The organism is Sulfurovum sp. (assembly GCA_020525365.1).
In the GTDB taxonomy this organism is placed as follows: Bacteria; Campylobacterota; Campylobacteria; order Campylobacterales; family Sulfurovaceae; genus Sulfurovum.
On record JAIZOF010000001.1, the window covers coordinates 274,052 to 389,394 of the forward strand.

Here is a 115,343-nt window from a genome sequence, read left to right on the forward strand (position 1 = left end):
TGCATCAACAAGGAATTTACTAAGAATGTAGTCAATTGTTGGATTGCCTATGTGTATTAATGACTGTGGCAACCTTAGTGAGGTAAGTAAATCAAGAATACCAATATTGGCTGTAGTGAAACGCTTATCAATTCGTAGAGAGGAGAGATTAGTAAATGCCTCTTTGGTTTCCATGGAGATGTGTAGTTCTTTCTGATCGCTTAGTAGACTCAACGCTCTAGCAATATCATGTTGGTCTTTAACCTTTGCTACACGCACAGCATCAAAGTTAAAATGATTTAAAACATGTATCTCTTCCGCGCCACCCTCATCTAGTGGATTGACACGCACAATGATAAAACTATCGCTATGCTCCATGTGGGAAAGAAAGAGGGAAATATTGTGTAGTGCCTCTTTTTTACGGTCTGGAGCAATGCCATCTTCAAGATTGAGGGTAATCATATCGGCACTATTGGTATCGATACAATTAAGATGTTTGAGATTGAGCGGATTAAGCATCATGTTGGAGCGATGACGATGGTGGATACAGGGGTATTTGCATTTTTGTCCAAATGTATTGGGTAATTGCGAAAGGTCTTCAAATATCATGTCTAATCATACCAAAAGATGTAAGATTTTCAGTTATAATATATGTAAAAAGGCAATGAAAATGAAGCAGATACTCCCAATAATTGTATTGCTAATGATGTCAAACTAATGATAGATAAAACTGATGTCCTTGAAGCACTCAAGCATAATAATACTTTTCTTACTGGTGGTGCAGGAGTAGGAAAGAGCTATATTACTAATGAGATTATTGATGACTACCGCAAGCATGATAAACAGGTGGTCTCACTTGGCTCTACGGGGGTGAGTGCAGTTAACATTGGTGGTTTTACGGTACACAGTTTTTTTGTTTTTGGTATTGCCTCTAACTTTGAAGAGTTGGCAGAGCATGATAAACGTACTAAAAAACGTCTAGGTGATCTTAAAAAAGCACTTAAAGCAACTGATTTGATTATTATTGACGAAATCAGTATGGTGAGTGCCGAATTGCTTGATATGATTGCTTATCGTCTCAATACCTACGGTTATCTTGGTAAGGTACTTTTTGTGGGAGATTTTTTTCAGCTTCCTCCAGTACAGAAACAGCACAACCCACATGATGTTTTTGGGGAGAAGCTTTATGCTTTTGAGTCGTTGGCATGGGAACGTTTTGATTTAACAGTCATAGAACTAACTGAAATGAAACGTACACAGGATGCAGAGCTTACACATATTCTCTCTAAAGTTAGACAAGGAATCTGTGATGATGAGGTGTTGCAATACATGCACTGTCTTTGGAACAATGAGGGGTTAAAACCAGATCCAACCTATCTTTTTGGTCGTAATGCAGAGGTAGAGTTGACTAACCGTGCAAGAATCAACGAACTAAAGAGTGAGGAGACAATTTTATTTGCTGACATAGAGATGTTTGGTAGTGTGCATGAAAAGAAATTAGAGGGGTGGAAGAAACTACTACCTATTTCTGAACAGTTAACACTTAAAGAGGGGGTGCCCATACTTTTTACGGTCAACAAGTGGGGAAAATTTGTCAATGGTGAACGTGGAATATTGCGTACCATTGAAGACAATCACCTTATTGTTGAGAAGGAAAATACCTATGTAAGAGTAGAGCGACATGATTTCGATTTACTTGATATGGTTGTCAAAGAGGATGGTACACTTGAGCAGGTCTCATTGGCAACCCTCTCCCAATTTCCACTTAAGCTTGCCTATGCGGTAACCATTCACAAATCACAAGGAATGAGCATCGATAACCTTGTCTGCAATGTTGATAATATCTTTGCTCCCAGCCAGTTCTATGTAGCCATTTCACGTGCTATCAACCCTAGATATCTTAAGATAGATTTTAATCGTGGCAATTTGATGCACTACTTGAAACAAGTAATCCACGTAGATAAACGGGTAACGGAGTATTATAAAAAGCAGCACTAGTATGTGACGATACGTATGCTACCTGCTTGTGTTATTTTAATATACCTATTATGTATAGTGACAATATCACCATCGAGTTCGAGCATATTATAGTCATTTTTAAGATTAAAGCAAAGAGATGGAGGAACTTCACCATAGAAGGAGCCTATCTGTTTAATAAAACGAGCAGGTGTAAAGATGAAAAAACGTGTTTTGCTTACTAACATGAATGGTGTCATGATAAGATGAATAGGTAGTAAAAATAGAATAGAAAGTAGGTATTTGAGTATGCCATGTTTGAGCCATCCAAAACGTAGGGTCTCAGAGAGAAAAATATGTTGCAAATCCCCCATATTGCCAGCACTAAAGAGAAAAACCTCTTCATTAAGTTTAAAAAAGTGGTGTTTTTGTACTTTTGGTACATTTTCCTCTGCTAACATATTGAGTATTGTTGTGATTGAGGGAACCTTGTGTATTTTGGCAATAACATTGAATGAACCAGTAGGGTTTAAAATAAAAATAGGCCGTTTATTAAATACATAAAGATGCTTGACGATACGCCGAATAGCACCATCTCCTCCATTAATGATAATATAGTCATACTGTTCAATGCCATCATGTTGCGAAAGTGAGTCTATAGTGATAGAGTCTATAGTGAGTCCATCATGCACAATCTCTTTTCCTATTGATAAGATACGTAGACTAGGTTTTGGTCTCATATCATATTCCTTAATATTATTTTAAGGTATTATAGCAGAGGAATGTGAATAAATTATGTATAATTAACAGAAGAAATATGAAAAGGAGTTTCTAAAAAGAGAATGGCAATGAAAGTATATACTGCAAAGAGCAGTTTGAAATATGAGTGATTATGGGTATTGAGCAATGAAAAAGGTTGCCTATATTACTGATAATATCTGCTTGAAACACGATACAGGCTCTATGCATCCAGAGTCGAAAGAAAGACTGGTTGCTATAAAGGAGGCAGTTTTACCCCTAAGGGAGAAACTTTTGACACCATCTTCTATATGTGTACCAGATGAGATGTTGCTGTCAGTACATACTCATAAGCAGATAGAGGAGGTGATGGAGTGTAGCAAGATAGCAACATCTATTGATGCTGATACCATTTGCTCATTTGACTCGTTTCATGTAGCAAAAATAGCAGCAGGTGCAGGAGTTGTTGCCATAGATGGTATCAAAAAAGGAGTATTTGAGCATGCTTTTTGTGCGGTAAGGCCACCAGGACACCATGCCAGTCCAACCAAGTCAATGGGTTTTTGTCTCTTTAACAATATTGCCATTAGTGCTAAATATGCTCAAAAAAAGGGTTATAAGAAGGTGATGATTATTGATTTTGATGTCCATCATGGCAATGGTACACAAGATACTTTTTGGGAAGATAATACTGTATTTTACATCTCTTCACACCAAGCACTTGCCTATCCAGGTACAGGGCTTGAAAATCATATTGGTGAAGGTAGAGGAAAGGGATTTACACGTAATTTCCTCATGATGCCTGAAAGTACAGATGAGCATTTGCTTGATATCTATGAACACGATATACCATCGCTTGTAGATACATTTAATCCTGATATTATCTTAGTCTCAGCAGGCTATGATCTGCATGAGAGCGACCCACTTGCAGCACTTAACATTACTACAGAGGGTATACAAAAGATGGTACGTGCTATTCTTGATTATAAAGATGTTCCATATATTTTCTTTCTGGAAGGTGGATATGATGTTAAGGCTCTAGGCAAGAATGTTAGAGTAACTCTAGAAGAGATGTTATATTAGGATTATAGGTTTTGATATTTGGGTATAATGTTGCCATTAATCTTATAGAAACTAGGAAGAGTTGGATATGTCTGCAGAAGCAATAGAACGTGTAGAAAAAGCCATTAATGAGATCAAAAAAGGCAAAATGGTTATTATGATGGATGATGAAAGCCGTGAAAACGAGGGTGATCTTGTCTATGCAGCAACCTTTTCGACACCTACAATGGTTAACTTTATGGCAAAAGAGGCAAGAGGGCTTATCTGTACACCTGTTACCAGAATGCTTGCTACCAAACTTGATCTTATGCCCATGGTTAGCAACAATGACTCCAATCATGAAACTGCATTTACTGTCTCTATAGACGCCATTACGGCAACAACGGGTATTAGTGCAGCAGAACGTGATGACTGCATCCATAGACTTGCTAATCCTTTGACCGTATCCAAAGACTTTGTGCGTCCAGGGCATATTTTTCCACTTATAGCCAAAGATGGAGGAACACTTGTACGTACTGGACATACAGAAGGTTCAGTAGACCTATGTAAGTTGGCAGGGTTGGCACCAGTAGGAGTGATTTGTGAGATTATCAAAGAGGATGGTACCATGGCACGCATGGATGATCTCAAGGTTTTTGCCAAAAAGCATGCACTCTGTATTGTCTATATTTCTGATATTGTGGAATACCGCTTAGTGAATGAGCAGCTAGTATACAGGGTTAAAACAGAAGAGACCAAGCTTCGTGGTATTAAAGTACAAAAGCATATATATGGAGACCATCTTGACCGTTTTCATACCGTTATACAGTTTCACAAACTGCATGAAACTACTAATGTTAAATTTCATAATATTGGCAATGACATTGATCTTATTCTTGATGATAGTCGTTTCGATACACTAAACCACTCCATAGAGTACCTTAAACAAAATGGTGGGGTATTGATTTTTCTTGATACCAAAATTATCTCTAGCGAGCAAGCCAAGGAGTTTGGAGTAGGCGCACAAATACTTAAAGATCTTGGCGTTAAAAATATTAAGCTCCTTACAACCAATACTGAAACTGAATTTATTGGCTTGAGTGGATTTGGACTTGATGTAATTGAAAAAGTAGAAACCAGGTAACACGTATCAAATTGATACAATTGAGACTATTTTACTCTGAATTAAACTATTCCTCTTCTTTTTAAATCTATATGGTTTATGATAAACTAACCTTAATAACAACATCAAATATACCAATATAAAAAGGATTTGTCATGAGTAAAGAAGTGTATCCTCCTAATTCTGATTTTGCTACCAGTGCCTGTATTAAAAGTATGGATGAGTATTGGGATTTACAAAACAGAGCTAAAGAAGACTATGAAGGTTTCTGGAAAGACTATGCCAATGATAAAATAGAATGGATTTCACCCTATGATAAAGTGCTCGATGAGAGTAGCGCACCTTTTTATAAGTGGTTTGTTAATGGCAAGCTTAATGTCTGTAACCAATGTGTAGATAGACACCTTACAGATAAGGCGAACAAAACAGCTATTCTTTTTGAGGGTGATAGGGGAGATGTAGAACATATTACTTATGCAGAACTCTCTTTACGTGTGAATCGTATGGCAAACCTGCTAAGAGAAAAGTTTGGTATTCAAAAGGGTGATAGGGTTATTCTCTATATGCCAATGATTCCAGAAGCAGCCTATGCCATGCTTGCATGTGCAAGGATTGGAGCAATCCACTCCATTGTTTTTGGCGGATTCTCTGCTGAGGCACTTAAAGACCGTATTGAAGATGCACAGGCAAAACTGATTATTACCGCAGATGGTGCATATAGAAAAGGAAAACCCTATATGCTTAAGCAGGTTGTTGATGCTGCACTTTCAGAGGGTGGAGAGGGTGTCAAAGCAGTCCTTGTGGTTAAGCGCAACAATGAACCAATTGAGTGGGTAGAAGGTAGAGACTACTGCTACAATAGTCTAATTGATGAACAGCATACTGAATGTCCTTACGAAATAATGGACTCAGAAGACCCACTTTTCTTGTTGTATACATCAGGTAGCACAGGAAAACCTAAAGGAGTACAGCACTCTAGTGCAGGGTATATTTTATGGGCACAGATGACCATGGAGTGGGTCTTTGACATTAAAGATGAAGATGTATATTGGTGTACAGCTGATATTGGATGGATTACGGGTCACACCTATATTATCTATGGACCACTTTCTGCAGGTGTTACAACAGTGATGTTTGAGGGAGTACCAACCTACCCTAATGCTGGCCGTGCATGGAAAATGGTACAAGATCATAAGATTAGCCAGTTCTATACAGCACCTACTGCTATTAGGGTACTTCATAAGATGGGTGAAGATGAACCTAAAAAATATAACCTCTCATCACTCAAAGTGCTTGGAACGGTAGGTGAGCCCATAGATCCACCAGCATGGAGATGGTACTATGAGGTGGTGGGCAATGCTAAATGTGCCATTGTCGATACATGGTGGCAGACAGAGACAGGCGGTCATATGATTAGTCCACTTCCAGGCGCCACACCTATTAAGCCTGCTTGTGCAACATTCCCGCTCCCAGGCATTATGGCAGAGGTTATTGATGAAGATGGTACGCCCAAAGAAGTGGGCGAAACAGGACTACTGTGTATTACTAAGCCATGGCCAAGTATGATTAGAACCATTTGGGGGGATTCTGAACGTTATAAGAAATCTTACTTTGGTGATGCAGTGAAAGATGGTAAGCCAGTTTACTTCTCAGGCGATGGTGCTGTACTCGATAAAGACGGATATATCACTATTACAGGGCGTGTTGATGATGTTATTAATGTCTCTGGTCATCGTATGGGAACAGCAGAGATTGAAGCAGCAGTTAAGGATGATTCGTCTATTGCCGAAGTGGCAGTTGTTGGAAGACCGCATGACATTAAAGGAGAGTCTATTTTTATCTATGTTGTACTCAAAGAGGGATATACAAGTCAAGATATAAAAAACCATATCAATCAACTGCTGGCTGAGGAGATTGGAAATATTGCTAAAGCAGACCATGTTGTAGAGGTACCAGGATTGCCCAAAACCAGATCAGGAAAAATCATGAGACGTATTTTGCGTTCTATTGCCAAAGGTGAGGAGATTACACAAGACATTTCAACACTTGAAGATCCAAAGATTGTTGAGAAGATTATCTCTAAAGCAAGAGAGATATAGGACTTATAAACCTCTCAACCTGTTTATAAAGTAATTCTATAGTGTTCTCATTAATATTTTTACTTTTTTCATATCTTCAAAAACTTCTTTTTTTGCACTTGGATTTCGTAATAGAAAACTAGGATGATAGGTAGGAACAAGCGTATAACCCTTCTGTTTTAGTACAGTACCACGTATTTTGGTAATACCTGTATCATCTCCTGTCATATAATGGTAGGCTGTACTACCCAAGGTTATAATAATTTTAGGCTTAATAAGTTCAATCTGTTTAAGTAAAAAAGATTTACACGTATGTGCTTCTTCTGGGCTGGGAGTACGATTGTTTGGGGGTCTGCATTTAACAATATTGGCAATGTATATCTCTTCACGTTTCACAAAAAGTACATTTTCTATTATCTTTGTTAGCAATTCTCCTGAACGCCCTACAAATGGTTGACCTGTACTGTCCTCGGTTACACCTGGTCCTTCTCCAACAAACATGACATCTGCTTGTGGGTTTCCTTCACCAAAAACCACATGGGTACGACTTTTGCTTAGTTCGCATAGGTGGCATTTGAGTGTTTGACTTTTAAGTTTTTCAAGTGTACTAGGCAACATAAGGTTAGGCTCACTCTCTTTATGGATGGATACAGAAGTGTATCGATAACCAAATTGCTTCAGTTGCTTCAGTTGTCTAAGAAGAAGAGCGTTTTTGAGATTCTTCATAGGGGTATTGTATCTTTGGGGAGCTTAATAAAAACCCCAAAATAACCAATATGAGCCTAACTATGGGAGTTTTCGGTGGTAGTTTGAAGTATTATTTCATTGACACCTTTTCAAAGATGTGTCAGGCTATCATGATTAAATTCTTCTAAATTCTTCTAAATTAAGAGACTTTTAAGTTTTTAGATACTAATCTTTATTATCATGAATTATACTAAAACCTAATAGAGGGAGGGCTATGATGAAGAAAATTATAGTAAAAGCGAGTATCGTATCATTATTTTTGGGACTGTTTTTAGTTGGATGTGGAAGTAAGAAAAACTTAAATGTTCCCAAAAAAGATTTGACAGCTTCCAAAGATAAAAGTCCTGATAATGCACTGGTTATTAAAGGTGAGATCCCAGACAAGGTCTCTGGTGAATTCAATATTGATAATATTTTGAATGTAAGTTCTAATATTCCCTACTTGCATCAAAACCATACAAACTATTCAGAATATGGAAGTAGTCTAAGGCCAACCCCTACTAAAAATGCAGCCAAAAAGAGTATTGAATGGACCATTGCAGCCAAAACAGAATATGATGCTGCCCAGCTTGCAGGTCATGTACGTTTTATGGATCAAAAGCTTCAAGAAGGGGTAAGTCCAAGAGCATGGGATAAGCTTTTTCTCATGGAAACCTATATGAAAGTAAGGCAATTTTACACAACAAATATAAAACAGGGTGGTACAACAGTAATTATTAGTAAAAAAGCAAGCAATAACTGTGCCTATAATGTAATAGCAGCATCTAGTGATGTTATAAGTGGTCACTTTTTTGGCAAAGGTGATATTACACAAAACTACTCATCAATTGCTGAAGAAATATTGAAAAGTAGTGCGTGTAGTGCCTTAAGAAGTGATATTGAAATGTATATTCAGGAGAAGAAACAGAAGGAGAAGAAACAGAAGGAGAAGCAAGATAACTCTGAACAAGATAGTTCCAAGAAACACAACAGAGGTCAGTATACTCCTCCACCACCGCCTCCCAGCCAATACAACAGAGGTTATTATGCTCCTCCACCACCGCCTCCCAGCCAATACAACAGAGGTTATTATGCTCCTCCACCACCGCCTCCCAGCCAATACAACAGAGGTCAGTATACTCCTCCACCACCGCCTCCCAGCCAATACAACAGAGGTTATTATGCTCCTCCACCACCGCCTCCCAGCCAATACAACAGAGGTTATTATGCTCCTCCACCACCGCCTCCCAGCCAATACAACAGAGGTCAGTATACTCCTCCACCACCGCCTCTGCAGCCAATACAACAGAGGTCAGAGCAACCCTGTCCCCGTACAATATAGTCCCAATTCAACAGGAGTCATCAATAATCTTTATTATCATGAATTATACTAAAACCTAATAGAGGGAGGGCTATGATGAAGAAAATTATAGTAAAAGCGAGTATCGTATCATTATTTTTGGGACTGTTTTTAGTTGGATGTGGAAGTAAGAAAAACTTAAATGTTCCCAAAAAAGATTTGACAGCTTCCAAAGATAAAAGTCCTGATACCAATGTGCCTATGCTTGCCTATAGTGTAATAGTAGCACATAGTGATGCTATAAGTGGAGATTTCTTTAGTAGAAGGTGATATACGCGATTACCCATCTACTACTGAAGCAATATTGAAAGGGTTTAGCAAGGCCTTGAGTGATCGAAAAATGTGGAACCATATGCGTATGAGCGATCGCGATCTCTCCGATGTGACTGGCTATACCTACACCTATCTGATGCATGGAAATAACCCTGCTACACAGTTTAAAGCCCTCTTTAAAAAAGGAGAAAAGGTTCGTCTTCGCTTTATCAACGGTGCGGCGATGAGCTTCTTTGACATACGCATTCCAGAACTTACGATGACCGTGGTTGCTGCTGATGGCAACCATATCAAACCAATCAGAGTCGATGAGTTCCGCATTGGTGTAGCAGAGACTTATGATGTCATTGTCGAACCCAGTAGCGTTAAGGCCTATGCCATTTTTGCTCAAAGTATAGATCGTAGTGGCTATGCACTAGGTTCTCTTACCCCTTCAAATTCTCTGCTTTCCAAAGCACCAAGAATGGACAATCCTCAAGCGCTTACAATGGTAGATATGGGGATGAAGATGAGTATGAAGTCTCACAAGAAGATGAGTATGGGAATGAAGAAGTATCGATGGGAAGAGATGGAGACACAAAAATATCCTATCACACCATTGCCAATGGCAAAAGGACCGCAGACCACTATGGTTGCAACAGATCCCAAATACCGCCTTGAAGATCCTGGTGTGGGACTACGTAACAATGGTAGACGGGTACTTACTTATGCTGATCTCAAGAACCGCTACTCTACTATTGATGCTCCTAAACCCAACAGAGAGATTGTGCTTCACCTTACAGGAAACATGGAACGTTATATGTGGTCAATCAACGGTATCAAGTACGCCGATGCCAAACCATTGATATTTCACTACGGTGAGCGACTTCGTATTACACTCATTAATGACACAATGATGAATCATCCTATGCACCTACATGGACTCTGGAGCGACCTTGAGACAGGTGATGACAACCATCTAGTACGTAAACATACTGTCATTGTTCAGCCTGGATCAAAAATTAGCTACCGTGTAACAGTTGATGCCAAAGGGGCATGGGTCTACCACTGTCATCTGCTCTACCACATGGCAGGTATGTTCAGAAAAGTTGTTGTGATCTAAGGAGATAGAAATGAAAAAAATATTAAAAACACTCTTGCTGTCCATAGTTATGGTTACATCGGCTTATGCTGCCAGTGCAGATGATCCACTACGTACCATGTTTCTTGTTGATCAACTTGAACTACGTGGCAACAATGCATATTCTCACACTTGGGATACTACACTTTATATAGGCTATGATCTTGATAAACTCTATCTTTATAGTAAGGGTGAAGCGACATCAAAGGGGCTGGAGCATACACAGAATGACTTCGTCTACTCCCGTGCCATCATGCCTTTTTGGGACGTACAAGCAGGTATCTGCTACAACAAAAATACCAATACATCAAATATGTGGTGGGAGATTGCTGTTGCTGGTCTGGCACCCTACTGGTTTGAAACCCGTGCAGCACTGTTGCTAAATACAAATGGCAATATTGGACTCAGGCTCGATGCTGAATATGAGATGTTATTTACTCAGAAGCTTATCCTTACACCTAAAATAGAAATGGATTTCTACAGTGAAGATGATTCGATGCTCCAGATAGGTTCGGGGCTCTCATCTGCTGAAGCAACACTATATCTACGATATGAGTTTGTGCGAGAATTTGCGCCCTACATTGGAATAAACTGGGGAAAAACATTTGGTAATATGCGTAACAATTATGAACCAGTAGATAAAACGGTACTGATTGCTGGTGTGAGATTTTGGTTCTAAGGAGACTCTACTTTGGTGTAACAATGTCACCAGAAACCTCTAGAGTGTTTAGACAATAGAGAAAAGCTTAGCTTAGCTCTATTGTGATTGGGGTTTACTCAACCTCTTCTAGGACCGACCATGACCACGTTGACTATGGCCACGACCACGTTGACCGGAATCACGTTGACTCTAATCACGCTTCACCAGCATCACGTTGATCGCAATCACGCTGGACCATGCGATACTACAAATGAACCCATCGCTAACTTTCCACCAATTTCAAGTCGTTGAACTACCTTTTTGGCACTCAAGTCAACTTTAACCAAGCTTCCCTCTTCGGTTAAGAACATATAAAAGTAACGACCATCTTTAGAGAAGTGATATTGAGGATGAGACTGTGTCTGCACAGTTCCCAGTTCATCTTTTGAGAGTTTACTTACCTCTATATCAGCTATTTTCTCATGGGTTAGTGTATTCATCACGGTAATAAAACTATCTTTATGGTTAATCACCACTGCAATATTATTATGTTTCATCTCATCGGTATGCCCTGCACCTTTTCCTGCATGAACTGTTTTAACAATAGTCATAGGAGAAGTAGTATAGTCTACCACAAATAAGTTCCCCTCATCAGAACCTACATAAATGGTCTTTTGATCTTTTAAGAAATTTAAGTGATGGACCCCCATAACCTCGGTCGATAGTCCCTCTTTTTTAATCTCTAGGTTCTCAATTATTGAGAGTCCTATTCCTTCTAAAAATTCTAGTTTTAGAACTGACGGGTAGACACCATTCGCACCCTCTGCTGTTGCATAAAAAATAGTTGAAGTTTGTATTCCATGCCTAGTGTGATGTTTGGTACCATGGCGCCCATGTATCTCTGGTGGAATTAAATTATGAACTGGAGAAGGGGTTTTGATTTCATTGACTTTAGTTGTTTGCCACATACCACTGTTATCTTTTTCTATTTTGTAGGTTGCAATCTTCTTATGTTGTCTGTCTATCAATACAAAATGGTTCTCATTTAACCAATGAGGATGCCCAGATGCCATTGTGCCACTAGAGATATAGCTGTGTCCACTTGTTGTTGGATAGGTCACACTATTCTCTCCCACTGTTGCTATAAGCTCATCGGTAGTACTATCAATAATCGCCGTCATAGGTTTATCTACACCCGATACTGCTACCAAACCTGTCATCTTTTCTACATCTATACTTCGTGGATGAAATGGCAACTCAATACTTTTTACAATAACATTAATAGATGAATCAATAACATCTATAATATTACTTCCTCGATTGTCTACATACATTTTAGGATTTTCCATCCCATGATTAGCTCTGGTTTTGATGATCTCAGCAGCATATGTTTTCTCATGTCCTGTTACAATGATATCTATCACTTCCATATTTTCTATATCGACTACAACGATAAAGTTATTCATTTTGTCACCAAAATATGCTATTGCTTGATCTCTTCCGTACTGACCATAGCCTTGATAGTTCCCGTTAGTAGGTACATTATCAGGGGTTTCATCTCTGGTAACCATTTTGTATTGATAGACAGACAACATAAGAAGATTGCAACCTACAAAATAGAAAAAGATAACAGTGGTATGTGGCAAACAACTAAAGTCAATGAAATCAAAACCCCTTCTCCAGTTCATAATTTAATTCCACCAGAGATACATGGGCGCCATGGTACCAAACATCACACTAGGCATGGAATACAAACTTCAACTATTTTTTATGCAACAGCAGAGGGTGCGAATGGTGTCTACCCGTCAGTTCTAAAACTAGAATTTTTAGAAGGAATAGGACTCTCAATAATTGAGAACCTAGAGATTAAAAAAGAGGGACTATCGACCGAGGTTATGGGGGTCCATCACTTAAATTTCTTAAAAGATCAAAAGACCATTTATGTAGGTTCTGATGAGGGGAACTTATTTGTGGTAGACTATACTACTTCTCCTATGACTATTGTTAAAACAGTTCATGCAGGAAAAGGTGCAGGGCATACCGATGAGATGAAACATAATAATATTGCAGTGGTGATTAACCATAAAGATAGTTTTATTACCGTGATGAATACACTAACCCATGAGAAAATAGCTGATATAGAGGTAAGTAAACTCTCAAAAGATGAACTGGGAACTGTGCAGACACAGTCTCATCCTCAATATCACTTCTCTAAAGATGGTCGTTACTTTTATATGTTCTTAACCGAAGAGGGAAGCTTGGTTAAAGTTGACTTGAGTGCCAAAAAGGTAGTTCAACGACTTGAAATTGGTGGAAAGTTAGCGATGGGTTCATTTGTAGTATCGCATGGTCAACATGAGGATAGTGGAATGATGGGACAATTTACTGTTCAAAATAATCCTAATCAATCTGGTCCTGGTCAATCTGGAATAGATCAAAAGAATTCTGATCAACATGATTCTGGTCGATCTGGAATAGATCAAAAGAATTCTGATCAACATGATTCTGGTCGCGATCCTGGTTCTGGCCATAGTCAACGTGGTCATGGTCGGTCTAGAAGAGGTTGATAAATCCCCAATCACAATAGAGCTAAGCTTTTCTCTATTGTCTAAACACTCTAGAGGTTTCTGGTGACATTGTTACACCAAAGTAGAGTCTCCTTAGAACCAAAATCTCACACCAGCAATCAGTACCGTTTTATCTACTGGTTCATAATTGTTACGCATATTACCAAATGTTTTTCCCCAGTTTATTCCAATGTAGGGCGCAAATTCTCGCACAAACTCATATCGTAGATATAGTGTTGCTTCAGCAGATGAGAGCCCCGAACCTATCTGGAGCATCGAATCATCTTCACTGTAGAAATCCATTTCTATTTTAGGTGTAAGGATAAGCTTCTGAGTAAATAACATCTCATATTCAGCATCGAGCCTGAGTCCAATATTGCCATTTGTATTTAGCAACAGTGCTGCACGGGTTTCAAACCAGTAGGGTGCCAGACCAGCAACAGCAATCTCCCACCACATATTTGATGTATTGGTATTTTTGTTGTAGCAGATACCTGCTTGTACGTCCCAAAAAGGCATGATGGCACGGGAGTAGACGAAGTCATTCTGTGTATGCTCCAGCCCCTTTGATGTCGCTTCACCCTTACTATAAAGATAGAGTTTATCAAGATCATAGCCTATATAAAGTGTAGTATCCCAAGTGTGAGAATATGCATTGTTGCCACGTAGTTCAAGTTGATCAACAAGAAACATGGTACGTAGTGGATCATCTGCACTGGCAGCATAAGCCGATGTAACCATAACTATGGACAGCAAGAGTGTTTTTAATATTTTTTTCATTTCTATCTCCTTAGATCACAACAACTTTTCTGAACATACCTGCCATGTGGTAGAGCAGATGACAGTGGTAGACCCATGCCCCTTTGGCATCAACTGTTACACGGTAGCTAATTTTTGATCCAGGCTGAACAATGACAGTATGTTTACGTACTAGATGGTTGTCATCACCTGTCTCAAGGTCGCTCCAGAGTCCATGTAGGTGCATAGGATGATTCATCATTGTGTCATTAATGAGTGTAATACGAAGTCGCTCACCGTAGTGAAATATCAATGGTTTGGCATCGGCGTACTTGATACCGTTGATTGACCACATATAACGTTCCATGTTTCCTGTAAGGTGAAGCACAATCTCTCTGTTGGGTTTAGGAGCATCAATAGTAGAGTAGCGGTTCTTGAGATCAGCATAAGTAAGTACCCGTCTACCATTGTTACGTAGTCCCACACCAGGATCTTCAAGGCGGTATTTGGGATCTGTTGCAACCATAGTGGTCTGCGGTCCTTTTGCCATTGGCAATGGTGTGATAGGATATTTTTGTGTCTCCATCTCTTCCCATCGATACTTCTTCATTCCCATACTCATCTTCTTGTGAGACTTCATACTCATCTTCATCCCCATATCTACCATTGTAAGCGCTTGAGGATTGTCCATTCTTGGTGCTTTGGAAAGCAGAGAATTTGAAGGGGTAAGAGAACCTAGTGCATAGCCACTACGATCTATACTTTGAGCAAAAATGGCATAGGCCTTAACGCTACTGGGTTCGACAATGACATCATAAGTCTCTGCTACACCAATGCGGAACTCATCGACTCTGATTGGTTTGATATGGTTGCCATCAGCAGCAACCACGGTCATCGTAAGTTCTGGAATGCGTATGTCAAAGAAGCTCATCGCCGCACCGTTGATAAAGCGAAGACGAACCTTTTCTCCTTTTTTAAAGAGGGCTTTAAACTGTGTAGCAGGGTTATTTCCATGCATCAGATAGGTGTAGGTATAGCCAGTCACATCGGAGAGATCGCGATCGCTCATACGCATATGGTTCCACATTTTTCGATCACTCAAGGCCTTGCTAAACCCTTTTTGCTTAACCTCTGAGAAGAAATCACCTATGGTTTTTTGGTTGAAGTTGTAGTAATTGCTTAAGAGCTTTAGTTTGCGATAGATACTGTCTGGTTTTTCATCACTCCAGTCTGAGAGTAGTATGGTATGTTCTCTGTCGTAATGAAAAGGCTCCTTGTGTTTGGGTTTGATGACAATAGCACCGTACATCCCTGTCTGCTCCTGATAACCACTGTGACTATGGTACCAGAATGTACCATGTTGATGTACCTTAAAGCGATAGGTGAAGGTCTCTCCAGGAGCAATACCTTCATAGCTGACACCAGGTACACCATCCATTTTGTAGGGGAGAATAATACCATGCCAATGGATGGAAGAGCTCTTTTTAAGATAATTGGTAACATGGATGGTTACGGTCTCTCCTTCTTTCCATACAAGTGTAGGTCCTGGAATCTGTCCGTTGATGGTTGTGGCAATTGTAGGTTTTCCTGTTTTGTTTACTGTGGTATAGTCTATTTCTAAAAAGAACTCATTTCCTTCTAATATGGTTTTTCTGCTTGGCGTTTTATGGGGTATTGATGCTTGAAGCTTTATGCCTGCTACGCCTGCAATGGAAGCAGTGGTTACCCCTTTAATAAATGTGCGTCGTAACATAATATTTCCTTTGTGTTACTTTTGTAGGTTTTGTTAACCTCTATTTTCTATTGTAAAGTGTTGATTATAAAGTATAATGGTATTTTGTGTAGATTGTGTGTAATGTTTAGGGTTTGGAGAGAGTTTTGTATTGATTGTTTTTATTATTGCAAACTGCCACAAAAAAGAGAAAGATTTGTGGCTTGGCGTTTTATGGGGTATTGATGCTTGAAGCTTTATGCCTGCTACGCCTGCAATGGAAGCAGTGGTTACCCCTTTAATAAATGTGCGTCGTAACATAATATTTCCTTTGTGTTACTTTTGTAGGTTTTGTTAACCTCTATTTTCTATTGTAAAGTGTTGATTATAAAGTATAATGGTATTTTGTGTAGATTGTGTGTAATGTTTAGGGTTTGGAGAGAGTTTTGTATTGATTGTTTTTATTATTGCAAACTGCCACAAAAAAGAGAAAGATTTGTGGCAGTTTTTATGCAGTTTTAGAAACATTAATTGTAAGAAACTTTTGATCATAGTTGTATTCCATCAGGCTAAGTGATTTGTTAAGATCATTGGTGAGGTCTACAACAATTTCAGCACGTTCGGCAGGAGAGAGTGTTAATCGTGTAAGTGTAACGGGTGTTTCAAGAAAACCACTGTCTGTAGCAATCTGTTTAAAGCTTCGACCATCTGAAAAACCAAGGTTATACATAGTGGAGTTAGAACCATTAAGAATACGGAAACGTATCTCTTTTGCTTCTGCGTCAAATGTAGGATCTATAGCACCGTTAACAATAAAGGTATCACCTACATATCCCATCATAATCTCCATCCGAGAAGGTGAATATACAATGTTTGCATTGCTGTCAAATCTTCTATCTTGAAGTACAAGTGGAATATCGTCAACTCCATAGCGTTTTGGTAGATTTAGTTTGGCACTTTTGTCATCTTCAACAATAATCATTCCTGCAATACCCTTATAGACATGCTGTGCGGTTTTGTGAAGTGTGTGAGGATGGTACCATGCAGTAGATGCCTGTTGCTTTACGGTAAATTGTGATGACCATGTACTGCCTGGATTGATTGTTTGCCAAGGGGTGCCATCCATTCCTGGAGGAACATGCAAGCCATGTCCATGCATGGTAATGTTTTCAGAGAGTCTATTGGTATAGTTAATAGAAACACTCTCTCCATTTTTTATCAATAGTGTTGGTCCCAAATAGGTTGTATTGACAGCATAAGTAGGGGTTTGTGCTTCGGTAAAAAAACTGTGTTGGGCTTCGTGTATAGTCAAATCATATTGTTTTATGTCATCAGGTGTACCACTTCCTGTCCCTACTAAAAGTTGTGGAATGGGAAGTGATCTGTATTTTAAGCCCAGGGTTTCACTTAGTGGTTCATATTTTGGAGTTAGGTTTTCACTTCCAGCACCACGTGATTCGGCACGTGGACCACATCCTGTCAAGAGTGCTGCCGCTGCCGCTACGCTTAACGTTAAAAATTCTCTTCTTTGCATGTTTTCTCCTTAACTATTATTTGATATTTTTTTAAGATATTATTGATATATTATACAAATTGTGTGTAGGTTGTGTGTAGGTGTAAAAAAAGAGTTATTTGGAACATGCGAGCTACTTCTGTCATATTTAGGTATGATGATAAAAAGTAAAATATCAACGGAGGGGTCGGTGAAAATACTTGTTATGGAAGATGATCCTGTATTGGGGGAGATTATTGTTGATTATCTTTTAGAGTATTATAGTGTCAATAGGGCATTTGATGCAAATGAGGCACAAGGTCTTATAGAAAAGAATCACTACGATTTATTGATTTTTGATATTAATGTTCCTCAAAAAAGTGGAGTAGAACTCATAAGAGAGCTTCGTAGTTTTAACAATATGACACCAGCGATTATAATTACTGCCTATGATGATTTGATGTATCTCAAAAAGAGTTTTGATGCTGGTGCTCATGATTATATCAAGAAACCTTTTGAACTTGAAGAGCTCAAATTGCGTATTGAAAAGAGTAAAAAACTTTTTTGCATAGAGCAAGAAGAGGTTTTGAGCCTAGATAAAAAACTTGTCTACTACCCAAGTAAGAGAGTTATTAGCAATGGTACACAGGAGTGGATTTTGAGTCCTAAGGAGAAGGAGATACTTGATTATTTCATTGCCCATCCACATCGTCCAATCTCTTTTGAGGAGCTTGCACAGAATATTTGGGAGTTTGATGTTATGCCAAGTGATGCAACTTTACGATCCTATATACGTAAACTTAGAGAGATTATTGGTTCCAAAAAGATTATGACACAAAGGGGCATAGGGTATTGTTATGAATGAACTAGAAAAAAAATCCTTCTACTCCTTTTTGGGACTCTATATTATCTCTTCTTTTCTGTTTATAGGAATTATTGGTTATTGGTACTATGTTGCACAGAAAAATGCATTGGAGAATGAGGCCTATTACCGCTTGGTACATATGGCTGACAAGATATCAGATAATATTATTTTTGCCCATATGCAACAACGTACTCGTAGTCCCTTGAATCTTCCTGATGATATTATTCTTGCTCTTGTTAATACGAAAGGAAAGATTGTTGAAGGTAGCTTGATTGATAGTGCTCCTTTAAGTGAGGGCTATATCTGGAAAAATGGATACAATATCTTAGTCTCTAGTGCACCAAGAGAGCATCTTAATATTAAATATGTGGTACTTCAGACAGATTTTCTTAAGCATAAAATGACCACACTGAGGACAACAGTAGTTAATGTAATGATAGTTGTTGCACTCTTTATTGCATTGATAGCATGGGTTCTCTCTAAGATTTTTATACGCCCAGTACATCAACGTGTTAAGCAGATAGAGAGCTTTATTAATGATGTTACCCATGAGCTCAATACGCCTATCTCTTCTTTAACAATGGCAACAGATCAGGCACTTAAGCAAGGAGAGTGTAGCAAGAAAATACTCAAAAATATCTCCATTAGTACTAGGCAATTGTATGATATTTATCGCTCTTTGACCTACTTGAATTTTTCTACAAATAAAGAACATGACGAAGTGATTGATCTTATGGAAGTACTTAAATGCAGTATAGCCTACTATAAGCCACTTGCTGAAGTTAAGCAGATTTCATTGAAAGTTGAGACAGAAAGTACAAAGTATATGATTCCAAAAGCACAGGCAACACTTCTGTTTGGAAATCTGATAAGTAATGCCATTAAATACTCCTCAAGAAGATCGAAGATAGAGCTAAGTCTAAAAGATCAGATGTTTAGAATCAAAGATTATGGCATGGGTATCGACCCTAAAAAACAAAAAGAGATCTTTAAAAAATTTACACGAGCGACCTCCTACTCTGGTGGATTTGGTGTTGGTTTGAGTATTGTTAAAAGTATTTGTGAGCAGTATCACATCGATATAGAACTCAATTCTATTTTAGATGAAGGAGCAGAATTTAGACTCTATTTTTCTTAAGGAATAGGTCTTAAAGGGAAAGTAATAGTAATAAAATCTATTGATTTACTTGATATTAGAATATTTTTAGGCTAGACTACAGTTATAGAATATGAAAAAGTACTTGTAAACACCCTAGAAGTCTTTATGTAATTATAGTTGTAGTCTCCTTGTGTCGATTAGCTATCTTGTTGTTGAAGTAGTTAAATATGATAACTATGTTTTACAACTACTTAAGGTGATAAAACATGATAGGAATTTCCACTAAAACCATTTATGCAGTAGCAGCACTTCGTGAGCTTGAAAATGCTTCTGGAAATGATGTTCTAAAGATTAAAGAGATTGCAGCACGTGCCTCCATTCCACAAAATTTTCTTGAACAGATATTGCTTGAACTAAGAAAGCAAGGGATACTTTTGAGTATCAAGGGTGCACATGGTGGATACAAGCTTGCCAAAAATCTTAAAGATATTACGCTTAAAGATATTGTTATGATTTTAGAAGTTGATGCATTTGGTGATATTTGCCGTACAGGCAATATGGTATTAAAACTTTTTTGGGAAGATATACAAAAAGGTATTGAAGAGGTCTTTTGTATTCCACTTTCAGAACTCAATCATTATGAAATGAGAGCCAACGAAACATTCAATTATTCAATATAAATTTTCATCATTAGGATTAAAAGAATGAATAAAAATTTTGACTACTACAATACGTTTTTGGTTCAAAGTGTAGGTTCCAAAGTAGGACCTGTTGCACCAACAATTGCACCTTCTGCGGCATTTGGATATATGGATGCTCAGGAAGCAGAGAGTATCTTTGCTGGCGAAGTGAACAAGCCACTTTATGCTAGAGTAGGCAATCCGACAAACAGTAAACTTGAAAGTATTGTTGCCAAAATGGAAAATGGTTTTGGCGCTATTGCAACTGCCTCAGGTATGGGAGCACTTTCCATGATTATGACAGCTTTTCTTAAAGCGGGCGATGAGGTGCTCTGTATCGGAGGTTTTTTTGGTGGCACCTATACACTTGTCAATGAAACATTTAAGCGATTTGGAATTTACAATAGTTTTTGTGATGTGAATGATTTTGCCCATATAAAGGAAAAGCTGGCATCGGGTGTGAAGATAGTACTTATGGAGAGTGTGGGAAACCCAAGTCTCAGGCTCCCTGACATCAAACATATCGCAGATATTTGTAATGCCTACAAGACACTGCTTGTAGTGGATAATACAGCAACACCACTATTGGTAAGACCATTGGAACTTGGGGCTGATATTGTGATACACTCTAGTACTAAGAATATAAGCGGTCATTCTGCTGCACTGGGTGGTATTGCAATCTTTCGTTCGGTTAAAGAGAATAGCGATAAGCTTTATAGCAAGAAGTATGCCGATATACATAAGATTGTTAACAAGATGGGAGATAAAGCTTTCATCTCCATTTGTAAAAAGCGAGCCATTCGTGATATGGGGATGACTGCTAATGCTTTTGGCTCTTTTTTAACAATGTTAGGGCTTGAGACCCTATCGCTTCGTATAGAACGTGTGAATAAGTCTGTTGCTATAGTGGCAAATATTCTCGATAAAAAATTACCAAATAGTATGAGCATTAATCACCCCTCTTTGCCTCAAAGTGAGGATCATGTGCGCTATCAGCTTGATTTCCCTCATGGTTGTGGTCCATTGCTGACACTTGATGCAGGTAGTGCTGAGCGCGCCTTTGCATTTTTAAATAATCTTAAATTGGCAACACTCACAGCAAATATTGGAGACAACCGTACGCTAGCGCTTCATATGCAGAGCACTATCTACAGTGATTTTAGCCCTGAAGACAGAAAGTTTCTTGGTGTAACAGAGGGGCTCATCCGCGTCTCAATAGGACTCGAAGACCCTGAGGTGATTGCTAAAGATTTTTTACAAGCTGTTTAGGCACTTTATATTGGTATTCTGGGAAGAGGCTTGAAAAAATAATCTAAAGCATGGCTTTTAGTCCATACAAATAGCTTTGTAGCTGTATGATGGTTTCAGGGATAATCTCTTCTATGAATGATTCGAGTTTATCTTTTTTCTTCCAAATCGGCTTGGTTATATTTGCCTTTTTCATTAATGCCTCTTTTGCTTGGGAGATGATCCCTACTTGGTCGATAAGCCCTATCTCTTTAGCGCGTGCAGCAAGAAAGATATGTGCATTGGCATAATTATCTGAATGGCTGATATCAAGCCTACGTGCTTTGGCAACATCGCTAATAAAAAGAGCATAAGTATCTTTCGTTAGTTGTTCAAGCTCTGCACGCTCTTGGGAAGTCCATTTTCTAGTAAAAGTACCCGCCTCTTTATACACCCCTTGTTTAACTACTTGTGGCTTGATACCTATTGTGTCCATGAGGGTTTTGATGTTAATACTTTCCATAATGACGCCTATAGATCCAATGATGGCACCAGGGTTAGCAATAATCTTGCCAGCATAAATACTGCTGTAGTAGCTTCCACTTGCCATAATGCCTGAAGCGTAGGCAATAACAGGTTTTCTCTTCTGAAGATTACGTATGGCATAGCTAATTTCAATAGAGGGAGGTACTGCACCGCCAGGAGAGTTAACGTTAAGCAAGACACCCCTAATGTTATCATCTTGTATTGCTTCTTCAATCTGCTTAACAATGTTCTCTGCATCTAGAATAGGACCAAAGAGCTTAATCTCTTGAAGGTTTGGGTTTTTGAGTGGTACTTGAGATGAAGGCACAAAGATAACCCATACAATAAGTAGAAACAGTAGACCTTTAAAATGGTTGCCTATCCAGTTAATAATATAACCTATTTTTTTAAACATATTTTTCTCCTTCGATATAAAGTGCATCAACCTCTTTGGTATGCAAAATACTCCAGAGTGCTATCTCTTCAGTACGTTTTGGTAACTCAGGAAGTGTTATCAGTGCAAAATCAGCATCTTTTCCAACATGAAGGCTTCCACCATTGGTGCCTAGTGCTTTTGCAGCATCTTCTGTTGCAGCTTTAATAAACTTTAGTGCCAGCTTTTGTAGCGGACCTTGATGGTGCAACATTAGTGCAGCACGGAATTCATCAAAGATACTTAAGGAGTCATTGGAGCTAAGACCATCAGTAGCAATAGAGTAGGGGATATTAAGCTTTCTAAGCTTTTCTATGGGGAGCCTGCCACACCCAAGATAGCGGTTGGAGCGTACACAATGAGCGATGGTATGCCCCTTTTGTGCAAGATAAGATAACTCTTTATCTGTAGCCTGCACGCAGTGAACAAAATGTGTTGGATAGGTATCAAAGGCATGCATAAATTCTTTAATGGTTGTTACCGGTATGGAGGTACCGAAGAATTTCTCAAAGAAACTTTTGAATTCGCCTGTACCCTTCTCAAGCCATTCACGCTCTGCTTGTGATTCTAAAAAATGCGTTGTTAATGGCATTTTGTTCTGTTTAGCAAGTGCCACAGCACGTTGTAGAATGACAGGGTGTACGGAGTAAGGAGAGTGTATGGCAATCGCAGGGGTAATGCGACTAGAGGCTGTACCATTTTGCGAGACCTTAATACGCTCAAGAAAGTCATTGTAGAGCATGTCTGCATATTGGGCATTTGAGCCAATAAGTTCATTAAAAAAGATAACACGCTGAGGTATCTCTTGGCATACTTGCAACTCTGTACCAAAACTTGAGATGGCACCAAAAGTAGTGATACCTGAACGCATCATTTTCTCGCACTCTTTGTGTATTATCTTATTATTACAATCTTTGAGAAGGTCATCGCGGTGCTCAATGATGCTATCGAGCCAAGACATGAATGAGCCATACTTAAGTGCAGTCTTGTTGGCAGAAAACTCTAGATGCACATGAGTATTTATAAATCCAGGATAGAGCACAGTGTAGGGCTTACAACGGACCAATTTGGCATCTGGATATTGTGACAATAGGTTCTCTAATAAGTCTACAGCCTGAATGTGTGTATCAAATGCGATAGCAAGGTTCTCAGCAAACCTGCCATCAATGTAGAGATAATCAGCAACAATAATCTCCAAGACATCTCCTTTTAAATATTTTTCGATAAAATCATATCCTAAATATACATTAAAATAAGGCAATTAAATGAAAATAACAGTCATACAAGGCCCTAATTTAAATATGCTTGGACTTAGAGAGCAAAATATTTATGGACCAATGAAACTCGAAGATATCCATAAGCAGATGAAAGCATTTGCAGAGCAAAATAAAGTTGATATTGAGTTCTTTCAAAGCAACCTTGAAGGCGAAATTGTAGACCGTATTCAGGAGTGTATGGGTGATACTGATGGAATCATTATCAACCCTGCAGCCTATACGCACACTTCAATTGCTATTCGTGATGCACTGATGGCAGTGCAAATCCCTGCCATTGAAGTACACCTAAGTAATATCCATGCCAGAGAAGAGTTTAGGCATACATCTTTGACGGCACCAGTATGTGCAGGACAGATTGTTGGCATGGGACCATTTGGGTACCATCTTGCAATGGTTGGCATGACACAGATCCTCAATGAGATGAAGATGATGAAAGAGGCACAGACACAGCAGCAGGCAACTCAAAACTGAAATAATCTTATTTCATAACAAAGAGTATCACTCCTAGATATACACCACTGCATTCCTTCTTAATCTTCTCCTTTTAGTAAAGGTTAATATGAATTATATACTTAAAGATGAAAATGCTATCTACTATGAGTGTGGCTACAGTTGTGATAATGCACTTTATCTTTGCTTAGGAGAGGAAGCCTTCTTCATTACTGATAGTCGTTATACTGTAGATGCACAAGAGCATGTTAGGGGTGCAGAGGTAGTTATTGACGGTGACCTTTATGGAAGGGCAGCCAAGATACTTAAACGTGCAAAGGTTAAAAAGGTTATTTTTGACCCAAAAGAGTGGTGTGTGGCAGGATTTAAAGTACTTACCTCTAAAACAAAAATATATTTTAAACCTGAACCAAGTTTCTCTCATAAGAAACGTATCATTAAAACCGATATGGAATTAAAAACTATTGCAAGAGCAGCCAAACTAGGTACCAAGGCATTTAAACGTCTTGCAGAAATTTTTAAGCAAGATGGCTTTGGAAAAGATGAATTTTCTTTGGCATATATGGCAAAAAGTGTGCTAAGTAGTTTTGGTAAATATGATCTTAGCTTTGATCCTATCGTTGCTATCAATTCCAATGCCGCCAAACCACATGCGATGCCCTCTAAAACACGACTAAGAAAAGGTGATTTGCTACTAGTTGATGCGGGACTAAAGTATAAACGTTACTGTTCAGACAAGACGCGTACTGTATTTGTGGAGAATAATTTTCAGTTTAAACTCAAGCAGAGTTTTAATAAAAAAAAGATTCAAAAGGTATACGATACTGTACTTAAGGCTCATGACAATGCTATTAAAAAAGCACAAAGTGGTATGAAGGCTAAGAAGATTGATGCACTTACACGTAACCTCATAGAGAAAGCAGGTTTTGGCAAGTACTATGTCCACTCTACTGGACATGGTGTAGGGCTTGATATACATGAAATGCCATATATTACTTCTAAATCAGAAACCATTATTGAAGATGGTATGGTTTTTACTATTGAGCCAGGAATTTATATTCCAGGAGAATTTGGTATACGTATCGAAGATATGGTAGTGATGATGAACGCTAGGGCACAGGTGCTTTAATAGATTATGATAAAAAGAAAAAAGTTAAATAATATACATACATTGATTTTTTCTCCACATTTTCCCTATAATACTAAAAAGCATTCTTCCAAATGCCATAAGGTACTATTGGGAATTGGTGGGAATATCGGTGATGTAGTACGCCGGTTTGAACATCTTTTTATATTTTTCAAAAGAGAATCCATAATAGATATTATTGAGACTTCCCCGCTTTTGAAAAACCCACCCTTTGGATTTTTAGAACAGGATGATTTTATCAATGGTCTAATCTCTGTACAAACAGATTTGACTCCGCGTCAACTGTTACACTATGTCCTCCGTGTGGAAAAACGGTTTGGAAGGAAGCGTTTTTTTAAAGATGGACCAAGAACGCTAGATATCGATTTGATATTTTATAATGATATTGTAATACAAAGTCGCGAATTAACCCTGCCTCACCCAAAATGGATGCAGCGTAGTTCGGTACTTATACCGTTAGCAAAAATGAGAAAGGTAGGAAGATGATTAACGAAACATTTATTGCTTTAAGCCCCAAAGAGGCGTACGAGAAAGCAGTGGAGAAATATGGTAAAGAAAATATTAAGATTGTTTCAGCCAAGCAGTTTTGTCATAATGATGGAGAGATATGTTCTGAGGTAGTCATTGCTGTAGCTAAAGCACTTTTTATGGAGTACTCTTTTGGGAGGGGTTCACTACATTCCAAAGAGACAAACGAAGAAGAGGCGCTCCTTGAAGAGATAAGCGAGCTGAAAGTACAGCTTGAAGAGATGAAAAAAGAGATTGTAAGTAATACACCATATACATCAGTAGCTGAAGAAGTTAAGGCACTTTTTGTAAAAAAAGGGATTTCAGTAGAGTGGGTAGAGAGTGTTTTAAATACAATGGTTGGTATGCCGATTGCGGAAGATGCCTCGTTAATTGTCTCTTATCTGCTTGAGGAGATTGATGAGATATTGAAAGTAAAAGAGGAGAATGTCTCAGAATCAAAAATTATTATGCTCGTTGGGTCCACAGGAGTGGGAAAAACAACGACCATTGCCAAACTTGCAGCACGCTATGCCTACCTTTTGGAGCGCCCATGCAAGGTAGCATTGATTAATCTTGATAATTACAAGGTAGGAGCAATTGAGCAATTAGCACACTATGCAGATATTATGCAAATTGAGTACTTTGCTGTCTCAACACCAGAAGCATTCAAGGCGCAAGTTGAGGCACTTGATGCTTATGATATTGTTTTGGTTGATACGGCAGGAATGTCTCCTTATGACACACAAAAATTCATTAAAACCATTACATTTGTTAAGTTAGAAACAGTTAAGGAGATGGAGGTGCACTTAGTGCTTCCGGCAACAGTTAAGTATGAAGACATGAATGATATTTACCAGAATTTCTCTTTTTTAGATATTAATGCATTAATTATTTCCAAATTTGATGAGACAAAACATCTTGGTGCATTAATGAATTTTATGCTCACACATAAACTTCCGATGAGCTATTTTGCTACCGGACAGGAGGTACCAGATGATCTCCTTGTTGCCAGCAAAGAGTATCTGCTTGAGCGTTTCATTGGGGATATACACAAAGGATAAAACCTAAGTGACTCACAAGGGCTGAAGGGTGAGAAAAAAAATATTGGTAGGAATGAGTGGTGGTGTAGACTCAACAGTCACTGCTGTGTTGTTACAAAAAGAGGGCTATGAGGTCGAAGGTGTTTACATGAAACTGCACGACAAACCTAGCTACCACGAAGAGAATTGGCGTAAAGTACAGAAAGTGGCACACTATCTTGGTATCAAGGTACACTTTTATGATTTAAGCAAAGAGTTCAATGATAATGTTTATGAGTATTTTGTTGAAAGCTATAAGCAGGGAATTACTCCTAATCCTTGTGTTATGTGCAATCGTACTATAAAATTTGGGAAAATGGTAGAGTTTGCTGATTCTGTGAGAGCAGAATATATCGCTACAGGTCACTACATACAATGCGATGGTAAGCATATTTATGTAGCAGAGGATTTGAATAAAGATCAGAGTTATTTTTTATGTAAAGTAAAAAAAGAGGTAATTTCGCGGCTTATTTTTCCGCTTGGTACATGGAAAAAACCTGATGTTAAAGCCTATGCAGCCAACATAGAGATACTTAAAGAATTCGCTACCCAATCAGAAAGCTCGGAGATCTGTTTTGTAGAAAATACCTATGATGAGGTACTCGCTAAACATATGAATATTGATATACCTGGTGAAGTGATTGATACAGAGAGTAACGTAGTTGGTAGCCATAAAGGGTATATGCACTATACCATTGGAAAACGTCGTGGTTTTTTTGTTAATGGTGCGCATGATCCACATTTTGTACTCAAAATTAATCCCCAAGAGAACCAAATAGTTGTAGGTACCAGAGAGAAGCTCGAAGAGAATGCCTTTAGGGTGAAGCAAATTAACCTTTTTGAGGAGCTTATCGAGTTTGATTGTCAAGTAAAGGTACGTTATCGTACTCAAGCGGTATCATGCCATGTAAAGATTGAAGATGAAAAAGCTACCATAACACTTCAGAAGCCTGTTTTTGGTCTTGCCAAAGGACAGGTAGCCGCATTTTATGATGACAGAAGGCTACTCGGAGGTGGGGTAATCTATTAAATACCCACTTTTTATTTTAGCTACGTATCTCTAAGAAGTTTTTTGTGCTGATGTCATCCCATGGCTTATTGAGCTTATAGAAAGCCTCATAGCTTGCCATTACCCGTTTAAAATCTTTACTTTTGGTGCCCTGTTCGAAAAGTACCTCTTTGAGTGCTCTTTTTGCTGCCTCCATTATCTCTTTAGGAAAAGTCTTTATTTGTACACTTTTTGGAAGTGCCAATAAGGATTTGGCATTCTCATACCGGAATTTTTGAAGCATATTGTTTGTCATCTCTTCACTTGCAGTAGTAATAATAGCCTGATGTTCAGGGGAGAGTTTATTCCATCGTATTTTGTTAAATGTTAATTCAAGAATAGAACCAGGCTCATGCCAGCCCGTATAGTAGTATTTGGCAGCTTTGTCAAAGCCCATCATTTTATCAAGTGCTGGCCCAACCCATTCAGTTGCATCAATGGTACCACGATCAAGTGCAGTAAATATTTCTCCTGCAGGTAGTAGTACAGGATTAACTCCCAATTTTTTCAGTACTTCACCCCCAAGTCCAGGGATACGCATCTTTAATCCTTTGAGGTCAGCAAGACTTTTAATCTCTTTTTTGAACCATCCACCCATTTGGGGGCCAGTTGTTCCACCGATGAGTGGATAGAGATGAAATTTGTCGTAGAGTTCATGCCATAGCTCATAACCACCACCAAACTTAAACCATGTAATCATCTCTTCACTCGTAAGACCAAGTGGCATACCTCCAAAGATAGAAAAGGCGGGATTTTTACCCTTCCAGTAGTAGACGCCAGAGTGAAAAGCGTCTATCTGTGCAGCAGAACAAGCATCGAAGACCTGCATGGCAGGCACAAGAATATTTTTGGCAAAAACCTTGATCTCCAGTGTGCCACCACTGAGTTCACTACAACGTTTAGCAAACTCATCCACTCCTGTCCCCATAATAGGAAAGTGTGCTGGCCATGAAGTTGCCAGTTTGAGTGTAACTTTTTTGCCATAATTAATATTAGCTGACCCTTCTTTGCTTTGTTCTTTGGGTCTATGACAACCACCTAATGTCAAAGTAGTTGCTCCCATTGTTGCGGCAGCTAGAAAGTCTCTTCGTTTCATAAAAATACCTATATATTGAACTTTTCTCTCTTTTTTCTTGTATCCCACTCTTGCATGGCTGAGCATTTCCATAGCCAGTTAAGTAGTAGATAAATCAGATAGGAAACAATAGTTGAATAGAAGGCTGTACCAATATAGAGTGGTATAAAAATATCATCCCAGTGGTTACTAAACCACTCCATAGTTAATTCGATATCATGTAAATTTTCTCTACCCATAAGCAAGTTACCTGTTAGGTACTCTAAATACCATAGTGGTGGATAGGTGATAGGATTACTAAGCCAGACTGTTGCCAGACCGATAGGAACATTAAAACGCATAAGAGGTGTGGTAATCATTACACCTGCCATTTGCATGGGCATAGGAATGAAGCCCCAAAAGAGCCCTACAAGGATACCTTTTGTAATCATATGACGATTGACGTTAAAGTACTCTTTAGGAATTTTGTATTTGTCGAGAATATGATCAAACTTATCTTTATGGGTAGCAATCTTTTTAAAAAACTGTCGTATCATCTCTCTGTCCTACGTAAAAAATTACATAAGTGTAATACCAATGCCCTTTAAATCCCCTTTTTAGCCTACTTTGTGTAGAATACGCCATAAATAACTTCTCTAAAAGGTACTACCATGAGCGGATATATGATATTTTCCGGCACCTCTAACCTACAGCTTGCTGAAGAGATTGCTACCTATCTTGAGATGCCATTGTCAAAAGCAAATATTAACCGTTTTTCTGATGGTGAAATCTCTATTCAAATTGCAGAAAGTGTACGTGGAAAAGATGTTTTTATTGTCCAGCCTACCTCTGCCCCTGCCAATGCCAACCTGATGGAGCTTCTTATTATGACTGATGCACTTAAGCGTTCATCGGCAAAATCTATTACTGCTGTGGTACCGTACTATGGGTATGGTAGGCAAGACAGAAAAGCAGCACCAAGAGTACCTATTTCGGCTAAACTGGTTGCCAATCTGATGGAAACAGCAGGAATCACTCGTATGGTTACAGTTGATTTGCATGCATCACAGATACAAGGATTTTTTGATATCCCTGTCGACAACCTTTATGGTGCTATTCTTTTTATGGATTACATTAAGGCAAAGAAATTTACTAACCCCATTATTGCCTCTCCCGATATTGGTGGGGTAGCACGTGCACGCTACTTTGCCAATAGGTTGGGACTTGATATGGTTATTGTAGACAAGCGTCGTGAGAAAGCAAATGTTGCAGAGGTGATGAATATTATTGGTGATGTGAATGGTAAAAATGTTATTCTTATTGATGATATGGTTGATACTGCTGGAACAATGGTGAAAGCAGCATCTGCACTTAAAAAATGTGGAGCAGTATCGGTTATGGCTTGCTGCACGCATCCCGTACTCTCTGGGTCAGCCTATGAGCACATCGAGAAGGGAGAGCTAGATGAACTGGTTGTTGCAAACACGATTCCTATGACGAAGCAATCAAAAAGGATTAAGATGCTCTCTACTGCTTCAATGCTAGGAGAAGTGATCCGTAGAGTCCATAACAATGAGAGCGTGAATTCTCTATTTGAGATAAGCTGAGAAACAAAGAGATAAACATTAAGGCAGTCCATACAGATGTTTTGCCTTGATGAACATCATAGCTTTTGATTATTCTAAGGAATAGTACCGTGAGTAAAAAAGTACCACAGAAGAATATCCGAAACTTCTCCATTATTGCCCATATTGATCACGGCAAGTCAACCTTAGCAGACCGTATTATTCAAGAGTGTGGCGCGGTGACAGATAGACAGATGTCCGCACAAGTAATGGATACAATGGACATTGAAAAAGAGCGTGGTATTACCATTAAGGCTCAGTCAGTAAGGTTGGACTATGTTAAGGGCGAAGAGCACTATATTCTTAATCTTATTGATACTCCAGGGCATGTTGATTTTTCTTATGAAGTGAGCCGTTCGCTTGCATCATGTGAAGGGGCACTGCTTATTGTCGATGCAGCACAAGGTGTAGAAGCGCAAACTATTGCCAATGTTTACATTGCCATCGAGAATGATCTTGAATTGATTCCTGTGGTTAACAAGATTGATTTACCTGCAGCAGACCCCGATAGAGTACTTGGTGAACTTGAAGAAGCCATTGGTATTGATGCGACCGAACATGCACTTGTCTCTGCCAAGACAGGACAGGGGGTTTCTGAACTTATTGACATGATTATTGAAAAAATCCCTGCACCAAAAGGAGATGAAACAGTACCAACAAAAGCACTCATCTATGATAGTTGGTTTGATAATTATTTGGGAGCACTAGCGCTGGTGCGTGTCTTTGACGGTAAGATAGAAAAAGGCCAGAAGATCAAGATCATGGGTACAAAAGAGGAGCATCAGGTACTCGACCTGATGTATCCTAATCCTATCAACCTTATTAAAACGAAAGAAATTGAAACAGGAGAAGTGGGTATTGTTGTTACTGGTCTTAAAACAGTCGAAGCACTTCAAGTAGGGGACACTATCACTGATGCAAAGAATCCAACATCTGAAGCAATTGGTGGATTTGAGCCCGCAAAACCATTTGTATTTGCGGGTATTTATCCAATTGAGACAGATAAGTTTGAAGATTTACGAGATGCTCTTAATAAACTCAAGCTCAATGATTCTTCTCTAACTTTTGAGCCCGAAAGCTCTATGGCATTGGGATCTGGTTTCCGTACAGGTTTCTTAGGTATGTTGCATATGGAGGTGGTAAAGGAGCGTTTAGAGCGTGAATTCAATCTTGAGCTTATTGCTACGGCACCAACAGTAGTTTACCGTGTCAGGAAGACAGATGGTGAGGAGATAGAGATACAGAATCCTTCAGAACTACCAGAATCACAAAAGATAGATACTATTTATGAGCCATATGTCAAGGCAACTATTTTAACACCACAGGAGTATGTAGGGAATCTTATTAAGCTACTCAATGACCGTCGTGGCATTCAAGTGAAGATGGACTACTTGAATGAAACACGGGTGCTCATGGAGTATGATATCCCGATGAATGAGATTGTTATGGATTTCTATGATAAACTTAAATCTATTACCAAGGGGTATGCAAGTTTTGATTACGAGCCTATTGGCTTCAGATCGGGCAGTTTAGTCAAGCTTGATATCCGTGTGGCAGGAGAAGTGGTAGATTCGCTTTCAATTATTGTTCCTCAAGATAAAGCACGTACGCGTGGGCTTGCTTTCGTTGAAAAACTTAAAGAACTTATACCTCGCCAACTCTTTGAAGTAGCAATACAGGCGAGTATTGGTAATAATATTATTGCTCGTACCAATGTTAAGTCGATGGGTAAAAATGTGACTGCAAAGTGTTACGGTGGTGATATTACCCGAAAACGTAAACTACTTGAGAAACAGAAAGCAGGTAAAAAACGTATGAAGGCAATTGGTAAAGTCAATGTGCCACAAGAAGCTTTTATGGCAGTATTAAAGCTTGATAGCTAAGAAAGATAGCAGTATGACATTTATCCCACTTGAAGAAGATCACAAAACAATTGCAAGAGGCTTTCGAAAAGCACCATTCTTTGTATTTTTAGATAAAGGAAAAATTACCATACAAGAAAATACCCATCGAAGAGAAAAGTCTACTTCATTTTTTGAGTACTTTAAAACACTTGGTGTTGATGTTCTTTACATTAAGAACCTTGGGTATAACACCTTTCTCAAGCTTTATAATATGAGAATATCAGTCTATCTTGTACAAGAGTCAAAATACTATTACTATATTAAATCCAATGAACTGCTATTGCTTGATACCATATCTGCAAAAACCTATTGTACAATGGGGCATCAATAATGGGTTGGGCAATACATCTACATCTCATTGCTGCTATTGCATGGATTGGTGGAGCATTTTTTATGTTTGTCTTGGGGATTTCACTATATAAAAAGAGTGATCAAGAAGCAGTTTACCCACGGATTGGACCCATTTATGGTTATTTTGAAACAGGGGCATTATTATTAATTTTGGCTTCAGGGATTACCATGATTAATAATAATGGATTGATTACAATACTTTTTGATACAGCCATACACAATGAAGTGATTGATGCGTTGCGAACAAAGTTGATGATTGTAGTGGTGATTATTGTGATGACGGTAGTACATTTTGTTATTAGTATTAAAACCCTCCATAGGGAAAAAACCCCATTGGAACATTTTTTATCAAAAGCATCATCTATGGGTATTTTTATTCTCAATCTATTTGTATTGCATTTTGCAATGATTATTCGGAATTTTTTATAGTTTTAAATAACTATGCGCTGCTTCTCTTGTAGTAAACTTAGTTTGCAGGCCATCTGTAAGACTTGCTGGAAAACTCTCTTTAGACCAGACATTAAAACTCAGACTGTGGGTACACTTGATGTAATTAGTTTTTATCGCTACAGTACACTTGAGCCACTGCTTCTTACTAAGCATAAACCTGAAGGGTTTCGTATCTATAAAACATTAGGAGAAAAGCTCTTTCATCCTTTTATGCAGGAATTTGTTGAATATGATGATAGAGATATCTATATTGTCGGCATAGATGAAGATGTCAAAAGTGGCTATTCGCATGTGGCACAATTAACCCATGCAATGAAGATGAAAGGTGTAACACCTCTGTATGGTGTGCTACGTGCAAGAAATAAAGTAAATTATTCAGGAAAATCACTGGAGTATCGTCTGAAAAATCCTAGAGATTTTTTCTACAGAGGTAAGTCAGATATTGATGTAATCCTTGTCGATGATATCATGACAACAGGTATTACGCTTCAGGAAGCACAAAAAGTACTACATATACATGGAATCAATATACTCTTTGCCATTACTTTAGCAGATGTAGATAATTAAGAGTCTTTAACTCCCATTTAAAAGCAGCTGTGCTATACTGAAGTATGATGAATGAAAAACAAACATTGATTAAACTGCTTAAGACATCTAAAGGAAAGAGAGTACTTTTTTTGGGGAGAGAGGGTATCTTTACCCAGCAGGAAATAGACCGTTTTCTTAAGCCTTATGGCATGATGGCAGTAAAGATACTCGATGAAGATATTGTTGGCGTGATTGAAGGGCATAGGCTCAATCCAGTTGAAGAAGATATTTCTAACCAAGCTTACAGCAAAGGACTACCGTTCTATAAGTTGACAGAGCTTGAAGAGCTTCTCTCTGAAGAGATTGATGATGATGCGCTACTGATGGCAATTAAGCTAGGAAATGATCAAGAAAGAATAGTAAGATTGCTTGGCAATGAACATTTCAGTGACACATTCTTTGTTAGGTTGCTTAGGCTCTACATCTTTAATGAAGAGGAGGAGGACAACCGTCAGGACAGAGATATTATCATGTATACGCTTCGTCGCTATATTGATATTCGTCCTAGTGAGGAGGATTTGCTCTATAGCCATTTAACCCTACGTCGTCTTGCAACAGAGGCGACTAACTCAGAGCTACTTGATGTGTTATTGAATTTTCCAAATTTTAAATTCCTTGTTCGAGGAAAAGAGAGTGTGACGTTGCGCCAAACGATTGCAAGAAATATATATATAACTGAACCATTAGTACGTAAACTTCTCTCTTACCGTGATGTAAATATATTTCGGGCACTGGCAGGAAACCCAAAGACCTCTCTTGAGGTACTCAAATCTCTTTTTTCCAAAGAAGATCAAGAGATTGACAAAGCACTCGCAATAAACCTAACTATCGACAATACACTTTTTTGTGCACTACTAGAGCGAACAGATGAGGAGGTGATTGCTCTTTTGCTGACACATCAGCCAATTGATATGTTTCGTCTTAAGAAGATTAGACATATGCCACTCCCCATAGAATTGATGAAGTTAATAGGTGTAAATAAATATTTAGAAAAAGAAGCTATAGAGGCACTTCTGCAAGAAGAAGAACCAAAGGTGCTTGTAGCATTGAGTGAAAATAGTACAATTTCCTCTTCTGTGCTCAAATATATTTATGGGCTTAATCTTGAGGAAGTATTCATCCCAATGGCAAAAAATCCTTCTACGCCAGTATGGATACTCCAAGACCTCTACGAAGCACATGGAAATGATATGGAAGTGTTAGTGGCACTGGCACACAATCCTATGTTGCCACAGCCATTAATAAAAATACTTTTTGAAAAAGATTTGCTTGAGATTAACCGTGGATTAGCAACAAATACTTCACTTCCAATGAAATTACTTGATATTCTCAAGGTTGACACAAGGCTACAGAATGAGTTGGCACAAAATGAGAATCTTGCTAAATCTTATGAAGAGGTTTTGACACAAAAAAAAGTAATGATGAATATATAAACGAGGTTACAACACATGAAAGCATCAAGTATCATAAAGGTCATTGATAAATTAATTGATTCTCAGCTTCCAGTATTTATTTGGGGAGCACCAGGAATTGGGAAGTCCTCTATTGTTACACAAATTGCACAGACTAAGGGGCTTGACTTTCTTGACCTTCGGCTCTCTTTGCTTGATCCAACAGATTTGAAAGGAATCCCTTTTTTTAATACAGAGACCAAAGAGGGCACATGGGCAAAGCCAAGTTTTTTACCAAATGACCCTTGCTCTAAGGGTATTCTTTTCCTTGATGAAATTAACACAGCACCCCCTGCAGTACAAGCTTCTGCTTACCAGCTTATTCTTGATAGGAAAGTAGGGGAGTATGAGTTGCCTAAAGGGTGGAGCATTGTTGCAGCAGGAAATCGAGAGAACGATAGGGGGGTGATCTATAAGATGCCCCCACCTCTTGCCAACCGTTTTGTGCACTTTGAGATGGAGGTAGATTTTGATGACTGGAAGGCATGGGCATATAATTCAGGCATAGAGAGTACCATTATTGGGTATCTTGCTTATGATAAGAGTATGCTTTTTACTTTTGACCCTACCTCAAACGAAAAAGCTTTTGCAACACCAAGAAGCTGGGAGTATGTTGACAGTATTGTTAAAAGTAGTATAGATGCTGACTTGATGCTAGATAGTATCAGTGGTGCAGTAGGACGTGAAGCGGCAGTAGGGTACAGTAGTTTTAAAAAGGTAATGAAGCAATTGCCTGATTTAAGTAGTATACTTGATGGTACACTTACAGAATTCAAAGAGGAGAACCTTAAAGTGTTGATGGCGCTTACTGTTGGGCTGGTCAATGCTGTACGGGAGAGTGTTTCTAGTGAAGCCATCGAGAATGTACTCAACTTCTCTTTACAGCTTCCTAGCGAGTTTGCTATTATGCTAGTCAAAGATCTGCAATCGAATGGTTTGGACATAGAAGGATCTCCAGCATGGGGTGATTGGGTAAAAAAGTTTGCATACCTTCTAGGTTAATTTATCTTTATTGTAGTAACCCTAGCAGTGAAACAAAAAGTACTGGAGGGGTTATGATCAATCCAACTTTCATGTACTCACCCCATCCTATTTTCACCCCCTTTTGTGCCAGCACATGTAACCAGAGCAGGGTAGCGAGTGAACCAATAGGTGTCATTTTGGGACCAAGGTTTGCCCCAAGAATATTGGCATAGGCAAGTGCCTCATTGTCCACATAGCCGACTTTGTCTATAGCAATATCCATGAGCATGATGGTGGGCATGTTGTTCATGGTTGCCGAGAGAAATCCTGAGAGAAAGCCTGTCCCAATAATGGCTACAGTTTCCCCTTGTTTTCGCAATATCTCTATCCAGAGTGCGATTTCATTTGTAAGTCCAGCATTCTTTAGCCCATAGACCACTACATAGAGTCCGATGGAGAACCAGACCACCTGCCATGGTGCAGCCTTGATGGTCATAATGGGTTTGGTGGCTTTGTAGTGGGTAGCGATGACAAGGAAGATGAGTGCACCTCCAAGCGCAAAGAGTGAGACAGGTAGATGGAACTGTTCGCCTATGAAGTAGCCCAGCATTAAGAGTACAAGAAAGAACCAGCTTATCTTAAACATTGTCTTGTTCTTGATGACCGAAGAGGCCTCTGGTAGCAGTGCTACATCAACCTTAAGAGGGATATCTTTACGAAAGTAGAACCAGAGTATAGAAATGGATGCAATAATACTCAGAAGGTTAGGCAAAAACATATGGTGTGCATACTCAAGAAAGCCAATATCAAAATAGCCAGCCGTGACGATATTGGTAAGATTTGAGATAATCAGTGGATTAGAAGCACTGTCTCCAATAAACCCACCTGCCATCAAAAAAGCAAAGATAGCAACGGGGTTCATCTTGAGGTACTTCATTTTTGCAAGTAAAATAGGCGTGAGTATGAGTGCAGCACCATCATTAGCAAAGAATGCGGCAACCAGTGCACCAAGAATAAGAATATAAATAAACATTTTATTACCACTACCACCACTACGTTTTGCCATTTTGATAGCAGCCCATTCGAAGAAACCAATCTCATCGAGCACCATTGAGAGTAAGATGATACCAATGAATGCCAGTGTCGCATCCCAAACAATATCAATAACGGTAATGATATTGTTAATACTGACTATTCCAAGCAAGTAGGCAACCAGTGCACCAATAACTGCCGTAGTGCCTATTTGTAATTCCTTGGGCTGCCAAATAATAAAAAAAAGAGTCAATAAAAAAAGAGTGACTGCGATAAGCATTATGAGTTGAGTACCTTTGATTTTGCTAGTGCTGCTTCGATCTCTTCTTTGCTAACATTGCCACTAAGTTCAAGTGCAACATCTCCATCAATTCCTTTGACTTCCATGTTGGTAATTTTTTGTTTGGTCTCTTCACTCATGCATTCGCACTGCCCATTTTGACAGTTCTGTACCATATTGATAATATTTTGTTTTTCAACTGCCCCAGTAAAGCTGATTTTCACCCCATTATTGGTTTGTAGTACATTTTTGTTCATTATATTTCCTTTACTATATTGTTTGATAAGTTGGTTAATCTCTTGAGAGCAACAGCGTTTGTTTGGATTTTTCTTTTTACATGTATTTCCGGTACAGGCAGTGGTGTGTTCCTTAACCTCTTTGAGTGTAGTTGCTCCATTTTGTATCGCTTCCGCGATGGTCTGCTTGCTTACTTCCATACAGTAGCAGATAAGATCATTGTCATTTAGTATAGCAACATCATCAAAGCATTTAAGTACTTTCTCGATAGCAGGAAGCAACATTTGCTCTATTGCTGTATATGTCTTTTCAAAAGTATTATATCCTTTTCCATCAGGATCTTCAAAGCTCATATGAATAGTCTTAATTGGCTTGGGAAACATGGGGCAAGTCTCTTTGGCATGGTCACAGACAGTTACAATGAGGTTGTAGTCATTCTCTATGACTGCATCAAGTGTTTTAGAATGGTACGTGTTGCACCAGATACCTTTTTCTTTGAGCAGCTTTTTGGCATTGGGGTTAACTCTGCCTGAAGACCTGACACCAGAACTCTCCGCTTTAATACCTTCGAGATTGGCATTGATAAGTGCTTCTGCAATGATGCTTCTGCAACTGTTCCCAGTACAAAGTATGAGAACCTTTTTCATGAGACTCCTATCCTTGGATTAAGAGAGGATTATAGCGTAAATAGGGTTATTTTAAGTACAAAAGATTATTGGTTGTGACAAGTATTATCTATGTGATAGAAATTGATATATAGTTAATATTTTTGTGATGATATACTCTTCTAGAAAGGTTGTTAAGATTTTTTAGTTTCAAAAATAGTTTAATACTTTTTGTAAAACGATAGGCATAAAGTGAAATATGGAAAAAGAAAATTCAAACAACAATCCTCTCAATATCTTTTGATAATGCTGTGATAATCTCGTAACTGATTGTTCCTAGTTGTTTTGCTGCTTGTTGTGCATTGTTAAATATACATACCTCAGCAGTATCGCTTTCAAGTGTAATGAAGTCCATCGAAACACGGCCAAGAATAGGCAACCCCTCGGCGGTTACATAGGGGGCAAAAGTGTCACCTCGACACCAGCCATCTCCATAGCCAATATCGTAGGTAGAGATAGTCATATTGTTTGGTGCCACAAAGGTTCCACCGTACCCTACTCTCTTACCTGCTTTAAGTTTTAGGGTAGCATTTTTTTGTGCTATCAACTTCATGACTGGTTTAAGTTGTATAGAGTCAAAAGTTTTAGGAAGCTCATTGTAGCCATAGGCAGCAATGCCTACACGCACCATACCTTCATCAAAATGATTACTTCGCAAAATTGCTGCAGAGTTATGAGAGTGAAAATATATATTTGTAAAGCCTGCCTTTTGCACACGTCTCTTAATCTTCTCAAACTGCTTTTGTTGCCAAAAGAATTCTGATCCCATCTTATCGGCACTACGAAAGTGAGTCATCACGCCAACCAGTTCAAGCTCTTGGTTCCGGATCATCTCTAGTGCTTTATCAAGCTCTGTGATGTCAATACCGTTTCGGTGCATACCTGTATCGACTTTGAGCTCAACCTTTGCACCCAATTCTGAACATTCAATATCTAAAAGTGTATTGAGTGCAAAACAGCATACTTCATCTTTTGTTGCCCTATCACCTAGCACAAGAATATACCCAAAATATTTTCGTATTATCTCTGCTTCTATACGGTTTCGAACAACTGCCCGAGTAATACCAAATGCAGAAGCAAGTTTTGCCATGTGTACCAAGCCATGCCCATAGGCATTGTTCTTAAGCACAATAGCAATTTTTTCTTTTGAGCCTATTTTCAGGACGATTTGGTTAAGATTGTGATAGAAGTTGTCTTTACTGATTATGATTTTTGCCATAAAGAATTATAGCTAAAAATAAAAACCAGAAGTTTACATAATTGGCACTATCATCAAAGTTGCTTTAGGGGCAATATATGCCTATATTGCCCAGTAGAAATACCTCAAAATAATCCATACCAAACTTCTTAAAGGAATGTTTCATGAGAAGGCTTCCTGCCGAATGGGAAAAACAGCGTTGTGTACTCATGAGTTTTCCCCATAAGCAGACCGATTGGTACAACCTAGATGACCCAAAATCACTCGATGAAGCGCTGTCACCATTCATTCGCATTGCTCAAGCAATTGCCTATAAAGAGCCAGTTTACATTATTTGTAAAGATACAAAATATACTGCTGATATGTTCTGCTCCACTCATAATATGATTTTTTGGGAACTTGCCACCAATGATACATGGATACGTGATTATGGTTATATTGGTATCGAAGAAGATAGGGAGAAAAAATTGCTTGACTTTGCCTTTGATGGTTGGGGTGGAAAATTTGATGCAGAATTTGATAATGCCGTCAATAGAGCATTTTACAAAACAGGGTTGATGGGTACAACACCCTTGCAATCCATTGATTTTGTATTAGAGGGAGGTTCCATAGAGAGTGATGGTGAAGGTACCATATTGACAACATCACAATGCTTATGCAATCCTAATCGTAATAAAGGACTAACAAAAACAGAGGTAGAAATAAAGCTACACGAATATCTTGGTACCAAGCGGGTGCTATGGCTTGATCATGGTCACCTTATTGGAGACGATACTGATAGCCATATTGATACTCTTGCACGCTTTATTGACAAAAAAACCATTGCCTATGTTAGATGTGATAACAAAGAGGATGAACACTATGAAACGCTTATGGCAATGGAGGCGCAACTTCAGACATTTCGTACAGTAGAGAACAAGCCCTATACACTTGTACCGTTACCAATGTGTGAAGCTAAATATAATAGTGAAGGAAACCGGCTTCCTGCAACGTATGCTAATTTTCTCATTACCAATGACGCACTTGTCTATCCTACTTACTGCGACAGACATGATAAAATGGTTGGAGCACTGTTTAAAACCCTCTTTCCCGGTAAAGAGATTATTCCTGTTAACTGTCTTAAGCTTATTGAACAGGGTGGCAGTTTGCACTGCTCTACTATGCAAGTTGCCTTTTAGGAGAATTGGATGAAAACAGCATTGATACAACAGAAGTATTACGGAACCAAAGAAGAGACTATTAAAGTTACTATTGACAAAATAGCCAAGGTGGCAACTAAAGGTGTAGAGCTTGTTGTATTACAAGAGCTACACCAAAACGAATACTTTTGTCAAAGTGAGAATGTAGCCTTTTTTGACTATGCTGAAAGTTTTGAGGAAGATGTAGCACTTTGGGGTAGTGTTGCAAAAATATATAGCATTGTGTTGGTTGTCTCACTTTTTGAAAAACGTACAGCAGGCATATATCACAATACTGCCGTAGTCTTTGAAAAGGATGGTAGTGTTGCAGGCACATACCGCAAAATGCACATTCCAGATGATCCTGGTTATTATGAAAAGTTTTACTTCACCCCTGGCGATATAGGTTTTGAACCCATCAATACCAGTGTGGGAAGGTTGGGTGTTTTGATTTGCTGGGATCAGTGGTATCCTGAAGCGGCACGCATTATGGCACTTAAGGGTGCAGATGTGCTTATTTACCCTACTGCCATTGGCTATTTAGAGTGCCCTAAAGACCGTCTTGATGAGTTTTGCGAAAAAGAGAATACCTCCAAAGAGAAACAGAAGATGCGCGATGCATGGATGAGTGTTCAAAGAGGCCATGCTATTGCTAACAGCATCCCGGTTATTACCGTTAACCGTGTGGGGAATGAAAAAGATAGCTCCGGTATTCTTGAGGGTATATGCTTTTGGGGTAACAGCTTTGTCTTTGGATCTCAGGGTGAGTTTCTTGCTCATGCAGGAGAGAAGGAGGAGATACTCATGGTTGATATTGACCTTGAAGTATCTAAAGAAGTACGTAAGATTTGGCCTTTTTTGAGGGATAGGCGCATAGAGAGCTACGGATGCCTACAGGAGCGTTTTTGTGATAAAAAAATGTAATCTTTCTTCTGTATATGTTATAATTATATAAAATTAAATAGATAAAAGGTACTTATTATGGCAACCAAAAAAGAGATTTTGGCACTTCCGATGACCTCGGTAGAGAAAGGCAAACCTGTACACTTCAAAAACCCACCAAAAGCATTCTTTGATGCCATTGGTGGTGAAGAAGGCATGAAAGAATTAATGTTTGATTTTTATAATAAGATTTATGAAAGCAAGATTGCCCACTTCTTTCCACAGGACGAAGAGGCATTTGAAGAGGTTAAGAAGAAAAATACCAAGTTTTTTGTACAAATTTGTGGTGGACCAAAGGTTTACGAAGGAGCAAGCAGAGGGATGAACCTTAATGAATATATGATACGCCTTCATGATGATTTTTCTATTAATGAGAATAACCGCGTTGAATGGCTTGGAACCATGCGTGAGGCACTTGTAGACAAGGCACAGCATGTTGATATTGAGCCTATCAAAATGTTTTGGGAGTATCTAGAGTGTTTCTCTAAATTGACTGTCAATACTTTTGCTGATGGGAGTACTTATTATGCTGCCTATACGCAGGCAAGAGAAGATAAGTAGTAACTTTTAATTTTTAATTTCTCATTTTTTTGTTATGATACTGCATAAAAAAGAGAGGAAAGAGTGATGAATGCTTTACAGAGACTGCAAGAGAAGATTACCCAGATTAAAATAGACTATGAGAAGGTCAAACAGGAAAATGTACAACTTAAAAATGAACTACTCAATGTTTCAGGCTCACAAAGCGATAAAGACCAACAGATAGAGACCCTCAAACGTGAACTTGAAGAAAAAGATGTAGAAATAGAAAAGATTATTGCCCAAGTAGAGACACTACTCGCATAACTAAGACAAGGGGTATTGGGCAGATATTTCTTATGTTTAACTTCTTAATTATGTAAAATCTTAAGGATTGAGAAAATGAAAAATGTTGGACTGACTGTCTGTGGAAATCGTTATGAGATCAAGCTTGAAGATAATTTTGCAGATTTTGTTAACAAAGATCTTCAAGAGATTGGGATAAATCTAAATGCAGACAACAGGCCAGATACGCTACTTAAGGCCTACCTGCGCCTTGCCAAACAGGTAGCCAGCTATGAGCATGAGATTGAAACACTTATTGAGACAATAGATGAATTGTAGAGTACCTTTTATGACTTTAGATGCCCATAGAGTAGATTTTTAAAAATAAAATATTAAATTTGAATATATACAGATAGCAAGACCCATGATTTTTTTGGTAAATATGCTATTGGTAGACTTTTCTCCAGTAATATAGATATGTTTTGGTGTAAAAGTTGATTTTAGCTATAATGGCTCCATTTTTAAGTGCCCTCAGGGTGATTACTAGATTATAAAAGGTTTTATTTTGAGTGAGAATTTAATTGGTTATTTAGATGATCAAGGAAATATTATCGATACACAGAGTATAGAAGAGAGCTGTAATGCAATCCCTGTTGAGTATGATAACAGTGGAAAAGCATTGGAGATTATTCGCCATTCCACAGCACACCTAATGGCACAAGCAATTACTGAGCTTTATACCAATGCCAAGTTTTTTGTCGGTCCTGTCATTGATGAAGGTTTCTACTATGATTTTCGCGTAGAAGAGAAAATTGGTGAGGAAGATCTTAGAAAGATTGAAAAAAAGATGAAAGAACTCATCAAGAAGAAATACAAGATAGAAAAGTATGAGATATCCAAAGAAGAGGCACTCAAAAAGTTTAAGAATGATGATCTTAAACAAGCAGTACTCTCGCGTATTCCTGATGAGACAGTCTCTATTTATAAACAAGGTGATTTTGAAGATCTCTGTCGCGGACCACATGTGCCGGCACTACGATTTTTAAATAATTTCAAACTTACCCGAGTGGCAGGTGCCTATCTTGGTGGCAATGAGAATGCTGAGATGCTTACTCGTATTTATGGTATAGCATTTGCAACCAAAGAGGCACTTAAAGAGTATACTACTATGCTTGAAGAGGCTAAAAAGCGTGACCATCGAAAGATTGGTTCAGAGATGGAGCTTTTCATGTTCAATGAAGAGTCTGGTGCAGGATTACCATTTTGGATGCCACAGGGTGCTAAGTTGCGCTACAAGCTTGAACAAATTCTTCATAATGCACACCTTATACGCGGCTATGAGCCTGTACGTGGTCCTGAGATTCTCAAGGCAGATATGTGGCGTACATCTGGTCACTATGCTTGTTATGGGGAAAATATGTACCTTACTGAGATTGATGAACAAGAATATGGCATTAAGCCAATGAATTGTATTGGTCATATTCAGATTTTCAAGCAGACACAAAAGAGTTACCGCGATCTTCCATTGCGCTACTATGAGTACGGGGTAGTACATAGGCATGAGAAGTCTGGAGTATTGCATGGATTACTTCGTGTACGTGAATTTACACAAGATGATGCACATATTTTCTGTACACCTGAGCAGATTTCATCTGAAGTGCTTGATGTTGTCAAGTTTGTTGACAGCGTTATGAAACTTTTTGGTTTTGAGTATACAATGGAAATCTCTACTAAACCTGAAAAGGCCATTGGTGATGATATGGTTTGGGAAGTGGCAACACAAGGTCTCAAGGATGCGCTTGAGGGTAATAATTTACCGTATACCATCGATGAGGGTGGAGGTGCCTTTTATGGACCAAAGATTGACATAAAGATCACTGATGCCATTGGGAGAAAATGGCAGTGTGGAACCATACAGGTTGACTTCAATCTTCCTGAGCGTTTTGAGGTGGAGTATGTTTCAGAAGATAACAGTCGTAAGCAACCAGTCATGATTCACCGTGCAATCTTGGGGAGCTTTGAGCGTTTTATTGGTATCTTGACAGAGCATTATGCTGGAGAGTTTCCATTTTTCTTAGCACCCACACAAGTGATTTTTGTACCAATTGGTGAGAGTCATGCTAATTATGCTTATAAACTTAAGAAAACGTTGCGTATGGCAGGCATAGACGCAGAGATTAATAATAAGAATGATTCACTGAATAAGCGCATCAGAACGGCAGAGAAGCAACGTGTGCCATATGTAGTGATTATTGGAGATGAAGAGGTAGATAACAATACAGTCGCCATTCGTAACCGACGTACTCGTGAACAGTATAATCTTACACAAGATGAATTTATGGTAGAATTGACTAAACAACTTACAGAAGGAACAATTTGAGTAGACAAAACGATAGAAACAACAGGGGTAGAAAGAAGCCCGATAGTACCATTATGAATGGTGCTATTAGGGCTAGTGAGCTGAGAGTACTTGGAGATGATGGCGAACAATTTGGTATTATTTCCAGTAACGAAGCATTACGTATTGCAGAAGAGAAAGGATTGGATTTGGTACTTGTGTCACCTGATGCCAATCCCCCTGTTGCTAAGATTATGGACTATGGAAAACATAAATATCAGCTTGAGAAAAAGAAAAAAGAGGCAAGAAAAAACCAAAAGAAAATTGAGGTTAAAGAGGTTAAGTTCTCCTGTAAAATTGCAGAAAATGATATTGCTTATAAAGTTAAACATGCTCGTGAATTTCTTGAAAAAGGCAAGCATGTTAAGTTGAGAGTTTTTCTGCGAGGTCGTGAAATGGCAAATCCTGAATGGGGTGTAGAAGTGCTCAATCGTGTTTGGCCAATGATAGAAGATATTGCACAACTTGAGTCTGCTCCAAAACAAGAGGGGCGATATATCAATATGTATGCTACACCATTAAAGAAGTAGTATTCTATTGATATACTTCTAGAAATAGTTGATTTAGGTATTTTATAGTTATTTTCTCTGAAGACTATCTTCAGTAGTGCTGTTGATTTTTCTATTTTTTCCAGGAAACTATTGACAAATAGAAACCTTTTTACTATAATTGCAATCCTTTTATTTCGGAGTGTAGCGCAGTCTGGTAGCGCACCTGGTTTGGGACCAGGGGGTCGAAGGTTCGAGTCCTTTCACTCCGACCATTTTAGTATCGAAAATAGTAATAAGACATTAAAATATGTTTTTTTATGGTAGGCGTAGTTCAGTTGGTAGAGCACCAGTTTGTGGCACTGGTTGTCGCGGGTTCGAGCCCCGTCGCCTACCCCATATTGATTGAGTACTAACCTATTCCAAAGTTGCGCTAGTAGCTCAATTGGATAGAGCATCAGACTTCGGATCTGAGGGTTAGGGGTTCGACTCCTCTCTGGCGTACCACTTTATGTAGATGCACTCGTAGCTCAGCTGGATAGAGCACCCGCCTTCTAAGCGGGCGGTCTCAGGTTCGAATCCTGACGGGTGTACCACCTTTTATTGTTGTTAAGATAAAACTATGCGGATGTGGTGGAATTGGTAGACACGCCAGACTTAGGATCTGGTGCCTAACGGTGTGGAGGTTCGAGTCCTCTCATCCGTACCATCTGAAAATCCCTTATATGCACCATTCAATCACTATTTATAATTGTTAGGTTTACTAAAAACAATACGGCTTTTATTTCTTATCTTCAAAGCTAAGACTTCCTGCGTTTATTTTTTTAATACTCTATATAGTTGCGTTACCTTTTTTAAAATTCTAATTGGGGTATAATCTTTATAAAATCAATATCTAAGATATATAAAGGAGATAGAATGGCAAAAGACCACTATTTCGATATTACAGCAAAGCTTGACATGATGGAGATGAAAAATGCTATTGAGCAGGTAAAAAAAGAGGTGAATACGCGCTTTGATTTTAAAGGAATTATGATTGACATAGACTTAAACGAAAAAGCCAAAGTGCTAAACCTCTCTTCTTCTAGTGATAATAAGATTGATACACTAAAGGATATTGTACTCTCAAAAATGATTAAGCGTGGGCTCTCCCCAAAGTCACTCGAAGAGGTCAAGACTGAAGGGATAAGTGGTGGAAATATTAAAGTGATCTACCGCATTATCGACAGTATTGAGAAAGATGAAGCAAAGAAAATTGTTAAGACAATTAAAGATGCTAAACTTAAAGTTACACCTACAATTCAAGGTGATGAGATACGTGTCACTGGAAAGAAAATTGATGATCTTCAATTAGTCATTACGCTTGTAAGAAAAATAGAAGACCTTAAAGCACCGCTGGTATTTGGAAACTTTAAGTAGGGATAAACTTCCATAGGTTAACCCCTATGAACAGTGCCCACCACCACAACATCCACCGCCACGGCTCTCTTCTTTTTTTCTCTCTTCAACCTGAATGACAATTTTATTTTCTCCCTCTTCTACTGCAGTAAAAAAGTGCTTTTGACAAAATTCTCTGTTCATGTGGTTTTCCATAAGCCGCGCTTGCATAAGTGCGTCATCTTTGCTTTTAAATACTATTGGATTGACATAGTCGCTTTTTTTGAAGCAACCGCACTCTTTTTGCATTTCAATTGTAAACATCTGGTACTCCTAGTGTGATATAATCTATCCTCAATGACGAGGTTTAATCAGGATGATAGTCAAAAAAGTTTAATATAGGATAAATTTTGTCCAAGATAGTGGTTTAAGACTGTAACGAAAAAGGATGGACGATGACAAAAAAATATGATAGGCAAGAGATAGAGAGTGTTTGCACCTATTGTGGAGTTGGATGTGACATTACTGGTGTAGTAGAAGATAATGAGATTGTTAAGATTTATGCACAAAAAGATGGTGTAGTTTCTGAAGGAAAGCTTTGTATTAAAGGGAAATATGGATACGACTTTGTGGAAGCAAAAGATCGCATAAGAGAGCCACGCATTAAAAAATCCTTTTTAGATTGTAATCCACAAATCTCTAATAAGTTTGAAGGAAAACTAACAGAGTTTGATGGTGATTATATGACTTGCAGTATGGAGGTAGCAGTCAAAATTGCTGCAATGAAGCTTGGCGAGATAAAGGAAAAATATGGTGGATGGAGTTTTTGTGCGATAGGTGGTGCAAGAACCAACTGTGAAAGTGCCTATGTATTCCAAAAGTTTACCCGTGAAATAATGGAATCACCCCATGTAGATAATTGTGGACGAGTTTGTCATGCACCCAGTCTTAAGGGAATGCGTACGACTATAGGAGAGGGGGCTGCAACCAATCCTTATAATGATATTTACGATACAGAGTTTATGGTGGTTATTGGCTCCAATACGATGGAAGCACATCCAATTATTGCCAATCGTATGGTAGCACAGGCAAAGAAACTCAACAATCTTGCTATTATTGATGTGCGAGAGACAAAAATGGCAAAGCTTGCCAAGTATAACTGTGTAATTCCCTATGAAGCCAATTTGCTTATTTTAAATATGATGGCATATGTAATTATTGATGAGGAACTTTACAATAAGGACTTTATTGACAACCGTACCAAAGGTTTTAATGCATACAAAGAGCAGATACTGAATGATGCTTATGCTAATCCAAAGTTTTTTGAGCAGATTGAGGGGTATGAATATCTTGCTAAGATGATCCCCAATATTGCTCGTGAGTATGCGGTTAAAAAATCAATGATATTTTGGGGGCTTGGAATCACTGAGCACCTTGATGGTTCTTATGCAGTGATGGCGATTACCCATTTGGCACTTTTAACAGGCAATATTGGTAAAACTGGTGCAGGACTGATGCCACTTCGTGGGCAGAATAATGTACAAGGTGCATGTGATATGGGGTGTCTTCCTTATTATGACCCTGACTATGAGACACCGGAGAAAATAGGGCTAATGACTCCACAGCTAATTGATGAAATGCTTGAAGGGAGGGTAAAGGCACTACTCAATATGGGTGAAGATATCAGCCATATCCACCCCAACATCAATAAAAGCAATAAGGCACTAGATGGACTAGAGTTTTTAATGGTTCAGGATCTTTTTATGGTGGAGACAGCAAAGAAGGCAGATATAGTCATAGGGGTACGTTCTGCTTATGAGAAAACGGGAGTCTACATCAATGCAATGCGACGTCTACATCTTTCTCAACCATTGGTTAAGTCTAATCTTCCTGATGATTGGGAAGTATTGACAATGATTGCTAGAGAGATGGGAGGTGATGAAAACTTCTACTTTAAAAATAGTGAAGATGTTTGGAATGAAGTGCGCAAAAAGGCTCCTAAGCGTTTTGCTGGGGCAGAGTATTATCGCTTGGCACGTCACCGAAAACGTGGAATGCAGTGGCCTATTCATGATGATGATACGCCAGTACTTCATCTGCTTGATTTTAGAACCAAAGATGGGTTGGGATGCTATAGTTATCATCAATATAAACTTCGTGGAATGGTGAGAGAGATTGTCGAAAAAAATTTCTATAAAGAGAGCTTGACAGGATACTACCTCACCACAGGACGTACATTGGCTCACTACAATAATGCTGCACAGACTAAGCGTAGTGATAAGCTTGATACAAAATATGATGAAGATATATTGCTTGTGCCACTTGAAGATGAAGGAAAATTTGGTAACAGAATAGTTTTAAAAAGCCAGTATGGAGAGAGCGAAGCACTGTTAGTACACTATACCGATAAAGTCAAGCCTCGTACACTTTTTTGTACTTTTCATCATGCCAGAAGTCGTATTAATGCACTTTTTGGTGATGAGTGTGATGAGCTTATTATGACTGCACGTTTTAAGTCGGTAAAAGTTGATATAATTCCTGTAGGAGACAATATAGCATGTGGCTAACACTTTGAGAAGATCATATGTCCCACTTTAGAAATAAGTGAATAGGAAAAGAGATGATGCATGAGTTACCTAAAATATTTGGTGATACCAGCGAAGATTTGGCAACACGGTTTCTGGAGCAAGAAGGATATATAATTATCGAACGAAATTACTTTGCTAGAAAACTTGGAGAGATTGATATTGTTGCCCAAAAAGATGGAGTATTACATTTTGTTGAAGTTAAATCAGCCAAGGCAGATTTTGATCCTATTTATAATATGACTTTTGCTAAATTGCGTAAAGTAATTAATTCGGCACATTACTATATGAAAAGTAAACATATTGATATACCATTTAGTATTGATGCGCTCATTATTCGGGGTGATGAGGTTGAGTTTTTGGAGAATGTTACGCTATAATCACCTTTAATCCACAAGAAAAGAGTATGTTATGATACTAACTGAAATACAGTTGGAGCAATTTGAAAGAGATGGCTTTTTACTACTTCCAAGTTTTGTCAATGCGGAACGATGTGATACCATATGTGATATTTCCAAAGCACATTTAAAACATAAGGTACCTCCTATTGAAACAGAGTTGGAGTATGTGGGTAAAACCAAAGAAGAGCGCAAGCTTATTGCCGATGGTAAGGCACACCTGTTTGAAAAACAGGTGACAGTACGAAGACTCAGGCAGGTCTACCGTCGTGATATTGTTTTTAGGCAGTGGATGGAGGAGCCAAAAATGCGTCCAGTGCTCAAACAGATACTTGGAGAAGATCCAACGATTACCATTGCTCACCACAACTCTATTATGACCAAAATGCCACATACCTCTACAGAGACAAGATGGCATCAAGATTTCCGCTATTGGAACTTTGAGAACGATAATCTTGTCTCGATATGGTTAGCACTAGATGAAGAGTGTAGTCAAAATGGTGTATTAGAGTTTATACCAGGTAGTCATAAGATGTTATTTATACCAGAGCAGTTTGATGAAAAGGAGTATTTTCGGGAAGATGTTAACGAAAATCAGAAACTTATAGCAACCAAAACATCACATATATTACAAAAAGGTGATGTGGTGCTTTTTCACTGTAAGTTGTTGCATCGTGCCAATAAAAATATGACCAATAAGCCCAAGATATCATTTGTGTATACGGTAAAGGGGTGCAATAATCAAGCAATCTTTGGAACACGTTCTGCAGCTTATGAGGAGGTGCCACTAGTTATAATTTAATATAAGTGTGTCATATAGTGTAATTTCACTTTAAAATTGATATAGAATAGAATTAAGATATAACCCATTAATAGATTTTGGCTATAATCTTTAAATAAAACTATAATACAAAAGGATTAAATATGGCAAAATATGTAGAACTCACTTCTGCGAATTTTGAAGATACAGTAAAAGAAGGTGTTACAATGGTAGATTTTTGGGCTCCATGGTGTGGTCCTTGTAGAATGATTGCGCCAGTTGTTGAAGAGCTTGCAGAAGATTTTGATGGAAAAGCAACAATTGCAAAAGTAAATACAGACGAGCAGCAGGATCTTGCAGTCAAGTATGGTATTAGATCGATTCCGGCAATTCTCTTCTTTAAGGATGGCGAAGTGGTTGATCAGATGGTCGGTGCTGCTTCTAAAGATGCATTTGCAGAAAAAATCAATACACTAATCTAAGTACCTTTGCAGAAGGATACACCTTCTGCATCTTAATATTCTTGCATACTACCCTATAAATTTTTTTACATAGAATTATTAACCAAGTATTTAAAGTGTATAATTTGTTTTAAATATTTGTTTTATTATTTTAAAGGTGCAGCATGTTAGATTGTGCAATTATTGGTGGAGGACCTGCAGGTTTGACGGCAGGACTCTATGCGACACGTGGCGGACTGAAAAATGTTGTACTTTTTGAAGTAGGGCTGCCTGGTGGGCAGATTACACAAAGTTCAGAAATAGAAAACTATCCGGGTTTTTTCGACCATACCAAGACAGGTATGGATTTTATGAATACTTGGCAAGAGCAGTGTTTTCATTTTGGACTCAAGCATGAGATGCAGAAAGTTGAACAGGTTACTAAAGAGGATACATATTTTATTATCACCCTTGAAAATGGCAGCACAATAAAGTCGAAGACAGCTATTGTTTGTACTGGGAGCATACCTAAGCGTGCTGGATTTAAGGGTGAAGATGAGTTCTTTGGGCGCGGAGTAAGTACCTGTGCAACCTGTGATGGTTTTTTTTACAAAGATAAACCAGTTACAGTTCTTGGTGGAGGTGATACAGCATTAGAAGAGGCTATTTACCTTTCTGGGATTGTCTCTAATGTCTATTTGGTACACAGAAATGATACTTTTAGTGCAGCACCTTCAACGATAGAGCGTATCAAAAATAAAGAGAATATTCACTTTATACTTAATTCGGTAGTAGAGGAGGTATTAGGAGATGCAGCAGGGGTACATTCTGTACGCGTAAAGAACCTTAAAACAGATGAGAGACAAGTACTGGATACGCCAGGACTGTTTGTGTTTGTTGGACACAATGTTAACAACGGTGTTCTCAAAGATAAGAATGCTGGCTTTATTTGTGATGTAAATGATTGGGGACAAGTAGTGGTCGATTTGGGTATGAAAACTTCTATGGAAGGACTCTACGTTGCAGGAGATTTACGTATTGAGGCACCTAAACAGGTAGTGGTTGCAGCAGGCGATGGTGCAACAGCAGCATTACAGGTAATTTCATATATTCAGGAGCAGATGTAATATGACAAAAGTAGGAATTGTGGGTAGTACAGGCAGGATGGGAAGACATCTTATTGACAATATACTTGAAGATGAAGTATTAACACTATCGGGACTGCATGTTTTTGATGAACTTAAAATGAATGTGCCAGATACTGTACTTATTACCAATAGTATGGATGCACTTCTTGAGGTATGTGATGTTATTATAGATTTTTCGGCACCAGTAGCAACTGAAGTATTGTGTGAAGTTGCACTAAAAAATCCAACTCCATTGGTTGTGGCAACTACAGGATTTACCGAGCATCACCAAAATCTTTTAATAGAAGCCGCCAAGAAGATGCCAGTGCTCTACTCATCCAACATGTCTGCAGGAATTGCGTTACTCAAGCAGTTAGTAGAGCAAGTCTCGGAAACACTGAAGGATTTTGATATTGAGATTGTTGAACAGCATCATCGATACAAAGTTGATGCACCAAGTGGCACAGCATTGACATTAGCGGAGTTTGCCGCGAAAGGTCGTGGGCTTAGCCTTGATGAGGTACGTATTAGCGGAAGAGACGGGCAGGTTGGTGCTAGAACCAAGGATGAGATTTCGGTGATGGCATTAAGGGGTGGTGATATTGTCGGTCGCCATACAGTTGGTTTTTACAATGATGGTGAGTTTCTTGAGCTCAACCACACTGCTACTAGCCGTGAGACCTTTTCCAAAGGTGCCATTAGGGCAGCCAAGTGGCTGATTGATCAACCGGCAGGGTTTTACACAATTAATGATTGTCTGGGAATTTGATAATGAATAATACAAGCCAATATTATTTACCTATTTTGCAAGGATATGTTTAATGTGTGCTATTGTCGGTATTTTTGGTGCAAGGAAAGCCTCTACAGTGGCATATTATTCTCTTTTTTCTATGCAACATCGTGGACAGGAGGCGACGGGGATATCTGTTGCCAATGGCAAGAAGATTCAACTATACAAAAAACATGGTATGGTTGCTGATGTTTTTTCCCAAGAAATACTTGATGATATGGAAGGTGGATGTGCTGTAGGTCACAATCGTTATTCCACTGCAGGCAGTGAATCACAAGGAGATGCTCAGCCAGTTTTTGCAAAATATAAGCTAGGTGAGATCTCTGTGGTTCACAATGGAAATCTTGTCAATAAGTATGAAGTACGTCATGATCTTATTGCTAAAGGAGCTATCTTTCAAACCGATATGGATACGGAGAATATTATACACCTAATTGCAAAGTCTCAGAAGTGTGCATTGGTTGACCGTATTAAAGATATGCTTACAAAAATTGAAGGTGCCTACTGTTTGGCAATCCAAAGTCGCTCGAAGATGTTTGTTGTTCGTGATCGCTATGGTATCAGACCATTAAGCCTAGGGAGATTGCCTGATAATGGATGGATGGTTGCAAGTGAAACCTGTGCATTTGATCTTGTGGGTGCAGAATTTATTCGTGATATTAATCCGGGGGAAATGCTGATATTTGAAGAGGGAAAAGAACCTGTCAGTGAGCAAATCTTTGAACCAGACTATCATCCATGCGCATTTGAATATATCTATTTTGCTAGACCTGATTCAATGATTGATGGAAAGAATGTTTATGAAATGCGCTTGAAGATGGGACAAAAGCTTGCAGAAGAGACACCCGTGGAGGTAGACATTGTGCTTCCAGTACCTGACAGTGGCGTGGCAGCAGCACGTGGTTATGCAGATGGGCTGGGGGTACCTTTTGAGATGGGGATTGTGCGTAATCACTATGTAGGACGTACCTTCATTGAGCCAACACAGGAGATTCGTGATCTGAAGGTAAAGCTCAAGCTTTCTCCTATCAAGCATCTTATTGAGGGAAAACGTGTAGTAATCATCGATGACTCATTGGTGCGAGGTACGACTTCTAAGCAGATTGTACGTATGCTTAAAGAGGCGGGAGCCAAAGAGGTACATATGCGTATTGCAGCACCAGAAATTAAGTTTCCTTGCCGTTATGGAATTGATACACCGACCAAGACAGAACTTATCTCTACTAAGATGAATCCAGAAGAGATTGCCAAAAGTATGGGAGCCGATTCGCTTGGTTTCCTCTCGATTGAAGGTTTAGTTGAATCACTAGGTAAAGAGCGTACCTATTCACTTGTCAGTTTTGATGGAAAATATTTTGCTGGAGGAAATGCAGATAGTCCCCGTTGTTTAGATTTTTACTAGTAGATATATTTATATGTATTGTCTCTATGGGTGAAGCAATCAAGAGTTATATTTTACTACAGAGACTCCAATAGTATATGGCTACACTATAATTATGAGATATTTGAATAAGATCTTAAAAGAATATATAATAAAAATACCAAGAAAGATACAATCATGAAAAACATATATGTACTTTTAATGTTAATAATCTTTATTGTGCCAATTATGGCTGAAGATAGCTATCAATCAAAGCCAAGATTGGAAGACAATTTCTACCAGAATAAAAACTACAATTGGCTTAAGAGCATAAAAATACCTAATTCTGAGCCTGGGATTAACTCATTTTTTATTATAAAAAATGAAAAGATAGATAAAAGATTAAGAAGTTTGCTAGAAAGTAATATTTCCAAAAGTAAAATTGAAACAAAAGTGAGAGACGCATATCTCTCTTTTATGGATACAAAAAAGAGAGATATGCTTGGCTTGTCCCCTATTAAAAAAATATATCTTGAAAAGATAGATAAAATACACTCTTATAGGGAATTAGCTATTTTAATGGCAAAATTTCTTAAAGATGGCATTATTGCCCCTATGGTTTTTTTTGTTATGCCTGACCTGAAAGAGGGAGAAAAGTATGCCCTGTATATAGCACAAGCAGGTCTTTTTTTATCGAAAGATAGCTATCTGAAAAAAGATGCCAGATCCGTAAAACAACGTAAGGTTTATCGTGAGTTTTTAGAAGAACTTTTTACATTAGCACATGATTCAAATCCTGACAAGAAAGCTAAACAAATCATAGAACTAGAGACAAAGTTGGCAAAATATTATTTTAGTCCTGCTGAAAATAGGGATTTTGCAAAACTATACAATAAAACTACTATTTCAAAACTATCAAAGATACTTAGTAACTATCCTGTAGAAGAAGTATTTTCTGAACTTGGTATAGCAAAAGACAGCAATATAATCATCAATCAACTACCATACATCAAGGCGTTCAATACACTTTTTTTAAAGATACCATTACAGTCTTGGAAAGGGTATATGAAAGCCAAGGTCTTGCTTCGTTTTACATCTGTACTTTCAGAGGAGTTTGATATTGCACTGCTTAACTATAAGAAAAATGCAGGACTTATAAGGAATGATTGGCCAAAATGGAAAAAAGGTCTTGACTTTGTTCAAATAACTTTTCCATTGCTCTTAAGTAGAGCATATGTAGAGAACTATTTTGACAAAAATGCAAAAAAACGTGTTACAAAAATGATTAATAACATTAAAGATGAGTTTAAGGATACGATTAAAAACTCAGATATTTTTACCCAGTCAACCAAAGAAAAAGCATTAGATAAATTGTATAAAATGCGTTTTAATGTGGGTTATCCAGATGTCTGGAAAGATTATAATACTCTCATTGTAAAAAAAGATGATTTGATTGGGAATGTGGTTCGTGCGTCAAATTTCAACTACAAAGACCAAATTGAGAAACTTGGTAAAGAGGTAGATAAAGATGATTGGTCAGAAGAAAACCCCGCATTTAAAGTCAACGCATTCTATGATCCAACACAAAATAAGTTTGTAATACTCACAGGTATACTTAATAAACCTTTTTTTGATGTTAATTCGACAATAGCACAAAATTATGGTGGTATTGGAACTGTGATAGCTCATGAAATTGGACATGCTTTTGATGATCAAGGTAGTCGTTTTGATGCAAATGGTAATATGAAGAACTGGTGGACCGTTGAAGATAAAAAAGCTTTTAAAAAGATCAAAAATAGACTTATCGCTCAGGCAGATCATTATCAACCCTTCTCGCATATTTACATGAAAGGCGCTTTAAAGGTTGGAGAAATTATAGGTGATCTTAATGGGGCAACCATCTCTTTGGCTGCTTATGAGAGAACTTCTAAGAAAAATGGGACTAAAGTTGACTATAGAGCATTTTTTGCTAGCTATGCATATATATGGAGAATGAAACTTAGAAAAGAGTATGCACTAAGACTTGTAGAAACTGATCCACATCCACTTGGAGAATATAGAGCCAATGAAACATTAAGAAATATAGATAAGTTTTTTGAGACCTATCACATAAAAAAAGGTGATAAAATGTATAGATCTCCACAGGAGCGTATTAAATTATGGTAGACTCATAAAACAGTAATAGAAGTTTTGAAAAAAGAAATATTAATACTTACTGTGAAGTATAATAATAATATTTCTATGATAAGATTTAAAAAATAGTAGGAGAAATAAAATGAAAATTATTGGTTTGATTTTAGCTATGGTAGTATTTGAAGGATGCAGTCAAACACAAGTTGTTAAAGTAAAAAGTAGCAAAAAAAAGATAAGTTATGTGCCCATTAAACTTCATAAGGCACCTCCTGCTGTAAAAAAAGAAGAAAATATTGTATATATTGGAGATACTCCTGTAGAGCTTAAGGGGCCAAAGCAAGAAGATATTGAAAAGTATCAACGCGATCAAGCCCAGATGAGTGATTGGGGGAAAATGATGCAAGCTAGAGAGAAGAGGCACACCCGCAAGCCTTATTTTTGACGCATTTCTTTCTCTTCTATACCACTTATACCAAAGCGACGCACAAGCTCCTGCTTGATACGGTCAGGCGAAATGTTACGATAACCTAGTCCTACAAGGGTATGATAAAGAAGATCGGTCACCTCATAAATGACCTGTTTGTCACTCTCTTTATCAATAGCAACACAGACTTCATTTGCCTCTTCCCGTATTTTGCTTAATAATAAGTTTTTATCATCAAGTAGTTTTTTTGTCCATGATTTTTGATTCATTGATGCATTCTTTCGTTCTAGAATAGTATGGTAGAGGGTATCGACTGCTCCATAAATGACATGTGTATCAATCTCTTTTTCGCAAATAATCTTATCTTGAAGGATAGAAGTAAAAAAGCAACTCTTTCGCCCTGTGTGACAAGCAACACCATTTTGTTTAATCTTAAGAATAATCGTATCGGCATCACAGTCAAGTAATATGTCCTTGATCTCTTGCGTATGCCCTGAACTTTCACCTTTTTTCCAGATGCGTTGCTTGGAGCGGCTAAAATAGTGGGCATATCCAGTAGCAAGAGTAAGACTATATGCCTCTTCATCCATATAAGCGAGCATAAGAATCTCGTTATTTTCTGCATCTTGTGCGATAACAGGGACAAGAGGGTTCTTTTTCCAATTAATAATCATAAGGTTATTGTTGTGCTGAGATAGTTTTTTGTTTTTTCCCTTTTGCATCTACCCATATATTAGGTACTGCACCACCGGGAGTAAGAAAGATTTGTGCATCTTTATTAACTTTCAATGCTTCATTGAATTTCCCTTGAGTTTTAATCTGTTCAAGTAATAGCAGATCTGTGGTTAGAGATTGTGCGATGATTTTATTAGCTTTGGCTTGGGCTTGAGCTTCAATACGAATTTGATCTGCCTGTCCTTGTGCTTCAATACGACGTTTTTGTGCTTCACCACGTGCAATTTCTGCTTTTCTTTCCGCTTCACGTTTAGCTCTATCTTTTTGTTGTTCGGCAATCATAACATTCTGTTTTTCGGCTTGAAGTTCTTCAATTTTGCTTTTAATTTTTTTAGGTAGTTGAATATTTCTAAGTTCTACAGAATCCAGAACGACAGGTGTACTAGATATGGCCTGAACTTTTTTTCGTACACGTTCTTGTATCTCTTTTGCAATTTCGGTACGTTTCTGAGGAAGGTTTTCTGCTGCATATTTACCAATAACGTCACGAACAATCTCTCTTACTTTGGTATTGATAATTTTATCTTCCCATGCTGTACCCCATATAGCAATGGTTTTAGGAGCACTTTTTGGACGGAGATGATATTGGACTGCTAAGTCAATATCAACATCTAGTCCTCTTGAGTCCATTACCCGAATAGCCGGATTTCGACGCAATCCACCTTCGTATCGACTATATCCATCATTAAGAACCTGTTTGTTTTCATTGGAATAGGTAATCATGCGTACACGGGTATTGACAGGAATAATTTTTTCAAAAATAGGAATAAAAAAGTGTAATCCTGGAGCAAGGGGTTTGTCCTGAAATTTACCGGTGGTTACCTTGATGCCCACTTCACCAGAATTAATAATCGTAAAAGGTTTGAGAATAAAAATACCAAAAACAATAGCAATAAGAATAAATATCCATGATGACCCTTTGCCACCCATATTGTTTAGAGGATTATTAAAGTTTTGATTATTATCTCCATTGCTACTATTATTTTGGTTATAGTTTGGCTTCTTTTTTTTAAAATAGTCGTTCATGTCTGCTGGCATAGTTTTTCCTTTGTATGTTGAGAGTTTGGTGATTCATGATTGCTTGCTTTGCAATAAATTACAAATTATCCAGATACCTAATATTTTTAGTTAATATAAGTTAGGTGTTTGGTATATTTAAGATTCTTTCCTGCTACTGCATCAAAATAGGCTGTCTGTAATTTTTCAGTGATAGATCCTCTTGAACCTGTTCCGATTACGCGTGCATCAACCTCGCGTACAGGAGTGACCTCTGCCGCAGTACCAGTGAGAAAACATTCATCGGCAATATATACCTCTTCACGGGTAATACGACGACGAATTATTGTGATACCCATATCTTTTGCTAAATCGATTACTGTTGCTTGTGTGATGGATTCAAGTGAGTTATCATTTGGTGGAGAGATGAGTTTTCCGTCTCTAATTATAAAGAAGCAGGCTCCTGATGCTTCGGCAACATAACCTTGATCATCACGCAATAATGCTTCATCATACCCTGCTTCAATTGCTTCAAATTTTGCCATCTGTGAGTTAAGGTAGTTGGCAACGGCTTTGGCTTTTCCCATACTTGATGTATTGGGTGTACGGGTTATTGAAGAGATTTTGAGGCGAATACCTTTTTTGAGTCCCTCTTCACCAAGATAGGCTCCCCACTCCCATGCAGAAATAGAGACATTGACAGGTGCCTCTTTATGATAAAGACCCATGACTCCATATCCTAAATAGACCAGTGGTCTAATATAGGCCCCTTCAAAAAGTTTGTTTTCTTGCAGTAGTTTAATCTGTGCTTCATTAAGATCTTCAAGGCTATAAGGAACATCCATAAGTGTCATCTTTGCTGAGTTTAATAATCTTTGGGTGTGTTCATTGAGTTTGAAGATAGCACATCTTCCATCTACTGTCTTGTAAGCTTTAGTTCCTTCGATAGCACCATTTCCGTAATGAAGGGTATGTGTGAGGACATGAACTTTAGCATCATCCCATGGGGTGAAATCTCCATTCATCCAAATATATTTTGCTTTATTCATCCATTCTCCTCTAAATGCATCGTATCGTATCGTCTAACACTTAAGATATTTTAGCAGAATTATAGTTAATAGGTGATTACATTCTGTTATATACATTTTTGTATTTTAATAGTAAAATCGATCCATTCAAATTAAGAAGCCAAGTTTAAAAATTACCAAAATATATTATTTTCTCGTAATATGCAAAATACCCTTGACAACAAGAAAATTTGGTGCTATAATACGCGTCCACAAACACAGAGACCTCTTCAGAGTTTGAAGCAGAGAGTGAATGTGAGTGATCTTTGACAACCAAATATAAGTAAACAAATCAACGTCTATTTGAGATTTAATTTTTCACTTTTTGAACTAAAAAGGTGATAAGAATTTACGGATAGCATATTTATTTAAGCACTTTGACAATGGTCTGCTTTTCATTCATTTATAATGGAGAGTTTGATCTCGCTCAGAGTGAACGCTATATGTGCTTAATATATGTGTCGAGAATTATAATACCAGTTTAGGAAGTCAGCTATGGCGGACGGATGAGAATGGGTATAGCTGACGCCTTGAGGGGATAACAGTTGGAAATGACTGCCATCACCCTATACACCTTCTGTATTAATTACAAAGAAATGTTTTTCACAGTAGATCGCCATATGGTATCAGGTAGTTGGTGAGGTAAGAGCTCATCAAGCCAAATACGCCTAGCTGGTCTTGAGAGGATGATCAGCCACACTGTCTAGAGGACAATTATCCAGATCTACTTTATGCAGCAGCGGGGAATATTGCACAATGGAGGAAACTCTTGATGCGCAGCAAACGTCATGTGGAGGATGACGTATTTCGTGTAAACTTTTTATATGGGAAGATAATGATATACCATGAATAAGACTGAATGACTCAGCTGCAGCCGCAATACGGAGGGTGTGCGTTACCGAATCATCAAGGTAAGCGCGCGCAGGTTATTCGGATAAGTTGATGGTTCTTGTCTCAACCGTAGAACTGCATCCAAAACTGTCGTTAGAGTTCGAGGAAGATGGAATTAGCTGTAGGGTAAAATCCGTAGAGACAACCAGGAATACCAAAAAGCGAAGACTTGAACAGTACTGACGCTGAGGCGAAAGCGTGGGGAGCAATAGATTATACCTGCAGTCCACGCCCAAATTGATTTAAACAATGCTGAGTCCTTAGCAATTTTCAGATGCAAATGCACCTACTAAACATTCCGCCCGGGAGTACGGCTCCAAGATTAAAACTCAAAGAATGACGGAATCATGGTGATATATTAATCTGAAGATACGCGAAGAACCTACCGCCTTGACATTGATGGAAACTTAGTAGAGATACTGGGTGCCTTTGAGCCTGAAAACAGGTGTTGCGTAACGGCTGTGTCGTCAGCCTTCGCAGGTCAGAGATAAGTTGGTCCCAACATGCAACTCTGTTGAATGAGTTACTAACTGTCTGGCCGAGGACTCTAGTGAGACTGCCTTCGTAAGGAGGAGGAAGGTGAGGACGACGTCGTCATCATGGCCTTTACGGCCGTAAAAATACGTGCTACAATGGTAGGACAATGAGACGCATCGCAAGGTGGAGCAACCTATAAACCCATTCTCAGTTCGATCAGTCTGCAACCCGACTCGCACGAAGCTGGAATCACTAGTAATCGTGACTGCCATGTTACGGGTGAACTACGTTCCTCTGGTCTTGTACTCACCGCCCGTCACACCATGGGAGTTGATTCACCCAGCGGGGAAGCTAAACTGGCTACCCTCCGGTGGATCAGCGACTGGGTGAGGTCGTAAACAAGGTAATCAGGAGAACCTGCGTTGACTGCTCTTCAAGAGTATATATCTATATGTCTCACAATATATGGAGCAACATCAAAAGACTTGATTTACAATCTCATACTTTAATAGTTTTTATAGGCAAAATGGAAATAATTATATTGATATTTGGGTCCTTAGCTCAGCTGGGAGAGCGCTTCGCTGGCAGCGAAGAGGTCGTCGGTTCGATCCCGATAGGATCCACCAACCAAACTCATTTACTAATTTATTAATATTTTTCTTAATTATGAACTATACGGGAATAAGAGTATTTTATTGTCTTTATATATTAGCTCTCAAATATTACCAACTCACCCTTTTTTAACTTTGGCAAAATATCAATCTTGATTTTTCTAATCTGGTACATTTTTTCTGTAGAAGAGAGATTTTTCTGTCGAGGAAGATTTCTAAGTTTCTCTTCATAGTAGGCTTGAAGCATCTGTACTAAAGCCTGTTCTAACAAGACACTTATTAATGTACAATAACGAACCAACGTGGTATTACACAATAAAGCTCATTTGCATTAATATAGGCACTTAGCACTGGCAATTAATTCAAAGTGATGGTGGATGTCAGACTCGTGAGAGGCGGATGGCGACGTACTAGGGCTGCGAGAGAGTTACTGAGCTGCCAAGAAGCTTTGATCCGTATCTGAATGGGGCAACCGCATTTAAGAGAAATAGCGTCACCCTTTTAGTGAGCTAGAACGCAGGAAGTGAAACATCTCAGTACCTGCAGGAAAAGAATCAACCGAGATTCCCAAAGTAGCGGCGAGCGAAATGGGATTAGCCCTAAACTCCTTGGGGTGTTAGTAGAATAAGTTGGAAAGCTGACTGTAGAGGTGACAGTCCCGTATACGAACCAACTATGATTATTCGAGGTCGGGATAATGTAACCCCGACTGAATATGGGAGGACCAATTTTCCAAGGCAAATATTTACCTGTGATCGATAGAACCAGTACCGTGAGGGAAAGGTGAAAGAACCGCGGCAAGCGGGAGTGAAATAGAACCGAAAACCATCTTTGCCTACAATCATCTAGAGCCCCATGTTATATGCGGTGATGGACTCTGCTCTTGCATAATGAGCCTGCGAGTTATGGTGACTGTTACACACCTCTTCTCGCGAAGCTGTATGAAAGTGAGTCTGAAGAAGCGCCGTTAGTTACAGGACCCGAAACTAAGTGGATTCATCCATGGGCAGTACAGTTGGTGTAAGATTAGTGAGGACCGAACGGTGGAGGCTTAAAACCTCCGATGACCTGTGGATAGTGAAAGGTCAATCAAACTTAGTGTGATAGCTGGTTCTCTCCGAAATATATTTAGGTATAGCCTCTGTTTCGAAGTTATGGGGTGAGCACTGATTGGGCTAGGGTTTCACACCAAGGTACCAACCCTAGTCAACCCGGAATATCTACAGTGAATTTCAGAGTCAGGTAGGGCATAAATCATCATCGAAAGTGTGGGAAATATCACTACCAGGCCAAGGTCCCAAAGTTCTATTTATGAAAAGGATGTGGAGTTACAGACACCAGAGGCTGGCTTAGAAGCAGCCATCTTAAAGAAAGCTGCACAGCTCACTGGTCTAGCGATTCTGCGCCGAAAATATTAACGGGCTAAATGACACCGAAGTTGTAGATCACATTATGGAGTGGTGGAGAGCGTTCCAGTCAGCACGAAGCCATACCGGTAAGGAGGAGTGGTTGAAGTGAGCATGCAGGCATGAGTAGCGATAAACAGGTGAGGAACTGTACCGCCGTAAACCTGTTTCACACGTGATGCTCGTCGTCGAAGGTTGTCGGTCCTAAGCTGAGTCCGAAAGGGCAGCGATGGCAAACGTTAGTCATTCCGATACCAATCACACTAGCTTAGCCGATGGGGACGCATAGGGTTAAACGAGGTCACTGATGAATAGTGGCTCGAAGGGGCAGGTAAGAAGGATTGGAAAATCCGCCTTCTGTTTCCGAGATCTACAGGCTGGTTGTGCCTTCGAGTAGCCGAATCGTTGATACCGTCAAAGCCAAGAAAAGCTTCTAAGTGTATAGTGCTGCCCACCAAACCGACACACAGGTGGCAAAGAGATGAGCATTCTAAGGCGAAGAACCCCGTTATGAACTCTGCAACTGCACCATGTAACTCTGAATAAGCCTCCCAGGTATGGCCCACCGAAAGCTTAAGAGGTTGCAACAAAGAGTCCTCCTGACTGTTTATCAGCGCTCACAGCAATTTTGCTAACTCGTAAGAGGATGTATAAGGTGTGACGCCCGGCCCGAGGTTTGAAGGTTAATTGATGGGGTTAGCCCTTAGCGAAGCTCTGATCGAAGTCATAGTCGCGTACGTAAATCTATAACGGTCCTATAGAAGGAAATCTCTGTCGCATAAATACCGACCTGGGTATGACGGTGTAACGATGGGGAGCTGTCTCGATCAGGGATCCAGTGAATTGTAGTGAGGTGAAAATTCTCCACCAGTGCGGTAAGACGAGCACCCTGTACCTTTACTATAGTTTTGACACCTAAATTGGACATATTTGCAGATAGGTGAGCTTTGATACTATGGCGCTAATGTAAGGAGCTATCCCGAGATACCACCCTTATATATTCGACAGCACTGCGCTGCCATCCCGCGGAGGACACTGGTGGGTAGTCGACTGGGGGCGGTCGCCCCTAAAAAGTAACGGGAGGCTTACAAAGGTTGGCTCAGATATTGGAAATCCATCGCAGAGCAATATACAAGCCAGCTTAACTGGCGACTTCATGTCGAGCAGAGACGGTGTCGGTCATAAAGATCCGTATCAGGTGGAGCGCTTTCATCGCTCAAAGGATAAAGGTACGCCAGGGAGGTAATAGATTGATCTCCCCCAAGATTTCATGACCGACGGGGAGGTTTGGCACCTCGATGTCGGCTCATCAGAATCCCGGGCTGAAGCAGGTCCTGGCATGGCTGTTCGCCATTTAAAGGGTGTACGCGAGCTGGCTCAGAACGTCGTGAGACAGTTCGGTCCCCTATCTGCTGGCAAGCCAGATTGAGGAGAGCGTCTTCAGCATGAGGACGGTGACAACCATAATTATGTACCAGTTGTCCTGCCAGGCACGCCGGTAATAAGATCGAAGTGATAACCCAAGAGCACCACAAGTGGAAGTCAACTCCAAGATGAACTTCCCGAAGATCCCAAAGAAGGATCACTAATATAGCTGGGAAGGGCACTGAAAGATATTTATTAATTAGGCAATTAATAGATCGTTTGTATTTACTCTCTGATCTTCTATAATAACAATTTTACATAAAAGATAATAACATTGTAGAAGATTGTAACATGGGGATACATAAAATAACTTAAACATATTGTTAATCTAAAAGTTTCAAATAATAGAAGTAAACACATCAAGGTGCCTTATTCTCCTTAGTGGTAAGCTAGAGGGAGGGTCATACCCAGCTCCATTCCGAACCCGAGTCAAGCCTCCCATCGCCGATAATACTGCTGGCTACGCTAGTGGGAATGTAGGTCGCTGCCACTTTGAGATTTATCTTCTATAATACTTATAATCATGGTTTTTTTGTTTTTGTTTAAATCTTATTTTATATCATTTTAAATTTTTTTTGATACAATACTGCTCTAAAAGTTGTCTCAGCATAGACTGTTGCAACAACCCTATCGGAAGATATGGAAGGATTCAGAGATTAATTTGGGTCAGAATAGGTTGGTTACCTATCAAAAACAAAATATGCAAAGGTCTTGTAATGATAAAAGATATTCACCCTGAATATATGGAATGTAAAGTTAAGTGTGCTTGTGGAAACAAATTTGAAATAAGATCCAATAAGCCTGAAATGTCTATTGATATTTGTAATGAATGCCACCCATTCTTCACGGGTTCTGAAAAAATTGTAGATGCTGCAGGTAGAGTAGAGAAGTTTAAGAGCAAGTATAAACTTAGCTAACTCCTTTTTCTGAAGCATTTTTAGCTTCAGATCCCTTTCTATATTTTAGGCAATTATGCTCACCTTTATTCCTACTCCTATTGGAAACCCACAAGATATTACCATTCGTGCTATGAGGATTTTTGAAAAAGCAGAACTCTTTTTTTGTGAGGATACCAGACAGACCAAACATCTTCTAAAACTACTTGAAGAACGTTTTGGTATGGTATTTCCAAATGCTCAATTTATCTCCTTTAATGAACACAATGGTAAAGATCGCCTTGAACAGTATGGAGCTACTCTGAACACAAAAAAGGTAGTTTATGTTTCTGATGCAGGGATGCCTGTTATTTCTGATCCTGGACAACTACTGGTGGTCTATTGTCAGGTTAATGGCATTGAGTATGATGTGTTGCCTGGTGCCTCAGCTGTCACAACAGCCTATGCTGCTTCTGGTTTTAATGAGGAAAAATTTCTCTTTTTTGCTTTTTTGCCACACAAAGGTAAAGGGCGTATTTTTGCACTTCAAAAAGCAATGAATAATGGATACAATACGGTACTCTATGAGGCACCTCACCGTCTATTGAAACTTCTTGAAGAGATTGTACAGATTGATGAGACACGTAAAATTTTTCTTGCCAAAGAGATTAGTAAACGGTATCAGAGATATTATTGTGGTAGTGCCAAAGAGATATTGGCAACAATAAAAGAGAATACAATTAGGGGCGAATGGGTTGTTGTGATTGATGCAGCAAAAACTAAAGAGAAAAGTCTTTTCTTTTCAGAAGTTTTAGTGTTAGATATACCTCCTAAAATCAAAGCAAAACTTTTGGCACAGCTAAGTGATAAAGGTGTTAAAGAGTGGTATAAAGTATTAAGTAAAAAATAGTTATCTCTACCTTTTTACAGAAGCACGCAAATATGAAGTAAAAATTTGATAAAATCTTCTTTATGGTAATTTATGGAAAGCAGGTATGTTTTTATGCTCTTGAGCATCATCCTGATAAGGTACAAACTGTTTATATTGCCAAAAAAGGAATACTTCCACAGATACTCTTTCATCAGTTTCACGATAAGATAAAGTTTTTAGAAGAGAAATGGGCACAGTCTATGAGCAAAGGTAGAAATCATCAAGGGCTTTTACTTGAGATTGATACCCTGAAAGAGACACCACTTACAGAGATTAAGAAGAGTAATTTTATTGTAGTACTAGATGGCTTGACAGATGTAGGGAATATTGGTGCAATTGTACGTAGTGCTTATGCACTTGGGGCAGAAGCAGTTGTGGCAACGGGCGTAAAGCAACTAAACCTCTCAGCAATTGTACGAAGTAGCTCTGGAGCATTGATGGATATGCCATTTTTGATTTATCCTAATATCCTTGATGTGTTACATGAATGTCATCAGGTTAAGTTTAGGATTTATGGTGCAACAACAGAGGGTATACCAATACAGAAGATGCATTTTGCCCCCAAAAGACTTCTTGTTATGGGAAGTGAGGGCAATGGCATCTCAAAGAAGGTACATACAAAGCTTGATGCATTAATTTCTATTGAGATGAAACATGCATTTGACTCTTTGAATGTAAGTGCAGCAGCAGCAATTTTAATACATAGGATGAATTATGCAGTTAAATGAAATACTAGAAAAAAATAATATAGAGGCAATCTCCAAAGAAACCAAGATTTCACAAAAGAATCTTGAGGTACTTTTCAATAAAGAATTTAGCATGCTTGATAAGGTAAGGACAATGGGCTTTATTTCAATTATTGAACGAGAGTATCATGCTGATCTTTCATTATTAAAAAAAGAGGCTAAAGAGTATTATGCATCTTATATGAAAGAAGAGAATGTTATACGGGATATCTCTACTCTAGAGAAAAAAAAAGAAAGATCAAAGCTTTTAATGGTAGTTGTTATTCTGCTTTTGGCAGTAGTTTCTTGGTACTTTTTTGTATGGTTTGATCAGGAAAAATTACAAAGAGCAGTTTTTTTTAGTGAACAGCAGATAAGTAAATATATTACCAGTAATCCCAATATAGAAAACGAGCCTGCTAAAGTGATAGAAAAAGAAACAATTAATAGTATTATCGAACCACAGTCTACAATAATTGAGCCTGCTAAAGCGATAGAAAAAGAAACAATCAATAGTATTATAGAATCACAGTCTACAATAATTGAGTCTTCTGAATAAATTTAAATGAGCAAAGAGAGAAATAATGTTTGATGAAATCCAGTTTGAAAAAATAAACCGTCTGCCCAAGTATATCTTTGCAGAAATCAATGAGATTAAAATGAAGATGCGCCGTGATGGTGTGGATATTATTGATTTTTCTATGGGAAATCCAGATGCTTCTACGCCAAAACCAATTATAGACAAATTATGTGAGACGGTAAAAAGACCAAAAACACATGGATATAGTGCAAGCAAGGGTATCTATAAGTTGCGTCTTGCAATGAGTAATTGGTATAAGCGGAAATATGGTGTCAAACTTAATCCTGATACGGAAGTGGTCGCAACCATGGGGAGCAAAGAGGGGTACGTACATCTTGTTCAGGCAATTACTAACCCTGGAGATGTGGCAATCGTGCCTGATCCAACTTATCCTATTCATTCACAAGCATTTATTCTGGCTGGTGCTAATGTGGAAAAGATGCAGGTGACATTTGATGAGGAGACATTTGAGGTCAATGAGGAGAAGTTTTTTTCTGATGTGAATGAAGCACTTGAAAACTCTATCCCAAAACCAAAGTTCCTTGTGGTTAACTTTCCCCATAACCCAAGTACGGCAACAGTGACACCTAAATTTTATGAAAAGCTTGTAGCTCTTGCACAAGAGAAACGTTTTTATATTATCTCTGATATTGCCTATGCAGATATTACCTTTGATGGCTATAAGACACCGTCTATTATGGAGGTGAAGGGAGCTAAAGATGTGGCAGTAGAGTCTTATACGCTCTCAAAGTCGTATAATATGGCAGGGTGGCGTGTTGGGTTTATTGTTGGAAATAAAAAGCTTATTGGTGCACTACAGGCAATCAAATCATGGTTAGATTATGGAATGTTTACTCCCATTCAGGTTGCAGCCACCGTTGCACTTGATGAGCATGGGTATGTGCCTGATGAGGAGATTATTCCTCGTTATCGTAAACGCCGCGATGTGATGATAGAGGCATTTTCTCATGTGGGATGGGTATTGAAAAAACCGAGTGCAAGTATGTTTATTTGGGCAAAACTACCCAAGGTGGCACTTAAAAAAGATATGAAATCGATGGAATTCTCTAAGCGCCTACTACAGGAAGCAAGTGTTGCGGTAAGCCCTGGTATTGCCTATGGAAAGCATGGAGATGAGTATGTGCGTATTGCACTTATTGAGAACGAAAAGCGCATTCGTCAAGCTGCACGCAATATCAAACGTTTTTTGAAAACCCTTGAAGAGGAAGTATAGTATGATCAAGATAGGTATTTTGGGTGTTGGCACAGTCGGAAAGAGTGTTGCAAAGATACTTGAGTCCAATACCGATATTATCGAAGCACGTGCAGGTAAAAAGATTGCTGTAAAATCTGGTGCAGTTCGCAATCTTTCTAAGAGACGTGAGGTCTCCATTGTGCTTACAGATGACCCCTTTGAGGTAGTTAATGATCCTGAAATAGATATTGTCGTTGAACTAATGGGTGGTGTGGATGAGCCCTATGCATTAGTCAAAAAGGCATTAGAAAATGGTAAGGCTGTTGTGACTGCCAATAAAGCACTACTTGCCTACCATCGCTATGAATTGCAAGAAATTGCAGGCGATATCCCGCTGATGTATGAGGCAAGTACAGCAGGAGGTATCCCTGTGATTGGCGCACTTCGTACAGGACTAGCAGCTAACCATATCGATTCCATTCAGGGGATTATGAATGGTACCTGTAACTATATGCTTACTAAAATGATAGGCGAGGGTGCACAGTATGACGAAATTCTCAAAGAGGCACAAGAGCTTGGCTATGCTGAAGCTGATCCAACCTTTGATGTGGGTGGTTTCGATGCTTCTCATAAGCTACTCATTTTGGCAAGTATTGCATATGGAATTGATGCTAAGCCTGAAGATATTCTGATTGAAGGAATTGAGAATATCACTCAGACCGATGTGGCATTTGCTAAAGAGTTTGGCTATGAGATAAAACTACTTGGTATTGCCAAGAAAGTAGGTGATGGGGTAGAGCTCCGTGTGCATGCGACAATGATTCCAAGTGAAAGTATGATTGCCAAAGTTGATGGTGTGATGAATGCTGTAACGGTAGTGGGTGACTGTGTAGGCGAGACGATGTATTATGGTCCAGGTGCTGGTGGTGATGCAACAGCTTCTGCAGTGATTGCTGATATTGTAGATATTGTTCGTGGAAATCAGGGACCAATGCTTGGCTACAAAAAAGGGCTTGAGAGTGGCTTGAAATTACTTTCTAAAGAGCAGATCGTTACCCAATATTATCTACGTATGGAAGTTGATGATCAAAGTGGTGTACTAGCAACCATCACGTCTAAGCTTGGGGAGTTTGATATCTCTATTGAGTCAATGTTGCAACAGCCTATAGATAAGAATGGTGTGGCAACCTTACTCTTTACAACACACAAGACACAAGAGAATAAGATGCAAAAGGCAATCAAGGCACTTGAGTCCCTTACTGTTGTAAATGGAAGTATTGCAATGATGCGGATAGAGAAGTAGATACGCTTCAATCCAATAATTTTCTATCTTATGCTTTACCCCCCCTACAGCTACATGGGTATAAATCATTATTTCTTTACATTTTAACTTATAACTCTTGTATGGTTACCAACACACATTAAAGTACCCCCAACAAGAGATAGGAAAACTACTTATTTAAAGGCTACTACTACGTCTTTGAACAATCATTACTATAGATAAATCTTTATTCTACTATATTGACAAATATTTGACTCGAACCATTATGGATCTTACTTCAACCATAGAAATACAGCTAAGACTATACTTGTAGAGATTTACTACGAAAAGATACTACAGGATATTTCAAAGTAAGTACCATGATCAACGAGGTACTATGCAAATATATAACCAAAGAGATGGATAGGTATCATTTTCCTCAGTTTCCTACGCTATATAACGCAAATGGAAGTATTGTGATAACGTGAACAAGAGAAAGGTCTTAGTATATTAGACTGTTTTATTAAAAATATTTATTATGTTAAATACTGTTTTTTTAAGTAAATAAGTGATATGATTAGGAGGAAATTTAATTTAAAAACTTGGAGGAAAAAATGAAAAAATTAAACTTATTTATATCAAGCTTGGTTGCAGTATTGACTTTAGGGTTTACAGGTTGTGGTTCATCTAGTGGAAATGACACAAGTAGTTTATCATTCCCGTCTGATGCAAAAGTTGCTAAACCAACCATTGAAAATGGGGAAAAGGTTAAAAAGGTAACTACAATCAATCAATCAAGGGCAGTACCTGGGTTCAGTAGCAGTGGGGGCAATGTAAAATCACATACAGAAAAATTAAAAGCACGTAAGGAGAAGATGTCCAAGGAAATGCTGGCATACACCCAGAAGGATACCGATATGCAACCGTATGCTTCAGATACTGAAGCAGTAAGCGTAACAGAGGAATGCACTGGAGGTGGAACATTAAGTTATAGCGGTAATGGAAATCTCAGTGGAGCTGCAAACCTTACATATGCAGCAAACAATTGTGTTGAAGGAAATATGAAATTAAATGGTCATGTACATATAACTGTCAGTAACCTTGATGAAAATTCTAAGAACTTTAAAGATTACACTATAAGATATATAACTGATTTTACGGCGACAGACCTATATGAAAACTCATCTGAAAAAATTTCACCTGATAGTCATATGGAAATACATGTCACTAAATTTAAAATTTCTGGAGAGATAGAAGAATATACATTAGGAACATCAATACAAGCAACAAAGGGTACTGAATTTTATGGGCTAAAAGATTGTATATTTCAAGTTAAAGAAACCAATGACACAGAAGAGATGTATCAAACCACAGGAAAAGTTTATATTGATAACTTAGATTTATATGTTGAATATGATACAAGCTATGATATGTCTAAAACCCCATTTGTATTTAACAAAGATACAGGCGAGTTACTAAGTGGTAAAGCAATATACAAGATGGATGGTAATGGAAAAGTTAAAGTTGTTGTTGAAGGAAACAGAAAAAGAACTTATGTAGATACTGATGGTGATGGGACATATGAGTTGAGTGAATAGAAGATTGAATCTATTTACTCAAAAATAGATGGGCAGAAGCCTTTAAGAGGGGAGTGTAATAAATTCTGTGTCAACACTTAATTTGAAGCGCTACCGACATTATAGTCCCAAAGTGTTCTCAAATTGATGAAACTCTCTTTTCTCTTTTGCTTCTGCATATTCAAAAAAATTAGAAAATACTTGTTGTGATTCTTCAACTATAGCACCAACATTAAAGCCATAGTCTATACTGTCGCTAAACAATTCGTACACATCTTCTACATATTCAAGAGTAGCAGTTGCTGAAACTCTAGATTCTATTCCATCAAATGTATGGTTGGTATCTAGTGTAATTTCCCCAATAATACCACCATATTTAACAATGTTATTTGAAAGAAGAAACTTATTCAAAAAATTCTTTTCGTTTGTGTAGAGGTTATAATTATCCCAAAATCCCATATGTTTTCCTTGTTGTGCTTGAATATTATTATTTATAACCTTGGATTCTTTATAATCAATTTTTTCAATAAAAGTATATTAGTAGATTTAAGTATTATAAATATATAATATATTATCGATAATCGATAATATAAAAGGATTTTTTAAATGATTGATATACAAAAAGTTCCACTCAAAGAGAAAATAGCTTCTGTACTTATGCAACGTATCATTGATGGTGACATTGTTGCAGGTCAAAAGCTTAAAGAATCACATCTTGCAAAAGAATTTGGTGTCTCTCAAGCACCAGTACGAGAAGCGATGATACTCTTAACTGCCCAAGGGATATTAGAATACATACCAAATGTTGGTACCCGTGTGAAGTCATACAGCAAAGAAGAGACTATTGAGATATATGAAGTCAGAGAAGCATTGGAACTTTATGCTGCGCAAACCATTGAGAAGTTTGGACAACTATCCAATCTAAAGCAGATGTATCACAAAATGCTAGAAGCAGCTAAGAAAAAAGATATTCATCAGTTTGTGGAGTATGATCAGTTTTTTCATGAGCTATTAGTCCAAAATAGGGACAATAACCTTGTGGTAAAACTTTGGAGAGAGCAATATACAAAATCTTCTGTACAAAATATCGTTAAAGGCTTTGAGTCTACACTAGAAGATATAGTAAAAATGCACCAGCCTATCATAGAAGCTATAGAAAAGAAATCGACAGATGCTTACATCAAAGCGATTCATCATCATTATGAAGTCATTATCGCAAATATAAAGGAGGATACATGAGTGCAAGACAGACCATCATAGAAGATTTATTATGGAGATATACATGTAAAAAATATAATCCAAGCAAGCGAATACCCAAAGAAGATCTGGATATTTTCTACGAGGCACTGCGGCTCTCTGCATCCTCCATCAACTCCCAGCCGTGGCGATTTGTAGTCATAGAGAGCAGTGAGGCAAGAGAGAGAATGGTAAAGACATTCGCAGAGAAATATCTGTTTAACTTGCCCCATATTCATGATGCTTCACAGATCATTCTATTTGCATACAATCCCCACTACAGACGAGAGGATTATGTCAAGATTGTAGATAAAGGTATTGAAGACGGCCGCACCAAACCAGAGGGGAGAGAAAAAGCCTTTAGCAGTTTTTTCTTTGCAGAGCTTAACACTAATGAAAATGGCTTTAATGGGAACTGGACCAAAGCACAACTCTATATCGCTCTGGGAAATTCCCTGCATACGCTGGCACGCCTTAAAATCGATTCTACGCCACTCGAAGGGATCGATATAGAGCGTGTCAATAAGGAATTTGCCAAAGAGTTCGATGGCTATCAGTGTGATGTTGTATTGGCAATTGGATACCGAAATGGAAAAGAGGACTATAACGCTGCACTTCCAAAATCACGCAGAAAAATGGAAGATATTATTACACACATATAAAGGATACAAAATGAATATACTCGTAGTAACAGGTGGATACTCCATCTTTGATGCAAAAGGACAACTCAACGGATTTTTAGCACATTTAACAGAGAAAAATTTAAGTGCCAAAGGGCATAAGGTTAAATTTTCGGATACCACCAGAGAGAATTATAATGTCAACCGAGAGGTGGACAAACTGCTTTGGGCAGATACCGTTATATATATTACACCAATCATGTGGTTCAATATGCCAGCCCCTATGGTGGAGTGGTTGGACAAAGTACTCTTGTATGAAAAGACCTTTGTTATTACCGAAGAATATGGAGAGGGTGGGCTGATACCGGCAGAGAACTTTATGATAGTAGCCACATCCAATATGAAAAACTCGGATCTGGGCAAAGGATATGTTATGAAAGATACCCTCCATATAGATGGGGTACTGCAACCGCTTATCATGACAAATAATTATCTGAGTATCCGTAACCAGATATCAACCTTTCATGCAGGTGATGTGATAGCTGGCGACACCTCATGGATAGAGGGTGCCTACATAAAGCATCTAGATGAGCATTTTAAGTAGACATATAGAACTTGTAAATAGCACTTAAATAGATTTATGTATTGAAATGATGTAGCACACTACCAAGTGTTACTGAAAGGAAAAATGTAGATAAAGTCATTCATACTACAGAACTTGGTATGCATTATGAGCCATATGCCTTATGGGGAGTTCCCGAATATGTATCAGACAAACTGGTATCTGTTGAAGATCTGTGCAAACCTGAAATACTGGACAAGATGGTAATGATGATTCAAGGTATTGGTTTGGGTGCAGGCATTACCCGTTTTTCTATGGAAATGATGAAGCAGTATGGACTGGAAAATGCCGGATACCGTTTTTATAGAGGAACACAAGAAGAGTGCATTGCAGTCTTTGAGGGTGCCGTTAAAGAAAAGAAATGGGTTGTTGTGCCACTTTGGCATCCGCAATTTCTTCATGATATCTACAAAATACGGGAACTAAAAGACCCAAAAGGTTTACTTGGAGGAAGAGATCGTGCAGTGTTATTAGCCAATACAGAACATCTTCATGCTCTTTTTTCCAAAGAAGAGATTGTGGTGCTGGATAACATTAAAATGACCAATGCCATTATCTCACATTTGGATTATCAAATCAACAGAGATGATAAAACACCATATCAGGCAGCAAAAGAGTGGTTTGATAACACAGCAGAGTGCCAGCAATGGTTTAAACAATTTCAAGGAGAATCAAAATGACGAATACAACAAAAATAATAACGACACTATGTGCTTTAAGCGTACTTTCTTTGGCAGAGGTATTGCCTCTACCAAAAGTAGACACTCTAAAGAGTGTTACAAAAGAAGATAAGGTACTTATAGATGTGGCTAGAACCTACGCTGCATTTTGGGATACCGGAGAAGAAAAATATGCTAAAAAAGCTTTAGCCAAAGACTTTATAGACCTAAATCTGCCAAAAGGCAGAAAACAAGGCATACAAGGACCTCTGGATGCATCTAAATGGTTTCGATCTGTAGTGCCTGACCTTAAAGCAGAAATCAAGGAACTCATTGTCGGAGGAGATACGGTTGTCTCACGCCTTAACTTTACAGGTCACTTCAAAGGAAAGTTTCACAACACACAAGGAAAGGGACAGCTTATTGATTTTGATGCTGTAGATATATATACTATAAAAAATGGGAAAATTAAGACCAATTGGCACCTAGAAGACATACAAACACTTTTGTCTCAACTTAATAACCCCCATGTAAACAAAAATTTTAAACTTAGCAGTACAACGATTAAGGACGGCGGCAAGGTTGACCCCCAACACTATTGGAATCAATTTGGATGTTCAGGTGACAATACCCGTCCGGAACTACGCTGGGAGGGTGTACCAAAAGATGCCAAATCTTTGGCTATTACATTTTATGACAAGGATGCGCCTACGGGGAGTGGTTTTTGGCATTGGATAGCCTATGACATTCCTGTAAATACCACAAAGCTAGACAGCGCAAGCCTTCCTGAAGGTACTAAAGAGGGGAAAACAGATATGGACAAAGCGGGATTTTTTGCGCCATGTCCACCTCCTGGACGCATACATACATACACTTTTACCCTGCATGCTATGGATGTAGATAAGCTTGATGTACCCAAGGGTGTATCTGGAGCAGTGACACGATTTTACATAGAAAATCATACAATAGACAAGGCCACACTCAGTGCAACAGCAGGGCCGAGGAAATAGGCAGGAGATAGTGCATGAAAAGATTATTATGTAGTTTAAGTATCGTGTTGTTTTTTCCTGTAATACAATATGCCAAGCCAGTAGAGATGGAAATATATGCTAAAGTAGATCAGGCTGTTGGCAATATTGCCTATACATACAAAGGAGAATTGGTCTACAGTAACCATCCCTTCTATGCACCAAAAATTCGCGTCATGCACTATGATGCGAAGACAAAAAACAACACCTTATCCAAATCTTGCATGGAATACACCTAGAAAATCTGATGACCTTTGGTTTGACTCAGTACTTGGTATTCGAAATGATAGCAAGGGAGTGATCTGGATACTGGATATGGGACAAAGAGAGGGATTGACACCTAAAATAGTGGGTTGGAACACACATACTGATTCACTTGAACAAATATACTATATTCCTAAACCGGCAAGTGTTGAGACTTCACAGCTTAATGATTTTCTCATTGATGAGATGCATGGTGTATTTATTATTGCTGATGAGGATATTGGTTGTGGTCAATCAAGGTTTGGATGCTGGCAATGTTATGTTGTACGTGATAATGACAAAAGTTTAGATGGCTTAATGAAGAGTGGTTATGAAAATATTGAACTTTATAAAAAATATAGAGAGCAATATTGGAATTTTACACAGTTAGGTTGGGAAAACACTAGAGATGTATATTCGCATAGAACACAACAACGAGAATATTTTGATGCAAAATACAATCGTGATGGTATGACTAAACCAAAAGGTGTAATGTTAAAAGCAAGAAAGCATTTTTTTGTTGAGTTATTAAAACTAAATGCAAAACTAGATTATGATATTATTTATGCTAACGAGATTCATTTAATTCAAGAACGTTGGTTGTAAGAAGGAGACCTAGAGTTAAATACATTTAAGGAAGCTAGCAAATTTGGTATTAAAATTCCAATAGAATTAAAACATGAAATATATATAAGAAGAAAAATGGCAAAAGATTTCTATCTTCATCTGTTTTTCCTTCTGTGTTCAATATTTTATCTAATTGACACAGAATTATTTACAGTCCCCTTAAGAGGGAATTATGGACGAGAAAATTTTCTCTTATGGGATTAGCTTAGATAGGCAGTACTCTAATGCTTGAGTCAAGCTTCTCTTTGAGGATGTTCTCGATAGCAAAGAGTGTTCCAGTAGAAGCACTAGCGCAACCATTACAGGCACCAAGATAGCGGATATAAATATCAATATGCTCTTCATTATCTTTAATGTCGAGAATCTCCATATCTCCACCATCCATAATAAGCATTTGGCGGATATTTTCATCAATAACCTTGTCAACGGCTTTAATTTTTTGAACAATGGTCATAGATTTGAAATTGCCCGATCCATTGCTAAGTGTTGCGGCATTTGCTATTTTCTCTTTTTCATACTCTTCAAGTAGGTCAACAAGGTAGATATCTTTCTCTTCGTGACCACCTGGCTTGATACATGATTTACAGAAAGCACCCGCTTTGGTATAGTCGGTAATCTGCTCTACTGTGGTTAAGTCATTTAGTCGGATTACTTCTCGCAAAGTAGAGAGGCTAACACGTGCACATTCGCAGACAATAATCTCTTCTTCAAAAGAGTCAATGTCAACACCCTTATACTGTGCTGCTGCTTTTTTGATAACATCGTATGCCATGACTGAGCAATGCATTTTTTGTGGTGGAACAGCTGGGACATTAGGTTCATCGCGCATTGCTTTCTCGACATCAATATTGGTAATTTTGATTGCCTCATCAACAGTTTTGCCTCTACAAAGTTCTGCCATTGTGTCTGAAGAGGCGATCGCAGTACCACAACCGAAGCTTTTGAACTTTGATTCTTTGATAACATCAGTTTTGGTATCTACTGCCCAGTAGAGCCGTACCGCATCTCCACAACTTTCTGCACCAAAATCAGCAACAATCAGTTTTGCACCCATTGCTTCAGCTTCTTTTTCAGTAATCTCTCCCATATTCTTAGGGTTATTCATTAGCTCTGTAACTTTATTGCTATACTCATCCCAGATGGTACCGCCAACTAGATTGTCTATTCCCATTTTCTATCCTTTTTTCATATACTTTTTATTCTACTCATTGTGCTTCTTGCCGTGAAATAAGATTAGTGGTGTGCATTCAGTCCACTCTCATGCCCTTGGGGTGCATAAGCATAGGAGCTAGAGATACCCCTGAGTCGCTCTACAGCCTTTTTAACTATTTTAAGTGTATAGTCCAATTCTTCTTGTGTTGTGTAGCGACTTAGTGAGAATCGGATGGCAGTATGTGCTAGGTCTTCTGCTGCACCGATAGCCTCCATAACTGAGTTAGCTTCAAGATCTTCACTCGCACAGGCACTTCCTGTACTTGCTGCAATACCAGCACGATTAAGGTCCCATAACATTGCTTCACCTTCAATTCCTCTAAAAGAGATCAATGTGGTATTGGGGGTACGTTTATTTCTTGGTGTTACCACAAAGGTATCAGAAATCTCAAGTAGTGCATTTTCGAACTCATCTCGCATCTCTTTAACCTCACTCATCTCAAAATCAAGTGCATCGATTGCTTGTTCCATGGCCTTTCCCATACCAATAATGCCAGCAACATTAAGTGTACCGGAGCGGTAGCCACCCATTTGGGAACCTCCATGAAAATATGGTGTAAGCTCTTTGCCTTTTTTGATATAGAGTGCACCAACCCCTTTTGGTCCATGGAACTTATGTGCCGAAAAAGTGAGGTAGTCAACATTCATTTTTTGTACATCTACTGATACTTTTCCAATTGCCTGAACAGCATCGGTATGAAATGGTACCCCAAGTTCTGCACAGATATCTCCTATCTCGCAGACGGGGAAAATGGCACCAGTTTCATTGTTTGCCCACATCATGGACACCAATGCAGTTTTGTCAGTAATTACCTCCCTGAGTTTCTCTGGTTCCACAAGACCCTCATGGTTGATTGGAAGATAGGTGACCTTGCAGCCCATACTTTCTATCCACTTGGCAGTAGCAATGACAGAAGGATGTTCTACCTCAGAAATAATAATATGGTTCTTTTTTCCCGTAAGTATCTGCTCAAAGTAGATACTTTTAAGTACCCAATTGTTGCTCTCTGTCGCACAAGAGGTGATAACGACACTGTCTTCTTTAGAGGCATGAATACCAGCATAAATCTTCTCCATTGCCATTTTAATTGCAGGGTGTGTTTCACTGGCAAAAGAGTGTAATGAATTAGGGTTTCCATATTTCTGCACAAAGTAGGGTTCCATCTCTGCAAAGACGTGTGGATCGACAATGGTTGTAGCATTGTTGTCTAGATAAACTCGCATAAAATTCCTTTGAGAACGATTCTCATTTTAACTGAGACTAATTTAGTCCGAATTGATTTTCTGCATCATACGCTATTTTGCTTAAATTGAGATAAAAAAACGTTTCAAAGGAAGAAAAAAGTCTTCTTGCAAGTGCCACCTTCTTAAAAATTTGAAGGTGTTGGTGTATTGATAAGGTTATAGAACTCATTGCGTGTACGTTCATCTTTTTTGAAGAGTCCTCGAAGTGCAGAAGAGACAGTTGTAGAGTTAATTTTCTGTACACCACGCATCTCCATACACATATGGCGTGCATGGAGTACAACTGCTACTCCTTTAGGCTTAATGGTTTCTACAATAGCATCAGCAATCTGTTCGGTCATCTGCTCCTGTATCTGTAGTCGCCTTGCGTAAACATTGACGATACGTGGTATTTTACTTAAACCCACAACCTTGCCATTGGGAATGTATGCTACATGTGCCCGTCCAATGATGGGTAGCATATGGTGCTCGCACATTGAATAAAATTCAATATCACGCACTAACACCATCTCGTTGTTGCTGGTAGAGAAGAGTGCTTGGTTGAGGATCTCTTTTGGATCTTGATGGTACCCTTCTGTTAAAAATTTTAATGCTTTAGCAACACGATTTGGGGTCTTAAGTAGACCTTCACGCTCAGGATCTTCCCCTAGCAACTTCAATACTTTGGTGATTGCTTCTTCAAACTCTTGGTCTTGACTCATTCTGTACCTTTAAAATAAAAAGTTTTTTCACAAGAAAGCATACCAAAACTATCTGCTATTCGCTATTAATTATTTACTGTGTGTAACTTGATGATAGGTCAAAAGTTTGATAATATGTTTAAATTAGAAACTGTTTTCTAGGTTTTTTTATTAGTGTATATAATTGATTATGACCACCTATTGATAATCATGCATATAAAATTATATTTAACAATCAATCACACTTGATCAACTAGTTTCAATGGTCGGAGTGACAGGACTTGAACCTGCGACCTCTACCACCCCAAGGTAGCGCGCTAGCCAGACTGCGCCACACCCCGATACTTTTAAGAGAGTGTGATTATAGAGTATCAAAACTTAAGCCTCCTTTGCCTGTATGATTCATTCGTGTCCCTCATTTCTTTTTGATATAATGATGCGATTATAAGCCAAAGGATTCATGTTGCGCTCTTCTATTACGCAAACAAAGCTAATTTTATACGCATCACTCTTTTTTGTCCTTTTTGATAATTATGAGTTTTTTCATCAAGTAATAACCATTTACCAACCTACAGGTACCAACATAATCTATATAATTTCTACTGCTGTTGTACTTTTTGCTCTTTTAAATCTCTTCTTTCATATTGTAAGCGCCAAGTATGTTACCAAGCCTTTGATGATTGTCTTGTTATTGATTTCATCAGTTACTGGTTACTTTATGAATACATATCATATTGTGATTGATGAAGAGATGATTAGAAATGCATTGCAGACAAATGTCTCTGAGGCTTCTGACCTATGGAGTTTTTGGCTTTTTTTATATCTATTTTTTCTTGGCATAATACCTTCTGTTTGGGTCTATCGCGTTAAGATACATTACCGCTCTTGGAAAGCAGAAATAGTCTCAAAACTCAAAATGAGTATTCTATTTTTAGTACTTATTGTAGTGACCGTGACAGGATTTGGAAAGTTTTATACCTCTTTTTTTCGAGAACATAAAATTTTACGTTTCTATACAAACCCTCCATTCTGGATGGATTGTCTGCGTATCTACTTTACACAAACCTACTTTACGCAAACTCCTACATTAAAGTTGATGGGAAAAGATGCAACAATAGATGACCAAAACCTCTCCCGAAAACTAGTGATTGTAGTTGTAGGAGAAGCGGCAAGGGCAGACCACTTTAGTATCAATGGATACCAAAGACCAACAACACCACTTTTGGAAAATGAGCATATCATTAACTATCCATATATGTATTCATGCGCAACTTCAACTGCACAGTCTGTGCCTTGTATGTTTTCTTATTTTACGCATAGTGAGTATGATTATACAAAAGCATACTATACAGAAAATATATTAGATATTTTGAACCATACTAAGAAGGTAGCCATTTTATGGAGAGACAACAACTCAAATTCTAAAGGTGTCGCATTACGTGTTCGGTATGAAAATTTTAGAATACCCAAAAATAATCCTAAATGTGATGGAGAGTGTCGAGATGTAGGCATGTTGAGTGGACTTCAAGCATATATTGAGGCAAACAAAGACAAACATATTCTTATTGTACTACACCAAATGGGGAACCATGGTCCAGCATATTACAAACGGTCACCCCAAAGGAGCAAGAAGTTTATGCCCGAGTGTATGACCAATCAGCTTGAACAGTGTGAACGTCAAGGAATTATCAATGCCTATGATAATGCGTTGCATTATACGGATATATTTTTAAGTCAGACGATTGCTCTTGCCAAAAAGTACCCAGATAAAGAGGTTGCAGTTATCTATATGAGTGATCATGGTGAGAGCCTTGGAGAAAGTGGTATCTACTTACATGGACTGCCTTATTTTATTGCGCCCGATGCACAAAAGCATATTGGTGCTTTTATTTGGTTAAACCATACTTTACGTAAGAAATTAGCACACATAAAAGATCCACAACAGACACGCTCGCATGATTATCTCTTTCATACATTACTGGGGCTTTTTGATGTTCGTACATCTGTGTATGATGTTTCGCTCGACCTACTCCATAAAGGAAAAGAGAAATGAGGCAAAATATACGCTATATACTGAAATACATAATAACACCACTGTTTTCGCTGATACTTTTATGGTTTTCTTACCTATATATTTATGGAAATATACATCAAGTAAATCGAGACCTTTACCGGTCTGCACAATTGTATCAATTTAATATGCCCTATTATTTTACAAAATATCATATTCGCACGGTTATTAATCTAAGAGGTTCAGCACCACAAAAGCAATGGTATCAAAATGAGATACGTTTTTGTAAAGAACACAATATTACACATATTGATTTTGGTATTAGTGATAGAAAAGTGGTTGATATCTCTACGATGCATCATCTTGTTTCCTTAATGCAGAAGGCTAAAAAACCGTTGCTTGTGCATTGCAAAGCAGGTGCAGACCGTACATCCTTGGCTTCTGCTCTGTATCGTTATGCCATAGAACATGATATTGGTGCATATAAACAGATTTCATTCAAGTATGGACACTTCCCATATCTTGGGTCTCCAACAGTTGCAATGGATAAAAGTTTTAACATCTATATCCAGCACTTTCCACTAAAGGAAACTGATGTCTCTTCTAAAATACGTTAAAAATCCCATTTCCCCTTTTGTGTATATTGTGGCTTCTGTCATCTCTACCGTTTTACTCTATCATTACCCTCTTTTTATTTTTGTGAGTCAGCATATTGCTCTCAATCTGAATGGAATACTTATATTGTTAAGTGTTTTGGTTGCTCTTTTGAGTGTAGAGTTGTTTCTTTTCTTACTCTTTGGAGCCATACTTGGAAAGTGGTTTCGATATTTTAATGCATTGCAGTTTATAACAAATGCTATTGCATTTTACTTTATTGTCACATATCATACTATTCTAGATCGCACCATGATGGGAAATGTTTTTAATACCAACTTTCAAGAGAGTAGTAGCTATTTTGGTATTAGCCCATTAGTCTATCTTGTTGTTTTGGGTATTGTTCCAGCATGGATCGCACTTAAGGTTTCTGTTTCTAAGCCCTATTTGAGAGTACGCTTGACTGCTTCAGCATTGGCAAGTTTGAGTGTGGGTATTGTTTTTTTATATTTGAATTCATCAGCATGGTTATGGTTTGATAAATATGCTAAATATATTGGTGGCCTTACACTTCCTTGGTCCTATAGTATCAATGCAATACGCCATAAACTTAAAGAGGCAAAAAAGAATAAAGAGTATCTCAAACTTTCAGATGCTATTATTACAACAGACTCCTCTATGATTGTTGTCCTTGTTATTGGAGAGTCAGCACGTGCGCAGAACTTTTCACTTTATGGGTATCATCGTAAAACTAATCCAAAATTAGAAAAAGTGAATAATTTAATCGTTGTTCCAAATACCTATGCAGCAGCCACATACACAACTGCATCAGTCAGTGCAATGCTCTCTGTTTCAGGTAGTACTTTTGACAGTTATGAGCCTTTGCCAAATTATCTTCAGCGTAATGGGATTCATGTTGTATGGCGTTCTACCAATTGGGGCGAACCAACCTTGAAAGTTGCAAAGGTAGAGCGAAGATCTGATTTGAAGCAATGGTGTCATTCAAATGAGTGCGATTATGATGGCATATTGCTTGCAGGAATTGAGGATGAGATTAGACAAATTTCATCTAAGAAGATCTTTATTGTGTTGCATACATCTGGGAGCCATGGACCAACATACTATCAAAAATATCCAAAACAGTTTACACGCTTTACTCCTGAGTGCAAAAGTGTTAATCTCCAAGAGTGTAGCCAAAATTCGTTGATAAATGCTTACGATAATACCATTTTCTATACTGACCATTTTTTAACAACATTGATTGGTAAATTAAAAAAGATAGGCAAGCCCACACTAATGCTCTACTTGTCTGACCATGGAGAGAGTCTCGGTGAATACCATTTTTATTTACATGGCACACCCTACGCTATTGCACCCGAGTTTCAAAAGAAGATACCATTTCTTGTTTATGAATCCCCATCTTTTTTAGTGCAAAAAAAACTTCAGACTCCCTATCTGAAGAAGCGAGAACGTTATGGTGATGAGATAATCTTCCATACGGTTCTTGGTGCATTCGATCTTAATACTAGTATCTATGATCCAAAATTAGATATTTTACAACCTTAATTTAACACTTTTGAAGATCGATAGTGCGATACTCTGTACCCATTAAGTCGCAAGCATGTTTGGTAATATTTTGGACACTAAATCCAAATTTTTCAAAGAGTTTTCCTGCTGGTGCAGAAGCACCAAAACTTTCCATACCAAGCACATCATCTGCATAGCGGTAATATTCTGTTGCTGTTGCTGCTTCAACTGCCATCACTTTGGTTTTAGGATCAATGACTGTTGTTTTGTAGTTACTATCTTGTTCATTGAAAAGGTCAAGACATGGTATAGAGACAACATTGGTTTTGATACCAAGTGCTTCTAGGTGACATGCTGCTTGTAGGCACGGCATTAGTTCTGAGCCACTTGCCATCAGTGTGAGTGTTGCCCCTTCACGTTTTTTAACAATATAGCCACCACGGGATGGTTTGCCAAAATCTCTTTTTGGTTTGAGGGTTTTGAGCTTCTGGCGGCTGAGCACAAAAGCACTTGGTGCATTCATTTGAAGTGCTGTTTTCCATGCTTCAATATTCTCCGTTGCATCTGCAGGTCTCCACACATAGAAGTTTGGAAGCATTCTGAATTGAGAAAGATGTTCGATTGGCTCATGAGTTGGACCATCCTCTCCTACGCCAATACTGTCATGTGTCCAGACAAAAAATCGCTTAATGCCCGTCAGTGCTGCAATTCTTGCTGAAGGCTTGAGATAATCAGAAAAGACAAAAAAAGTTGCATCAAATGGAATAGTTGTACCATAAAGTCCAATAGCATTAGTGATTGCTGCCATTGCATGTTCACGGATACCAAAATGTAAATTTTTCCCTTTGGGAAAATTACCCATATTTTTAAGTTCAGTCTTGTTGCTTGGAGCAAGGTCTGCGGAACCACCAAGGAATCCCGGTATTGCTTTGGCAATAGCATTAAGAATCATACCATTAGAGTCACGAGTTGCTACCTCAGCCATATTGGAAAAGTCAGGATATTCAATCGTGCAGAAGTCTGGGTTAAGTAATTTGTCTAGTGCTACATTTTGTTCAACAAGTGGTGCCTCTTTCTGTCTATGTATCCACTCTTTTTCAGCCAATTCACCTTGTTCTATAGTGCATCTAAATCGCAATAGTACATCTTCTGGGACTTGAAATGTCTTATCGGGGTCAAATCCTTCCTTTTGTTTAGAGGCACGAATAATCTCTTCACCTAATGGTGCCCCATGTGTATGGTGTGTTCCTTCCAGCTCTCCTGCCCCTTTTCCAATGATGGTATTGGCAATAATAATAGTCGGCTTATCTGCTTTTTTAGCTGTGATAAGTGCCTTATTAATTTGATCATAGCAATGCCCATTTATTTTGAGTACGTTCCAATTTTGTGCCTCAAAACGTTTAGCAACATCTTCGCTCCATGCGATGTTGGTGTTGCCTTCAATAGTGATTTCATTGGAATCATATATGAGAATAAGGTCTTTGAGTTTCAGGTGTCCTGCCAAAGCACATGCTTCATAGCTTATCCCTTCTTGCAAATCACCATCACCACAAAGACAGTAAACTTTATGATCAATTAGTTCACAGGTTTCTGAGTTTACTTGTATTTTGGTGAAGGCTTCTGCTATTGCAAAACCAACAGCATTGGCAACCCCCTGTCCAAGTGGTCCAGTTGTAATTTCTATACCTGATGTATGCCCATATTCAGGATGTCCCGGTGTTTTAGAGTCAAGTTGACGAAAATTTTTAAGATCATCAAGAGAGAGGTCATAACCCCATAAATGTAACAAAGAATAGATGAGTCCTGTCCCATGTCCACCAGAGAAGACTAGGCGATCGCGGTTGAGCCACTTAGGATTTTTGGGGTTGTGATTAAGGTGCTCGCTTAAAATCACTGCAATATCAGCAAGTCCCATTGGTGCACCAGGGTGTCCAGAGTTTGCCTTTTGTACCATATCTGCTGCTAAAAAACGGATGGTATTTGCCATTTTTTTACGCATCTGATTCTCTTCTGTCATTACTTTCATACTATTGTATCCTTTGTTGGTGTCTATATAGATATTGTTCCAATAGGAGGCTTAGTGCCTCTTGTAGCTGTGGATCAAATGACTCAAGTTGTCTTTGTAAATCTTTTGCCAATGTATCTGCCTCTGTTATGGTTTTCTCTAGTCCTAAAAGATTGACAAAGTTATTTTTATCACAGTCATTACCTGTTGTTTTTCCTGCTTGGGTTTCACTCTGAGTCTTATCTATGATATCATCTTGTATCTGAAAAAGCAGTCCCAAATCAATACCAAAATTATATAATATTTGCTGTGTATCTGTATGGAGATGTGCAATAACCGCCCCCATTTGAAGACTTGCTGCAATCAGCTTGGCTGTCTTGTTGCGATGTAGTGTTTTTACTTCCTCAATATTTAGGGGTTTGTTTTCAAAATAACAATCAATCGCTTGTCCTAATACCATTCCCTGAGATCCCCCATTACATGCTAGTAGCTCAACTAGTTTAATTTTTATATCTTCACGAAGTGGGGCTTTGGCAATATACAAAAAAGCATCAGAGTTAAGTGCATCACCTACAAGAATTGCCGTTGCTTCATCAAAGCGTTTGTGTAAAGTTTGATGACCACGACGTAAGCTAGCATTGTCCATTGCTGGGAGATCATCATGAATGAGTGAATAGGTATGAAACATCTCTATTGCTAGTGCAACTGGTAGTGCAGAGTTGTAAAGCATAGGTTCGTAAGTATCAACGATCTTTAGTAGCAACATAGGACGAAAACGTTTCCCTCCTGCTTGAAGCATTGCACCTAGTGCCTCTTTATAGACTGAATGAAAACTGTTTATTTTAGGCAGGTTTTGGGATAAATAGGCTTCAAATCTCTGCATTTGGGCTCGCTCTATGAGTAGTTACGAAATTATATCGAATTACGATAAAATAAGTACATGGAACGAAAAGTGCAATACACGATGATAAAATGGTTTAGATATATTGTAGCCATATCTATTGTAAGTATATGGATTTATGTGATGTCTATATTCACTAAATATACTGCCCCCTTTTCAGAAATAGCTCCTTACTGTATGGGAAGTACTATGCTAATTTTTGGTATGCTTATAGGGATATTCAAAGGGCTAGAATATTGGGAGAAGCAGATAAGATAGTGTTAAGTTGCAAGTCTATATAGCTACCTCCTGCTCAACTTTACATTTTTTAGCAATATATTTTAATTGTTCCTCTAGATCATACTTTTCCACATCTACGATTATATCTGCTACTTTTCTGTATGCCTTTTCACGTTCTTTGTAGAGTGCCTTTGCTTTTTTTTCATCAGAAAATAGTGGACGTTTGATAAGTTTTTGTTTACTATTTTTTGCTGTTTTGAGACGATTGTATATCCATTCAAAAGAGGCATCGAGCAATACAACTGTCCCCAGTTTTTTTAAGTTATTTACCTTGTAAAATCCTCCACCACAGGAGATGAATGTTCCTTTTACATGCTGTTCAATCCAATTGGCAGTTAGTTGCTCACATTGACGAAAATATGTCTCACCTTTTTTAGCAAAAATCTTTTTAACCTCTTTACTCTCCTTGGACTCTATAAGGTCATCTGTGTCAATATTGTAAACCCCATATTTTTTAGCAAAAGCACGTGCTGTTGTTCCTTTGCCAACCCCCATAAATCCAATTAGTATAATATTTTTTTTCATTAATACTTATCCCATCTCATCATTAAACCATATTGTATCGGTCAATGATCTTCTTTAGACGTTTTCTTAGATTCTTTAATGCTGCTTCTGCATTCTCTCCTTCTGCCACAAGAGACTCAAATTCGTCAAACTGTATTTTTGCAACCCAGCCTATCTTTGTATGGAGCTTGATACCAACAAAACGCACCTCACCAAAATGTTCTTTTGCCATTCTATGGATACGCGCTATTCTCTGCTCAAGTGTTTTTACTTCTTTTCCCATATCTACTTCCTTCTAATTTGGTGTAATTATAGCACAGCAATAATACAGAATATATTGATGATTGGTATTGGTTTTGGATTAGGTCAATACTGAAGAGGAGTGTTTATACCTTGAGTTTTTGCCATTTTCCTTGTGAAAATACAACCCAAAGCCATATGGCTTTAACAAAAGTATCAAAAATCATTGCAAAATAGACAAACAGAATATAGTGAAAGTAAAAAGAGAGTATAAAAGCTGGGATGATTCGTGCAAACCATAAAGAGATAAGATTAATTTTGAGTGTGCGTTTTGTATCACCTGCGCCACGGAGTGCACCAGAAAGTACAAAATTGAATGCAAGTGGTATCTGAGAAAATCCAACAATGCGCAAATAGAGACTCGCCTCTTCAATGGTTTTGGTATCATCAGTAAAAATCCAGACAATCTCTTCTGGTACAAAGATCATAAAAAATGAGAGAAAAAACATTAACCCTGTTGCATATTTGAGTACCAGTAGCACATCTTCTCTAGCACGCTTCGGGTCCTTAGATCCTAATCCTTGCCCCATCAGTGCCATTGCTGCAATGGTGAATCCAATGCCTGGCATAAAAGCAATTCCTTCTACCCGTAAACCTATTTGGTACCCCGCCATTGCTTCGGTACCGTATTGTGCAATAATGGCTGTAAAGAGCATGAAGCTACCAAAAGTTAAAGCACGTTCAAAAGAAGCAGGTATTCCTACTTTCAGTGCACGTCTAAGTAGATTGTTTGAGTAATGCCAGACCGGGATGTAGGGGGTTTTGCTTTTTAAGTAGAGCCAGAGATAAATCAGTACCTCTATGGCGTTGACAATCACTGTGCCTACTGCGGCCCCCATGACTCCTAATTCTGGAAAGCCAAATTTTCCAAAGATTAGTAGGTAATTGAGTAATACATTGAGCCCAATGGAAAGGAGTTTTACCTTCATTGGGGTCTTGGTGTCACCTGCAGCATTAAGTGCAGAGACGAAAACAAGTTTTACAAAAATAAATGACATCATCCATGTGAGTGTTTGTACATAGTTTTCTCCCAATATGATTACTTCGGAGACTGTGCCAAACCAAATATAGATTTTTGATGCAAAGAAATACCAAATCATCATAGTGGGTAAACTTAAAAAGAAAGCAAAGCGAAGTAGTGTGGAGAGTCCAATAGAGGCACGCTTAATTTGTGCAGCTCCTATAAATCGTGAAAGTAGTGCTGAAGTACCCACATGCAGTACAGTTAGTACGGCAAATATGAACATTAAAGATTGGAGTCCAAGTCCTACTGCTGCTACAGCAAACGCAGAGATTCGCCCGACCATCACAAGATCTGTGACCACTTGCAGCATATCAAGTAGAGAGTTTACCGCAGCAGGCAAAGAGATGCGTAAAATTTTTTGGTGTTTGTGGGGGAAAAATCTTAACATGGTAACACTACTATCTGAAAGAGCATATTGGTAGTAGTTTCATTGTTTTTGTCACTACAATATTGCATCAAAGTACCTTTCTAATTGCTTCAATGAGTATCTCTTTTTCGATTAGTTTTATTGCGGTATTGTATGTGACAAAATCAAGCCCTTTTTTACTGATTCTCTTTTGTACAATGGTTTTGCCACTGTCAAGCTTGGAAGTAACCCAATGTACCGATACCCCACCTTCAGGGTATGTATCATCATAGCTCTTTTTGATAGCATTAAGCCCCTTGTGTCGTGGCAACAGAGAAGGATGAAGATTGATTGCTCGTATCTGTTTGGTAAATAGTGGGGTCAGAATGCGCATAAATCCGGCCAGCACCGTCAGATCAGGTGTATATTTTTTTAGCCACTTTACTACTTCAGTATCAAAAGCTTCACGGGTTTCAAATATTCTTGAATTCACAACCTTAAGAGGAATATTTGCCTCTTTGGCAATAGAGATTCCCTCTGCTTCAGGGTTATTTGTTAATGCAACAACCACCTCTACCTCTTTACCATGTAGGGTTTTTACTATATGAGCAAAATTAGTTCCCTTGCCACTAAAAAGGACTGCGAGTTTTTTCATCTATTTTACAATATATACAGTTTTTCTATTCATGTATGCGATACCTTTGGAAGAATTATATCATACTCTCAAGCATAGAAAGGTTCTCAATTAGGTCTGTTGGCAACATTGCATAGGAAGCACCGTCATATTTCTCTGCAGCTAGTGTCAATGCGAGTGACCCCTGAATGGTAGCTTCCAAACTGGTGTACCCCTGTGCCAGAAGCGAGACAATAAGCCCAGACAGGACATCGCCACTTCCCCCTTTGCTCAGCTTGTTGTTTCCTAGTGGATTGACATAGAGCTTATTCTTTTGCACCATAAGCATATTGGCACCTTTAAGTAGCAGGGTGACATGTGGAAATTTTTTATTAAAACGCCGTACCATATCAAAACGTGTTGACTGTATCTGTGCAACACTTAGAGACTCTCCTGTCAGCTTTTCCCATAGTATAGTAAACTCCTTGGGGTGCGGGGTAATGACTACCTCTCTCTCCTTTTGTGAAAGAATGCCAAGTAGTGCTTCAGAGTAAAAAGCATCGGCATCTAAAACAATAGGAAGACGGGAGTCAATGATATGTTTTTGAAGGAATTCTGCCTCAAAATAGTCACCCAGCCCCATTCCTATTGCTAGTGCAGTAGTATTTTTGGGTACTATATTTTCATGCATTAAAAAAGGTGGCGGAGAGATACTTTTACACGTTACCAACGTAGTCAATCCGACCCCAAAACAGCTTGCTGCCATTGCTGCGATGATCCCCGCTCCCTCCTTCTTGCCACAAAATACTGCTGCATGACCAAAACTACCTTTGTGGGTACTTTTTTGTTTGCGGGAAGGGAGTTTTAGATCGTCACGCTCCAGTACGAAAGTATCGCTGTGAAGTTCATACATTTGACGACTTACGCCCAGATTGGTACAGATGATCTCTCCTGTCACCTCTTTGGTCTCATCAAGATAGAGACTCTCTTTGAGTGCCCCCATCGTCACTGTGACATCTGCTTTGAACGCGAACGGCATCAGCCGACCATCACTCCCTACACCAGTAGGCACATCACAGGAAAGTTTAAAACCTGTTAGTGTATTGAGTTGATGTAGTAATATTTGTGTTGCTTCATCAAGCTCCCTGTTGAGTCCTGCTCCAAAAAGTGCATCGACAATAATATCAGCCTCATGTATTTTATCGCATAGCGTGATACCAAGCTTCAAAGTCCTCTTAAGCTGTAGCTTTGCTATGGGTGAACTTGTACCAAAGGGGACATACAGTGAGACGGTATAATCACTATAAAGTTGACGTGCCAGCACTACTCCGTCACCACCATTGTTCCCCGATCCACAGACAATTAGAATGGTACTTCCTTTGGGAAAGTATTCTCTGATATATGTAGCCATACCCTGTGCAGCATGTTCCATGAGGATGTCTTCGTTCAAATCATATTTGGTATAACAGCGTTTGTCCATTTTATGACAGGATTTGAAAAGTTTTTGCATCATGCTTCTCTTTGTTGGTATGCAGAATGAGGGAATCCGTAATTTATTTGATAGTGTAACATAGGTTTGATTATCTTCCTCTCTTGGTCTATTTGTGAGCTACTTTGAGTCAATAGGTATTGTTATATGTTTTAACTAAATAGTAAAAAATGACAATATGACATATTTTTTTATTATGTATAAAAAAATAATCCATAATTGCATTATGAATACAAAACAATCTAATAAAACACAACAAACTATTAAAATTAAACCTAAAGAAGAGACAATTGTCAATCGACTGTTTTGTGCAACACTCGAAGGAGTCAATGCGCAAGTGGTGGAAGTGGAAGCAACCTTTACCAAGGGATTGCCTGGATTTACTGTAGTAGGATTAGCAAGTTCAGATATTCAGGAGGCAAAAGAGCGAGTTAAGTCAGCACTGCTTGTAAATAATTTTATCTTTCCTCCTTTAAAAATAACAATTGGGCTAAGCCCGTCAGAGATGAAGAAATCGGGTAGTCATTTTGATTTGCCCTTAGCGCTACTCATTGCTTTGAATAGAAAATCATTTGTAGAGGAAGACTTGTATGTTTTTGGAGAGTTGGGGTTAGATGGACGTATTAAGAGCTCTTCAATGCTTTTTCCACTTATTTTGTCACTCAAGGAGCAAGGCAAAATAAAGCGTGCTATGGTACCCAAAGAGGCAATGGCATATCTTAAGCATATCTCAGGAGTAAAATTTATTTCCGTAGAGACACTGAAGGAGGCAATTGCATTAGTTCAGGAAGGAAAGCTTGAAGCACAACAAATAAAATTTTCATATGATGCTAGATCAATTGAGGTAAACAAGGAGAAGTACTACTATAGACAAAAATATATGATAGACTTTAAGGAGATCAAAGGACAGACAGTTGCTAAACGTGCTGCACTTATTGCAGCTTCTGGGATGCATAACTTCTTTATGGAAGGAAATCCTGGTTGCGGCAAAAGTATGATAGCTAAGCGTTTACCTGAGATTTTACCACCAGTGAACGAAAGGGAATTACTGAGTATTGCCAAGCACCAGTTTCTTGATGGACAGATACCCGTTTTTGCACCTGTGCGTCCAAGTCGTTCTCCTCATCATACGGCAACATCAGCTTCTATTTTTGGAGGTGGATCAGGTACGGCGAGAATAGGTGAAGTGGCTTTAAGTCATTATGGCATACTTTTTTTTGATGAACTGCCCCATTTTTCTAAACAGGTACTTGAGGCACTCAGAGAGCCACTTCAAGACAGAAAAGTACTCATTTCTCGTGTAAATACCAAGATAGAGTATGAAGCTGACATCATGTTTGTTGCAGCACAAAACCCTTGTCCATGCGGTAATTTACTCTCTAAGAGTAAAAATTGTCGTTGCTCTGAGTTAGAGGTTAAACGCTATAAAAATAAGCTTTCTGATCCCTTTCTCGACCGTATAGATCTTTTTGTGGTTATGCAGGAGGTACGGAAAGAGGATAAAATGGATGTCACATCAAAAACAATGCATGAAGTAGTGATTCAGGCATTTGTACAGCAAAAAAAGAGAGGACAAAAAAGACTTAATGGCAAACTAAATGAAGAGGAGATAGAGATTTATTGCATGCTTTTACCTGAAGCACAAAGTATTTTGGAAAGTGCTATTTCAAAATTTTCACTCTCTCACAGAAGTATTGCTTCTATTAAAAAAGTATCACGTACCATTGCTGATATAGAAGGACATCAATTGATTGAAAAACGCGATATTTAGAAGCATTGAGTTATCGTAGAAGATGATATATAGAGTTGTTTTTATTCTTATGGGTAGAGATAGGAGGCACTGAATAAGATTTTTACTTTGGAGATAATACAATATAGAAAATTTAAATAATTAAAGCATATACCCATGAAACAAAGATTGATTTCTATCATACTTCAGGCAGTAGTATTGTTTTTGCTAGGTAGTCAATCAGCTTTGGCTGTACTGCCTTTGCCAGAGGGTTTTAAGAAAGTATTGACAGAACAAGACTTAGGCGAAGTTGTAGGAAGGGGTGCATTTAAAACAGTTCGTAGAGTGAAAGGATTTGATGATTATGTTGTTACCTATTTTACGGATCCAGCAGAACCCCGGCAACGGAAATTACTCAAAGAAGAAGTTGACTTTTTAGATAACGTACGTACCAGAGGTATACGAACGGTAGAGATTTATGGCATGGTTACAGTAAAAGGTAAACCTGGTTATGTGATGCAATATGTTCCTGATGCCAAACTTATAAGATTTGAACCTGATCGGTCATATGTAGTTGGAGACGAAATAACCCTCAACCGTTTGAATCAAAATACCTTAGATGATATAAATTTACTTTATAATGCTCTTAATCAAGATCAAGTATTTTCGGTAGGAGACTTGCAGTTTCTATTGGCTAAGGATGGTCACCTGTATTTAAATGATCCCGAACATTGGAGTGGTGTCAGGTCGGAGAATTTTCAAACAATAGCACATATAACTTCTCTTATTTTTAAGAAATTATATAACAAAGATTTACCATTTCCTACAGCTAAAAATCGATTTTTAAAAATGGATGAGTATGAAACTTATGCCATAGGAGCTGGAAATGAAAAAAGTATTCATGAAATTAAAAGTAATAACGATTATGTTGTAGCAATTCCACATATTTTAGGTTTAGGGAAAGATAGGCTTGCCCGTTTTCAGGAAATTTTAGACTTATTAGATGAAATTAAAAGTTATGGTATCGATACGGTACAGCATTATGGATTAGTGGGTGTCGAAACTCCAGAAGGGATAAAAGTTGGAACTATCATGGAGAACATTAGGGATGGTATCGTAGTCTTTGATAATTATTCTATTAGAGAGGATAATCAAGCACTTGTAAGATTAAATGAAAATACTTTACGTGATCTGCAAAAAGTTGAACAAGTAATGAATAGTAATCCAAATTTTGTTATTGATGATCAACAATTTTTGTTAAAAAGAGATGGTCATTTGGTTGTGATTGATCCAGAGGTTTTGGATCGAGAAGAACTTCAGTCAATGCCAGAACTACTTAAGAGCCTTAGGGACTCGGCACAAAAAAATATTGATAGTATAAAAAAAATTACCCAAGAACAAATGACACTTAGGGATACCGCAGGAATACCTGAAGGTGACGCTATTGAAATACCTAAAAAAGTAATATTCACATGGATTGGTGGTAAACCTAAAACCTATAAAGGAGATAGAATTACCCCAGCAATATGGGCAGATTTAGATGCAGATATTCCTGTTGAACTCTATTATGATCCGGAGAATATGTATGTTGGGCTGCTTAAAAGAATGATTCAAAAGGTAGCTTTAGAGAATGTTGCTCCTGACACTGCAGCAAAGATTGAAGTGAATGATATATTATCGCAAGAGACTAAGCTTGAAATGCAATTTGCAGATTATGTAAAAGAACATGGCTTAACAGATGAAGTGAGGCTTCAATTTATGAAAAAAGTTTTAGGTATTCATCCTAGTAAAGTAAGCAAAGAGACTGAAGCAATTAGAAGATATTGGGAACAAGATTTTGTACAAGAGAACCCAAAGGTCACACTACGCAATATTCAAGATTTATTTGCATCACAAGATACACGAGTGCAACAACTCAAGGGTGTCTACGAAAAAGCACTTACATACAAGGGGGGAGATTTAGCATCAGCTTCTGATGTGGCGAAAATATTGGTACTCAAAAAAGAGGGTGGATTATTTGTCGATCATGATATATTTCCTAAAAAAGGGAAAACACTACAAAGTCTATTTGCTTTCATGAATACCAATCCTGGTAGTGTTTACTTATCTGAACCAAAGAGATTTAGCTTTGAAGATAATCATGTAGTAAGTACGTTAAAAAATAGTGATTTTACAAATAGTATGATGGATATAATGATTCAAGGGCATATTCAACTATCTGGTGACTCTTTTGCTATGCTTGCATATGAGAGAGGAATATTTTCTCAGCATACCTCATTGGCTTCAACTGGTCCACTTCTGTTGGAAAATAAAAGATATCTAGACCAATTTCTAGAAGAGATTCCACATGAGCGCAGAGAAGATTTTTCTCCATATGAATATTATGGGGAATCTAAACAGCAAGTAGTTGTTGTTAAAAGTGACTTAAGCAGAGATATCAAACAAACGATAGTAGACTCCATCAGATCTACTATAGAGAACGCAGGACTTGATGGGTTGGGCTTTTTAAAAATATTTACATTGAATCCTGATGGCAGGCTGCAGTGTGTCTTCAGAAATGAGCCAGAGAATTTTGGACTTAATAAAAGAAATATAGATATGTATATATTTGGAGATCGACCTTTTATTAACAAGGCATCACGAGCCCTAGCAGGTAAAATAATGTCATTAAAAAATAAACTAAATTGGCACACACATCCTGAAGCAGACCTTGAAAATAAATTCCAAGAAATACTCTCTCTTTCTGATGCACAAGGGGCTCAAGGTGGAGAGCCTGCTGCCATACCCAAGGGTGGCTTATTTGGAAAACATAGAGAGGAGTATGTTAAAGAGATAGAGAAGGGTTTGTTGTCAGGAGATTTAACTTATGAGTCATTAAGTACATACCAAAGACTTCTTGCTGATAGATACATAACAGGACTACCCACAAGTACAAACAATGTATTTGAAGATACTAAGAACTTTAATGTATTTGAGCTAGAAAAGAATATGAAAAAACAGCTTAAAGCCAATGAAGCATTGATAGCACTTGTAAAAGAGTGGAAAGAAAAATCTGTAGTATTTCTAGAATCTCAAGGCTTAGACCCTAAACAGTGGATACCTCTAACAAAAGAGACAGTTAAGTTGGAAAATGGCAACTATCAAATCAAATATCTCAAAAAAGCATCAAACAGTAGCATAGAAGAGAAGATAGAGACATTTGAAGTTAGTGATGATATACATTTAAGACTAAAAATGCAAATAGAGGAGATGGCAACACTGGATATCTCCTTAAAGGGCTTAGGAGAAGGGGCTACCTCTAGAGGCATAGGACAAGCTGGCATGGGATTGGCCATGGGAATTCAAGCCTTAGTACACAGCACTAGTGAACACTGGTGGGGAAATAAAGAGCTTAAGGGGATCTATTTTAACGCACTTAGAGCACAATTGGTTGTAAATTTAACCCAAGCAGTCTTGTCGGTTCCTATGACAGTCTTAGAGATTGTAGGCATATATAGAGAGCTCATAGGAAGTGTAATACCAAGAACATTTAGTAGCATATTTGATATTGAAGGTGCTATTAATATAGGTTTTTCGATAGCAAATTTAGTCCTAGATTCCATACAGTTTAGCAGTGCTACAACACCACAACAAAAGGTATATTCTGGCGTTATGGTAGGCTTTGATACTGCAGCATTAGGACTAGGATTAGTAGCAATTGGGCTAGGCGTAGCAGGTATCTCAACAGCATCTGCGGTAGCGGGAGAGTTTATAGGTCCTATTATAGCTACTGGTTTTGGTGTAGCAATATTGGCACAAGGTTACCAAGCTAGGCTAGATGAAGCTGAAGCGATAGCCACTTTTTTTACAGACAGAAGAGATGAGTATTTTGCAACAAATATTGTAGATCTCAATGATAGTAATCGCTCCCAAACCTATCAATATACAGGCATTTCTGTGCCCATAAAAAGTATTGATTTCAAGTCAGGCATGATTTACCTAGAGCCATTTTATGTCTATGATTCTAAATATTATAATCAAGGACCTCATGGTGTGCATAAATGTGCATATTATAACCGTTATGATGCTGCCCACAGAACACCACAACAAAAACAAGATGATGCTATTAATGCTATAGATGTATGGAGGAAGTATTCGCAAGGAATGGAGACAAAATATAGTAGTCAAACACCAGTTAATATTGCACGGTTAACTACAAAACTATTTGACCCTAGTCTTAGTCATATTTTTGTGTTGCCATCTATCGCACCTTATTATGTTGCCTATAGATATAAACTAGTGAGTTTTTCCTCTACAGATCATGCTTTAAAATATGTAAGACCATTTAATGAATTTGGTGCTGATTATAATCCTGGAGATAGTGTGGATCAGGCATGGAGTAAACTAGAGATAGTAAAGTCTTTAAAGTCACATGATATGTATATTATGCTAGATGATGCTAATAGAACATTGGTGCAACCCAAGGCAGACCATCTCTCACAAGGAGTATTAAACTATAGGATATTTGGTCCTAGTAGTAAGTTTAACCATAAACGAAGAATAGATATTGTCTCTAATGCCTCCAAAGGTGGCAAGAATAATCATTTTTTTATCTATAGAGGTAGAAACCAAGACTTTGTCATATCAGGACTAAAAGGATTACCAGAGTATAAAGGAGTAGAGCATTTTGATATCAATTTAGATATTGGTACGCCCTACGAAGGCACCATTCCAAATGTAGGACACATGCATTTTAAAGTAGGTGATGATCATATCTACATAAGTACTATACCACAGACGAGTAATGGTGTTAATGTAAATATATATTTTGTAAGTGATGGCAGTACCTACAAAGTAGTGGGAGACTCCTATGAGAACATTGGCAGTGAATTTAATATAACTAGCTTCCATGGGGATATTATTCAAAAAAAACAGTTTTTAGAGCAACATACACTGCCAAACAGCATTGTTCATGTGGGTAACCTAATGAAACTCAAAGAGGCAGACAATGTATATGGTGTGCCTACATGGTTTGCCCATAATAGCAATATGCTTATCTATCCGCAACTCTCTAGAAGTAACAAAGATCATGATATAGAGCTTCTAAAATTGACACAAGATAAGAATGAGACAAGAGCTTACTTTATGGACCATTCAAGCAAAAAAGTGTTTTCAAATCTAGTTGATCAAAATATAACACACTCTATAGTATATAGCGAAGTGACCAAAAGGCTATATTTTGATAGCAAACACAGTGGTGATATTGTAGATGCGTTTGTCTCCTATGCCAATATACTGATGGCATATACACAAAATGGATACTTATATAGTTTAATCAAAGATAAAAATGATACCCAAGTCTATTCCATTATAGGTTTAAATTATGATACCTACACCAATTCTGGTAAAATATTTTTAGATCTTAACAGTTCACTTGATGCTATGGTTAAATCATTTAAAGATAACAATATCACTCTTTTAAAACAAAATTTTATAGAAATTACAAGAGCGTTTAATAAAGATGATACCTCTAGAAGCTATTGGTATGATTTGCGTAAAAATCAATTTACCTATAAGAATGGCTCATATAAGCAACATGAAAATAACAATATACTTGTAGATATATTTGACCATTATGGCTTAATATATAATGGGGAGTCAAAAAGACTGTATATGACACCCATTGTAAGTTATGATGATGTCATCTCGCAAAATACTCAGACATTTACAGAAAAAGAGATTTTGACCAATATAAAAAACTGTTTAGACCATTTTAGATACGAAGGTAATGGTATCTTTTATGGATCAACGTGTTCTCATCAGAAAGTTTTTAGGGCAGAAAATGGTCTTGGTCAATACAGAAGATATCAAATTGCTATGAATGGTAGTTTTAATGATACATTTTTAGTTACCTCAAAAACAATAGCATTGTACCCACAATTTATGATTCCCAATGGTCAAAATACTCTAGAGTATCTTAGAGGATTGATTTACGATACCCAGATCACATTAGATGCCAGTACAGAGTACTTGCCTTGGTTTAAGGACAAAGATCACTTTAAATTTTATGTGATACCAGATCAAAATGGTTCATTTAAATATGGGGCTCAATTTTATGTAGGGACTGACGATAATGGTTTAGGAAAATATGCTGATAGAAACTATACATATGTAGGGTACGACAAGAGCGAATGGAGAGGATATGTATTTAAAAAAGATACAAAGGAGTTAATAGAGATACATCATCTAAATGATATTACAAGCATACAGCCCTTACAAAGTATTCAAGCTTATAGAACCAGTATACTCCTTGAACTTATAGATAAAAACAGCACACAGGAGAGTGAATTGGTTGTGCCCTATATAGACAATAGGAAACTGCTGAGTATTGTGGCAAAAGATAAAAGTAAAATAATATTTAAAGATGGCTTGAAAGATTATAGTCTGTCAACTGATATCAATATAGATTTAAGTGAGATAAATAGCACTATAGCCAGTAGCCTAGAGATTAATGCTGCATTTGGAGATAACGTAGAGATAAGAGACTCTTATTTTGGAAAAGTACTTACAATAAAAGAGGGAAATACCAGTAAAGGAAGTATCTTTTTGTCAGGCTTTAGGCCTTCTTCTGAAGTTAATGGAAGCGATACAAAGAGTTCAGCAATACACATTGCACTTAAGCTTAAAAGCGGTATTACCAAAACAATAAAAGGTTACATTCGACCAGATAAAGATATTGTATCTACAAAGTATCATCAGCTTTATGAAGATAGCCTAAGAGTTAAACTAAAAGAGCAGATGGGTCATATTATTGTATCTAACAAGATGCAGTTAGCTACAAATGATAGATTGAATAGCCTACAGTTAGTAGATGACAATAACACTATTTATTACATAAGCAATAAGATTAAAACCATAGGAAAAGACTATTTGATAGCACTAAAACCTACAGACAGCAATAAATCCAATGTATATGTCTATTTACAATATCACATACAAACTGGTTATGATATTAATATTCTAGGCAATGATGATCGTATTGTTGGGCACCTTGCGAAACTTCAATACAATACCGATACAGAAAAGAGATATCGTACGATAGATTTAACTTTACAAGGAACACCCAATAAAAACTATCCAGTATGTTTTTATACAGATGCTAACTATCTTGGCAATAAACACTGCATTAAATACAATACCTATGCCTCTTATCTGTTTATACCTTTTGATAACAATATCTCTTCCATTCAATTTTCACAAGAGATGCGTAATCTTTATGTAAGGGTATACACGGGCGAAGGGTTTATGACACATACTACGCGTTATAGTACAAGCCATCCTGTGCTGCATTTTCCTTTTGATAACAATATTTCATCATTTGTAGTGTCTAATGACAATATCACAAAATTACCATTTGGAACTAAAATATTAGATGAACCCAATGCCAACTACCCTGTCTGTCTATATGATGATAGCAATACTACAAGGGTTTGTTATACACAAGGCTCTCATCTGGTAGAAAATAATAATGCTACACTGCACAGGATTAGTGTGTATGGTGATTGGCAGATTAGGCTTTATGGAAACAAGAACCCTTTTATTTTTAACACATCCAAGAATCTAACGTCTGGAGTAAACTATGGGGTTATTCGTAATGCTCCTATACAATATATCACTGTTAAAAGACCAGATCCATTGGTTTTACTAAATAGATACTTTATGGATACCTCTTTACGCTATACATCATTTCAAGATGCACCGTTTAATAAGATTGATACGGGGATTTATTTGCCTCAGGGTATCAATAAAATAAAACTAACATATAATCATCATGCAATAGAAGTGACTCCTGTTGTGCTAGGGGATGATTATTTGGTTAAAATTGCTAACTTCAACAGTAGCAATAAAATATTGGAGTTGTACTTTAAAAAAACATTATTGGGCTACACTTTATATTTTTATGGCTCACAAGATATTTTAAATACTATTAGTACACTAAAAATTGAATATATCAAAAATAATATCCACTATTACATAGGAAGTGTTGTTGCTAAAAATACCATACGCAACAATCCATATGCCAATACTTTACAAATATTTACATCGGCATTTGGTTCTGGATGTATCGCAAATGTTCAAGGCTATGCACAAAGACAATCTTGTAATCCTTTAAATACAAACCAATTCTTAACGTATACGGAAAATCATACACTAAGAAATCCTTCTACCAATAAATGCCTAACAGTTCTTTCAGATAGTAGTGGTTCAAAAATAGTCTATGCCCAGTGCCATGACCATAACCAGACACAAACTTTTCTTTATAATAGCACTACAAAGCAATTTTTACATGCTGCTTCTCGTCAGTGTTTGGATATTGATGGGGACAATAAAAAAGATATTATTCTATATGGTTGTCATGGTAGTGCAAGTCAACAATTTGATATGCATGAAATATCACAAAAGATAGACGAATATAATATGACAAATGAAGTACCATTGGTATCTATTGACTATGCTACTCAAGCCAATAGGGGAACAGTTTATTTTATAGTACCAGAGCAATCAAAGGCACGAGGACCAACCCATAAGGTCTGGTATCAAAATGGTGTTAGTGAAATTGATATATTGGTATTAGATAACAATCGCACATACCATACAGCCAAACTCTTTGCCCAAAGATCAACAAGAGATTGTGGTACATGCAGGATGAATAGTGCTGCCAGCTGCCAAACAGGAAATTTTAGTTATTTAAAGGTACGATTTGATAGGCTGGCTAATGCACACTTGCCTTCGGGAATATATGAAGGATCATTTTATATATTAGCCAAGGGATGGCACGATACCTCATATACGCAAACAATACAGGTTAGTATAGAGCTCAATTTAACCAATATAGCTTTTAACAAACCAACGCAACAATCAAGCACCCATCACCATGATTTTCATCCAAGCAGTATGAAGGCAGTAGATGGCAATATAGATGGAAACTTTAATGCTAAATCAACGACCCATACTAATAGAGATAATCATGCTTGGTGGCAAGTAGATTTGCAGAGGCATTACACTATTGATAAAATTAAAATTTACAATAGAACTGATTGTTGTTCTGATAGGTTAAATAATGCTAAAGTATTCATATCAGACATACCATTTGGAAATGATAGTCTACAAGGGGCACAAGATAAAGCCAAATGGAGTGGAAGTATTACTCAGGCACAGTCTATCAATACATTAGATGTAAATAATACTGAAGGAAGATATGTAAGAGTGCAGCTAGAAGGCAGGAACTATCTCTCTTTGGCTGAAGTTCAAGTGTTTGGTAAAAAAGCTGCAAATATACTTCATTCTGTAGGAATGCCAAAAGAGTATCGTATTATAACTGTCACCAAAACAAATCCAGACCAAACGATGAATAATCTCAAAACAATCTCAGCATTATGGGCATCAGAAGTACGCATCACTTCAGCAAACCTCACCAAGATAGAAGCGCCAAGAGGATTTAGTTCAGGAGACAATATATGGTTTAATTTTTATGAAGACAATAATCGTCCAATGTTTCCGTATAAAGCTATTAGAGGTGTTCGCATACGCATCACAGAAGATCAAAATACATTTAAATTTCAACAAACATCTGCTGCATATAAAGTTTTAGAAACCCAAGAAGAGTATAGTAGTTTACTAGAACGGTCAGGAGGAAAAACCATAAACCCTTATCTTGTTAATCTTGAAACTAATCGTACAGGTCTTATTATGATGGAGGAGACTATAGGTAATGTTGTTAAGGATATCTCTTTAGAGTTTCGTTGAGTGGGTGTAGATGATGGTATGTTGTGATTTTCTTGGAAATTTTACTTACTATTGTAGAATTTAAAGTTTCTCTAAAGCTATTCTAGGTACTAGACAATGAGTTTTTATAAAGTGTAATGATTTTCTCATCTACCTTTGAAATGGCAAGTTGTTTAATCTCATCAAGCATAAAGTAATGCTTCCGTGAGGGTGTTATTTCATTGTATAGATACACATGACAAGTGAGCTTGAAATGTGTGTAGGTGTGAGTAATATCACCAAGATATTTTGTGTTACATGGCAAAGAATCAATACTTCCAAAGCCCCAAAGTCCGTGTAAGAATTTTCCACTACGTTGGGTAAGTGAGAGTGTATTATTGTAGCGGTAAAGGAGAATGTGCTCTTCTTTGTTTGGTATTTTTTTATGTACTTTAATTGGGTAATATTCGGGACTATTTTTGCCTTGGCAAATAGAGATAAGAGGACATTGATCGCATTTGGGTACTTTGGGCAGGCAGAGGGTTGCACCAATATCCATCATTGCTTGATTGTAATCAAAAGGGTGTTCTGTGTCAACCAGATTATAAGCAAGATCCCATATTTTTTTATCATTAGGAACTTTAATACGATACAAACGGCATAAAATGCGACGCACATTTGCTTCCATGATTGGTACGGGTTGACCAAATGCAAATGCGGCAATGGCATGGGCAGTATTTTTCCCAATACCTGGTAATTTCATGAGTGTGTTAATATTGGAAGGAAGTACAGGGGCAGTACCTCGTGACCCCTCTTTTTCTAATAGGATTTGTGCAGTTTTGTGTAGGTTTTTTGCACGATTGTAGTATCCTAGCCCCTCCCACACCTTGAGTATCTCATCAAGTGGTGTTTTAGCAAGTATCTTGAGGGTAGGAAATTTTTTTAAAAAAGGAAAATAGAAACGCTCTAGAACTGTCTTGACTTGCGTTTGCTGTAGCATTATTTCACTGACATAAATATGGTATGGGTCATTTGTGGTACGCCATGGTAGGTTGTGTCGTCCATATTGGGCATACCACTCTCTGATTTTTAAATGAAGTTGTTTCATCCGCCCCAGCCATGCATTTTCTTGGAAATAAGTAGGTCATAGTGCAAAAAGAGATTATCAATGGTATTGGAAGCAACATAATAGTTTTTTTCCATTAATCTCATCCATTCAAAACGTTGGGAGTAGTCTTTTTTGGGAAGAAAGAGCAGAATATTTCCACCATTTTTAATGAGAGGATGTAGTTTTTGTAAAAATGTCTCTTGTTTCTCCTCTTCTATGATAGATGTGACAAAAACAAAATCATAGAGTTTGCCTTGCTGAATATAGCGTGGGCGATCTAATGAAAAAAATTGAAGCTTAGTATGTTTGGTATTATCAAGATGCATATTGATAAGGGTAAAATAGTTTTTATCAGTACAGTTGAGTTGATATTCATAGTGTTTTTGTGAGACAAAATGATCTAGTATTTTTGGCATATCTATGCCACTTTCTGCAAAATGGAGTAAACGTATCATGGGATAGTTTGGGATGATCGTAAGTAATTGGTTGAGTTTCTCTTTTTCAATCATTTTCATACCTTGGAGTGTAGCCAAGCACACTGAAAAAAAGATAAAAAGAGCAGGAAAAATTATTGAGATAAAGAGAAAGTGTAAAATTTCAACAAGGTTGAGTATAATAAAAAACTTAATCTAAAAAAAGTGGCACAAGGCAGACAGATGGTACGAAAAAAAATATATAACCCTGAGTCAGAAGAGAAAACCAATGAACGAAAGATTTTTGGAGGGAATCCTACAGGAATTTTTGAACTCAATGATATTAAATACCAGTGGGCATATAATCTTTGGGAGATGATGCTCAACAATACATGGTTTCCCAAAGAGGTTGATATGACACGAGATATTAATGATTATAAAAATCTTACAGAAGCCGAAAAACAAGCGTATGACAAGGTGCTTGCACAATTGATCTTTATGGATTCACTTCAGACCAATAATATTATTGATAACCTCAATCCATTTATTACTGCACCAGAGGTAAATCTTATTTTGGTACGACAGGCATTTGAAGAGGCATTGCATTCTCAAAGTTATGCAGTGATGGTTGACAGTATCTCTACTAATACAGATGAGATTTATGACCTTTGGCGACGCGATATGAAGCTTAAACATAAGAATGATGCAATTGCTAAAGTCTATGAAGATCTCTCAAAGAATCCAACTGATGATAATATTGTTAAGGCAATGTTTGCCAACCAGATTCTCGAAGGTATCTATTTTTATAGTGGTTTTACTTACCTTTATACATTAGCACGTGCAGACAAGATGCTTGGATCAGCACAAATGATTCGTTTTATCCAGCGCGATGAAGTGACCCATTTACTAATTTTTCAAAATATGATTAATGTTACAAAAAAAGAGCGCCCTGAACTTTTTACACCACAACTGATTGAAGAAGTGTATGAGATGTTCCGTTCGGCTGTCAAACTTGAGAGCGAGTGGGGAGCCTACATCACCCAAGGACAGATACTTGGATTAACTGATGAGATTATTGAGAAGTATATTAAGTATTTGGCAGATCAGCGTCTAAGTGCTGTTGGACTTGAGAAGCTCTATAATGTTGAGCACCCCATAAAGTGGGTAGATAACTTTTCTAAATTTAATGATCAAAAGACTAACTTTTTTGAAGGCAATGTGACCAACTATTCTAAAGGAAGTCTTAACTTAGACGATTTTTAAAAGAGAAGAAAATGTTATATAGACGAAAACCTATGCGTGTGGCAACATTTCAGTTGTCTTCACATAAGCGTTACCAAACCAACCTTGATAGACTTTTTGAATATATACGTACCCACTGCGAGCAAGAGATTATTGTTGTTCCTGAAGTTTTTCTAACTACTTATGATTATGAGCATCTTGCTACTGCAGCAAAGTTCTCAGCAATGGCACTCAAGTTACTTAAAAAAGAGATAGATACACAAATACTTGTGATTACTCTTCTTATTGAAGAGGAAGAGTTATACTATAATCAAGCAGTAGTTATCCATAAACATAAAGTGGTGCATCGACAGGAAAAAGTGAAGCTCTTTAAACTTGGAGACGAAGACCTTTATCTTGCAGAAGGGAAAAAGAAACGTATTAAGCCTTTTGAGATAGATGGGATAAAATATGCACTTTTGATCTGTTTTGAACTCCGCTTTAAAGATTTATGGAAACAGATAGAAGGTGCCGATGTAGTCCTTGTACCTGCAAGATGGGGGCTACCACGAAAACAGCATTTGGAGATTCTTTCACGAGCCTTGGCAGTGATGAATCAGTGCTATGTGATTGTTTCAAATAGTGCTGACAATGATATGGCCTCCTCTTCCGCAATTATCTCTCCGAATGGCAATATTATTATGAATGATAAGAATGAAGTAATCGAAGGTATAGTGGATTTTAAAGAAATCAAGAAGATACGCCGTTATATTGTAATGAATTAGAGTAGTGTAACTATAATTTTGATAGAATTTCCCCTAGCTATAAAGGGGCAGAGGAATTTTGAAGAATGATTAAAGCGAGAAATAGGCAGAATCTTGTTGGAGAGATAGAGCAACACTTTTCTCTTGATCTACATGTAAAAAAAGCACTTCTTACTATTGATCGTGAAGTTTTTGTTCCTCAAGAATTTAAACATCTTTCCTATAAACTCGATGCTCTTCCACTAGCCGATAGCCAGTGGATATCCTCTCCTTTAACTGTTGCCAAAATGACTCAACACCTTGAGCTTGAGGGAGTTGATTCAGTACTTGAGATTGGCTGTGGAAGTGGATATCAAGCTGCAATTTTAAGTAGGATATGTCGTCGTGTCTTTACGATAGAGCGTATTGATGGACTACTCAAAGAGACTAAAAACCGTTTTAATGAACTAGGAATACACAATATATTTACCCGATTTGATGATGGGCAGCGCGGCTGGAAACAGTATGCACCATTTGAACGTATTCTATTCTCTGCTACGGCAAAAGAGATACCACAAGTACTTTTTGATCAACTCATGGAGGGAGGTATTTTGCTCGCTCCTATTGAGCAGACAGAAAACTATCATATTCTAACAAGATTCTACAAAAAGAATGGACGTGTCACGTCAGAAACAATAGAACAGTGCCTCTTTGTGCCAGTACTCGATGGTACACAAAAATAGCCTCTCTTTTTGATTGATACTTTTTCATTAAATTTATGATATGATTAATAAAATATGAAATATAAAGGCAGGAAATGGAAAAGTTGATGAAGCCTGCAGAATACGCCAAAGAACTGGGTATTTCACGACAAGCTGTTTACGCAAAAATCAAACGAGGTGTTTTGACTGCCAAGGATATTGAAGGCAAACTCTATATTGTGGTTGATGCTGATATTAAGCAGAAAAAGAGTTCTCAAGATATATTTCAGCACAATAGGGAGGTTAAAAAGGCTTCTAATGCCTCTCCAAAGGAGAAAGAGTATGAAGCATTGTTGGTTGCAAAAGATGAGACAATTGCTGTACTTAAGGGTACGGTGAAGGATCTCAAGAAGTCCAATAAGCAGATATCTATGACATTGCGTGGAGAAATTGATCTTCTTAAAGAGGCTTTTCATGAGATGCGTACACTCTATGTACATCAATTAGAGCATCAAAATGCTTCTACTAAGACAATCGATATTGTGACAGAAGAGGAATATGAAACTTCAGACAGTAAGCAGTGGATTAGTATTAAAAAATTTTTTAAAAAAATGAGAATTACAAAATTAAAACAGCAAGAAAAGCTTTTTAAGCGTCTAAAAAAAGTATGGAAATCTGGTGACAGTCGTATACAGAAGATTAATGGAAAATTTAAGATTGATATTCATAGTAACTATGAAGATATGGTAAAGTAGTATCATAAAATATCCCAATAGTGTAGTTTTCTACTATTTTTTATAAGAAGATAGAAAATTTAAAATCTTTAGCACTACTAAAAAAGTGTTAAAAGCTTTTCGATAGGCTCTTCCTCGGTCAAGATTTTTACGTAACGTATATTGTGGCGTGAGAATGTTTTGATTATTGCTTCATCATGCATCTTTCTTTGAGTAAGATAATGAACTGTACTGTGTTTACTTATATAGGTATGCTTTTTTCTTCCTGTTTTGGGATGATGCAGTATAACCTCACCTTTATGTTGGGGGAACTCCTCATCTTGATGTCGTATTATGATAGCAATTACCTCATGTCGTTGTGCAAGCAAAGAGAGATCAATTGGCTCGAGAAAATCATACAAAATAAAAAGTAGAGAGGGTTTTTCTATACGCTTAAAAAGGTCATCTGTGCAACTACAAATATCAAGAGATGCATCCATGAGCATAGCTTCATTAAGTTGTTGTGAAAAGTGCTCTATATCAAAAAGTTGTTTGGTTGGAGGTGTAGAAAATATTTTTTTTGGGGTGTAGCCAATACCAGTAAAGAGATCATTATTGTGTTGTACTGCATACCCAAGGGTAGCAACGACTTCTGTCATAATTTCTTGTTTTGCATTATCTTTGTTACAATAGACTCCTCCATCCATTAGTGTAGCGACAACGACTGAGAGCTCTTTGTTGGTATACAGTTCTTTGATGTAGGGCTTACCAAGTTTTGCAGTGATGATCCAGTTTATTTTCCGGATATCATCACCTACCTGATACTCTCTCAGTTCAACAAAATCATGCCCCTCACCACGTAGCTTAGAAAGACTGTGCCCGCTAAGTAGAGTATAGACATTTTGACGGGATTTCAGTAGAAGTGTTTTAAAATTTTGAGTCATAAGGTTCCCAAAAGTTTATTACATTATAAAGGGCGTAAAAGTTTTCATTTAAAGATAGTTTTATTGGGTCGATAAGTATCATTTTTTTTGCTTTCTTCTATGGAATTGGTAGTGTCTCTACAATTTGAGTAATAATCTCGTCACTTTTAATTCCCTTGGCTCTTGCCTCATAGCTTAGTACAATTCGGTGACGCAGTACATCATGAATAACCATACCTATGTCTGAAGGGGCAACAAAAGTATTGCCACGCAAGAAGGCTTTGGCACGAGAGGCTTTGTGGAGATCAATGGAAGCACGAGGACTAACCCCGTACATAATCTTATTTTTAAGATTTTCAAGACCAAAACGTTCAGGCTCCCTTGTAGCTGTAACAAGTTGAATCATGTAGGTTTCCAATTCAGAGTCAATGTGTATTTTTTCAAGTATATTTTGTAGTGTGTAGAGCTCTTTGATTTCAAGTACCTTTTCAACCTTTTCAAAACTTTTGGTTGCCCCTTTTCGCATAATCTCCAACTCTTGAGCTTCTGTATTGTGACTAACTACTAGTTTCATCATGAAACGATCAAGTTGTGCTTCAGGAAGAGTATAGACCCCCTCTTGCTCGATGGGATTTTGGGTTGCCATGACAAGAAATGGTTTTTCAAGAGAGAATGTTTCATCAGCAATAGTGACTTGGCGCTCCTGCATGACCTCAAGCAGTGCTGATTGTACCTTGGCAGGTGCACGGTTAATTTCATCGGCAAGGAGAAGGTGGGTAAAGAGAGGTCCTTTTTTGATACTGAAAGTGTGTCCTTTTGGATTGTATATTTGCGCACCAATAATGTCAGAAGGGAGAAGGTCTGGTGTAAACTGAATACGTTTGAAGTCTAGCCCAAGTGCTTTAGAGAGTGCGTTGATGGTTGTAGTTTTGGCAAGTCCAGGTACCCCTTCAATGAGAATATGTCCATCACTAAGTAGCCCAATGAGAAGCCCCTCTATCATCGTATCTTGTCCAATAACTGCTTTGTGAAGCTCCTCTTTGAGCCGATGTATTTTGTTTATCATAATAGCTTCTCCTTTGCCTTCTCTTTGAGTAGTTTAAGAGAGTACGATTCTTTGTTGTATAGGTCGGACTCCAATTGTTGTATAATCTCTTGAAACATGATAGGGTTGTGTGCTATCAGTAACTGGAGTAGTATTTTTCTCTCTTTGCACATATCTATTTTAGATACAAGAGGATGGCTTTTTGCTACTTTTTTTCTATGTTTCCACCTAAAGAGCCATCCAGTGGTAAATCCAGCACCAAAGACTACAAGGTATCCAAGTAAGTTTATAAGCTGATTCCAGTCTGTTGTATAGGGTGGTGGGTTATCAATATTATCTATAAGTGTCTTGGTGTTGACCTTTTCTATATCAAAATGTGTGGAGGGAATTTTTAGTAGATAACTTTGCTCTTTTTTGGGATTAAATGCTTTAATATTAATAGCAGGCAAGGTAAAACTTTGTTCTGAAGAGAGTGCCATAAAGTAAGTGATTTTACTGTAAGTCCCTTCTTTGCTATAAGAAGAGTGTATTGTTGGTTTTTCATTAAAAAGTGTAAATACCTGCGAAGAGGAGATAAGCGATTTAAGCAGAGGGGGATACCCATTTCCTTTCAGTATTACTTGAAAAGGAATAGGTTCATATGCTTTGGCATGAGTCTTCCCAAGATCATAGGAGAGAGTAAAGTCTCCTACAAGAAGGGTTTTAGGAGGCAATGGTTTTACATAGAGTGTGAGTGGTGGAAGGGAAATTTGAGTATTACACGTTTCAAGTGTTTTGGTATTATCTCTATCTCCTGAAAAGCTATAGGCAATACTCTCATCATTGGTTACACGCTTGATAAGATTAAAGTGCAGCTCAATCTTGCCACTTTTCATTGGATAGACAAGATAAAGATAGTGTGCCTTGGTGTTGTGGTAATTGTCTGTCTCTTTGGAGTCTATGCGCTTAAATATATATTCAGAAGAAGGCTTGAGGTCAAAGTTAAAAAAGAGCACGATATTGTGATTGGTCTGGTTAAGATCAATAGAGAGAACAACAGGCTCTTTGACATAAGGAGATGTAAGGTTGGCATGGGGAGTAAAGTTGAAGTCTTCTGCATTTAATAAAGTTACAAAAAATATGAGTAGAAACAGAAGACTACCAAGGTTGTATCTCACGTATGTATCCTTTATTGATAAGTTCATAAACTTTAGAGCCAAGAGGAAGTGGTTGTCTCTCTCTATCAAATTTAAGCTTTTCTTTTTGTTGCTCTTTCCCTTTGCTTTTATCTTCTCTTTGTCCGCCAGTACTAGAGCCTGAACTTATTTGCTGCTGACTATTATTTGTGCTCTTATTACTTTTATTGTATTGAGCTTTATTTTTATTTTTCTGACTACCCTGAGGTTTAGGTTGAGTAATACTGATTTGATGGTTATGATAATTTTTTAACCAAGAAATTAATGCTAAATTATAGGTAGCATCCTCCTCCTTGCCAAGCTGCAATGCCTTAGTATAATACATCTTGGCTTTATCATACGTATGCTCCATGACGTAGGTATTTGCAATATTATAGTAGAGCTTCTGCTTGAGTTTGGGTGACGTAGTTTGAATAGAGGCATAAAGTTTGCGAGCTGTTGTGTAGTCACCAAGACGATATATTGTAGTAGCAAGGGCATACCGTTGCTGCAATGAAGGTGTCTTGATGTCAAGTAAAGTTTTCTTGCTACGATTGTAGTCTTTTTGCATATAGGCATTATAGGCATTATTGAGTGCCAGACTGTCAAAAAGACTTGCTTGTAGGTTTACTCCAGCTAGAGTGACAAATAGCAGTAAGTAATATGAGGCACGAGTATGTAGCACTATAAAGAGGATAGCAGCAAGTAGCAGAGGAAGAAAGTAAAGTTCAGTATGATTTTGATAGAGCTTATTGATTAGTCTGTTGTGTCTATTCCCCTGTAGAAAACTTTTTGTAATGGCATTAGCACTTTGTTGTGGTGTACCAGAAGCAATAAGATAGGTTCCTCCTGTAGCGTTGGCAAGTGATATGAGTAGTGGATTGATACGTGAGATAACCAAATGATTTTGTTTATCTTTTAGCATTGTGCCATCATCTTTAGGAATAGTTGCCCCCTGTGTTGTTCCTAATGCCAGAATAGTTAGATGTATGTTGGTACCATTGAGTGCCCCAAGGAGTTTGTGTAGATTATGCTCTTCGCCTCCATCGGTGATGAGTAGCACTTCTCTATATTTTTGTTTAAATGAGGTAATCTTTTTGAAGAGATTCTCAAGCGATGTTCCTTTGGTTAAAATATTTTTGGGTTCAAGTGCACTTAGTGCCATATGAATGAGTTGATGATCTGTTGTTGGGGGAGAGAGTAACAGTGGATTTGTTGTGAAAGCAATAAGCATAATATTGTCTTTTGTGTTAGCCTCAAGAAGTGCATTAATGGTTTCCTTGGCATAGGTATAGCGATTTGGTTTAATATCCTGTACACGCATAGAGTAGGAGACATCCAATGCAATGAGTATATCTTGTGCTTGTATGGGTATCTCTTTGACTCCTTTTTCTAATTGTGGTCTTGAGAGCGAAAAGATAATTAGTCCTAGAATGATGAGGTGAATATATTGCTGAAGTAATCTTGGTCTGAGTAGATAAGAAAGTAATCCTAAAGGAATTAATAAAAAGAGGAACTGTGGATAAAGAAGTGTCATAAAGTCTCCTCTTTTTGTGTATAGAGTATCCACATTAATAGCAGGATACTAGCAAGTAGAAGTGGTATAAAGATAAGTAGTTTTTTATTAAGATAGTTTTCTGAACGAATTTTGCTTGGTTCAAGTTTGGAGATCTCTGTAAAAATTGCTTTGAGTGTCTCTGCATTGGATGCACTGTAGTGTTTTCCTTTAGTCTCTTTAGCAATCTTTTCTAATAATGTAGCATCATAATCCTGTTTGTTGCCTATTCCTATAGTGTAGATACGCACACCTGTTTTTTTAGCCTTTTCTACCGCCTCTTTGGGAGCATGTTCTCCTGCATTGTGATACCCATCGGTTAAAAGAATAATCACTTTATGTTTTGCATTCCCAAAGTGTAATGTTCGTAAAGATTGTATGATAGCATCACCAATGGCAGTGCTCTCGCCAGCAATACCCACATTGGTCATATCGAGCAGGTAAGAGAGTGCTTCAAGATCATATGTTAGAGGGGAAGCGGTATAGGCAAATGTACCAAAGATAACCACCCCTATATTATCATCGAAGCGCTCCTGGACAAAGGTTTTAGCAAGTGAAATAGTTGTTGCATACTTGGTTCTAAAGTATCTTTCTGTGCCAAAATTGCTTTGAGCCATTGAGCCACTTGCGTCAATGGCAAGTATAAGATCTCGACCCCTTTTGTGGTTATTCTCTTTACTTTCATAAATAAAAGGTTCAGAAAGACCAATAATCATTAGTGTAAAAATGAGTATCTTAAACCATGTCTCCCAAGAAAAAAATGGGTGCTCTTTTCCAAGCCACTCAGGCTTAGAAAAGTAGAAAATCCTCTTGTGTGTACGACACCACAATAGGCATGGAATCAGTAATAAAAAAAGTAAAAACCAAGGAGAGCCAAATGTGAAATGCATAAATGATTTTAGCATTTCACTGTTGAGTTTACGATATAATAACTCTAATTTTTAATACATACTGGTCATATAAAGAGAGAGAATGATGCAGCTACAGCCCTACAAGAAATGGTAACCATGGTGTTTGCATATGCAATAGCACTTACTGGCGGGATTGCAACAGGTAAAAGCTTGGTAGCCAAAATGTTTGAGGCTGATAGCTATAGGGTTATTGATGCAGATAAGATTGCCCATGCAATACTTGAAACACAACAGAGTAAGATTATTGAAATGTTTGGTGCGCAGATGGTTGTAAATGGCAAAGTTGATCGCAAGACTCTCGGTACTGTGATTTTTGCTAATCCGTTACAACGAAAGAGGCTTGAACAACTTCTTCATCCACTTATTTATAAAGCTATAGAGACAGAGGCAAGTGTAGAAGATATCAAGGAAAAGCCCTATATTATTGATATTCCACTTTTTTTTGAGAGAAAACGTTATCCTATTCATAAGTCATTGGTGGTTTATGCTCCGCAGCAGATACAAATTATCCGTATTATGCAACGTGATGGTCTAGACAGAGATGCAGCACTTAAACGGATTGCTTCACAGATAGATATTGAAAAGAAGCGATATATGGGTAATTTTATCATTGATAACAGTAGAGACAAAAATCAACTTAAAATAGAGTACAAACGTATCAAAGAAGCGATTGAAAAGGAGTTTGTATGACTGTAACTAAATATTCGGCAAGTGGGAATGATTTCATTATATTGATTGCACAAGAGAAAGAGGATCGCTCAGATCTTGCCAAAAAACTTTGTCATCGCCAAAATGGTGTAGGTGCAGACGGCATGGTAGTTGTTCTCCCCCATCCTGAATATGATTTTGAGTGGGAATTTTACAATGCTGATGGCTCTTATGCAACAATGTGTGGCAATGCCAGTCGTGCAGTAGCACACTTTGCGCATGAAAAGGGTATTTGCAAAAATGATAAAGCAGAGTTTTTGACTGGTGCAGGGGTCATTCGTGCAACTATTAATGGACTTTATGTGGTTAGTGATATGGTTAAATCTGATATTATTCAGACAGATATTATAGAGGATGGTGAAACTTGGTGGCTAATTGACTCAGGTGTGCCACATATGGTGACGCTTAGGGATGATATTGAAGAATTTAATCTTGAAAAAGCACGGCAATTACGACAAAAGTACAATGCTAATATTAATATCTGTAAAGTGGTAGATAATACCTTATATATTCGTACCTATGAACGCGGCGTAGAAGATGAAACGTTGGCATGCGGTACAGGCATGGTTGCCTGTTTTATTCGAAATTACCAAGAAAGTAGTGTATCTGATATGGTTACAGTGTACCCAAAGAGTGGTGATGAAATTTACGTAAGTTATGAAGAAGGAGTTTATCGTTTTGGTGGCAAAGTGATTAAAACCTTTATTGCAGAGACATTAATATGAGGAGAAGAGGAGGGTTTAAGGAACGTTCATATATAATTCTCATCTTAAAAATATGTGGTCGCGTAGCTCAGTTGGTAGAGCACCACCTTGACATGGTGGTGGTCGATGGTTCGAGTCCATTCGTGGCCACCACTACTATAAGATATTCTCATTAGCAGTGTATTGTCTTTTAGCACTACCCCACTTGGGCTATTTATAAATAATACCCAATTAAAATTTCAGAAACACAAAAGAAAATATCGGTATAATACACATCCATTTTTCTGTCGTTACACCATTTTAGGATATTTTTTAAAGTATCTTAAAGTGGTTTAGCGACCAAATTCAATTCGCTCACAGAGCAAACTAAATAATATCTAGAAAGGAAACAATTTGCCAACTATTAACCAGTTGATTCGTAAAGAACGTAAAAAGGTGATTAAGAAGTCTAAATCACCAGCACTTGAGAGTTGTCCTCAAAGAAGAGGAGTGTGTACAAGGGTGTATACAACAACTCCTAAAAAACCGAACTCTGCTTTGAGAAAAGTAGCAAAAGTAAGACTTACATCA

At 37.9% G+C, this 115,343-nt stretch carries 105 protein-coding genes, 8 tRNA genes, 2 rRNA genes and 2 pseudogenes (2 of these 117 running past the window's edge); 77 read left to right on the forward strand and 40 right to left on the reverse strand.

Translation table 11 applies throughout. The annotated features are described in order from the left end of the window. A protein-coding gene (locus LGB01_01405; protein MCB4752879.1) for a CoA ester lyase crosses the window boundary here: on the reverse strand, window positions 1-588 show its 5' portion. The gene continues 315 nt to the left of window position 1, outside the view; the window shows 588 of its 903 coding nt (coding positions 1-588); its start codon is at window positions 586-588; its stop codon lies off the left edge, out of view. 108 nt (window positions 589-696) lie between these two features. On the opposite strand from LGB01_01405, the gene LGB01_01410 reads away from it, so the two are divergent. Continuing rightward, window positions 697-1,977, forward strand: a complete 1,281-nt coding sequence (locus LGB01_01410; protein ID MCB4752880.1) for an AAA family ATPase — start codon at window positions 697-699, stop codon at window positions 1,975-1,977. Here the strand turns inward: LGB01_01410 and LGB01_01415 are convergent. Continuing rightward, on the reverse strand, window positions 1,974-2,675 hold the full coding sequence (locus LGB01_01415) for a hypothetical protein (protein MCB4752881.1): 702 nt from the start codon (window positions 2,673-2,675) through the stop codon (window positions 1,974-1,976). The two genes, LGB01_01410 and LGB01_01415, sit on opposite strands and share 4 nt — an antisense overlap. Window positions 2,676-2,841: 166 nt before the next feature. Here LGB01_01415 and LGB01_01420 point away from each other — a divergent pair, with 166 nt between their 5' ends. The 3 genes from LGB01_01420 to acs all read left to right on the forward strand — a co-directional run bounded on the left by LGB01_01420 (window position 2,842) and on the right by acs (window position 6,936). Continuing rightward, window positions 2,842-3,756, forward strand: coding sequence for a histone deacetylase (locus LGB01_01420; protein MCB4752882.1), 915 nt, complete (start codon window positions 2,842-2,844; stop codon window positions 3,754-3,756). A 67-nt stretch (window positions 3,757-3,823) separates the two neighbouring features. Further along, window positions 3,824-4,858, forward strand: a complete 1,035-nt coding sequence (locus LGB01_01425) for a bifunctional 3,4-dihydroxy-2-butanone 4-phosphate synthase/GTP cyclohydrolase II (protein MCB4752883.1) — start codon at window positions 3,824-3,826, stop codon at window positions 4,856-4,858. A gap of 134 nt (window positions 4,859-4,992) precedes the next feature. Beyond that, window positions 4,993-6,936, forward strand: coding sequence for an acetate--CoA ligase (gene acs, locus LGB01_01430; GenBank protein MCB4752884.1), 1,944 nt, complete (start codon window positions 4,993-4,995; stop codon window positions 6,934-6,936). Between the two features lie 36 nt (window positions 6,937-6,972). Here acs and LGB01_01435 read toward each other — a convergent pair whose 3' ends face one another. Then, the gene (locus LGB01_01435; GenBank protein ID MCB4752885.1) at window positions 6,973-7,641 is read right to left on the reverse strand and encodes a uracil-DNA glycosylase; all 669 of its coding nucleotides are present in this window, start codon (window positions 7,639-7,641) and stop codon (window positions 6,973-6,975) included. 235 nt (window positions 7,642-7,876) lie between these two features. Between LGB01_01435 and LGB01_01440 the strand changes: the two genes are divergently transcribed. The 4 genes from LGB01_01440 to LGB01_01455 all read left to right on the forward strand — a co-directional run bounded on the left by LGB01_01440 (window position 7,877) and on the right by LGB01_01455 (window position 11,073). Continuing rightward, entirely contained in the window at window positions 7,877-8,983 is a 1,107-nt protein-coding gene (locus tag LGB01_01440) for a hypothetical protein (GenBank protein MCB4752886.1), read from the forward strand. 72 nt (window positions 8,984-9,055) lie between these two features. Then, window positions 9,056-9,271: a hypothetical protein gene (locus LGB01_01445; GenBank protein MCB4752887.1), complete on the forward strand. Its 216-nt coding sequence runs from the start codon at window positions 9,056-9,058 to the stop codon at window positions 9,269-9,271. Further along, window positions 9,246-10,376 (forward strand): multicopper oxidase domain-containing protein, encoded by a 1,131-nt coding sequence (locus LGB01_01450; protein ID MCB4752888.1) that lies wholly within the window; start codon window positions 9,246-9,248, stop codon window positions 10,374-10,376. Before LGB01_01445 ends, LGB01_01450 begins: the two co-directional genes overlap by 26 nt. 10 nt (window positions 10,377-10,386) lie before the next feature. Continuing rightward, window positions 10,387-11,073: a copper resistance protein B gene (locus tag LGB01_01455; protein ID MCB4752889.1), complete on the forward strand. Its 687-nt coding sequence runs from the start codon at window positions 10,387-10,389 to the stop codon at window positions 11,071-11,073. 206 nt (window positions 11,074-11,279) lie between these two features. Here the strand turns inward: LGB01_01455 and LGB01_01460 are convergent, their stop codons facing one another. Continuing rightward, complete coding sequence (locus LGB01_01460) at window positions 11,280-12,629, reverse strand: hypothetical protein (protein ID MCB4752890.1); 1,350 nt, start codon at window positions 12,627-12,629, stop codon at window positions 11,280-11,282. Between LGB01_01460 and LGB01_01465 the strand changes: the two genes are divergently transcribed. Continuing rightward, window positions 12,612-13,601, forward strand: coding sequence for a hypothetical protein (locus tag LGB01_01465; GenBank protein ID MCB4752891.1), 990 nt, complete (start codon window positions 12,612-12,614; stop codon window positions 13,599-13,601). The genes LGB01_01460 and LGB01_01465 overlap by 18 nt on opposite strands. A 93-nt stretch (window positions 13,602-13,694) precedes the next feature. Here LGB01_01465 and LGB01_01470 read toward each other — a convergent pair whose 3' ends face one another. From LGB01_01470 to LGB01_01485, 4 genes are all read right to left on the reverse strand, one after another. After that, the gene (locus LGB01_01470; protein ID MCB4752892.1) at window positions 13,695-14,381 is read right to left on the reverse strand and encodes a copper resistance protein B; all 687 of its coding nucleotides are present in this window, start codon (window positions 14,379-14,381) and stop codon (window positions 13,695-13,697) included. 10 nt (window positions 14,382-14,391) lie between these two features. After that, window positions 14,392-16,092, reverse strand: coding sequence for a copper resistance system multicopper oxidase (locus LGB01_01475; protein ID MCB4752893.1), 1,701 nt, complete (start codon window positions 16,090-16,092; stop codon window positions 14,392-14,394). A 33-nt stretch (window positions 16,093-16,125) separates the two neighbouring features. Further along, on the reverse strand, window positions 16,126-16,371 hold the full coding sequence (locus LGB01_01480; protein MCB4752894.1) for a hypothetical protein: 246 nt from the start codon (window positions 16,369-16,371) through the stop codon (window positions 16,126-16,128). A 187-nt stretch (window positions 16,372-16,558) separates the two neighbouring features. Further along, window positions 16,559-17,584 carry a multicopper oxidase domain-containing protein gene (locus LGB01_01485; GenBank protein MCB4752895.1) on the reverse strand — a complete coding sequence of 342 codons (1,026 nt, stop codon included), beginning with the start codon at window positions 17,582-17,584 and terminating at the stop codon, window positions 16,559-16,561. Between the two features lie 169 nt (window positions 17,585-17,753). Between LGB01_01485 and LGB01_01490 the strand changes: the two genes are divergently transcribed. The 4 genes from LGB01_01490 to LGB01_01505 all read left to right on the forward strand — a co-directional run bounded on the left by LGB01_01490 (window position 17,754) and on the right by LGB01_01505 (window position 21,455). Then, on the forward strand, window positions 17,754-18,407 hold the full coding sequence (locus LGB01_01490) for a response regulator transcription factor (GenBank protein MCB4752896.1): 654 nt from the start codon (window positions 17,754-17,756) through the stop codon (window positions 18,405-18,407). Continuing rightward, window positions 18,400-19,545 (forward strand): HAMP domain-containing histidine kinase, encoded by a 1,146-nt coding sequence (locus tag LGB01_01495; protein MCB4752897.1) that lies wholly within the window; start codon window positions 18,400-18,402, stop codon window positions 19,543-19,545. The genes LGB01_01490 and LGB01_01495 overlap by 8 nt, the downstream gene beginning before the upstream one ends. 227 nt (window positions 19,546-19,772) lie before the next feature. Further along, a complete protein-coding gene (locus tag LGB01_01500; protein ID MCB4752898.1) occupies window positions 19,773-20,186 on the forward strand; it encodes an Rrf2 family transcriptional regulator in 414 nt (137 codons plus the stop codon). A 24-nt stretch (window positions 20,187-20,210) separates the two neighbouring features. Beyond that, window positions 20,211-21,455 carry an aminotransferase class I/II-fold pyridoxal phosphate-dependent enzyme gene (locus LGB01_01505; GenBank protein MCB4752899.1) on the forward strand — a complete coding sequence of 415 codons (1,245 nt, stop codon included), beginning with the start codon at window positions 20,211-20,213 and terminating at the stop codon, window positions 21,453-21,455. A 43-nt stretch (window positions 21,456-21,498) separates the two neighbouring features. Here the strand turns inward: LGB01_01505 and sppA are convergent, their stop codons facing one another. Further along, window positions 21,499-22,353, reverse strand: a complete 855-nt coding sequence (gene sppA / locus LGB01_01510; GenBank protein ID MCB4752900.1) for a signal peptide peptidase SppA — start codon at window positions 22,351-22,353, stop codon at window positions 21,499-21,501. Beyond that, complete coding sequence (locus tag LGB01_01515; GenBank protein ID MCB4752901.1) at window positions 22,346-23,569, reverse strand: metal-dependent hydrolase; 1,224 nt, start codon at window positions 23,567-23,569, stop codon at window positions 22,346-22,348. Before LGB01_01515 ends, sppA begins: the two co-directional genes overlap by 8 nt. Before the next feature lie 67 nt (window positions 23,570-23,636). Between LGB01_01515 and aroQ the strand changes: the two genes are divergently transcribed. The 5 genes from aroQ (at window position 23,637) to mnmA (ending at window position 27,864) form a co-directional block, all read left to right on the forward strand. Then, the gene (aroQ, locus tag LGB01_01520; protein MCB4752902.1) at window positions 23,637-24,119 is read left to right on the forward strand and encodes a type II 3-dehydroquinate dehydratase; all 483 of its coding nucleotides are present in this window, start codon (window positions 23,637-23,639) and stop codon (window positions 24,117-24,119) included. 88 nt (window positions 24,120-24,207) lie between these two features. Beyond that, window positions 24,208-25,227 (forward strand): M24 family metallopeptidase, encoded by a 1,020-nt coding sequence (locus LGB01_01525; GenBank protein MCB4752903.1) that lies wholly within the window; start codon window positions 24,208-24,210, stop codon window positions 25,225-25,227. Window positions 25,228-25,233: 6 nt separating this feature from the next. Beyond that, complete coding sequence (gene folK / locus LGB01_01530; GenBank protein ID MCB4752904.1) at window positions 25,234-25,731, forward strand: 2-amino-4-hydroxy-6-hydroxymethyldihydropteridine diphosphokinase; 498 nt, start codon at window positions 25,234-25,236, stop codon at window positions 25,729-25,731. Then, complete coding sequence (locus LGB01_01535) at window positions 25,728-26,816, forward strand: flagellar biosynthesis protein FlhF (protein ID MCB4752905.1); 1,089 nt, start codon at window positions 25,728-25,730, stop codon at window positions 26,814-26,816. Before folK ends, LGB01_01535 begins: the two co-directional genes overlap by 4 nt. 28 nt (window positions 26,817-26,844) lie before the next feature. Further along, the gene (gene mnmA, locus LGB01_01540) at window positions 26,845-27,864 is read left to right on the forward strand and encodes a tRNA 2-thiouridine(34) synthase MnmA (GenBank protein ID MCB4752906.1); all 1,020 of its coding nucleotides are present in this window, start codon (window positions 26,845-26,847) and stop codon (window positions 27,862-27,864) included. A 16-nt stretch (window positions 27,865-27,880) separates the two neighbouring features. On the opposite strand, the gene LGB01_01545 is transcribed toward mnmA, so the two are convergent. Beyond that, window positions 27,881-28,978, reverse strand: a complete 1,098-nt coding sequence (locus LGB01_01545) for a TRAP transporter substrate-binding protein (GenBank protein MCB4752907.1) — start codon at window positions 28,976-28,978, stop codon at window positions 27,881-27,883. Window positions 28,979-28,986: 8 nt separating this feature from the next. Continuing rightward, window positions 28,987-29,493, reverse strand: a complete 507-nt coding sequence (locus tag LGB01_01550) for a DUF2062 domain-containing protein (GenBank protein ID MCB4752908.1) — start codon at window positions 29,491-29,493, stop codon at window positions 28,987-28,989. A gap of 114 nt (window positions 29,494-29,607) precedes the next feature. Between LGB01_01550 and LGB01_01555 the strand changes: the two genes are divergently transcribed. The 7 genes from LGB01_01555 (at window position 29,608) to LGB01_01585 (ending at window position 36,307) form a co-directional block, all read left to right on the forward strand. Next, window positions 29,608-30,543, forward strand: coding sequence for a ribose-phosphate pyrophosphokinase (locus LGB01_01555; GenBank protein MCB4752909.1), 936 nt, complete (start codon window positions 29,608-29,610; stop codon window positions 30,541-30,543). Between the two features lie 89 nt (window positions 30,544-30,632). Next, window positions 30,633-32,444: a translation elongation factor 4 gene (gene lepA, locus LGB01_01560; GenBank protein ID MCB4752910.1), complete on the forward strand. Its 1,812-nt coding sequence runs from the start codon at window positions 30,633-30,635 to the stop codon at window positions 32,442-32,444. A 13-nt stretch (window positions 32,445-32,457) separates the two neighbouring features. Further along, entirely contained in the window at window positions 32,458-32,796 is a 339-nt protein-coding gene (locus LGB01_01565) for a hypothetical protein (GenBank protein ID MCB4752911.1), read from the forward strand. Next, entirely contained in the window at window positions 32,796-33,245 is a 450-nt protein-coding gene (locus LGB01_01570) for a hypothetical protein (protein MCB4752912.1), read from the forward strand. The genes LGB01_01565 and LGB01_01570 overlap by 1 nt, the downstream gene beginning before the upstream one ends. A gap of 105 nt (window positions 33,246-33,350) precedes the next feature. Continuing rightward, window positions 33,351-33,833, forward strand: coding sequence for a ComF family protein (locus tag LGB01_01575; protein MCB4752913.1), 483 nt, complete (start codon window positions 33,351-33,353; stop codon window positions 33,831-33,833). A gap of 44 nt (window positions 33,834-33,877) precedes the next feature. Beyond that, entirely contained in the window at window positions 33,878-35,287 is a 1,410-nt protein-coding gene (locus LGB01_01580) for a hypothetical protein (GenBank protein ID MCB4752914.1), read from the forward strand. Between the two features lie 15 nt (window positions 35,288-35,302). Then, the gene (locus LGB01_01585; protein ID MCB4752915.1) at window positions 35,303-36,307 is read left to right on the forward strand and encodes a MoxR family ATPase; all 1,005 of its coding nucleotides are present in this window, start codon (window positions 35,303-35,305) and stop codon (window positions 36,305-36,307) included. Window positions 36,308-36,314: 7 nt separating this feature from the next. Here LGB01_01585 and LGB01_01590 read toward each other — a convergent pair whose 3' ends face one another. The 4 genes and pseudogenes from LGB01_01590 to LGB01_01605 form a co-directional block, all read right to left on the reverse strand. Next, complete coding sequence (locus LGB01_01590; GenBank protein ID MCB4752916.1) at window positions 36,315-37,580, reverse strand: arsenic transporter; 1,266 nt, start codon at window positions 37,578-37,580, stop codon at window positions 36,315-36,317. Beyond that, the gene (locus tag LGB01_01595; GenBank protein ID MCB4752917.1) at window positions 37,580-38,017 is read right to left on the reverse strand and encodes a (2Fe-2S)-binding protein; all 438 of its coding nucleotides are present in this window, start codon (window positions 38,015-38,017) and stop codon (window positions 37,580-37,582) included. The genes LGB01_01590 and LGB01_01595 overlap by 1 nt, the downstream gene beginning before the upstream one ends. Window positions 38,018-38,068: 51 nt before the next feature. Then, a pseudogene (locus tag LGB01_01600) lies at window positions 38,069-38,464 on the reverse strand (arsenate reductase ArsC). Window positions 38,465-38,696: 232 nt separating this feature from the next. Further along, the gene (locus LGB01_01605; GenBank protein MCB4752918.1) at window positions 38,697-39,701 is read right to left on the reverse strand and encodes an alanine racemase; all 1,005 of its coding nucleotides are present in this window, start codon (window positions 39,699-39,701) and stop codon (window positions 38,697-38,699) included. Between the two features lie 143 nt (window positions 39,702-39,844). Here LGB01_01605 and LGB01_01610 point away from each other — a divergent pair, with 143 nt between their 5' ends. The 13 genes from LGB01_01610 to LGB01_01670 all read left to right on the forward strand — a co-directional run bounded on the left by LGB01_01610 (window position 39,845) and on the right by LGB01_01670 (window position 46,909). Next, entirely contained in the window at window positions 39,845-40,858 is a 1,014-nt protein-coding gene (locus tag LGB01_01610) for an agmatine deiminase family protein (GenBank protein MCB4752919.1), read from the forward strand. Between the two features lie 9 nt (window positions 40,859-40,867). Further along, window positions 40,868-41,782: a carbon-nitrogen hydrolase gene (locus LGB01_01615; GenBank protein MCB4752920.1), complete on the forward strand. Its 915-nt coding sequence runs from the start codon at window positions 40,868-40,870 to the stop codon at window positions 41,780-41,782. A 57-nt stretch (window positions 41,783-41,839) separates the two neighbouring features. Further along, a complete protein-coding gene (locus LGB01_01620) occupies window positions 41,840-42,361 on the forward strand; it encodes a globin (protein ID MCB4752921.1) in 522 nt (173 codons plus the stop codon). A gap of 66 nt (window positions 42,362-42,427) precedes the next feature. Continuing rightward, entirely contained in the window at window positions 42,428-42,646 is a 219-nt protein-coding gene (locus LGB01_01625) for a hypothetical protein (protein MCB4752922.1), read from the forward strand. 75 nt (window positions 42,647-42,721) lie between these two features. After that, window positions 42,722-42,943, forward strand: a complete 222-nt coding sequence (locus LGB01_01630) for a hypothetical protein (GenBank protein MCB4752923.1) — start codon at window positions 42,722-42,724, stop codon at window positions 42,941-42,943. A gap of 226 nt (window positions 42,944-43,169) precedes the next feature. Further along, window positions 43,170-44,984, forward strand: a complete 1,815-nt coding sequence (gene thrS / locus LGB01_01635; protein MCB4752924.1) for a threonine--tRNA ligase — start codon at window positions 43,170-43,172, stop codon at window positions 44,982-44,984. Further along, window positions 44,981-45,532 (forward strand): translation initiation factor IF-3, encoded by a 552-nt coding sequence (infC, locus tag LGB01_01640; protein ID MCB4752925.1) that lies wholly within the window; start codon window positions 44,981-44,983, stop codon window positions 45,530-45,532. The genes thrS and infC overlap by 4 nt, the downstream gene beginning before the upstream one ends. A 156-nt stretch (window positions 45,533-45,688) precedes the next feature. Further along, a tRNA-Pro gene (locus LGB01_01645) sits at window positions 45,689-45,765 on the forward strand. Window positions 45,766-45,813: 48 nt separating this feature from the next. Then, window positions 45,814-45,889 (forward strand) — tRNA-His (locus tag LGB01_01650). A gap of 31 nt (window positions 45,890-45,920) precedes the next feature. After that, a tRNA-Arg gene (locus LGB01_01655) sits at window positions 45,921-45,997 on the forward strand. Between the two features lie 12 nt (window positions 45,998-46,009). Continuing rightward, window positions 46,010-46,086: transfer RNA gene (locus LGB01_01660), tRNA-Arg, on the forward strand. A 28-nt stretch (window positions 46,087-46,114) separates the two neighbouring features. Continuing rightward, a tRNA-Leu gene (locus tag LGB01_01665) sits at window positions 46,115-46,199 on the forward strand. A gap of 209 nt (window positions 46,200-46,408) precedes the next feature. Next, complete coding sequence (locus LGB01_01670; GenBank protein MCB4752926.1) at window positions 46,409-46,909, forward strand: YajQ family cyclic di-GMP-binding protein; 501 nt, start codon at window positions 46,409-46,411, stop codon at window positions 46,907-46,909. Window positions 46,910-46,933: 24 nt separating this feature from the next. Here LGB01_01670 and LGB01_01675 read toward each other — a convergent pair whose 3' ends face one another. Next, complete coding sequence (locus LGB01_01675) at window positions 46,934-47,191, reverse strand: hypothetical protein (GenBank protein ID MCB4752927.1); 258 nt, start codon at window positions 47,189-47,191, stop codon at window positions 46,934-46,936. A 131-nt stretch (window positions 47,192-47,322) separates the two neighbouring features. Here LGB01_01675 and LGB01_01680 point away from each other — a divergent pair, with 131 nt between their 5' ends. The 9 genes from LGB01_01680 to LGB01_01720 all read left to right on the forward strand — a co-directional run bounded on the left by LGB01_01680 (window position 47,323) and on the right by LGB01_01720 (window position 56,902). Continuing rightward, window positions 47,323-49,434, forward strand: a complete 2,112-nt coding sequence (locus LGB01_01680; GenBank protein ID MCB4752928.1) for a molybdopterin-dependent oxidoreductase — start codon at window positions 47,323-47,325, stop codon at window positions 49,432-49,434. A gap of 56 nt (window positions 49,435-49,490) precedes the next feature. Beyond that, the gene (locus LGB01_01685; protein MCB4752929.1) at window positions 49,491-49,832 is read left to right on the forward strand and encodes a YraN family protein; all 342 of its coding nucleotides are present in this window, start codon (window positions 49,491-49,493) and stop codon (window positions 49,830-49,832) included. A gap of 31 nt (window positions 49,833-49,863) precedes the next feature. Further along, a complete protein-coding gene (locus tag LGB01_01690; GenBank protein ID MCB4752930.1) occupies window positions 49,864-50,652 on the forward strand; it encodes a phytanoyl-CoA dioxygenase family protein in 789 nt (262 codons plus the stop codon). A gap of 122 nt (window positions 50,653-50,774) precedes the next feature. Then, window positions 50,775-51,092, forward strand: a complete 318-nt coding sequence (gene trxA / locus LGB01_01695) for a thioredoxin (protein MCB4752931.1) — start codon at window positions 50,775-50,777, stop codon at window positions 51,090-51,092. Between the two features lie 143 nt (window positions 51,093-51,235). Continuing rightward, complete coding sequence (trxB, locus tag LGB01_01700; GenBank protein ID MCB4752932.1) at window positions 51,236-52,177, forward strand: thioredoxin-disulfide reductase; 942 nt, start codon at window positions 51,236-51,238, stop codon at window positions 52,175-52,177. A 1-nt stretch (window position 52,178) separates the two neighbouring features. Continuing rightward, the gene (dapB, locus tag LGB01_01705; protein ID MCB4752933.1) at window positions 52,179-52,946 is read left to right on the forward strand and encodes a 4-hydroxy-tetrahydrodipicolinate reductase; all 768 of its coding nucleotides are present in this window, start codon (window positions 52,179-52,181) and stop codon (window positions 52,944-52,946) included. A gap of 52 nt (window positions 52,947-52,998) precedes the next feature. Continuing rightward, window positions 52,999-54,369 (forward strand): amidophosphoribosyltransferase, encoded by a 1,371-nt coding sequence (gene purF / locus LGB01_01710; protein ID MCB4752934.1) that lies wholly within the window; start codon window positions 52,999-53,001, stop codon window positions 54,367-54,369. Between the two features lie 156 nt (window positions 54,370-54,525). Continuing rightward, the gene (locus LGB01_01715; protein MCB4752935.1) at window positions 54,526-56,493 is read left to right on the forward strand and encodes a M13 family metallopeptidase; all 1,968 of its coding nucleotides are present in this window, start codon (window positions 54,526-54,528) and stop codon (window positions 56,491-56,493) included. A gap of 109 nt (window positions 56,494-56,602) precedes the next feature. Further along, window positions 56,603-56,902, forward strand: a complete 300-nt coding sequence (locus tag LGB01_01720; protein MCB4752936.1) for a hypothetical protein — start codon at window positions 56,603-56,605, stop codon at window positions 56,900-56,902. Here the strand turns inward: LGB01_01720 and hisIE are convergent. The 3 genes from hisIE to LGB01_01735 form a co-directional block, all read right to left on the reverse strand. Continuing rightward, complete coding sequence (hisIE, locus tag LGB01_01725; GenBank protein MCB4752937.1) at window positions 56,893-57,606, reverse strand: bifunctional phosphoribosyl-AMP cyclohydrolase/phosphoribosyl-ATP diphosphatase HisIE; 714 nt, start codon at window positions 57,604-57,606, stop codon at window positions 56,893-56,895. The two genes, LGB01_01720 and hisIE, sit on opposite strands and share 10 nt — an antisense overlap. Continuing rightward, window positions 57,563-58,657 (reverse strand): prohibitin family protein, encoded by a 1,095-nt coding sequence (locus LGB01_01730; GenBank protein MCB4752938.1) that lies wholly within the window; start codon window positions 58,655-58,657, stop codon window positions 57,563-57,565. Before LGB01_01730 ends, hisIE begins: the two co-directional genes overlap by 44 nt. An 86-nt stretch (window positions 58,658-58,743) precedes the next feature. Beyond that, entirely contained in the window at window positions 58,744-59,664 is a 921-nt protein-coding gene (locus tag LGB01_01735) for a branched-chain amino acid transaminase (protein MCB4752939.1), read from the reverse strand. Between the two features lie 423 nt (window positions 59,665-60,087). Here LGB01_01735 and LGB01_01740 point away from each other — a divergent pair. Together LGB01_01740 and LGB01_01745 are read left to right on the forward strand one after the other, a co-directional pair. Further along, window positions 60,088-61,488 (forward strand): 16S ribosomal RNA (locus LGB01_01740). A gap of 112 nt (window positions 61,489-61,600) precedes the next feature. Further along, window positions 61,601-61,676: transfer RNA gene (locus LGB01_01745), tRNA-Ala, on the forward strand. A gap of 82 nt (window positions 61,677-61,758) precedes the next feature. Here LGB01_01745 and LGB01_01750 read toward each other — a convergent pair. Further along, window positions 61,759-61,932, reverse strand: coding sequence for a hypothetical protein (locus tag LGB01_01750; GenBank protein MCB4752940.1), 174 nt, complete (start codon window positions 61,930-61,932; stop codon window positions 61,759-61,761). An 81-nt stretch (window positions 61,933-62,013) separates the two neighbouring features. Between LGB01_01750 and LGB01_01755 the strand changes: the two genes are divergently transcribed. The 8 genes from LGB01_01755 (at window position 62,014) to LGB01_01790 (ending at window position 71,657) form a co-directional block, all read left to right on the forward strand. Continuing rightward, window positions 62,014-64,724 (forward strand): 23S ribosomal RNA (locus LGB01_01755). The 16S and 23S rRNA genes sit together here with 1 tRNA gene alongside, the layout of an rRNA operon. A 484-nt stretch (window positions 64,725-65,208) precedes the next feature. Beyond that, window positions 65,209-65,409, forward strand: coding sequence for a 50S ribosomal protein L31 (rpmE, locus tag LGB01_01760; protein ID MCB4752941.1), 201 nt, complete (start codon window positions 65,209-65,211; stop codon window positions 65,407-65,409). A 55-nt stretch (window positions 65,410-65,464) separates the two neighbouring features. Beyond that, window positions 65,465-66,277, forward strand: a complete 813-nt coding sequence (rsmI, locus tag LGB01_01765) for a 16S rRNA (cytidine(1402)-2'-O)-methyltransferase (GenBank protein MCB4752942.1) — start codon at window positions 65,465-65,467, stop codon at window positions 66,275-66,277. 62 nt (window positions 66,278-66,339) lie between these two features. Further along, window positions 66,340-67,026 (forward strand): RNA methyltransferase, encoded by a 687-nt coding sequence (locus LGB01_01770; GenBank protein ID MCB4752943.1) that lies wholly within the window; start codon window positions 66,340-66,342, stop codon window positions 67,024-67,026. Then, entirely contained in the window at window positions 67,013-67,582 is a 570-nt protein-coding gene (locus tag LGB01_01775) for a hypothetical protein (GenBank protein MCB4752944.1), read from the forward strand. Before LGB01_01770 ends, LGB01_01775 begins: the two co-directional genes overlap by 14 nt. A gap of 25 nt (window positions 67,583-67,607) precedes the next feature. Continuing rightward, window positions 67,608-68,837 (forward strand): LL-diaminopimelate aminotransferase, encoded by a 1,230-nt coding sequence (locus LGB01_01780; GenBank protein ID MCB4752945.1) that lies wholly within the window; start codon window positions 67,608-67,610, stop codon window positions 68,835-68,837. 1 nt (window position 68,838) lies between these two features. Beyond that, window positions 68,839-70,101: a homoserine dehydrogenase gene (locus LGB01_01785; GenBank protein MCB4752946.1), complete on the forward strand. Its 1,263-nt coding sequence runs from the start codon at window positions 68,839-68,841 to the stop codon at window positions 70,099-70,101. Window positions 70,102-70,673: 572 nt separating this feature from the next. Then, the gene (locus LGB01_01790; GenBank protein ID MCB4752947.1) at window positions 70,674-71,657 is read left to right on the forward strand and encodes a hypothetical protein; all 984 of its coding nucleotides are present in this window, start codon (window positions 70,674-70,676) and stop codon (window positions 71,655-71,657) included. A 99-nt stretch (window positions 71,658-71,756) separates the two neighbouring features. On the opposite strand, the gene LGB01_01795 is transcribed toward LGB01_01790, so the two are convergent. After that, window positions 71,757-72,095: a hypothetical protein gene (locus LGB01_01795; GenBank protein ID MCB4752948.1), complete on the reverse strand. Its 339-nt coding sequence runs from the start codon at window positions 72,093-72,095 to the stop codon at window positions 71,757-71,759. A gap of 147 nt (window positions 72,096-72,242) precedes the next feature. Here LGB01_01795 and LGB01_01800 point away from each other — a divergent pair, with 147 nt between their 5' ends. The 7 genes from LGB01_01800 (at window position 72,243) to LGB01_01830 (ending at window position 76,650) form a co-directional block, all read left to right on the forward strand. Next, window positions 72,243-72,875, forward strand: coding sequence for a GntR family transcriptional regulator (locus LGB01_01800; GenBank protein MCB4752949.1), 633 nt, complete (start codon window positions 72,243-72,245; stop codon window positions 72,873-72,875). Further along, a complete protein-coding gene (locus tag LGB01_01805; GenBank protein MCB4752950.1) occupies window positions 72,872-73,534 on the forward strand; it encodes a nitroreductase family protein in 663 nt (220 codons plus the stop codon). Before LGB01_01800 ends, LGB01_01805 begins: the two co-directional genes overlap by 4 nt. A 10-nt stretch (window positions 73,535-73,544) precedes the next feature. Next, complete coding sequence (locus tag LGB01_01810) at window positions 73,545-74,096, forward strand: NAD(P)H-dependent oxidoreductase (protein MCB4752951.1); 552 nt, start codon at window positions 73,545-73,547, stop codon at window positions 74,094-74,096. A gap of 119 nt (window positions 74,097-74,215) precedes the next feature. Further along, the gene (locus LGB01_01815; protein MCB4752952.1) at window positions 74,216-74,794 is read left to right on the forward strand and encodes a glycine betaine ABC transporter substrate-binding protein; all 579 of its coding nucleotides are present in this window, start codon (window positions 74,216-74,218) and stop codon (window positions 74,792-74,794) included. After that, window positions 74,791-75,783, forward strand: a complete 993-nt coding sequence (locus LGB01_01820) for a YbhB/YbcL family Raf kinase inhibitor-like protein (protein ID MCB4752953.1) — start codon at window positions 74,791-74,793, stop codon at window positions 75,781-75,783. Before LGB01_01815 ends, LGB01_01820 begins: the two co-directional genes overlap by 4 nt. Window positions 75,784-75,797: 14 nt before the next feature. Continuing rightward, complete coding sequence (locus LGB01_01825; protein MCB4752954.1) at window positions 75,798-76,040, forward strand: hypothetical protein; 243 nt, start codon at window positions 75,798-75,800, stop codon at window positions 76,038-76,040. Continuing rightward, the gene (locus LGB01_01830) at window positions 75,988-76,650 is read left to right on the forward strand and encodes a hypothetical protein (protein ID MCB4752955.1); all 663 of its coding nucleotides are present in this window, start codon (window positions 75,988-75,990) and stop codon (window positions 76,648-76,650) included. Before LGB01_01825 ends, LGB01_01830 begins: the two co-directional genes overlap by 53 nt. Window positions 76,651-76,876: 226 nt before the next feature. On the opposite strand, the gene LGB01_01835 is transcribed toward LGB01_01830, so the two are convergent. From LGB01_01835 to LGB01_01850, 4 genes are all read right to left on the reverse strand, one after another. Next, window positions 76,877-77,842, reverse strand: a complete 966-nt coding sequence (locus tag LGB01_01835) for an iron-sulfur cluster assembly scaffold protein (protein ID MCB4752956.1) — start codon at window positions 77,840-77,842, stop codon at window positions 76,877-76,879. A gap of 62 nt (window positions 77,843-77,904) precedes the next feature. Further along, window positions 77,905-79,107 (reverse strand): NifS family cysteine desulfurase, encoded by a 1,203-nt coding sequence (locus LGB01_01840; protein ID MCB4752957.1) that lies wholly within the window; start codon window positions 79,105-79,107, stop codon window positions 77,905-77,907. 143 nt (window positions 79,108-79,250) lie between these two features. Beyond that, on the reverse strand, window positions 79,251-79,829 hold the full coding sequence (folE, locus tag LGB01_01845; GenBank protein MCB4752958.1) for a GTP cyclohydrolase I FolE: 579 nt from the start codon (window positions 79,827-79,829) through the stop codon (window positions 79,251-79,253). A 242-nt stretch (window positions 79,830-80,071) separates the two neighbouring features. Continuing rightward, a tRNA-Pro gene (locus LGB01_01850) sits at window positions 80,072-80,149 on the reverse strand. A gap of 119 nt (window positions 80,150-80,268) precedes the next feature. Between LGB01_01850 and LGB01_01855 the strand changes: the two genes are divergently transcribed. The 3 genes from LGB01_01855 to eptA are packed head-to-tail and all read left to right on the forward strand — an operon-like array spanning window position 80,269 to window position 83,979. After that, window positions 80,269-81,861 (forward strand): phosphoethanolamine--lipid A transferase, encoded by a 1,593-nt coding sequence (locus LGB01_01855; GenBank protein ID MCB4752959.1) that lies wholly within the window; start codon window positions 80,269-80,271, stop codon window positions 81,859-81,861. Next, complete coding sequence (locus tag LGB01_01860; protein MCB4752960.1) at window positions 81,858-82,436, forward strand: tyrosine-protein phosphatase; 579 nt, start codon at window positions 81,858-81,860, stop codon at window positions 82,434-82,436. The genes LGB01_01855 and LGB01_01860 overlap by 4 nt, the downstream gene beginning before the upstream one ends. After that, window positions 82,414-83,979 carry a phosphoethanolamine--lipid A transferase EptA gene (eptA, locus tag LGB01_01865; protein MCB4752961.1) on the forward strand — a complete coding sequence of 522 codons (1,566 nt, stop codon included), beginning with the start codon at window positions 82,414-82,416 and terminating at the stop codon, window positions 83,977-83,979. The genes LGB01_01860 and eptA overlap by 23 nt, the downstream gene beginning before the upstream one ends. 1 nt (window position 83,980) lies before the next feature. On the opposite strand, the gene tkt is transcribed toward eptA, so the two are convergent. The 7 genes from tkt to LGB01_01900 all read right to left on the reverse strand — a co-directional run bounded on the left by tkt (window position 83,981) and on the right by LGB01_01900 (window position 91,422). Beyond that, entirely contained in the window at window positions 83,981-85,966 is a 1,986-nt protein-coding gene (tkt, locus tag LGB01_01870) for a transketolase (GenBank protein ID MCB4752962.1), read from the reverse strand. A 1-nt stretch (window position 85,967) separates the two neighbouring features. Further along, window positions 85,968-86,828, reverse strand: coding sequence for a polyprenyl synthetase family protein (locus tag LGB01_01875; protein MCB4752963.1), 861 nt, complete (start codon window positions 86,826-86,828; stop codon window positions 85,968-85,970). Between the two features lie 291 nt (window positions 86,829-87,119). Next, window positions 87,120-87,650, reverse strand: coding sequence for a shikimate kinase (locus tag LGB01_01880; protein ID MCB4752964.1), 531 nt, complete (start codon window positions 87,648-87,650; stop codon window positions 87,120-87,122). Between the two features lie 22 nt (window positions 87,651-87,672). Continuing rightward, the gene (locus LGB01_01885) at window positions 87,673-87,912 is read right to left on the reverse strand and encodes a hypothetical protein (GenBank protein ID MCB4752965.1); all 240 of its coding nucleotides are present in this window, start codon (window positions 87,910-87,912) and stop codon (window positions 87,673-87,675) included. 103 nt (window positions 87,913-88,015) lie between these two features. After that, on the reverse strand, window positions 88,016-89,341 hold the full coding sequence (locus LGB01_01890) for an MATE family efflux transporter (GenBank protein ID MCB4752966.1): 1,326 nt from the start codon (window positions 89,339-89,341) through the stop codon (window positions 88,016-88,018). A gap of 67 nt (window positions 89,342-89,408) precedes the next feature. After that, on the reverse strand, window positions 89,409-89,954 hold the full coding sequence (locus LGB01_01895; protein MCB4752967.1) for a phosphoribosylglycinamide formyltransferase: 546 nt from the start codon (window positions 89,952-89,954) through the stop codon (window positions 89,409-89,411). 55 nt (window positions 89,955-90,009) lie between these two features. After that, the gene (locus tag LGB01_01900; GenBank protein ID MCB4752968.1) at window positions 90,010-91,422 is read right to left on the reverse strand and encodes an NAD(P)H-hydrate dehydratase; all 1,413 of its coding nucleotides are present in this window, start codon (window positions 91,420-91,422) and stop codon (window positions 90,010-90,012) included. A 205-nt stretch (window positions 91,423-91,627) separates the two neighbouring features. Here LGB01_01900 and LGB01_01905 point away from each other — a divergent pair. Continuing rightward, window positions 91,628-93,198: pseudogene (locus LGB01_01905) on the forward strand (YifB family Mg chelatase-like AAA ATPase). 109 nt (window positions 93,199-93,307) lie between these two features. Further along, window positions 93,308-102,916, forward strand: a complete 9,609-nt coding sequence (locus LGB01_01910; protein ID MCB4752969.1) for a ricin-type beta-trefoil lectin domain protein — start codon at window positions 93,308-93,310, stop codon at window positions 102,914-102,916. Window positions 102,917-102,998: 82 nt separating this feature from the next. Here the strand turns inward: LGB01_01910 and LGB01_01915 are convergent, their stop codons facing one another. Continuing rightward, a complete protein-coding gene (locus LGB01_01915; protein ID MCB4752970.1) occupies window positions 102,999-103,982 on the reverse strand; it encodes an A/G-specific adenine glycosylase in 984 nt (327 codons plus the stop codon). Beyond that, the gene (locus LGB01_01920; protein MCB4752971.1) at window positions 103,979-104,491 is read right to left on the reverse strand and encodes a hypothetical protein; all 513 of its coding nucleotides are present in this window, start codon (window positions 104,489-104,491) and stop codon (window positions 103,979-103,981) included. Before LGB01_01920 ends, LGB01_01915 begins: the two co-directional genes overlap by 4 nt. A gap of 147 nt (window positions 104,492-104,638) precedes the next feature. Between LGB01_01920 and LGB01_01925 the strand changes: the two genes are divergently transcribed. From LGB01_01925 to LGB01_01940, 4 genes are all read left to right on the forward strand, one after another. Next, window positions 104,639-105,658 carry a ribonucleotide-diphosphate reductase subunit beta gene (locus LGB01_01925; GenBank protein ID MCB4752972.1) on the forward strand — a complete coding sequence of 340 codons (1,020 nt, stop codon included), beginning with the start codon at window positions 104,639-104,641 and terminating at the stop codon, window positions 105,656-105,658. A gap of 11 nt (window positions 105,659-105,669) precedes the next feature. Then, window positions 105,670-106,401, forward strand: a complete 732-nt coding sequence (locus LGB01_01930; protein MCB4752973.1) for a carbon-nitrogen hydrolase family protein — start codon at window positions 105,670-105,672, stop codon at window positions 106,399-106,401. A 65-nt stretch (window positions 106,402-106,466) separates the two neighbouring features. Beyond that, window positions 106,467-107,102, forward strand: a complete 636-nt coding sequence (locus tag LGB01_01935; protein ID MCB4752974.1) for a protein-L-isoaspartate(D-aspartate) O-methyltransferase — start codon at window positions 106,467-106,469, stop codon at window positions 107,100-107,102. An 86-nt stretch (window positions 107,103-107,188) separates the two neighbouring features. Further along, a complete protein-coding gene (locus tag LGB01_01940) occupies window positions 107,189-107,815 on the forward strand; it encodes a DUF3972 domain-containing protein (GenBank protein ID MCB4752975.1) in 627 nt (208 codons plus the stop codon). 77 nt (window positions 107,816-107,892) lie between these two features. Here LGB01_01940 and LGB01_01945 read toward each other — a convergent pair whose 3' ends face one another. The 5 genes from LGB01_01945 to LGB01_01965 form a co-directional block, all read right to left on the reverse strand. Then, window positions 107,893-108,717, reverse strand: coding sequence for a DUF58 domain-containing protein (locus LGB01_01945; GenBank protein MCB4752976.1), 825 nt, complete (start codon window positions 108,715-108,717; stop codon window positions 107,893-107,895). Between the two features lie 97 nt (window positions 108,718-108,814). Continuing rightward, the gene (locus LGB01_01950; protein ID MCB4752977.1) at window positions 108,815-109,762 is read right to left on the reverse strand and encodes a MoxR family ATPase; all 948 of its coding nucleotides are present in this window, start codon (window positions 109,760-109,762) and stop codon (window positions 108,815-108,817) included. Next, the gene (locus LGB01_01955) at window positions 109,759-110,898 is read right to left on the reverse strand and encodes a hypothetical protein (GenBank protein ID MCB4752978.1); all 1,140 of its coding nucleotides are present in this window, start codon (window positions 110,896-110,898) and stop codon (window positions 109,759-109,761) included. Before LGB01_01955 ends, LGB01_01950 begins: the two co-directional genes overlap by 4 nt. Further along, complete coding sequence (locus LGB01_01960) at window positions 110,879-112,432, reverse strand: VWA domain-containing protein (GenBank protein ID MCB4752979.1); 1,554 nt, start codon at window positions 112,430-112,432, stop codon at window positions 110,879-110,881. The genes LGB01_01955 and LGB01_01960 overlap by 20 nt, the downstream gene beginning before the upstream one ends. Then, window positions 112,429-113,340 carry a VWA domain-containing protein gene (locus LGB01_01965; protein ID MCB4752980.1) on the reverse strand — a complete coding sequence of 304 codons (912 nt, stop codon included), beginning with the start codon at window positions 113,338-113,340 and terminating at the stop codon, window positions 112,429-112,431. The genes LGB01_01960 and LGB01_01965 overlap by 4 nt, the downstream gene beginning before the upstream one ends. Before the next feature lie 117 nt (window positions 113,341-113,457). Between LGB01_01965 and coaE the strand changes: the two genes are divergently transcribed. The 4 genes from coaE to rpsL all read left to right on the forward strand — a co-directional run. Beyond that, a complete protein-coding gene (gene coaE, locus LGB01_01970) occupies window positions 113,458-114,051 on the forward strand; it encodes a dephospho-CoA kinase (GenBank protein ID MCB4752981.1) in 594 nt (197 codons plus the stop codon). After that, window positions 114,048-114,794 carry a diaminopimelate epimerase gene (gene dapF, locus LGB01_01975; GenBank protein MCB4752982.1) on the forward strand — a complete coding sequence of 249 codons (747 nt, stop codon included), beginning with the start codon at window positions 114,048-114,050 and terminating at the stop codon, window positions 114,792-114,794. Before coaE ends, dapF begins: the two co-directional genes overlap by 4 nt. Window positions 114,795-114,850: 56 nt before the next feature. Further along, window positions 114,851-114,926 (forward strand) — tRNA-Val (locus LGB01_01980). Window positions 114,927-115,166: 240 nt separating this feature from the next. Continuing rightward, window positions 115,167-115,343: the beginning of a 30S ribosomal protein S12 gene (rpsL, locus tag LGB01_01985; GenBank protein MCB4752983.1), read on the forward strand. It continues 195 nt past the right edge of the window; 177 of the gene's 372 nt are visible here — the first part of the coding sequence; the start codon lies at window positions 115,167-115,169; its stop codon lies beyond the right edge, outside the window.

Coding starts and splice junctions, on each gene's coding strand:
- LGB01_01410 (MCB4752880.1), top strand. CDS start 697: ATGATAGATAAAACTGATGTCCTTGAAGCACTCAAGCATAATAATACT.
- LGB01_01415 (MCB4752881.1), bottom strand. CDS start 2,675: ATGAGACCAAAACCTAGTCTACGTATCTTATCAATAGGAAAAGAGATT.
- LGB01_01420 (MCB4752882.1), top strand. CDS start 2,842: ATGAAAAAGGTTGCCTATATTACTGATAATATCTGCTTGAAACACGAT.
- LGB01_01425 (MCB4752883.1), top strand. CDS start 3,824: ATGTCTGCAGAAGCAATAGAACGTGTAGAAAAAGCCATTAATGAGATC.
- acs (MCB4752884.1), top strand. CDS start 4,993: ATGAGTAAAGAAGTGTATCCTCCTAATTCTGATTTTGCTACCAGTGCC.
- LGB01_01435 (MCB4752885.1), bottom strand. CDS start 7,641: ATGAAGAATCTCAAAAACGCTCTTCTTCTTAGACAACTGAAGCAACTG.
- LGB01_01440 (MCB4752886.1), top strand. CDS start 7,877: ATGATGAAGAAAATTATAGTAAAAGCGAGTATCGTATCATTATTTTTG.
- LGB01_01445 (MCB4752887.1), top strand. CDS start 9,056: ATGATGAAGAAAATTATAGTAAAAGCGAGTATCGTATCATTATTTTTG.
- LGB01_01455 (MCB4752889.1), top strand. CDS start 10,387: ATGAAAAAAATATTAAAAACACTCTTGCTGTCCATAGTTATGGTTACA.
- LGB01_01460 (MCB4752890.1), bottom strand. CDS start 12,629: ATGTTGTCTGTCTATCAATACAAAATGGTTACCAGAGATGAAACCCCT.
- LGB01_01470 (MCB4752892.1), bottom strand. CDS start 14,381: ATGAAAAAAATATTAAAAACACTCTTGCTGTCCATAGTTATGGTTACA.
- LGB01_01475 (MCB4752893.1), bottom strand. CDS start 16,092: ATGTTACGACGCACATTTATTAAAGGGGTAACCACTGCTTCCATTGCA.
- LGB01_01480 (MCB4752894.1), bottom strand. CDS start 16,371: ATGTTACGACGCACATTTATTAAAGGGGTAACCACTGCTTCCATTGCA.
- LGB01_01485 (MCB4752895.1), bottom strand. CDS start 17,584: ATGCAAAGAAGAGAATTTTTAACGTTAAGCGTAGCGGCAGCGGCAGCA.
- LGB01_01495 (MCB4752897.1), top strand. CDS start 18,400: ATGAATGAACTAGAAAAAAAATCCTTCTACTCCTTTTTGGGACTCTAT.
- LGB01_01500 (MCB4752898.1), top strand. CDS start 19,773: ATGATAGGAATTTCCACTAAAACCATTTATGCAGTAGCAGCACTTCGT.
- LGB01_01505 (MCB4752899.1), top strand. CDS start 20,211: ATGAATAAAAATTTTGACTACTACAATACGTTTTTGGTTCAAAGTGTA.
- sppA (MCB4752900.1), bottom strand. CDS start 22,353: ATGTTTAAAAAAATAGGTTATATTATTAACTGGATAGGCAACCATTTT.
- aroQ (MCB4752902.1), top strand. CDS start 23,637: ATGAAAATAACAGTCATACAAGGCCCTAATTTAAATATGCTTGGACTT.
- LGB01_01525 (MCB4752903.1), top strand. CDS start 24,208: ATGAATTATATACTTAAAGATGAAAATGCTATCTACTATGAGTGTGGC.
- folK (MCB4752904.1), top strand. CDS start 25,234: ATGATAAAAAGAAAAAAGTTAAATAATATACATACATTGATTTTTTCT.
- LGB01_01535 (MCB4752905.1), top strand. CDS start 25,728: ATGATTAACGAAACATTTATTGCTTTAAGCCCCAAAGAGGCGTACGAG.
- LGB01_01545 (MCB4752907.1), bottom strand. CDS start 28,978: ATGAAACGAAGAGACTTTCTAGCTGCCGCAACAATGGGAGCAACTACT.
- LGB01_01550 (MCB4752908.1), bottom strand. CDS start 29,493: ATGATACGACAGTTTTTTAAAAAGATTGCTACCCATAAAGATAAGTTT.
- LGB01_01555 (MCB4752909.1), top strand. CDS start 29,608: ATGAGCGGATATATGATATTTTCCGGCACCTCTAACCTACAGCTTGCT.
- LGB01_01565 (MCB4752911.1), top strand. CDS start 32,458: ATGACATTTATCCCACTTGAAGAAGATCACAAAACAATTGCAAGAGGC.
- LGB01_01570 (MCB4752912.1), top strand. CDS start 32,796: ATGGGTTGGGCAATACATCTACATCTCATTGCTGCTATTGCATGGATT.
- LGB01_01580 (MCB4752914.1), top strand. CDS start 33,878: ATGATGAATGAAAAACAAACATTGATTAAACTGCTTAAGACATCTAAA.
- LGB01_01585 (MCB4752915.1), top strand. CDS start 35,303: ATGAAAGCATCAAGTATCATAAAGGTCATTGATAAATTAATTGATTCT.
- LGB01_01590 (MCB4752916.1), bottom strand. CDS start 37,580: ATGCTTATCGCAGTCACTCTTTTTTTATTGACTCTTTTTTTTATTATT.
- LGB01_01595 (MCB4752917.1), bottom strand. CDS start 38,017: ATGGAAGTAAGCAAGCAGACCATCGCGGAAGCGATACAAAATGGAGCA.
- LGB01_01605 (MCB4752918.1), bottom strand. CDS start 39,701: ATGGCAAAAATCATAATCAGTAAAGACAACTTCTATCACAATCTTAAC.
- LGB01_01610 (MCB4752919.1), top strand. CDS start 39,845: ATGAGAAGGCTTCCTGCCGAATGGGAAAAACAGCGTTGTGTACTCATG.
- LGB01_01615 (MCB4752920.1), top strand. CDS start 40,868: ATGAAAACAGCATTGATACAACAGAAGTATTACGGAACCAAAGAAGAG.
- LGB01_01620 (MCB4752921.1), top strand. CDS start 41,840: ATGGCAACCAAAAAAGAGATTTTGGCACTTCCGATGACCTCGGTAGAG.
- LGB01_01625 (MCB4752922.1), top strand. CDS start 42,428: ATGAATGCTTTACAGAGACTGCAAGAGAAGATTACCCAGATTAAAATA.
- LGB01_01630 (MCB4752923.1), top strand. CDS start 42,722: ATGAAAAATGTTGGACTGACTGTCTGTGGAAATCGTTATGAGATCAAG.
- LGB01_01670 (MCB4752926.1), top strand. CDS start 46,409: ATGGCAAAAGACCACTATTTCGATATTACAGCAAAGCTTGACATGATG.
- LGB01_01675 (MCB4752927.1), bottom strand. CDS start 47,191: ATGTTTACAATTGAAATGCAAAAAGAGTGCGGTTGCTTCAAAAAAAGC.
- LGB01_01680 (MCB4752928.1), top strand. CDS start 47,323: ATGACAAAAAAATATGATAGGCAAGAGATAGAGAGTGTTTGCACCTAT.
- LGB01_01685 (MCB4752929.1), top strand. CDS start 49,491: ATGCATGAGTTACCTAAAATATTTGGTGATACCAGCGAAGATTTGGCA.
- LGB01_01690 (MCB4752930.1), top strand. CDS start 49,864: ATGATACTAACTGAAATACAGTTGGAGCAATTTGAAAGAGATGGCTTT.
- trxA (MCB4752931.1), top strand. CDS start 50,775: ATGGCAAAATATGTAGAACTCACTTCTGCGAATTTTGAAGATACAGTA.
- trxB (MCB4752932.1), top strand. CDS start 51,236: ATGTTAGATTGTGCAATTATTGGTGGAGGACCTGCAGGTTTGACGGCA.
- dapB (MCB4752933.1), top strand. CDS start 52,179: ATGACAAAAGTAGGAATTGTGGGTAGTACAGGCAGGATGGGAAGACAT.
- purF (MCB4752934.1), top strand. CDS start 52,999: ATGTGTGCTATTGTCGGTATTTTTGGTGCAAGGAAAGCCTCTACAGTG.
- LGB01_01715 (MCB4752935.1), top strand. CDS start 54,526: ATGAAAAACATATATGTACTTTTAATGTTAATAATCTTTATTGTGCCA.
- LGB01_01720 (MCB4752936.1), top strand. CDS start 56,603: ATGAAAATTATTGGTTTGATTTTAGCTATGGTAGTATTTGAAGGATGC.
- hisIE (MCB4752937.1), bottom strand. CDS start 57,606: ATGCAAAAGGGAAAAAACAAAAAACTATCTCAGCACAACAATAACCTT.
- LGB01_01730 (MCB4752938.1), bottom strand. CDS start 58,657: ATGCCAGCAGACATGAACGACTATTTTAAAAAAAAGAAGCCAAACTAT.
- LGB01_01735 (MCB4752939.1), bottom strand. CDS start 59,664: ATGAATAAAGCAAAATATATTTGGATGAATGGAGATTTCACCCCATGG.
- rpmE (MCB4752941.1), top strand. CDS start 65,209: ATGATAAAAGATATTCACCCTGAATATATGGAATGTAAAGTTAAGTGT.
- rsmI (MCB4752942.1), top strand. CDS start 65,465: ATGCTCACCTTTATTCCTACTCCTATTGGAAACCCACAAGATATTACC.
- LGB01_01770 (MCB4752943.1), top strand. CDS start 66,340: ATGGTAATTTATGGAAAGCAGGTATGTTTTTATGCTCTTGAGCATCAT.
- LGB01_01775 (MCB4752944.1), top strand. CDS start 67,013: ATGCAGTTAAATGAAATACTAGAAAAAAATAATATAGAGGCAATCTCC.
- LGB01_01780 (MCB4752945.1), top strand. CDS start 67,608: ATGTTTGATGAAATCCAGTTTGAAAAAATAAACCGTCTGCCCAAGTAT.
- LGB01_01785 (MCB4752946.1), top strand. CDS start 68,839: ATGATCAAGATAGGTATTTTGGGTGTTGGCACAGTCGGAAAGAGTGTT.
- LGB01_01790 (MCB4752947.1), top strand. CDS start 70,674: ATGAAAAAATTAAACTTATTTATATCAAGCTTGGTTGCAGTATTGACT.
- LGB01_01795 (MCB4752948.1), bottom strand. CDS start 72,095: ATGGGATTTTGGGATAATTATAACCTCTACACAAACGAAAAGAATTTT.
- LGB01_01800 (MCB4752949.1), top strand. CDS start 72,243: ATGATTGATATACAAAAAGTTCCACTCAAAGAGAAAATAGCTTCTGTA.
- LGB01_01805 (MCB4752950.1), top strand. CDS start 72,872: ATGAGTGCAAGACAGACCATCATAGAAGATTTATTATGGAGATATACA.
- LGB01_01810 (MCB4752951.1), top strand. CDS start 73,545: ATGAATATACTCGTAGTAACAGGTGGATACTCCATCTTTGATGCAAAA.
- LGB01_01815 (MCB4752952.1), top strand. CDS start 74,216: ATGCATTATGAGCCATATGCCTTATGGGGAGTTCCCGAATATGTATCA.
- LGB01_01820 (MCB4752953.1), top strand. CDS start 74,791: ATGACGAATACAACAAAAATAATAACGACACTATGTGCTTTAAGCGTA.
- LGB01_01825 (MCB4752954.1), top strand. CDS start 75,798: ATGAAAAGATTATTATGTAGTTTAAGTATCGTGTTGTTTTTTCCTGTA.
- LGB01_01830 (MCB4752955.1), top strand. CDS start 75,988: ATGCGAAGACAAAAAACAACACCTTATCCAAATCTTGCATGGAATACA.
- LGB01_01835 (MCB4752956.1), bottom strand. CDS start 77,842: ATGGGAATAGACAATCTAGTTGGCGGTACCATCTGGGATGAGTATAGC.
- LGB01_01840 (MCB4752957.1), bottom strand. CDS start 79,107: ATGCGAGTTTATCTAGACAACAATGCTACAACCATTGTCGATCCACAC.
- folE (MCB4752958.1), bottom strand. CDS start 79,829: ATGAGTCAAGACCAAGAGTTTGAAGAAGCAATCACCAAAGTATTGAAG.
- LGB01_01855 (MCB4752959.1), top strand. CDS start 80,269: ATGTTGCGCTCTTCTATTACGCAAACAAAGCTAATTTTATACGCATCA.
- LGB01_01860 (MCB4752960.1), top strand. CDS start 81,858: ATGAGGCAAAATATACGCTATATACTGAAATACATAATAACACCACTG.
- eptA (MCB4752961.1), top strand. CDS start 82,414: ATGTCTCTTCTAAAATACGTTAAAAATCCCATTTCCCCTTTTGTGTAT.
- tkt (MCB4752962.1), bottom strand. CDS start 85,966: ATGAAAGTAATGACAGAAGAGAATCAGATGCGTAAAAAAATGGCAAAT.
- LGB01_01875 (MCB4752963.1), bottom strand. CDS start 86,828: ATGCAGAGATTTGAAGCCTATTTATCCCAAAACCTGCCTAAAATAAAC.
- LGB01_01880 (MCB4752964.1), bottom strand. CDS start 87,650: ATGAAAAAAAATATTATACTAATTGGATTTATGGGGGTTGGCAAAGGA.
- LGB01_01885 (MCB4752965.1), bottom strand. CDS start 87,912: ATGGGAAAAGAAGTAAAAACACTTGAGCAGAGAATAGCGCGTATCCAT.
- LGB01_01890 (MCB4752966.1), bottom strand. CDS start 89,341: ATGTTAAGATTTTTCCCCCACAAACACCAAAAAATTTTACGCATCTCT.
- LGB01_01895 (MCB4752967.1), bottom strand. CDS start 89,954: ATGAAAAAACTCGCAGTCCTTTTTAGTGGCAAGGGAACTAATTTTGCT.
- LGB01_01900 (MCB4752968.1), bottom strand. CDS start 91,422: ATGCAAAAACTTTTCAAATCCTGTCATAAAATGGACAAACGCTGTTAT.
- LGB01_01910 (MCB4752969.1), top strand. CDS start 93,308: ATGAAACAAAGATTGATTTCTATCATACTTCAGGCAGTAGTATTGTTT.
- LGB01_01915 (MCB4752970.1), bottom strand. CDS start 103,982: ATGAAACAACTTCATTTAAAAATCAGAGAGTGGTATGCCCAATATGGA.
- LGB01_01920 (MCB4752971.1), bottom strand. CDS start 104,491: ATGATTGAAAAAGAGAAACTCAACCAATTACTTACGATCATCCCAAAC.
- LGB01_01925 (MCB4752972.1), top strand. CDS start 104,639: ATGGTACGAAAAAAAATATATAACCCTGAGTCAGAAGAGAAAACCAAT.
- LGB01_01930 (MCB4752973.1), top strand. CDS start 105,670: ATGTTATATAGACGAAAACCTATGCGTGTGGCAACATTTCAGTTGTCT.
- LGB01_01935 (MCB4752974.1), top strand. CDS start 106,467: ATGATTAAAGCGAGAAATAGGCAGAATCTTGTTGGAGAGATAGAGCAA.
- LGB01_01940 (MCB4752975.1), top strand. CDS start 107,189: ATGAAGCCTGCAGAATACGCCAAAGAACTGGGTATTTCACGACAAGCT.
- LGB01_01945 (MCB4752976.1), bottom strand. CDS start 108,717: ATGACTCAAAATTTTAAAACACTTCTACTGAAATCCCGTCAAAATGTC.
- LGB01_01950 (MCB4752977.1), bottom strand. CDS start 109,762: ATGATAAACAAAATACATCGGCTCAAAGAGGAGCTTCACAAAGCAGTT.
- LGB01_01960 (MCB4752979.1), bottom strand. CDS start 112,432: ATGACACTTCTTTATCCACAGTTCCTCTTTTTATTAATTCCTTTAGGA.
- LGB01_01965 (MCB4752980.1), bottom strand. CDS start 113,340: ATGCATTTCACATTTGGCTCTCCTTGGTTTTTACTTTTTTTATTACTG.
- coaE (MCB4752981.1), top strand. CDS start 113,458: ATGGTGTTTGCATATGCAATAGCACTTACTGGCGGGATTGCAACAGGT.
- dapF (MCB4752982.1), top strand. CDS start 114,048: ATGACTGTAACTAAATATTCGGCAAGTGGGAATGATTTCATTATATTG.